At 71.6% G+C, this 114,155-nt stretch carries 92 protein-coding genes (1 of these 92 running past the window's edge); 52 read left to right on the forward strand and 40 right to left on the reverse strand.

Annotated elements, in window-relative coordinates; translation table 11 throughout:
• On the forward strand, positions 1-411 hold a 411-nt coding region (locus tag ACIOD2_RS47605; RefSeq protein ID WP_400552465.1), incomplete at its 5' end, for an NAD(P)/FAD-dependent oxidoreductase.
• The gene (gene trxA, locus ACIOD2_RS47610) at positions 408-731 is read left to right on the forward strand and encodes a thioredoxin (RefSeq protein ID WP_400552467.1); all 324 of its coding nucleotides are present in this window, start codon (positions 408-410) and stop codon (positions 729-731) included. The genes ACIOD2_RS47605 and trxA, both read left to right, overlap by 4 nt.
• Before the next feature lie 56 nt (positions 732-787).
• Here trxA and ACIOD2_RS47615 read toward each other — a convergent pair whose 3' ends face one another.
• On the reverse strand, positions 788-1,852 hold the full coding sequence (locus tag ACIOD2_RS47615; RefSeq protein ID WP_400552777.1) for a HoxN/HupN/NixA family nickel/cobalt transporter: 1,065 nt from the start codon (positions 1,850-1,852) through the stop codon (positions 788-790).
• A 290-nt stretch (positions 1,853-2,142) separates the two neighbouring features.
• Here ACIOD2_RS47615 and ACIOD2_RS47620 point away from each other — a divergent pair, with 290 nt between their 5' ends.
• The 4 genes from ACIOD2_RS47620 to ACIOD2_RS47635 all read left to right on the forward strand — a co-directional run bounded on the left by ACIOD2_RS47620 (position 2,143) and on the right by ACIOD2_RS47635 (position 6,950).
• A complete protein-coding gene (locus ACIOD2_RS47620) occupies positions 2,143-3,756 on the forward strand; it encodes a DUF4331 domain-containing protein (RefSeq protein WP_400552469.1) in 1,614 nt (537 codons plus the stop codon).
• Between the two features lie 64 nt (positions 3,757-3,820).
• On the forward strand, positions 3,821-5,134 hold the full coding sequence (locus ACIOD2_RS47625) for a tetratricopeptide repeat protein (RefSeq protein WP_400552471.1): 1,314 nt from the start codon (positions 3,821-3,823) through the stop codon (positions 5,132-5,134).
• Entirely contained in the window at positions 5,131-6,624 is a 1,494-nt protein-coding gene (locus ACIOD2_RS47630; protein WP_400552472.1) for a nickel/cobalt transporter, read from the forward strand. Before ACIOD2_RS47625 ends, ACIOD2_RS47630 begins: the two co-directional genes overlap by 4 nt.
• Before the next feature lie 2 nt (positions 6,625-6,626).
• Positions 6,627-6,950, forward strand: a complete 324-nt coding sequence (locus tag ACIOD2_RS47635) for a hypothetical protein (protein WP_400552473.1) — start codon at positions 6,627-6,629, stop codon at positions 6,948-6,950.
• Positions 6,951-6,957: 7 nt separating this feature from the next.
• On the opposite strand, the gene ACIOD2_RS47640 is transcribed toward ACIOD2_RS47635, so the two are convergent.
• Positions 6,958-7,488 carry a sigma-70 family RNA polymerase sigma factor gene (locus ACIOD2_RS47640; RefSeq protein WP_400552475.1) on the reverse strand — a complete coding sequence of 177 codons (531 nt, stop codon included), beginning with the start codon at positions 7,486-7,488 and terminating at the stop codon, positions 6,958-6,960.
• Positions 7,489-7,793: 305 nt separating this feature from the next.
• On the opposite strand from ACIOD2_RS47640, the gene ACIOD2_RS47645 reads away from it, so the two are divergent.
• The 4 genes from ACIOD2_RS47645 (at position 7,794) to ACIOD2_RS47660 (ending at position 11,062) form a co-directional block, all read left to right on the forward strand.
• Positions 7,794-8,450: a ferritin-like domain-containing protein gene (locus tag ACIOD2_RS47645; RefSeq protein WP_400552477.1), complete on the forward strand. Its 657-nt coding sequence runs from the start codon at positions 7,794-7,796 to the stop codon at positions 8,448-8,450.
• Between the two features lie 28 nt (positions 8,451-8,478).
• Positions 8,479-9,234, forward strand: coding sequence for a ferritin-like domain-containing protein (locus tag ACIOD2_RS47650; RefSeq protein ID WP_400552479.1), 756 nt, complete (start codon positions 8,479-8,481; stop codon positions 9,232-9,234).
• Positions 9,227-9,922 carry a class F sortase gene (locus tag ACIOD2_RS47655; RefSeq protein ID WP_400552480.1) on the forward strand — a complete coding sequence of 232 codons (696 nt, stop codon included), beginning with the start codon at positions 9,227-9,229 and terminating at the stop codon, positions 9,920-9,922. The genes ACIOD2_RS47650 and ACIOD2_RS47655 overlap by 8 nt, the downstream gene beginning before the upstream one ends.
• A gap of 105 nt (positions 9,923-10,027) precedes the next feature.
• Positions 10,028-11,062: a fatty acid desaturase family protein gene (locus ACIOD2_RS47660; RefSeq protein WP_400552482.1), complete on the forward strand. Its 1,035-nt coding sequence runs from the start codon at positions 10,028-10,030 to the stop codon at positions 11,060-11,062.
• A 6-nt stretch (positions 11,063-11,068) separates the two neighbouring features.
• Here ACIOD2_RS47660 and ACIOD2_RS47665 read toward each other — a convergent pair whose 3' ends face one another.
• Positions 11,069-11,512, reverse strand: a complete 444-nt coding sequence (locus tag ACIOD2_RS47665; protein WP_400552484.1) for a VOC family protein — start codon at positions 11,510-11,512, stop codon at positions 11,069-11,071.
• 64 nt (positions 11,513-11,576) lie between these two features.
• A complete protein-coding gene (locus tag ACIOD2_RS47670; RefSeq protein ID WP_400552486.1) occupies positions 11,577-12,008 on the reverse strand; it encodes a helix-turn-helix transcriptional regulator in 432 nt (143 codons plus the stop codon).
• Positions 12,009-12,195: 187 nt separating this feature from the next.
• Between ACIOD2_RS47670 and ACIOD2_RS47675 the strand changes: the two genes are divergently transcribed.
• Positions 12,196-12,798, forward strand: coding sequence for a hypothetical protein (locus ACIOD2_RS47675; RefSeq protein ID WP_400552488.1), 603 nt, complete (start codon positions 12,196-12,198; stop codon positions 12,796-12,798).
• On the opposite strand, the gene ACIOD2_RS47680 is transcribed toward ACIOD2_RS47675, so the two are convergent.
• Entirely contained in the window at positions 12,777-14,219 is a 1,443-nt protein-coding gene (locus ACIOD2_RS47680) for an alpha/beta hydrolase family protein (protein ID WP_400552489.1), read from the reverse strand. The two genes, ACIOD2_RS47675 and ACIOD2_RS47680, sit on opposite strands and share 22 nt — an antisense overlap.
• A 212-nt stretch (positions 14,220-14,431) precedes the next feature.
• On the opposite strand from ACIOD2_RS47680, the gene ACIOD2_RS47685 reads away from it, so the two are divergent.
• Both ACIOD2_RS47685 and ACIOD2_RS47690 read left to right on the forward strand, forming a co-directional pair.
• Positions 14,432-15,541 carry a sensor histidine kinase gene (locus tag ACIOD2_RS47685; protein WP_400552779.1) on the forward strand — a complete coding sequence of 370 codons (1,110 nt, stop codon included), beginning with the start codon at positions 14,432-14,434 and terminating at the stop codon, positions 15,539-15,541.
• A complete protein-coding gene (locus ACIOD2_RS47690) occupies positions 15,538-16,200 on the forward strand; it encodes a response regulator (RefSeq protein ID WP_400552491.1) in 663 nt (220 codons plus the stop codon). Before ACIOD2_RS47685 ends, ACIOD2_RS47690 begins: the two co-directional genes overlap by 4 nt.
• An 11-nt stretch (positions 16,201-16,211) precedes the next feature.
• Here the strand turns inward: ACIOD2_RS47690 and ACIOD2_RS47695 are convergent, their stop codons facing one another.
• The 3 genes from ACIOD2_RS47695 to ACIOD2_RS47705 are packed head-to-tail and all read right to left on the reverse strand — an operon-like array spanning position 16,212 to position 19,304.
• Positions 16,212-16,937 (reverse strand): hypothetical protein, encoded by a 726-nt coding sequence (locus tag ACIOD2_RS47695; RefSeq protein WP_400552493.1) that lies wholly within the window; start codon positions 16,935-16,937, stop codon positions 16,212-16,214.
• Positions 16,938-16,981: 44 nt separating this feature from the next.
• Positions 16,982-18,133, reverse strand: coding sequence for an NADH:flavin oxidoreductase (locus ACIOD2_RS47700; RefSeq protein WP_400552495.1), 1,152 nt, complete (start codon positions 18,131-18,133; stop codon positions 16,982-16,984).
• Positions 18,096-19,304 carry an MFS transporter gene (locus ACIOD2_RS47705; protein WP_400552497.1) on the reverse strand — a complete coding sequence of 403 codons (1,209 nt, stop codon included), beginning with the start codon at positions 19,302-19,304 and terminating at the stop codon, positions 18,096-18,098. Before ACIOD2_RS47705 ends, ACIOD2_RS47700 begins: the two co-directional genes overlap by 38 nt.
• 102 nt (positions 19,305-19,406) lie before the next feature.
• On the opposite strand from ACIOD2_RS47705, the gene ACIOD2_RS47710 reads away from it, so the two are divergent.
• Together ACIOD2_RS47710 and ACIOD2_RS47715 are read left to right on the forward strand one after the other, a co-directional pair.
• Positions 19,407-19,760 carry a MerR family transcriptional regulator gene (locus tag ACIOD2_RS47710; protein ID WP_400552499.1) on the forward strand — a complete coding sequence of 118 codons (354 nt, stop codon included), beginning with the start codon at positions 19,407-19,409 and terminating at the stop codon, positions 19,758-19,760.
• Positions 19,761-19,795: 35 nt separating this feature from the next.
• Entirely contained in the window at positions 19,796-20,959 is a 1,164-nt protein-coding gene (locus ACIOD2_RS47715) for an NADH:flavin oxidoreductase (protein ID WP_400552501.1), read from the forward strand.
• Between the two features lie 326 nt (positions 20,960-21,285).
• On the opposite strand, the gene ACIOD2_RS47720 is transcribed toward ACIOD2_RS47715, so the two are convergent.
• Positions 21,286-21,963, reverse strand: a complete 678-nt coding sequence (locus ACIOD2_RS47720; protein ID WP_400552503.1) for a hypothetical protein — start codon at positions 21,961-21,963, stop codon at positions 21,286-21,288.
• Between the two features lie 101 nt (positions 21,964-22,064).
• On the opposite strand from ACIOD2_RS47720, the gene ACIOD2_RS47725 reads away from it, so the two are divergent.
• The 3 genes from ACIOD2_RS47725 (at position 22,065) to ACIOD2_RS47735 (ending at position 26,439) form a co-directional block, all read left to right on the forward strand.
• Entirely contained in the window at positions 22,065-23,051 is a 987-nt protein-coding gene (locus ACIOD2_RS47725) for a zinc-binding alcohol dehydrogenase family protein (RefSeq protein WP_400552504.1), read from the forward strand.
• Positions 23,052-23,193: 142 nt separating this feature from the next.
• Positions 23,194-25,923, forward strand: coding sequence for a glycosyl hydrolase family 65 protein (locus tag ACIOD2_RS47730; RefSeq protein WP_400552506.1), 2,730 nt, complete (start codon positions 23,194-23,196; stop codon positions 25,921-25,923).
• A 27-nt stretch (positions 25,924-25,950) separates the two neighbouring features.
• Positions 25,951-26,439: a hypothetical protein gene (locus tag ACIOD2_RS47735; protein WP_400552507.1), complete on the forward strand. Its 489-nt coding sequence runs from the start codon at positions 25,951-25,953 to the stop codon at positions 26,437-26,439.
• 226 nt (positions 26,440-26,665) lie between these two features.
• On the opposite strand, the gene ACIOD2_RS47740 is transcribed toward ACIOD2_RS47735, so the two are convergent.
• Positions 26,666-27,253: a TetR/AcrR family transcriptional regulator gene (locus ACIOD2_RS47740; protein WP_400552509.1), complete on the reverse strand. Its 588-nt coding sequence runs from the start codon at positions 27,251-27,253 to the stop codon at positions 26,666-26,668.
• An 83-nt stretch (positions 27,254-27,336) separates the two neighbouring features.
• On the opposite strand from ACIOD2_RS47740, the gene ACIOD2_RS47745 reads away from it, so the two are divergent.
• Positions 27,337-28,275: an alpha/beta fold hydrolase gene (locus ACIOD2_RS47745; protein WP_400552511.1), complete on the forward strand. Its 939-nt coding sequence runs from the start codon at positions 27,337-27,339 to the stop codon at positions 28,273-28,275.
• Positions 28,276-28,338: 63 nt separating this feature from the next.
• Complete coding sequence (locus ACIOD2_RS47750; RefSeq protein ID WP_400552512.1) at positions 28,339-28,638, forward strand: hypothetical protein; 300 nt, start codon at positions 28,339-28,341, stop codon at positions 28,636-28,638.
• 6 nt (positions 28,639-28,644) lie between these two features.
• Here ACIOD2_RS47750 and ACIOD2_RS47755 read toward each other — a convergent pair whose 3' ends face one another.
• The 4 genes from ACIOD2_RS47755 to ACIOD2_RS47770 all read right to left on the reverse strand — a co-directional run bounded on the left by ACIOD2_RS47755 (position 28,645) and on the right by ACIOD2_RS47770 (position 31,501).
• Entirely contained in the window at positions 28,645-29,235 is a 591-nt protein-coding gene (locus ACIOD2_RS47755) for a hypothetical protein (RefSeq protein WP_400552514.1), read from the reverse strand.
• 142 nt (positions 29,236-29,377) lie between these two features.
• Positions 29,378-30,010, reverse strand: a complete 633-nt coding sequence (locus tag ACIOD2_RS47760; protein ID WP_400552516.1) for a histone deacetylase — start codon at positions 30,008-30,010, stop codon at positions 29,378-29,380.
• 103 nt (positions 30,011-30,113) lie between these two features.
• The gene (locus tag ACIOD2_RS47765; protein ID WP_400552518.1) at positions 30,114-30,737 is read right to left on the reverse strand and encodes an NADPH-dependent F420 reductase; all 624 of its coding nucleotides are present in this window, start codon (positions 30,735-30,737) and stop codon (positions 30,114-30,116) included.
• Between the two features lie 29 nt (positions 30,738-30,766).
• A complete protein-coding gene (locus tag ACIOD2_RS47770; RefSeq protein WP_400552519.1) occupies positions 30,767-31,501 on the reverse strand; it encodes an SDR family NAD(P)-dependent oxidoreductase in 735 nt (244 codons plus the stop codon).
• Between the two features lie 110 nt (positions 31,502-31,611).
• Between ACIOD2_RS47770 and ACIOD2_RS47775 the strand changes: the two genes are divergently transcribed.
• From ACIOD2_RS47775 to ACIOD2_RS47785, 3 genes are all read left to right on the forward strand, one after another.
• Entirely contained in the window at positions 31,612-32,193 is a 582-nt protein-coding gene (locus tag ACIOD2_RS47775) for a TetR/AcrR family transcriptional regulator (RefSeq protein WP_400552522.1), read from the forward strand.
• Between the two features lie 66 nt (positions 32,194-32,259).
• Entirely contained in the window at positions 32,260-34,011 is a 1,752-nt protein-coding gene (locus ACIOD2_RS47780) for a hypothetical protein (protein WP_400552523.1), read from the forward strand.
• Between the two features lie 428 nt (positions 34,012-34,439).
• Entirely contained in the window at positions 34,440-35,417 is a 978-nt protein-coding gene (locus tag ACIOD2_RS47785; protein WP_400552525.1) for a trypsin-like serine peptidase, read from the forward strand.
• Positions 35,418-35,505: 88 nt separating this feature from the next.
• Here ACIOD2_RS47785 and ACIOD2_RS47790 read toward each other — a convergent pair whose 3' ends face one another.
• From ACIOD2_RS47790 to ACIOD2_RS47800, 3 genes are all read right to left on the reverse strand, one after another.
• Positions 35,506-35,952 carry a hypothetical protein gene (locus ACIOD2_RS47790; protein ID WP_400552527.1) on the reverse strand — a complete coding sequence of 149 codons (447 nt, stop codon included), beginning with the start codon at positions 35,950-35,952 and terminating at the stop codon, positions 35,506-35,508.
• Between the two features lie 13 nt (positions 35,953-35,965).
• Positions 35,966-36,964, reverse strand: a complete 999-nt coding sequence (locus tag ACIOD2_RS47795) for a hypothetical protein (RefSeq protein ID WP_400552529.1) — start codon at positions 36,962-36,964, stop codon at positions 35,966-35,968.
• A gap of 159 nt (positions 36,965-37,123) precedes the next feature.
• Positions 37,124-40,258 (reverse strand): LamG-like jellyroll fold domain-containing protein, encoded by a 3,135-nt coding sequence (locus ACIOD2_RS47800; protein WP_400552531.1) that lies wholly within the window; start codon positions 40,256-40,258, stop codon positions 37,124-37,126.
• A 924-nt stretch (positions 40,259-41,182) separates the two neighbouring features.
• Between ACIOD2_RS47800 and ACIOD2_RS47805 the strand changes: the two genes are divergently transcribed.
• Positions 41,183-42,025, forward strand: coding sequence for a carbohydrate-binding protein (locus ACIOD2_RS47805; RefSeq protein WP_400552533.1), 843 nt, complete (start codon positions 41,183-41,185; stop codon positions 42,023-42,025).
• Between the two features lie 81 nt (positions 42,026-42,106).
• Here the strand turns inward: ACIOD2_RS47805 and ACIOD2_RS47810 are convergent, their stop codons facing one another.
• A complete protein-coding gene (locus ACIOD2_RS47810) occupies positions 42,107-42,772 on the reverse strand; it encodes a DUF4097 family beta strand repeat-containing protein (RefSeq protein ID WP_400552535.1) in 666 nt (221 codons plus the stop codon).
• A 573-nt stretch (positions 42,773-43,345) separates the two neighbouring features.
• Here ACIOD2_RS47810 and ACIOD2_RS47815 point away from each other — a divergent pair.
• From ACIOD2_RS47815 to ACIOD2_RS47830, 4 genes are all read left to right on the forward strand, one after another.
• Positions 43,346-43,957 (forward strand): HPP family protein, encoded by a 612-nt coding sequence (locus ACIOD2_RS47815; protein WP_400552537.1) that lies wholly within the window; start codon positions 43,346-43,348, stop codon positions 43,955-43,957.
• Entirely contained in the window at positions 43,954-44,859 is a 906-nt protein-coding gene (locus tag ACIOD2_RS47820; protein WP_400552538.1) for a universal stress protein, read from the forward strand. The genes ACIOD2_RS47815 and ACIOD2_RS47820 overlap by 4 nt, the downstream gene beginning before the upstream one ends.
• Positions 44,856-47,216, forward strand: a complete 2,361-nt coding sequence (locus ACIOD2_RS47825) for a phosphoketolase (protein ID WP_400552539.1) — start codon at positions 44,856-44,858, stop codon at positions 47,214-47,216. The genes ACIOD2_RS47820 and ACIOD2_RS47825 overlap by 4 nt, the downstream gene beginning before the upstream one ends.
• A gap of 114 nt (positions 47,217-47,330) precedes the next feature.
• Complete coding sequence (locus tag ACIOD2_RS47830; RefSeq protein WP_400552541.1) at positions 47,331-47,966, forward strand: response regulator; 636 nt, start codon at positions 47,331-47,333, stop codon at positions 47,964-47,966.
• On the opposite strand, the gene ACIOD2_RS47835 is transcribed toward ACIOD2_RS47830, so the two are convergent.
• The gene (locus ACIOD2_RS47835; RefSeq protein WP_400552543.1) at positions 47,963-48,919 is read right to left on the reverse strand and encodes an Acg family FMN-binding oxidoreductase; all 957 of its coding nucleotides are present in this window, start codon (positions 48,917-48,919) and stop codon (positions 47,963-47,965) included. The genes ACIOD2_RS47830 and ACIOD2_RS47835 overlap by 4 nt on opposite strands.
• Before the next feature lie 116 nt (positions 48,920-49,035).
• On the opposite strand from ACIOD2_RS47835, the gene ACIOD2_RS47840 reads away from it, so the two are divergent.
• The 6 genes from ACIOD2_RS47840 to ACIOD2_RS47865 all read left to right on the forward strand — a co-directional run bounded on the left by ACIOD2_RS47840 (position 49,036) and on the right by ACIOD2_RS47865 (position 57,457).
• On the forward strand, positions 49,036-50,796 hold the full coding sequence (locus ACIOD2_RS47840) for a GAF domain-containing protein (protein ID WP_400552544.1): 1,761 nt from the start codon (positions 49,036-49,038) through the stop codon (positions 50,794-50,796).
• Between the two features lie 144 nt (positions 50,797-50,940).
• Positions 50,941-52,026: an acetate/propionate family kinase gene (locus ACIOD2_RS47845; protein ID WP_400552545.1), complete on the forward strand. Its 1,086-nt coding sequence runs from the start codon at positions 50,941-50,943 to the stop codon at positions 52,024-52,026.
• A 117-nt stretch (positions 52,027-52,143) separates the two neighbouring features.
• A complete protein-coding gene (locus ACIOD2_RS47850) occupies positions 52,144-53,112 on the forward strand; it encodes an Acg family FMN-binding oxidoreductase (RefSeq protein WP_400552547.1) in 969 nt (322 codons plus the stop codon).
• A gap of 137 nt (positions 53,113-53,249) precedes the next feature.
• Positions 53,250-54,236, forward strand: coding sequence for an Acg family FMN-binding oxidoreductase (locus tag ACIOD2_RS47855; RefSeq protein ID WP_400552549.1), 987 nt, complete (start codon positions 53,250-53,252; stop codon positions 54,234-54,236).
• A 144-nt stretch (positions 54,237-54,380) separates the two neighbouring features.
• A complete protein-coding gene (gene mgtA / locus ACIOD2_RS47860) occupies positions 54,381-57,038 on the forward strand; it encodes a magnesium-translocating P-type ATPase (RefSeq protein WP_400552550.1) in 2,658 nt (885 codons plus the stop codon).
• Positions 57,035-57,457 (forward strand): hypothetical protein, encoded by a 423-nt coding sequence (locus tag ACIOD2_RS47865; protein ID WP_400552552.1) that lies wholly within the window; start codon positions 57,035-57,037, stop codon positions 57,455-57,457. The genes mgtA and ACIOD2_RS47865 overlap by 4 nt, the downstream gene beginning before the upstream one ends.
• Here the strand turns inward: ACIOD2_RS47865 and ACIOD2_RS47870 are convergent.
• Together ACIOD2_RS47870 and ACIOD2_RS47875 are read right to left on the reverse strand one after the other, a co-directional pair.
• Positions 57,402-58,082 (reverse strand): CBS domain-containing protein, encoded by a 681-nt coding sequence (locus ACIOD2_RS47870; RefSeq protein ID WP_400552553.1) that lies wholly within the window; start codon positions 58,080-58,082, stop codon positions 57,402-57,404. The two genes, ACIOD2_RS47865 and ACIOD2_RS47870, sit on opposite strands and share 56 nt — an antisense overlap.
• A gap of 84 nt (positions 58,083-58,166) precedes the next feature.
• Positions 58,167-58,775: a DoxX family membrane protein gene (locus ACIOD2_RS47875; protein WP_400552555.1), complete on the reverse strand. Its 609-nt coding sequence runs from the start codon at positions 58,773-58,775 to the stop codon at positions 58,167-58,169.
• 218 nt (positions 58,776-58,993) lie between these two features.
• Between ACIOD2_RS47875 and ACIOD2_RS47880 the strand changes: the two genes are divergently transcribed.
• Positions 58,994-59,884 (forward strand): universal stress protein, encoded by an 891-nt coding sequence (locus tag ACIOD2_RS47880; RefSeq protein WP_400552557.1) that lies wholly within the window; start codon positions 58,994-58,996, stop codon positions 59,882-59,884.
• A gap of 37 nt (positions 59,885-59,921) precedes the next feature.
• Here the strand turns inward: ACIOD2_RS47880 and ACIOD2_RS47885 are convergent, their stop codons facing one another.
• The 8 genes from ACIOD2_RS47885 to ACIOD2_RS47920 all read right to left on the reverse strand — a co-directional run bounded on the left by ACIOD2_RS47885 (position 59,922) and on the right by ACIOD2_RS47920 (position 78,993).
• Positions 59,922-61,124: a glycosyltransferase gene (locus tag ACIOD2_RS47885; protein ID WP_400552558.1), complete on the reverse strand. Its 1,203-nt coding sequence runs from the start codon at positions 61,122-61,124 to the stop codon at positions 59,922-59,924.
• A gap of 14 nt (positions 61,125-61,138) precedes the next feature.
• Complete coding sequence (locus tag ACIOD2_RS47890) at positions 61,139-62,626, reverse strand: serine hydrolase domain-containing protein (protein WP_400552560.1); 1,488 nt, start codon at positions 62,624-62,626, stop codon at positions 61,139-61,141.
• Positions 62,623-63,309, reverse strand: a complete 687-nt coding sequence (locus tag ACIOD2_RS47895; RefSeq protein ID WP_400552562.1) for a hypothetical protein — start codon at positions 63,307-63,309, stop codon at positions 62,623-62,625. Before ACIOD2_RS47895 ends, ACIOD2_RS47890 begins: the two co-directional genes overlap by 4 nt.
• Entirely contained in the window at positions 63,306-64,517 is a 1,212-nt protein-coding gene (locus tag ACIOD2_RS47900; protein ID WP_400552564.1) for a cytochrome P450, read from the reverse strand. The genes ACIOD2_RS47895 and ACIOD2_RS47900 overlap by 4 nt, the downstream gene beginning before the upstream one ends.
• A 10-nt stretch (positions 64,518-64,527) precedes the next feature.
• Entirely contained in the window at positions 64,528-65,400 is an 873-nt protein-coding gene (locus ACIOD2_RS47905; protein WP_400552566.1) for a TauD/TfdA dioxygenase family protein, read from the reverse strand.
• A gap of 24 nt (positions 65,401-65,424) precedes the next feature.
• Entirely contained in the window at positions 65,425-74,139 is an 8,715-nt protein-coding gene (locus ACIOD2_RS47910; protein ID WP_400552568.1) for an amino acid adenylation domain-containing protein, read from the reverse strand.
• Entirely contained in the window at positions 74,136-77,912 is a 3,777-nt protein-coding gene (locus ACIOD2_RS47915; RefSeq protein WP_400552569.1) for an amino acid adenylation domain-containing protein, read from the reverse strand. Before ACIOD2_RS47915 ends, ACIOD2_RS47910 begins: the two co-directional genes overlap by 4 nt.
• A 235-nt stretch (positions 77,913-78,147) precedes the next feature.
• On the reverse strand, positions 78,148-78,993 hold the full coding sequence (locus ACIOD2_RS47920) for an endo-beta-N-acetylglucosaminidase H (protein WP_400552571.1): 846 nt from the start codon (positions 78,991-78,993) through the stop codon (positions 78,148-78,150).
• Positions 78,994-79,416: 423 nt separating this feature from the next.
• On the opposite strand from ACIOD2_RS47920, the gene ACIOD2_RS47925 reads away from it, so the two are divergent.
• The gene (locus ACIOD2_RS47925) at positions 79,417-84,015 is read left to right on the forward strand and encodes a DUF6531 domain-containing protein (RefSeq protein WP_400552573.1); all 4,599 of its coding nucleotides are present in this window, start codon (positions 79,417-79,419) and stop codon (positions 84,013-84,015) included.
• Between the two features lie 9 nt (positions 84,016-84,024).
• On the opposite strand, the gene ACIOD2_RS47930 is transcribed toward ACIOD2_RS47925, so the two are convergent.
• Positions 84,025-84,795: a DinB family protein gene (locus ACIOD2_RS47930; protein ID WP_400552575.1), complete on the reverse strand. Its 771-nt coding sequence runs from the start codon at positions 84,793-84,795 to the stop codon at positions 84,025-84,027.
• A gap of 61 nt (positions 84,796-84,856) precedes the next feature.
• On the opposite strand from ACIOD2_RS47930, the gene ACIOD2_RS47935 reads away from it, so the two are divergent.
• Together ACIOD2_RS47935 and ACIOD2_RS47940 are read left to right on the forward strand one after the other, a co-directional pair.
• The gene (locus ACIOD2_RS47935) at positions 84,857-85,225 is read left to right on the forward strand and encodes a hypothetical protein (RefSeq protein ID WP_400552577.1); all 369 of its coding nucleotides are present in this window, start codon (positions 84,857-84,859) and stop codon (positions 85,223-85,225) included.
• 35 nt (positions 85,226-85,260) lie between these two features.
• The gene (locus ACIOD2_RS47940) at positions 85,261-86,481 is read left to right on the forward strand and encodes a TetR/AcrR family transcriptional regulator (protein WP_400552579.1); all 1,221 of its coding nucleotides are present in this window, start codon (positions 85,261-85,263) and stop codon (positions 86,479-86,481) included.
• Here ACIOD2_RS47940 and ACIOD2_RS47945 read toward each other — a convergent pair.
• Positions 86,428-87,639 carry an oxygenase MpaB family protein gene (locus tag ACIOD2_RS47945; RefSeq protein ID WP_400552581.1) on the reverse strand — a complete coding sequence of 404 codons (1,212 nt, stop codon included), beginning with the start codon at positions 87,637-87,639 and terminating at the stop codon, positions 86,428-86,430. The two genes, ACIOD2_RS47940 and ACIOD2_RS47945, sit on opposite strands and share 54 nt — an antisense overlap.
• A gap of 181 nt (positions 87,640-87,820) precedes the next feature.
• On the opposite strand from ACIOD2_RS47945, the gene ACIOD2_RS47950 reads away from it, so the two are divergent.
• A complete protein-coding gene (locus tag ACIOD2_RS47950) occupies positions 87,821-88,984 on the forward strand; it encodes an acyl-CoA dehydrogenase family protein (RefSeq protein WP_400552582.1) in 1,164 nt (387 codons plus the stop codon).
• Here the strand turns inward: ACIOD2_RS47950 and ACIOD2_RS47955 are convergent.
• Positions 88,947-90,161, reverse strand: coding sequence for an MFS transporter (locus ACIOD2_RS47955; protein WP_400552583.1), 1,215 nt, complete (start codon positions 90,159-90,161; stop codon positions 88,947-88,949). The genes ACIOD2_RS47950 and ACIOD2_RS47955 overlap by 38 nt on opposite strands.
• A 98-nt stretch (positions 90,162-90,259) precedes the next feature.
• Between ACIOD2_RS47955 and ACIOD2_RS47960 the strand changes: the two genes are divergently transcribed.
• A complete protein-coding gene (locus ACIOD2_RS47960) occupies positions 90,260-91,345 on the forward strand; it encodes a DUF5937 family protein (RefSeq protein ID WP_400552586.1) in 1,086 nt (361 codons plus the stop codon).
• Here the strand turns inward: ACIOD2_RS47960 and ACIOD2_RS47965 are convergent.
• Positions 91,287-91,808 carry a MarR family winged helix-turn-helix transcriptional regulator gene (locus ACIOD2_RS47965; RefSeq protein WP_400552588.1) on the reverse strand — a complete coding sequence of 174 codons (522 nt, stop codon included), beginning with the start codon at positions 91,806-91,808 and terminating at the stop codon, positions 91,287-91,289. The two genes, ACIOD2_RS47960 and ACIOD2_RS47965, sit on opposite strands and share 59 nt — an antisense overlap.
• 87 nt (positions 91,809-91,895) lie before the next feature.
• Here ACIOD2_RS47965 and ACIOD2_RS47970 point away from each other — a divergent pair, with 87 nt between their 5' ends.
• On the forward strand, positions 91,896-92,459 hold the full coding sequence (locus ACIOD2_RS47970) for an NADPH-dependent FMN reductase (protein ID WP_400552590.1): 564 nt from the start codon (positions 91,896-91,898) through the stop codon (positions 92,457-92,459).
• Positions 92,460-92,465: 6 nt separating this feature from the next.
• Positions 92,466-93,455 carry an amidohydrolase family protein gene (locus ACIOD2_RS47975; RefSeq protein WP_400552592.1) on the forward strand — a complete coding sequence of 330 codons (990 nt, stop codon included), beginning with the start codon at positions 92,466-92,468 and terminating at the stop codon, positions 93,453-93,455.
• A 30-nt stretch (positions 93,456-93,485) separates the two neighbouring features.
• On the opposite strand, the gene ACIOD2_RS47980 is transcribed toward ACIOD2_RS47975, so the two are convergent.
• Positions 93,486-94,310: a radical SAM protein gene (locus ACIOD2_RS47980; protein ID WP_400552593.1), complete on the reverse strand. Its 825-nt coding sequence runs from the start codon at positions 94,308-94,310 to the stop codon at positions 93,486-93,488.
• Positions 94,311-94,567: 257 nt separating this feature from the next.
• Between ACIOD2_RS47980 and ACIOD2_RS47985 the strand changes: the two genes are divergently transcribed.
• On the forward strand, positions 94,568-96,787 hold the full coding sequence (locus ACIOD2_RS47985) for an ATP-binding protein (protein ID WP_400552595.1): 2,220 nt from the start codon (positions 94,568-94,570) through the stop codon (positions 96,785-96,787).
• A 5-nt stretch (positions 96,788-96,792) separates the two neighbouring features.
• On the opposite strand, the gene ACIOD2_RS47990 is transcribed toward ACIOD2_RS47985, so the two are convergent.
• Entirely contained in the window at positions 96,793-97,140 is a 348-nt protein-coding gene (locus ACIOD2_RS47990; protein ID WP_400552597.1) for a hypothetical protein, read from the reverse strand.
• 251 nt (positions 97,141-97,391) lie between these two features.
• On the opposite strand from ACIOD2_RS47990, the gene ACIOD2_RS47995 reads away from it, so the two are divergent.
• Positions 97,392-99,536, forward strand: coding sequence for a DUF6351 family protein (locus ACIOD2_RS47995; RefSeq protein WP_400552599.1), 2,145 nt, complete (start codon positions 97,392-97,394; stop codon positions 99,534-99,536).
• 215 nt (positions 99,537-99,751) lie between these two features.
• Here ACIOD2_RS47995 and ACIOD2_RS48000 read toward each other — a convergent pair whose 3' ends face one another.
• Entirely contained in the window at positions 99,752-100,276 is a 525-nt protein-coding gene (locus ACIOD2_RS48000) for a hypothetical protein (RefSeq protein WP_400552600.1), read from the reverse strand.
• Between the two features lie 222 nt (positions 100,277-100,498).
• On the opposite strand from ACIOD2_RS48000, the gene ACIOD2_RS48005 reads away from it, so the two are divergent.
• The 3 genes from ACIOD2_RS48005 (at position 100,499) to ACIOD2_RS48015 (ending at position 104,908) form a co-directional block, all read left to right on the forward strand.
• Positions 100,499-101,818, forward strand: coding sequence for a PQQ-binding-like beta-propeller repeat protein (locus ACIOD2_RS48005; protein ID WP_400552602.1), 1,320 nt, complete (start codon positions 100,499-100,501; stop codon positions 101,816-101,818).
• A 6-nt stretch (positions 101,819-101,824) separates the two neighbouring features.
• Positions 101,825-104,089, forward strand: a complete 2,265-nt coding sequence (locus tag ACIOD2_RS48010) for a protein kinase (RefSeq protein ID WP_400552604.1) — start codon at positions 101,825-101,827, stop codon at positions 104,087-104,089.
• A gap of 177 nt (positions 104,090-104,266) precedes the next feature.
• Entirely contained in the window at positions 104,267-104,908 is a 642-nt protein-coding gene (locus ACIOD2_RS48015; protein WP_400552606.1) for a M15 family metallopeptidase, read from the forward strand.
• A gap of 53 nt (positions 104,909-104,961) precedes the next feature.
• Here the strand turns inward: ACIOD2_RS48015 and ACIOD2_RS48020 are convergent, their stop codons facing one another.
• Positions 104,962-106,527 carry a long-chain-fatty-acid--CoA ligase gene (locus ACIOD2_RS48020; protein WP_400552607.1) on the reverse strand — a complete coding sequence of 522 codons (1,566 nt, stop codon included), beginning with the start codon at positions 106,525-106,527 and terminating at the stop codon, positions 104,962-104,964.
• Positions 106,528-106,791: 264 nt separating this feature from the next.
• Between ACIOD2_RS48020 and ACIOD2_RS48025 the strand changes: the two genes are divergently transcribed.
• Both ACIOD2_RS48025 and ACIOD2_RS48030 read left to right on the forward strand, forming a co-directional pair.
• Complete coding sequence (locus ACIOD2_RS48025) at positions 106,792-108,123, forward strand: GH25 family lysozyme (protein WP_400552609.1); 1,332 nt, start codon at positions 106,792-106,794, stop codon at positions 108,121-108,123.
• A 35-nt stretch (positions 108,124-108,158) separates the two neighbouring features.
• Positions 108,159-108,887: a D-Ala-D-Ala carboxypeptidase family metallohydrolase gene (locus tag ACIOD2_RS48030; protein WP_400552611.1), complete on the forward strand. Its 729-nt coding sequence runs from the start codon at positions 108,159-108,161 to the stop codon at positions 108,885-108,887.
• A 291-nt stretch (positions 108,888-109,178) separates the two neighbouring features.
• Here ACIOD2_RS48030 and ACIOD2_RS48035 read toward each other — a convergent pair whose 3' ends face one another.
• The gene (locus tag ACIOD2_RS48035) at positions 109,179-110,168 is read right to left on the reverse strand and encodes a helix-turn-helix domain-containing protein (RefSeq protein WP_400552613.1); all 990 of its coding nucleotides are present in this window, start codon (positions 110,166-110,168) and stop codon (positions 109,179-109,181) included.
• A 202-nt stretch (positions 110,169-110,370) separates the two neighbouring features.
• Here ACIOD2_RS48035 and ACIOD2_RS48040 point away from each other — a divergent pair, with 202 nt between their 5' ends.
• Positions 110,371-110,802: a nitroreductase/quinone reductase family protein gene (locus tag ACIOD2_RS48040; RefSeq protein WP_400552615.1), complete on the forward strand. Its 432-nt coding sequence runs from the start codon at positions 110,371-110,373 to the stop codon at positions 110,800-110,802.
• A 3-nt stretch (positions 110,803-110,805) separates the two neighbouring features.
• Here ACIOD2_RS48040 and ACIOD2_RS48045 read toward each other — a convergent pair whose 3' ends face one another.
• Complete coding sequence (locus ACIOD2_RS48045) at positions 110,806-111,825, reverse strand: SDR family oxidoreductase (RefSeq protein WP_400552618.1); 1,020 nt, start codon at positions 111,823-111,825, stop codon at positions 110,806-110,808.
• A gap of 5 nt (positions 111,826-111,830) precedes the next feature.
• Positions 111,831-112,916 carry an aldo/keto reductase gene (locus tag ACIOD2_RS48050; protein WP_400552620.1) on the reverse strand — a complete coding sequence of 362 codons (1,086 nt, stop codon included), beginning with the start codon at positions 112,914-112,916 and terminating at the stop codon, positions 111,831-111,833.
• Between the two features lie 145 nt (positions 112,917-113,061).
• Here ACIOD2_RS48050 and ACIOD2_RS48055 point away from each other — a divergent pair, with 145 nt between their 5' ends.
• Complete coding sequence (locus ACIOD2_RS48055) at positions 113,062-113,610, forward strand: TetR/AcrR family transcriptional regulator (RefSeq protein WP_400552622.1); 549 nt, start codon at positions 113,062-113,064, stop codon at positions 113,608-113,610.
• Between the two features lie 62 nt (positions 113,611-113,672).
• On the forward strand, positions 113,673-114,155 hold the beginning of the coding sequence (locus ACIOD2_RS48060; protein WP_400552624.1) for an RHS repeat-associated core domain-containing protein. 4,512 nt of this gene lie beyond the right edge of the window; 483 of the gene's 4,995 nt are visible here — the first part of the coding sequence; its start codon is at positions 113,673-113,675; the stop codon falls past the right edge of the window.

A 114,155-nucleotide genomic window follows, 5' to 3' on the forward strand; every position in this document is an offset into this window, starting at 1 on the left:
TTCTTCTTCCGCGATCACGACATCGTGGTCGCCGGTGGTGGCGACTCGGCGATGGAGGAGGCGACCTTCCTGACGAAGTTCGCGAAGTCCGTCACGGTGGTGCACCGGCGTGAGGAGTTCCGCGCGTCGAAGATCATGCTCGAGCGTGCCCGCGCGAACGAGAAGATCAAGTGGAAGCTGAATTCGCAGATCACCGGCGTTGTCGGGGACACCAAGGTCGAGGCCTTGAAGCTGAAGGACACCCAGGACGGCTCCGAGTCGACCTTGGACGTGTCGGGTGGTGTTTTCGCCGCCGGTGACCTGGTGGACCGCACCTACCGGCAGGCGATCACCGCGTCCGGTTCGGGCTGCAGCGCGGCGATCGACGCGGAACGCTGGCTCGCCGAGACAAAATCCGAGGAGAAATCATGAACGAAGTCACCGACGCCACTTTCGCCGCCGACGTCCTGCAGAGCGACAAGCCTGTTCTCGTCGACTTCTGGGCCACCTGGTGCGGGCCGTGCAAGAAGGTCACCCCGGTGCTCGAAGAGATCGAGGCCGAGCAGGGTGACGGCGTGACGTTCGTGAAGCTGAACGTCGATGACAATCCCGACACCGCTCTCGGCTACCAGGTGATGTCGTTGCCGACGCTGATCCTGTTCCAGGGCGGCAAGCCGGTGAAGCACATCGTCGGCGCGAAGAAGAAGGCCGCGCTGCTGTCGGAGCTCGCCGAGGTCCTGGGCCGGAACTGACGGGGGAGTGAGGGTGAGCAGGCCTCGAGACGCCGATCTGCTAGCGGGTCGCCGGCTCAGTTCCGGCTCGTCTCCGGCTGCAACGGAGAGGACCGCGGAGCCCACTTCTCTTCGATGTGCCCGTAGCGCCACACAGCGAGGGCGATCAGCCAGGTGACGACGAAGAGCCCGGCGATGACGAAGCCGACGTGGTCCAGGTCGACCTGGGCGATGGCGGCGAGCGGCCCGGTCGTGAAGCCCAGCTCGTCGACGAGCAGGGAGAGCAGCTCGATCGTGCCGATGACGAGGGCGACCGCGACGGAGAGCGCCGTGATGACGAGGTTGTAGAAGATCTTGCGGACGGGCTTCGCGAACGCCCAGGCGTAGGCGAAGTTCATGAAGCAGCCGTCGGCCGCGTCGAACAGGGTCATGCCCGCCGCGAACAGGACCGGGAGCACCAGGATGGCGTACCAGGGCAGGGAGAACGCCGCCGCGCCGGCGGCGAGCACGAGCAGGCCGATCTCGGTGGCCGTGTCGAAACCGAGTCCGAAGAGGACACCGACCGGGTAGATGTGCCACGGCTTGCGGATCATCTTGGTGACGTTGCCGAGGATCCGGTTCAGGAATCCCCGCTTGTCCAGCTGCTGTTCCAGTTCGGCCTCGTCGAAGTCGCCGTGCCGCATCCGGCGGAAGATGCGGAGGATGCCGGCCAGGACGACGAGGTTGAGTATCGCGATCAGGTACAGGAACACGCCGGAGACGGAGGTGCCGATCAGGCTGGTCGTCCGGTGCAGGCCGGAACCGTCGTCGGCCACCTGGCCGGCGAGTGCGCGAACACCCAGGGAAAGCAGCAGGCACAGCAGGAAAACGACGGTCGAATGGCCGAGGGAGAACCAGAATCCCACGGACAGCGGTTGTTTTCCGTCGGCGATGAGCTTGCGCGTGGTGTTGTCGATGGCGGCGATGTGGTCGGCGTCGAACGCGTGCCGCATGCCGAGGGTGAACGCGGTGACGCCCAGCCCCACGCCGAACACCCCGGTGGTGCCGAGCGCGTAGTGGTGGGGCGCGACGACCAGGCCGAGCACGCCCCAGCCGAGCAGGTTGAGCAGCAGGACGACCGCGGCCATGCCCGCGATGGACATCCGGTCGCGGCGCGACAACGCCCGCCGGCCGGTGGTGGTTTTCGGGAGCATGCTCATCGCCGCCTCGGTTTCGGGGACACAGCTGAGCGGAGAACGCCTGCGACACTAGACAGATGAACAGGCAGAAAGCAACGCCGGGATATTCATCCATTCGGGAGTGAACCGGACCACAGACGTCTCCGAATGTGTTCGTGCTTGCCCGGAAAACGGGCCCGGAGGCTGTTTCCGCATCGGGCGGGAGCAACCCGGAACGGCACCGGCGACGGTGCCGTCTGCGAAAGGTCTGCTGCATGCCAGTACTGCTCCCGTCCCGCCGGACCCGGCGTGCCGGACTCTCGCTGCTCGCGGTGGGGAGTGTGGTGCTCACGAGCGCGCTGATCGGCCTGGGCACCGATCCCGCCGCCGCCTCGAGCCACCGCGAAGCACCGCTCATCGCCGGGGACCCGCCGGTCGACAACACCGACGTCTACGCCTTCGTCAGCCCGGACAAGCCGGACACGGTCACCCTGGTCGCGAACTGGTACCCGTTCGAGGAACCCAACGGCGGCCCGAACTTCTACCCGTGGGCCACCGACGCCCACTACGACATCAACATCGACAGCGACGGCGACGCCAAGCCGGATCTCACCTACCGGTGGACGTTCAAGACCGACGACCGCCGCGGCAAGTCGACGTTCCTCTACAACAACGGCCCGGTCACCTCGCTCGACGACCCGAACCTGCTGTTCCGGCAGAGCTACGACCTGGACGTCATCGACAAGTACGGCCGTTCGAAGAACGTGGTGCACTCCGGCAAGACCGCGCCGTCGAACACCGGTGCGGCGTCGATGCCGAACTACGGGGCGCTGCGCGACCAGGCCGTGACGAACCTGCCCGGCGGCGGCAAGAGCTTCGCCGGCCAGGCCGACGACGCCTTCTTCCTCGACCTGCGCGTCTTCGACCTGCTCTACGGCGGCAACCTGTCCGAGGTCGGGCAGGACACCCTCCGGGGCTACAACGTCAACACCATCGCGCTGCAGGTGCCGAAGTCCGCGCTGGCGCTGAACGGCAACGCGGCCCGCAACCCGGTGATCGGCGTGTGGAGCGACACCGAACGGCAGTCGCTGAGCATCAAGACCCCGGGTAAGGAGACCCAGGCCGGCCCGTACGTCCAGGTGTCACGGCTGGGAAACCCGCTGGTCAACGAGGTCGTCGTGCCCGCCGGGCTCAAGGACAAGTTCAACGCGCTCACCCCGGACCAGGACCACAACGTCCCGGAGCTGGTCGACCGCGTGACCTCACCCGAGGTGCCCAAGCTGATCCAGGCCATCTACGGCTTGCCGGCCCCCGCGACCCCGCGCAACGACCTGGCCGAGATCTTCCTGACCGGCGTCACCACCAAGGCCGGCGGCCCGATCAAGGCGGACCTCAACTCGCAGCTGAACAACGCCGACGTCAACGCCAAGAAGTTCACCCCGTCGGAGATGCTGCGGCTCAACACCGCGGTGCCGGTCGCGGCGAACCCGAACCGGCTCGGCGTCCTCGCCGGTGACCTGCAGGGCTTCCCGAACGGGCGCCGGCTCACCGACGACGTCGTCGACATCGAGGTCCAGGCCCTCGAAGGCGCCGCCCAGACCGGCGTCATCGTCCCGGCGCTGGCGACCGGGGACAAGGTGAACGCCAACGACGTGCCGTTCGGGAGCGCCTTCCCGTACGTCGCGCTGCCGCACAACTCCGCGGTGAACGCGGGCGGTGGCGGCGGAGGCGGGGCCGTCGGCGGAGGTGCCACGTCCGGAGGAGCCGCCGGTCCCGCTGCCGGCACCTCGTTCCCGGTCAAGCCCGCGCTCGGCGGCCTGGCCGCTGCGGTGCTGCTTGGGTCCGGCGTGTGGTTGCTGCGCCGCCGTCCCGGTACCGCGGCCGAATAAGTCCACCGACGCCGGTGGCTGGTGTCCGGCACCCGCCACCGGCGTCCGGCCGTGAGGTCCCCGAATGTCCGAACGCTCCACCCGGTCACGCCGGATCTTCGCCGTCGTCGTCCTGGTCGCCGGCGCGGTGGTGCTCGTCGCCAGCGTGTCGGCCGGTCAGGCCACGCCGTCCGCGGGGCCGGCGCCGGTTCCCGTCGCCCAGGACACGCTCGCCCACAGCATCGGCGTCGCGCAGGACAAGCTCCGCCGGACACCGCAGGATCCGCTCACCTGGGCGCAGCTGGGCACCGCCTACGTCGAGCAGGCCCGGATCACCGCCGACCCCGCGTATTACCCGAAAGCCCAGGGCGCGCTGGAGAAGTCGCTGCAGCAGCAGCCCGACGGCAACGGCCCGGCGCTGATCGGCATGGGCGCGCTCGCCAACGCCCGCCACGACTTCGCCGCCGGCAAGACCTGGGGCGAACGCGCGGAAGCGGCGCTGCCCGACACCGCCGAGTCCTACGGGGTGCTCGCCGACGCCCTGACCCAGCTCGGCGACGCCGGCGCGGCCACCGACGCGATCCAGCGGATGCTCGACCACAAGCCCGGCGTCTCCTCCTTCACCCGCGCCTCCTACGACCTCGAGCTGCACGGCCGGATCGACGACGCCCGGGCGGCCCTGCAACGCGCGGTCGCCGACGCCACCAGTCCGAGCGACGTCGCGTTCTGCCGCTATTACCTCGGCGAACTCGCGTTCAACTCCGGCAAGCTCGACGACGCCGCGGCCGAATACGACCAAGGCCTGGCCGTCGACGCGCAGAACGTCTCGCTGCTGGAGGGCAAGGCCAAGGTCGCCGCCGCACGCGGCCAGGTCGACGACGCCCTCGCGGGTTACCGCGGCATCGTCGCCCGGGTGCCGCTGCCGCAGTACCTGCAGGAGTACACCGACCTGCTCGTCGCCGCCGGCCGCATGCCCGAGGCCGAGCAGCAGTACGCGGTGCTCGAAAGCCAGCAGCGGCTCTTCGCCGCCGCCGGGGTCACCGACGACCTGACCGCGTCCGCCGTCGCCGCGAGCCGCGGTGACAAGGCCGGAGCGTTGACCCACGCGCAGGCCGAATGGGGGCGACGACAGAACGTGCTCGTCGCCGACGCGCTCGGCTGGGCCCTGCACCTCAACGGCCGTGACGCCGAAGCCCTTCCCTACCTCGACCGCGCCGCGGCCCTCGGCGGGCGCACCGCGGCCTTCGCCTACCACCGCGGCATGACGCTCGCGGCCCTGGGCCGCACGAGCGACGCCGTCTCGGCGCTGTCGGACGCGCTGGGTACCAACCCGTACTTCTCGCCGGTGGGCGCACCCGACGCGCGACGGACACTCGACCGGCTCAAGGCGGCCCGATGAAGCGGTTGCTGGCGCTCGTGCCGATCGTGCTCGGCTTGGTGGTGTTCGCCGCACCCGCGGCCGAGGCGCATCCTCTGGGAAATTTCACGGTCAACCACTACGACGGCCTGACGCTGCGGCCCGGCAGTATCGACCTCTTGTCTGTTGTGGACAGTGCGGAGATCCCGACCGTCCAGGACAAGCCGGCCGTCGACACCGACCACAACGGGGTCGTCGGTGCCGCGGAGGCCGGCGTCCGCGCGGCCGTCGACTGCACCGCCCTGATGGCCGCCACCCCCACCTCGGTCGACGGCGGGCTCGTGCCGTGGACACTGCGCTCGAGCACCCTCGAATTCCCGCCGGGCCAGGCGGGGCTCGCCACGAGCAGGCTCACCTGCGCGATGTCGGCGCCCGCGCGGCTGGACCGGGCCGCGACGCTGTCGATCCGCGACGAGTTCCGCACCGACCGGATCGGCTGGCGCGAGATGACCGCCGTCGGCGACGGCGTCCGGCTCCCGGACACCGGGCTGCCGAGCACCAGCGTCAGCAACGAGCTCCGGGCCTACCCCGACGACCTGCTGGCCGACCCGCTCGACGTCCGGGAAGCCACCCTGCGCGTCGAACCCGGTGCCGGCGGAGGAGCCGTCGCCGATGCCGCCCCGCACCTCGGGCCGCTGGACGCGGTCGTCGGCGTCGTCACCCGGACGTTCACCGAACTCGTCGGCAGCAAGGACCTGACGCCGGCGGTGGGGGCGCTCGCCGTGCTGCTGTCACTGCTTCTCGGTGCGTCCCACGCCGCGCTGCCCGGGCACGGCAAGACGCTGATCGCCGCCTACCTCGCCGGGAAGCGGGGATCGACCCGTGACGCGCTCGTCGTGGGCGCGACGGTGACGGTGACCCACACCGCCGGGGTGCTGCTGCTCGGCCTGGTCATCAGCGGATCGAGCGCGCTCGCGGGGGAAAGCGTGCTGAGCTGGCTCGGCGTGGCGAGCGGCCTGCTGGTCATGGGCATCGGTGCCTGGCTGCTGTTCTCGGCGCTGCGCACCCGCGCCAGGCAGGTACACGAGGAACCGGTCCTGGTCTCCGTCGGCGCCGTCGCGGAAACCCACGGCCACGGACATGCGCACGGCCACGGACACGGACATGGCCACGGGCACGGGCACGGCCACGGGCACGGTTTCGGACGCGGCGGGCTGGTCGGGATGGGCATCGCCGGTGGGCTGGTCCCGAGCCCGTCGGCGCTGGTGGTGCTGCTGGGCGCGGTCGCCCTCGGGCGTACCTGGTTCGGCGTGCTGCTCGTCTTCGGTTACGGCTTCGGCATGGCCGCCACGCTGACCGCCGTCGGCCTGATCCTGGTCCGGTTGCGCGACCGCCTGGAAACGATGCGCCGCATGGACCGCCTGCGAGCCAGGGCAGCCCGGCTGTCGGGCTGGATGCCGGTGCTCACCGCGACACTGGTGCTGGTGGTCGGGCTCGGCCTGGCCGTCCGCGCCGCGACGGGAAACGGATGACGATGCGCACGATCCCCGCCCTGGCCTGCTGTCTCCTGATCGCCGGGTGCTCGGCCGCCCCGCCCGATCCGGGGCCGGTGTTCGACAACGAGGGCAACCAGCCGGTCAGCTGCATGAAGCACCAGCAGGCCGAGCCCGGCGCCCGCTACCGGGACCCGGACCGGATCCGCACGGACGAAACCCTTCCGCTGCTGCGGTACTACACCAGCAACGGGCGCAAGACCTACTGCGACGGCGCCGCACCGTCCGATGTGGACCGGGCGTGGGCCGGGGTCTACGTCGGCCTGGGCGCCGCGCGCGCGAACGTCACGGGCGTTCTCGGATAACCGGTGGTCAACGCGGGATCAGCTCCCGCAGCTTGGCCGCGGCCAGCCGGACCCGCGACTTCACCGTGTTGACCGGAATCCCGAGCGTGACGGCGATTTCCCGGTAGGCAACGCCGTCGATGTAGGCCTGGGTCAGCAGAGTCCGCTGGTCCGGGGTCAGTTTCGCGAGTGCGTCACGGATCTGGTGGACCTCGGCACCGTTCAGCACGCGCTCGCTGGGATCCGGTTCGGTCGGGATCAGCGCCTGGCGGGCGATCAGCGTGTCGCGCTCCCGGGCCGCCTGCGCCGCCCGCACCCGGTCGACGGCCCGGCGGCGCGCGATCATCGTGACCCAGCGGGCGCCGGTGCCCTGCGTCCCGTTGAACCGCCCCGCGGTGGCCCACAGCTCGAGGAACGTTTCCTGGGCGACCTCTTCGGACTGGGCGTGGTCCTGCACCACCGCGAACACGGTGTGGAACACCAGGCCGAAGAACTCTCGGTACAGCCGTTCGAAGGCGGATCTGTCTCCGCCGGCGACCCGTTCGAGCAGTTCTTCCATGATGTGGTTCCAGCCTCGGCAGTCCGGCAAACGTGAACACGTTTCGAGCAGCGGGGGCTGGGCTGCATCCACGAGTTGTTCGAGGCGTTGCGGCGCCGAGCTTGGTTCCGGAGGCGAATCACGCACGCCGGTAGCGAGAGCACTAGGCCATCGGAGTGATCCTCGGTGGTGAGCGACTGGCCGGGTAAACCCGATCGGGGGTGTCTACGAACCAGACTCGTCGGTGGACATCGTTCCGCTGGAACTCACCCAACGAGCCTGCGCGGCCCCGGGCCGCACGCAGCGCGTAGAGAGCGTGATGTCGAATGCGATCGTTCAGGAACGACAGGGTCTTCGGCGGGAAGCCGGTGCTGGGAATCGCCCACGAGACCGACCGCCGGGCCTTCCTCCGGATGGCCGGACTGGTCGGGGTCGGCGCGACGCTGGTCGCCGGCGGACTGGGATCGGTGGTGACCTCGGCGATCGCCGCGCCGGCCGCGGGCGACGCGGGGGATCTCGAAATCCTCAACTACGCGCTGACGCTCGAATACCTGGAGTCGGACTTCTACACCATGGGCCTGGCCAAGAACCTCGTCACCGGCCGCGAACTCGAGCTCATCACCGAGATCGCCGACCACGAGAGCGCGCACGTCACCGCGGTCACCGCGCTGATCAAGCAGCTCGGCGGCACCCCGGTCGCCAAGCCGGCGATCAAGTACCCGGACGAGACGTTCAAGGACAAGGCGGGCTTCCTGAAAGCGGCGTCCACCTTCGAAGAGGTCGGGGTGACCGCGTACCACGGCCAGGTCGGGCTGATCAAGAGCGGCGACGTGCTGGGCGCGGCCGCGTCCATCGCCGGTGTCGAGTCGCGGCACGCGGCCGTGCTGGCCGCGCTCATGGGCGGGGAGCCGTTCCCCGCTCCCATCGAGAAGCAGCGGACGAAGGACGAAGTCCTCGCCGTCGTCAAGCCGTTCCTCTCCTGACTTCCCGACCTCGTAAGGAAAAGCACACATGAACAGGCGTGATCTCATCCACGGGCAGGCCACCGAGGTGTTGCCCCAGCTGGCGCTCGGCGCGCTCAACAACCGCTGGGCTTTGGCCCAGGCCGGTGACTTCGGGAGCGACCTCGACGTCCTCAACTACGCGTTGACGTTGGAGTACCTCGAATCGGCCTTCTACGTCCAAGGCAACAAAGCCGTTTCACTGTCGGGCGCCGAAGCCGACTACCTCAAGAAGATCCAGTCCGACGAGGAGTCGCACGTCACGACCCTGACCGACACGATCAAGAAGCTGGGCGGGACCCCGGTCGAAGCGCCGATGGTGAACTTCGGGGCCGCGTTCGAGAACCGCATGAGCTTCCTGACCGCCAGTCACACCTTCGAGAACGTCGGTGTCGGTGCCTACCTCGGCGCGGCCGGTTTCATCAAGGACAAGACCATCCTGCAGGCGGCGGCGGGCATCTTCGGCGTCGAAGCGCGGCACGCGGCCGTCGTCGGGAACCTGCTCGGCCTGCCGGCCAAGGGCGGGGTCTTCATGGGCACCACCGAGACCCCGAAGGACAAGGCCACGGTGCTCGCCGCGGTCGCCCCGTACCTGGTCGCCACGCCGACCGTGCCGAAGGGCGCACCGGCGATGGGGGCCGGCGGTTCGAGCGACGACCCGGCCGGCGTCGCCCTCACCGCCACCGGCGCGGTTCTGGTCGCCGGCGCGGCGGCCGTGGCCGTGGGGCGCCATCGCCGCTCCGGCGACGAAGAAACCCGTGGCTGACCAGGTTCCCGAAGCCGGCGGGCGTCGCTTCGGCGCCCGCCGGCGGCGGCTCCTGCTCGTGCTCGCCGTCGTGCTGGCCCTGGCCGGCGGCGGCCTGGTCTGGGCCGGTGTCACCCACACGTCCGGCCAGGACCCCGTCGCCGCGGCCGGCCGCATCCCCGCGCCGACCACGACGGCGGCCCCGCCGCCCACGACGTCCACCGGCCGGCCGGCTCCCCGCCCGACCGTGCCGTTGTCCCGCTCGACGCCGGTCTCGATCCAGGTGCCCAGCATCGGCGTGGACAGCTCGCTGTTGTCGCTGGGGCTCAACCCCGACCGGACCGTCGAGTCGCCCAAGGACTTCAGCCGGGCGGGGTGGTACGACTACGGGCCGACCCCGGGCGAGGCGGGCGCGTCGGTCATCCTGGGACACATCGACTCCTACCGCGGGCCGGCGGTGTTCTACCGGCTGTCGAAGCTCACGCCCGGGGCCCAGGTCACCGTCCGGCGCAGCGACGGCAGGACGGCGACGTTCACCGTCGACGCCCTGCGCCAGTACCCGAAGAGCAGCTTCCCGGCCGAGGACGTCTACGGCGCGGTCGAGTACGCGGGGCTGCGGCTGGTCACCTGCGGCGGCGAGTTCGACCGCACGGCACGCAGCTACCTGGACAACATCGTCGCCTACGCGCACCTGACGGGAACCAGCTGAGCTTTGTCGCGGTGATCCGTTTGTCCCGCGGTCCGGCCGGGAACCCGGGACCCAGGAAGTGTTGCCCCGGACCTCGGCGACGCGAGGTTCGGCGGAAGGAAGAGAATGCCTGCTCTCTCACGGGCGACACCAGCGATCGCCGGCTCCGGCAGCTACCCCGATCTGTCTCGGGTCCTCCGGGACGCGGGCCTGATGAACCGGCGTCACGGCTACTACTTCGCGAAGATCAGCCTCACCGTGCTGGTCTTCGCCGCCGGCTGCGCGGGGTTCGTCCTGCTGGGCGACTCCTGGTGGCAGCTGGGCAGCGCGGTGTTCTTCGCCGTGATGTACGCCCAGCTCGCGTTCCTCGGGCACGACGCCGGGCACCGGCAGATCTTTCGCAGCCGCCGGGCCAACGACCGGGTCGGCTACGCCCTCGGCGGGATCGTCGGGATGAGCTACGGCTGGTGGATGGGCAACCACACCCGCCACCACGCCAACCCCAACCACGAGGACGACGACCCCGACCTCGACATCCCGCTGCTGGCCTTCACCCGCGGCCAGACCGATGGCCGGCGCGGGCTCTTCCACTGGACCGCCAGCCACCAGTCGGCGCTGTTCTTCCCGCTGCTGCTGCTCGAAGGGCTGAGCCTGCACTGGGCCGCCGTCACCGCGGTCCGGCGCAATGAGGTCGAGTTCCGCAAGCGCGAAGCGGCATTGCTGTTCGCGCACCTCGCGATCTACCTCACCGCGGTGTTCGTCGTGCTGTCCCCGCCGGTGGCGGTCGCCTTCATCGCCGTGCACCAGGGACTGTGGGGCGTGTACATGGGCTGTTCGTTCGCGCCCGGCCACAAGGGCATGCCGACCTACACGGACGAGACGAAGCTCGACTTCCTGCGCAAGCAGGTGCTCACCAGCCGCAACGTCCGCGGTGGGCCGTGGGTCGACTTCGCCATCGGCGGGCTCAACTACCAGATCGAGCACCACCTGTTCCCGAGCATGCCGCGGCCCAACCTGCGCCGGGCCCAGCCGCTGGTGCGCCGGTTCTGCGCCGAGAACGGCATCGACTACGCCCAGTGCGGGCTGCTGCGGTCGTATCGCTACGTCCTGGCGCACCTGCACGAGGTCAGCGCACCTCTGCGGATCAAGCCTGCCGTCTGACGGCGGTCAGGCCCAGTCCTTGCCGTGGTCGAGGTCGCCCTCGCGTTTTTGGGTGAAGGAGAACCAGTTTCCCGAATCGTCGCGGAAGATCGCCTCGGTGCCGTAGGGGCGTTCTTGGGGTTCCTGCAGGAACTGCACTCCACGCGCGCTGAGCTTCTGGTAGTCGCCGTGCACGTCGTCGGTGGCGAGGACTCCCGCGCCGAGGATGCCCTTGGCGATCAGTTTCCTCATGGCTTCGGCGGATTCGGCGTCCATGGCGGGCGGGCTGGGGACCATGAGGGTCAGCTCCACCTCGGGCTGGTTCTTGGCGCCGACGGTCAGCCACCGCATGCCGCCGTCGCCCATCGTGATGTCCGTGCGCAGTTCCAGGCCGAGTTTTTCGGTGTAGAACTCCTTGGCGCGGTCCTGGTCGAGAACCCAGATGGTGGAGATGGCCAGTCCCTTGATCATGTCGTGCTCCTCGGTGGTGCGTGCCGGTGCGATGAGACGGTAGGCCGGACGCCGCTCAGGACCGTTATCGAGAGTTGCTCTGCCCGGTCGCCGGGTCCGAGTTCGGGAAGCCGCCGGCCCAGAGCAGGGCGTAGCAGCCCGGGATCAGGGCGGCACCGCGGCCGACGTGCCGTGCCCGGTACTCGCTCGGAGTCATCCCCGTGGCCCGCTTGAACCGGGTCGAGAAGCTGCCCAGACTGGTGAAGCCGACCAGGTCGCAGATCTCGGTGACCGTGAGGTTCGCCGTGCGCAGCATCTCTTCCGCCCGCTCGATGCGGCGGCGCGACAGGTACTGGCCGGGGGTTTCGCCGTAGGCGTCCTTGAACGCGCGGATGAAGTGGTACCGGGAGTAGCCGGCGTGCGCGGCGATCACGCCGACGTCGAGAGGGCTCGCCCAGTCCCGGTCCATCGCGTCCTTGGCCAGGCGAAGGTGCTTCAGGCGGGCGTGATCTGTCACACCGCATGGTCGCACGTCAACCGGGGTGGCCCGCTGTCCGCGGCGGTCGCATTGGTGACGTCCGGCCCGGCGAGGCCGGCCGGTGTGATTTGCCCGCCCGGTACCGATGAGCACTGGACGACCACCGCTGTTCGCATGAGCAAATACCTCCGTGTCGTTTCGGCAGTCCCGGGCTTAGCTTCGGGAGATGGCGAACGAACTGACCATTCCGCTGCTGCCCTGTCCTTCCATCGATGAGATCGCGTCGTTCTACGAGATGCTCGGGTTCGAGATCACCTATCGGCAGACGCGGCCGAACCCGCACGTCGCGGTGCGGCGGGAAGACATCAACCTGCACTTCTTCGGGATGGACGGCTACGACCCGGCGCAGTCGTACAGCACGTGCCTGGTCATCGTGGCCGACACCGGTGAGTTGTTCGAGGCGTTCGCGGCGGGGATGCGTTCTGTGCACGGGAAACTGCTCGTCTCGGGCATCCCGCGGATGACCCGGCCGCGGCTGCGCAACGACCGGTACACCGGGTTCACCGTCGTGGACCCGGGTGGTAACTGGATCCGGATCTCCAAGGCTGCCAAGGAACCCGAGGCGCGGACGAAGCTGGCCAAAGCGATGGAGGACGCCGCGAGGCAGGCGGATGCGCGCGGTGACGAGCGTCAGGGGTTGAAGATCCTGGAAGGTGCGTTGAAGCGGGCGACCGGCGATGAACCGGAGTTTCAGGCGGCGCGGGAGTTCCGCGACGAGCTCGTTGAACGCGTCCAGCCTGAGCCGGGTCAGCGACCGTTGCCAGAGTGAGACACGCTGAGCTCGCCGTAAGTCGACAGAGCGCCTGCCAGGTCACTGGATCCGTTGCGCAGAAAGGAATCCAGGAATGCGAGAGTGGCGGCGGCGACGACACGCGGGCTCTCGGTGCGGCCCAGAGAGCCGACTATCGAGGGTACCGGCGGCAGGTACAGGGGACCGTCCGTGAAGGTGAGGTGCGCGGCGCCGGGGATGGTGAGCCGGTAGTTCGTCGCCGTGCCGTGCATGAGCACCTCGGTGAGCCGAGGCAGGTAGCGCGGATCGCTGGCCGGCGTGATGGCCTGGGTGAGGGCGAGTGTCGGCTGGCCGAGCGACGGCGACAGGGGGCCGCGAGGGTAGCCGTCCAGATCGATGACGGCGTCGAACCGGTGGTCCCGCCGGGCCGCCTGCAGCGCGGCGGCACCACCCATGGAGTGGCCGGTCACGGCGACCTTGCCGGTGTCCAGGCGCCCGGTCAGCGGGTCGGCGCCGTCACCTCGGTCGAGCCCCTCCAGCCGGGTCAGCACGAAGCCGAGGTCGGCGGCCCGGATCGCCGTCCAGTCGTCGGCCAGCTTGTCGTCCTCGTCCCGGTCGCCGGTGGAGACGGTCGCGCTGGTGATCGTCCGGCCGTCGGCGAGCACGACGGCGGCGGAGTCGTACGGGTGGTCGAGCGCGGCGACCACGTAGCCGTGGCTGGCGAGCTCTTCCGCCCACGCGGTGTTCTGGGTGCGCGCCCCGCTGGACCCCGGCGAGAACAGCACGACCGGGAACCGTCCTCCTGCGCCGGCCACGGGGGCGTCGGGAATCGCGTGGGTGCGGGCGCGCGGGACGCCGTCGAACAGGAAACCCGGCAGGCCGACCCCGCGGGCGAGTGCTTCGGAGACGGTGCGCGCTTCGTCCTCCGTGCGTCCGAGGTACTGGGCGCGCGGTGCGTCGGCCGGGCCGTTCCGCGCGGGGTACCAGAGCTGGGCCACGACGGTGCGCCGGTCCCGCGGATCGGCGGTGAAGGTCTCGGGGCGGTCCGGGTCGGTCCACTGCAGCACCCGGGTGCCGACCGCGAAGCCGCCGGTGGGCGCGGGGAAGACGGGGACGGGAAAAGCCCACGCCGCCGCGGGGCCGGTGGTGATCAGGCAGGCGCAGGCCACCGATCCCGGCAGCGCCAGCCACGGGCGGACCCGCCGAGCACGGCTTCGCACCAGCGGGGAGAAGGCGAACGGCGCCGCGACGACGGCGCCCGCCACCACCGGGAGCAGCTGCCAGCGGATCCCGGCCACGCAGAGCCAGATCGCGGACAGGAGGAACACCACCCCCGCCGCGATGGTGACGCCCGGGCGGGCAGCGGCGGGCAGCCAGCGCGCCACCACCAGCGCGAGGGCACTGAGCAAGGTCAGGACTTCCAGCGGGGACAGGTTCAGTCCCGTGATGATCTCGGTCACCCGGCCATGCTCGGCCCCGGACCCGCGCGGCCGCATCGCCCCCGGGTCGCGATCCCGGTGCCGTCTCCGGTGGCAACCGAGCACCAGGACCAGCGGCCGGACTACGACCACGGGAGGTATCGGGACTCCTCCTGTGGTCGCATTCCGGCTCGCCACCGTCAGACGGCAGGCTCATGCGCCGCGGCGGGCCGTCGGCTTACGATCGCCCGGTGATGATCGAGCGGCGCCGGCCGTCCCGGCTGCCGCCGAGGGTGTGGGACTCGCTGCTGCCCGCGGTTCTCCTGCTCGACGTCCTGATCATGGGGGCACCCGCCGAGCTGCCGGTGGCCGCCACACTCACCGCCGCACTCGCGTTGCCCTTGGTGTGGCGGCGCCGGGCCCCGCTCGCGGTGTTCGGTGCGGTGGCGGCCGCGGCCGCCGTCCAGTGGCTCGTGGACGTCCAGCTGCCCGCGGACATCGCCCTGCTGGTGGCGCTCTACACGGTGGCCGCGAACTCGGGTAAGCGCGTCACCCTCGCCGCCGTCGTCGTGGTGGAGACCGGGGCCGTCCTCGCCTGCCTGCGCTGGGCGACGGACGGGGCGTTCCTGACCCCGTTCGCCGCGCTCACCGCGATGGTCGTCGCCGCGGCCGTCCTCGGGCTGAACGACCGGACCGCCCGGGCCTACGCGGAGGCCGTGCGGGACCGGGCCGTTGCCGGGGAACGGGCCCGGATCACCCGGGAGATGCACGACATCGTCACCCACAACCTGTCCGTCATGGTCGCGCTCACCGACGCCGCCGTCCACGCGCAGCACCGGTCGCCGGGCAAAGCCACCGCCGCGATGCTCCAGGTCTCCGAAACCGGCAGGCAGGCTTTGACCGACATGCGGCGTTCGCTCGGCGTCCTGCGCACCGGCGAGCCGGACGCGGCGCGCCACCCGTTGCCCGGCATCGCGCAACTGGAGGCCCTCGCCGGCCAGATGTGCGCCGCCGGGCTCCCGACCGGCCTCGACATCGACGGCGGTCATGCGCACATACCCGCGACCGCGCAACTGACCGTCTACCGCCTCGTGCAGGAAGCCTTGACCAACACGTTCAAGCACGCACCCACCGGCACCCACGCGAAGGTCCGGATCGAGTGCGCGGCCGAGACCGTCACGGTGGACGTCACCGACACCGGGCCGGCGACCTCCGCCGTCACCCACGCCGGCAACGGCATCACCGGCATGCGCGAGCGGTCGGCCGGCTACGGGGGGACGGTGCTGGCCGGACCGCTTCCCGGTGGCGGCTGGGGAGTGCACACCCGCCTCGTCTTCGGCGGCGGCCCGGCGGCGCCCGCATGACGATCCGCGTCCTGATCGCCGACGACGAAGCGTTGCTGCGCATGGCGTTCAGCATGGTCTTGGAGGCCCAGCCGGACCTGGCACCGGTCGGCGAAGCCGAGGACGGCGCCGACGCCGTCCGCCTCGCCACCGACCTGCGCCCCGACGTCGTCCTCATGGACGTCCGCATGCCGATCACCGACGGAATCGAGGCGACCCGGCAGATCATCCGGAGCTGCCCGCGGACCCGGGTCCTGATCCTCACCACCTTCGACCTGGACGAGTACGCCTTCGCCGGGCTCAAAGCCGGAGCCTCGGGCTTCCTGCTCAAGAACACCAGGCCCGAAGAACTGCTCACCGCGATCCGCGCCGTGGCCGCCGGCGACGCGGTGGTCTCCCCGCGCATCACCCGCCGCTTGCTAGAGAAGTTCCGCCCGCACCTGCCCGACGCCGCCGCCACCGCCCGCGACGAGCGGCTGAGCAGGCTCAGCGCCCGTGAGCGCGAGGTGCTCGTCCAGGTGGGCTCCGGCCGGTCCAACGCCGAGATCGCCGCCACCCTGCACCTCGCGGAGGCGACCGTGAAGTCCCACCTGGGGCGGATCCTGCACAAGCTCGAGCTCCGCGACCGGATCCAGGCCGTGGTCTTCGCCTACGAAAGCCGTCTCATCCACCCGGCGTGACGTCCGCGGGCCTACTTCTTGAGCCGGCGGCTTCCCGCGTGCCAGTCCTCGGTCTTGCCTGTCTCGTCTGCCGTGACGCCGAAGGACGGGAGCTGCGGGCGTTCGCGCAGGCTGCGCTTGAGTTCAGCGAAGCCGGGGAAGCGAGCGAGGCCGACGACGTGGTCCCACAACTCTGCGGCCTGCTCCTCGTCGGGCAGCCGGCTGATCACCGGGCCGAAGAAGGCGACACCTGCCGGCGGTTCGAAGTGGATGATGGGTGTGCCGACGTCTTTGCCTGTCAACGACAGTGCTTCGTCGGATTCGGCTTGGATTTCGGCGTCGCGGGTGGTGTCGTCGAGGGCGCCGATGAGGGAGACGGGCAGGCCGGCTTCGGCTAGAGCGTCGGTGGCGAGTTCGGGGGTGCCCTGCCAGCCGGGGGTTTTGCCTTCGTCGGGGCCGGCTTCGAAGATGCGCGCGCCGTAGGCGGCGTAGAGCGGGCCGACCGCTTCGCGGCCGCGCATTTCCCGGGCCGCGGAGGCGAGGCGCAGCAGCCGCAGGCCCGCGGTGTGCTGGGCGTCGTACTCCGGCGGGAAGTGCGTGTCGTAGTCGAGGTGCGCGTTGATCAGGCGCAGGGAGATGAACCGCCAGTCGACGGTGTAGTCGCGTTGTGCCTGCACGATCCGGATCCACTTGCTGGTCATCCAGGCGAACGGGCAGATGGGGTCGAAGTAGAAGGTGATGTCGGCGTTTTTGGTCATTTTCACGATCCTTGGGTCGGCTGGGAAACGATGGCGGGAGTCGCTCACACGCTGGCTCGCTGGACGAAGCTCGGCCACCCCCGCATGTGGTTGATGAAGCGCTCGCTCAGCCCGCCGGTGCGCAGGTAGTGCGCCGTCACCGGCAGCTGGGGGCTGTCGTACCGCGGGTTCGCCTTGACCTGCCGGGGAAAGTCCCGCTGGAGGATCCCGGCCCGGCCGATCAGCACGAAGTCGCACCCTTCGTCGAGCAGCTGTCCGGCGCGCTCGGCGCTCATGATTTTACCCGCGGTGCCGACGCGGACGCCTTTTCGCGGAAGGCCGGTGAAGACGCCGAGCATGCGCTGCCCCCGAAACGTTCCTTCCTTGACGACTTGGGCGGAGTCCCACAGGGCCAGGTCGAGGTAGTCGATCAGCTCGTGGTCGAGGATCTCGGCGGTGATGTCGCGCAGTTCTTCGAGTTTCAGCCCGTAGCGTTCGACCGACAGGCGCCAGCCGATCTGGAAGTCGGGGCCGCAGGCCCGGCGGATTCCTTCGATGACTTCGATGGTGAGGCGGGCGCGGTTTTCGGTGCTGCCGCCGTACTTGTCGGTGCGGTTGTTGAGCAGTGGTGACATGAATTCCGACAGGATCCAGCCGAAGGCGCCGTGGACGGCGACGCCGTCGAACCCGGCCTGTTCGGCCCGCTGGGCGGCGGCGATGAAGCTGTCGCGGATCCGCTCGACTTCTTCGGTCGTGAGGGCTTTGACGCCGGGCACCGTGGAATCGGATGCGGGAGAGGGAATTCCGCCCAGTTCCGGGCGGGCGCGGTGGCCGGCGTGGTGCAGCTGCACCGCGGACAGGCCGCCGCCTTCCCGGATCGAGCCGGCCATCTCGGTCAGGCCGGGCAGGTGGGCGTCGCAGTGGATGCCCAGCTGCCGCTCGAATCCGATGCCGCCGGCCTCGACCGTGGTGGCGCAGGTCTGGATCAGGGCGTAGTCGCTTTGGGCGAGTTGCCTGATCCAGTCCTGGTCGAATACGGACGCCGTACCGTCGTGGGCGCTTTGCTGGTTGGTGAGCGGCGCCAGCATGAAACGGTTGCGCATCGCCGGGCCGTGCAGAAGGGGGAGTGGCCGGAACAAATCCGAAACGGACACGGACGTCTCCTGACGATGGTGGTGGCTACTGACCGGAGGTGGCGGTTCGCGTCGGGAACGCATGGCTCCGGGCGAGAATCACGACGAGTGCCGTCGGTACCAGGAGCACGACGGCCGCGATGATGAGCGACCCGGAGCCGAAGCCGGCGAGCAGTGCGCCGCCGGCCAGCCCGCCGAGGCCGATGCCCAGGTTCCAGGTGGTGACCATCGAGGACTGGGCGGCGTCGGCGTGTTTGCCCGCGGCTCGCATCAGCGCCGACTGCAGCAAGGTGGCCGCTCCGCCGAACGCGAGTCCCCACGCCGCGACCGTGACGTAGTCGACGACGGGGCTGGAGGTGGCCGCGGCGAGCACTGCTGCGGCCACGGCGAAGAGCGCGGTGCTGAGGACGACCAGCTTGCGGTGGTGCCGGTCGATGAGTACGCCGGTGAGCCAGATGCTGAGGATCGAGGCGATGCCGAAGTCGAGCAGGATCCACTGCACCTGGTCCTGCAGGCCGGCGGCGGTGAGGATCGGCGCGATGTAGGTGTAGAGGATGGTGTGTGCGAGCACGAACGCGCCCGTCACCGCGAGCACGGTGCGGATGCCGTGCAGCCGGAGAATGCGGCGCAGCGGTACCCGGTCCTCGGCCTTCTGCCCGGGGAAGTTGGGCAGGCTCCACAGGGTCCAGAGGATCAGCAGCCCGGTCAGGGCCGTGACGGCGCCGAAGGTGAGCTGCCACCCGACCGCTTTGCCGAGGTACGCGCCCACGGGGACGCCGAGGGAGAGGGCCACGGGGGTGCCGGCCATGGCGAACGCCATTGCCCGTCCGCCGAGCCCGGGGCTGACCAGGCGTGCCGCGTATCCGCCGAGAAGGCTCCAGACGACGCCGGAGGAGGCGCCCGCGATGAATCGCGCGCCCATCGTGATGGTGAAGTCGAGAGAAAGGGCGGTCACCAGATTCGCGACCACGAATCCGGCGAGCGCGGTCAGGAGCAGATGACGTCTCGGCCACGAGGCGGTGGCCAAGGTGACGGGAATCGCCGTCAGCAGGGTGCCGACCGCGTAAATCGTGACTGTCTGGCCGGTCACGGATTCCGAGACCCCCAGCGCGGTGCTCATCTGCGGCAGCACACCCGCCGGCAGTGCCTCGGTCAAGGTGGTGATCAATCCCGCTGCGAAGAGCGCGATCAGAGGCTGTAGTGGTAAACGTTCCGTGGACGAGATAGTGGGAACGCCGACTTGTGAGGTGGTCACGACTTTCCTTAAAATGATCGGAATCTCCGCGGTCGCGCGGCGACTCGATCAGACTCCAACCTTGTCATCAATGTGAAGGCAAGCGGACTTCCGGGAGGTGTGATGAGGATCAAAGAGCTGTCCGACCGGACCGGCGTTTCCGCGCGGCTGCTGCGTTACTACGAGGAACAGGGGCTCCTCAGTCCCAGGCGCGAGGAGAACGGCTATCGCCACTACGACGAGGCCCAGGTCCCGCGGGTCCAGCAGATTCGCAGCTTGCTGAACGCGGGCCTGACGACCGAAATCATCAGGGCCGTGCTGCCCTGCCTGGCCGACGCGGCAAGCTCCCGGTATCCCGCTCCGGACTTCGTGAGCCGGATCCGGGAGGAGCGCGGCCGCATGGCCGAGCGGTTCGAGTTCCTGTCGAAGAACCTGCAGGCGATCGACGCCTATTTGGACGCGCTCGTCCCCCAGTGACTCTTTGAGCCTCGTCACAAACTCCTGACGGTCCCTTGCATTCGCATTGGTGTGAAGGTTGGAACCTGGGCGTGCTTGCTGTGTTTCAGCCCGCTCGTTTCCTGGAGATCTCCATGTCCGTTCCCGGATTGTTCGAACCGCTCACCCTGCTGCACGGCCCGGCGATGAGGAACCGTTTCATGCTGGCGCCGCTCACCAACCAGCAGAGCCGGCCGGACGGTGCCGCCTCACCCTTCGACCAGGACTGGATCAGGCAGGTCGCGCAGGGTGGCTACGCGCTGATCCAGACCGGGGCGGCCAGCGTGGAGGCGGACGGCATCTCCTACGAGGGGCAGCTGGGTGTGCACTCCGACACTCACCTGCCCGGCCTGACCGAGATGGCCACCTCGATCCGCAACGGCGGCGGCCTGTCCGCGGTGCAGCTGAACCACGCGGGCCATCGCGCTCATCCGGAACTCGGCGTTCCGGCTCCGGCCTCCGCTGCCACGCTGCCGGGCGTCAAAGCCCTCACGACCGAAGAGGTCGAGCGGATTCGCGACAGCTTCGTCGCGGCCGCGAGGAGGGCGGAGCGAGCCGGGTTCGACGGTGTTGCGCTCCACGGCGCGTTCGGGTGGATCCTGTCGGAGTTCCTGTCCCCGGAACTCAACGACCGCAAGGACATGTACGGCGGAAGCACCGAGAACCGGGCCCGTCTGCTGATCGAGGTGATCGAGGGGATCCGCCGGGTGACCGGCCCGGACTTCCAGATCGGCTGGCGCCTGTCGGTCGAACGCTACGGGCTGCAGCTGGAGGAACTGCGCGAGATCACCGCGGAGATTCTCGACCACGAGTTGATCGACTACCTCGACCTCGCCCTGTGGGACTCCGCGCAGATCGTCCGGGGAGGGGCGTTCAAGGGGCAGACCATGCTCAGCGTCTTCACCGGCCTCCCTCGGAAAGGCGTGCGGGTGGGAACGGCCGGCAAGATCATGAGCGCGGGGCGCGCGGGGCAGCTGCTGGACGAAGGGTGCGACTTCGTCCTGATCGGCAGGGCGGCGATCCTGCGGCGGGACTTCCCCCTGCGGGTGCGGGAGAACCCCGGCCACGACAGCCCCGAGCTGCCGGTGACGGCGCAGTACCTGCGCGACGGCGGCTTGAGCGAGCGCTTCATCAACCACATGCGAGGGTGGCAGAGCTTCGTGCGGCGTTTCAGCGTGTGAACGAGCGGGGCGCGTGTCCAGCGACGGATAGGTGGTGACCACGGCGTTCACGAGCCGCTCCTCGACGACCCCGACAAGGGCGTACGGCGGCGGGCGTGGCTTCCGGCGCCGGCGACCACGCCTGCGCGGCCGGGGTCACCGCACTCGACCTGATCCGCGGCGGCCTGCCCTCGAAGCCGGGGTGGCCGCTCCCCGCGGGCCGGCCGTGCCCCAGGCCGCTGGAGCCACCGAGCGTCCGCGACTGCGGCACCGGAATGGACGGGTGCTCGGCCTGCGGGGTACCCGATGTCGGTGAGGCCGGTGCGATTCCCCAGTGCACCGGTGAGCTACCTCGATCTGCCGGATGTCGGCTGCCCGGTCGCCGTTCCGGCCAGCCCGACGGCGGTCGCCTCGAGGAGGGTCCGGAGTCTCGGGGTGAAGTCGAGCGCGACGTGGCCCCAGCGCGGCACTTCCGCGTACAACGCGGCGAGCGTCGGCGTGGGGTGCGACACCTGCCAGAAGCTCGCGGCGAAGGAGAGGGTGGCCGCCACCAGGGCGCCGATCTGCGCGGCCGTCATCTCACTCGCCCGATCCAGCGCGGCCACGATCTCGTCGTGCGCGGCGAACGAGCTGGTCTTGTACCGACGCGCTCGTTCCAGGTCGACGTCGCCTTCGAGGCTCAAGGTGACGTGGGTCAAGAGGTCGCAGAACACCGGCAGTGCGGCGATCGTGTCCGCCAGGACCGCCGCGACCTCACGCGGTGTCATGCCGGTGCGGTCGCCGAGTTCGTCCTTGACCGCGTCGCGCCACTGGCGCCATCCGCGTTCGGCGAGTTCGAGCAGCAGCTCTTCCTTGCTGGCGTAGTAGCGCCGTACGCCCGTCCGGTGCAGACCTGCTCGCTGGGTGACCGGCGCCAAGGTGATGAACCGGACGCCGCCGAGCTCGAGCGCGAGCGACTCGGCGGCGGCCAGGAGAGCTTCGGAACGGCGTGCCTTGTCGTCGGCGGAGCGGGCTCGCTGGTTCATCACGCAAGGTTAGCGCACGCGGTGATGCGTTAACTGGGTTGGACGTGCTAGGTTCGGAGTTAACGCATCACGAGGTGCGTTAACTTGAAGGAGTCTTGCTCATGAAGGCTGTCCAAGCCACCGCGTTCGGGGACCCGTCGGTGCTCTCGGTCGTCGACCTGCCCGACCCCGCCCCCGGACCGGGCGAGATCGCCATCGACGTCACCCACTCGGCTGTCGGGCTCATCGACGTCTTCTTCCGGAAGGGGCAGTTCAAGGATCAGCCCGGGATGCCTCAGCCGCCCGTCACCTTGGGACTCGAGGTCGCGGGCACGGTACGCGAGCTGGGGGAGGGCGTGACCGGGTTCGGCGTCGGCGAAAAGGTGGTGTCGATGTCGGGCACGGGCACCGGCGGTTACGCCTCGGTGCACGTCGGCCCGGCGGCCAAGGCCATTTCGATCGAGGGTTACGACCTCGACCCCGCGCTGGCCGTCTCGGTCGTGCCCAATGCGGCGATGGCGCACGTCGCCCTGACGCGCATCGCCCACCTGGTCCCGGGCGAACGTGTCCTCGTGCACGGCGCTCTGGGTGGCTTCGCGGCGGCGTTTCCCGGGATCGCGCGGCAGCTGGGTGCGTCGCGGGTCGTCGGCACCGTGCGGGCGAGCAAGCTCGCCGCGGCCTCGGCGACCAAGCTGCCCTACGACCAGGTCGTCGACTCCGCCGACTTGCCCGGCGCGCTCGGCGGTCAGCAGTTCGACGTCGTCGTCGACGCCGTGGGCGGTGCCGTGCGGACGCAGAGCCTCGAGCTGATGCCGCCGGGAGGCCGCTTGATAGTCGGAGGCAACGCCGGCGGGGACTGGGCTCATCAGGTCGACACCAACCAGCTCTGGCTGCGGAACATCGCCGTGGCCGGGTTCAACGCCGGCGCGTACTTGCCGGCACACCCGGAGGTGGTGCGCCCCGCACTCGAGGCGGCCGTGCGGGCCGTCGTCGCCGGGCTGGCCGACGTCGAGATCGACGTGTTCCCCTTCTCCCAAGCCGCTGCCGCCCACGAGCGCATGGAGAACCGCGACCTGAACGGCCGCATCGTTCTCGCCCCGGACGCATAACCGGTCCGAACGGCCGTCGCGGGGAGTCGATCACCGGATCCGGCGCCTTTACCAACCCCGGCCCGGCGTATATGTTGTTGCCCGCAACATATTGACGCATCGGCTGACCCCGTCGCGTCCGGTCCGAGGAGGTGCCGTTTCGATGAAGAAACGCGGCATGTTCAAGAGCAGGGCCGGCTTCGGCGCGGCGGTCGGATGCCTCCTCCTGGCCTCGACGGCGGTGCCGGCGGTAGCCGCACCCGCGCCGCAGCCGTCCGGTGGTGGCGACGGCTGGGTGCTGAGCACGACCGACCCGGCGAAGAACTACTCCCCGACGTTCGTCGGCAACGGCTACCTCGGCGCGCGCGTGCCCGCGGAAGGCCACGGGTACAGCAGCAAGCCCATCGTCACCCAGTCCCAGCTCGCCGGCTTCTACGGCGCCCCCTCGGCCGGGCAGGAGGAACGCGCCGGGCTGCCGACCTGGACGACGCTCGGGTTCGGTCGCGGCAGCGACGTCTACGGACTCGGCCAGTGGTCCTGCGGGTTCGGGCAGCTGTGCCCGGCCGCGTACGGGAAGGTCTCCGGGGGCGCGTTCGTCGAGAGCTCCCACCCCGGCTCCGTCGCCGGCGCCTACCTGGCCGGGCTGAACACCAACGACACCCCGACGGTCGGCGGCACCGGCGTCGTCCCGATCCGGGACGCGCCGGCCGGCCCGGCGACGCTGGCCGTGCGGTACGGCAACGGCAGCGGCAGCCCGCAGACCGTCCACATCGGAGTGAACGGCACCCTGCGGCAGCTGACCGTGCCCAGCCTGGCGACCTGGGACGACTGGGCGGTGGTGACCGTCCCGGTGACGCTGACCGCGGGCGCGAACACCCTCGAGGTCACCGTCGCCGCGGGGGACACGGCGCGGGTGAACGTCGACTACCTCGCGGTCTACCCGGACGGCACACAGCCACCGACCCAGGTGGCTCCGGCGACGGTCGGCACCACCACGCACTACCGGCAGGCGATCGACCTGCGCACCGGCGTGCTGACCACGTCGTTCGACTGGACCTCGCCCGCGGGCGACACGACCAGCTTCGACTACGAGGTCAACGCCAACCGCGCGGAGGGGCACCTCGGCACCGTGAGCGTGCGGGCCGTCCCGCACTGGAGCGGGACGGCCACCGCCGTCGACGAGTTCGACGGCCGGGGCCTGGACCACGCCTCGACGACGGACCCGCGGGTGGACGGCCGGACCGCGACGCTGTCGCAGACCGTGGTGAGCGACGGGAACCTGGTCACCGCCGGGCTGAGCTCCGTGCTGCGCGTCGACGAGAAGACCGTGCCCACCAAGGCGACCACCGACGGCGGCGTCGGCCAGCGCGCGGACTTCGCGGTCCGCGCCGGGGTGCCGGTGCGGATCACCAAGTACGTGGGCGTGGCGTCCAGTGTGGACACCGACCGGCCGCTCGTGGCCGCGAGCCCGGGCCAGGCCGCCGCGAGGACCGCGGCCCGCGCCGCCGGCGACGGCTACCGGGTTGCGCTGGCGCGCAACAGCGACGCCTGGTCACGGCTGTGGCAGTCGAGCATCTCGATCCCCGGTGACCCCACCATGACCGCACAGGTCCACGCGTCGATGTTCTACCTGCTCGCGAGCGTGCGGGCCGGGGTCGTCTGGAGCGCCAGCCCGGGCGGGTTGTCCTCGGACGGCTACAGCGGGCACGTGTTCTGGGACATGGAAACGTGGATGTACCCGGCACTGCTGGCGCAGTACCCCGACATCGCCGCCGACGCGAACACCTACCGCCAGCAGCGGTTGCCGGCGGCGCGGGCCGCCGCCGCGGCACTGTCCACTCCGGACCATCCGATCAAGGGTGCCAAGTTCCCGTGGCAGAGCGCGCTGACCGGCAAGGAGACGACCCCGGACTGGTCACCGGACGGCAAGCAGGAAATCCACATCAACTCCGATATCGCCTTGGCACAGTGGCAGTACTACGAAGCGACCGGCGACAAGGCGTGGCTTCGGGACAAGGCGTGGCCGGTGCTGCAGGGCATCGCCGACTACTGGGCCACGCGCGCCGTGCCCGGTCCGGCCGGCGGGTACGTCATCAACGACGTCAAGGGCGCGGACGAGTACCACGACAACGTCGACAACAGCGCCAGCACGAACGCCGGCGCGCAAGCCTCCCTGCGCATCGCGACCCGGGCCGCGGGCATCGTCGGCCGCCCCGCCGATCCGGCGTGGGGCAAGGTCGCCGACGGCCTGAAGATCCCGGTGGACGCGGGCGCGAACATCCACCCCGAGTTCGACGGGTACGCCGGGCAGACCGTCAAGCAGGCCGACGTCACGCTGCTGCAGTACCCGTGGGCGGTGCCGATGTCACCCGGTCTCGCCCAGCACGACCTGGACTACTACAAGGCGCGCACGGACCCGGACGGGCCGTCCATGACGGACGCGATAGCCACGATCGCCGGCGCCGCGCTCGGGTCGCCGGGCTGTGCCGTCTACACGTCCCTGCGCGACAGCGCCGATCCGTACCTGGCCGCCCCGTTCGACCAGTGGTACGAGACCCGCACCGGCGGAGCGTTCGACTTCACCACCGGCCAGGGCGGCTACCTGCAGGAGTTCCTCTACGGGTTCACCGGGCTGCGCTGGGGGACCGACTCGGTCACCGTCGACCCCTTCCTGCCTCCGCAGCTGCCGGGGGTGGACATCACCGGGGTCAGGTGGCACGGCCGCACGTTCGATCTGTCGGTCGGCCAGCGGACCACGAAGCTGACCCTGCGCTCCGGCCCGCCGCTCCCGGTCAGCGTCGGCGGTGCCGGCGTGCGTCAGGTCCGGCCCGGCGCGGCCCTGCAGGTGCCCACCCGGCACCCGGCGGGCGACACGGCGAACTGCGGCTCCTGACGCGCATTGCGGACGACGGCGTGCGGCATGGCCTGGGTGGCCGGGCTGGTGGTTCTGCTGATCTCGTACGGCATCGGCAGCGACGGCTTGGCGTTCGGTGCGTTTGCGGTGATCGTGGTGTCGGTGTGCTTCACGCCGGGGGCTGTGCTGTGGTGGATGCGCTACGAGTCGGTCCGGCGCACCGGCTGGCGGGCCGTGACGGTCCAGGCGGTGATCGTGAGGGAACCGGCAGGGTGCCTCGCCGCCCTGGCCGCGGTCCCCGGGCCATCGGCGGATCCCGAGCGGAAGCTCGACTACGTCGTCCGGTTCCGCGACGGCGATGGTGCTCGGCTGCGGGGTGGAGCCAGCTTGTGGCACCGCCCGCCGCCGTTGGCGTTCGATCGCGCGCAGCCTGGGTGGGTCGGTGGCACGGGCCGCTCGTGCGTGGTCCTGTTCGCCGGCGGGGGCTGGGGTCCCCGCCGTCCGCATGCGGTGCCCGCGACGTTCCTCGCCGACCTCCCCGCACGCCCGGAGTAGCCGGCCGGGCCACCGAGATCCGAGATGGGCGGAGTTCCCGGTCCGCGGGGCGGCTCGGCGAGTTCACCTGTTATCCGTGGTGACCGGCTCGGGCTTTCCGCCCCACCGCAAGGTGAGCGTGCAAACCCGGGATCTGTGGAACATCGGTGAGCAGGTGCTGGTCGTCGGCAACGTCACCGGCCGGACGTTCTCCAGCGGCTCCCGGTCCTGCAACGATTCCGGGGCGTCAAGGTAGGGGATGAGTGCTCCCGGGGATACGAGCGGCGCCCGCGGCCACCGTTGCCAGGTCTTCGTTCGAGAAGCCGGCGCGGCTCAGCACCGCCAGGGACTGGTTCGCCGCCAGCGTGCACAACGCCAGCTCCGCCGCCTCCTGCTCATCGGCGCCCGCCGCCAGCAGCGCCTGCTCCAGCATCGCCCGCAAACCGTCGATCATGGCGCGGACCAGCTCCTGGCCCTCCGCGTCGAGGGCCGGGAACTGCGCTGCCGACATCGTGAGCAGGCAGCCGTCCGGGACCGCCGGGTCGGCGATGCGGTTCAGGGTGACCTGCAGGTAGGCGGCCACAACGGCGCCCGGGCCCGGGTGGGGGCCGGCCAGTGCCTTGATGTAGCGCGGGTGGTAGGTCTGCGCGTACCGCTGGAGGGTTTCCCGGAAGAGGGTGCTCTTGTCGCCGAAGGTGCTGTAGAGCGAGCTCCGGCCCAGGCCCGTGCCCTCGGTCAGCCGGTCGATCGAGGCCTCCGAGTAGCCCCAGCGCCAGAAGACGTGCATCGCGCGTCGCAACGCCTCGTCCACGTCGAACTGCTTGCGGCCTGCCATGGTCGTCAGCGTACACATCTTGCACCGATCGGTTCAACATGCGTATGGTGGCCCGCATGACAAGTTGCACCGATCGTTCCAAGATGAGCGCGGCCGACGACACGACCAGCTTGACTTCGCTGCGGCTGCCCGAAGGGTTCACCGACGTCTTCACCAGCCGGTTCGTGGAGCTGGACGGGCTGCGGCTGCACGCGGTCACCGGCGGGGACGGCCCGCCGCTGCTGCTGGTCGGCGGCTGGCCCCAGACCTGGTACGCCTGGCGGGAGGTGATGCCCGCGCTCGCCCGTGAGCACACCGTCGTCGCCGTCGACTCGCGCGGGGCCGGGCTCTCCGGCAAGCCCGACGACGGTTACGACACCGGCACGCTGGCCGCCGATCTGGTCGCGCTGATGGCCGCGCTCGGGCGCGACCGGTTCGACGTGGCCGGCCACGACATCGGCATGTGGACCGGATACGCCCTCGCCGCCGATCACCCCGAGCGGGTGGGCCGGCTCGCCGTCGTCGACGCGATCATCCCCGGTCTCACGCCGACCCCGTCGGTCTTCAGCACGGCCGCGGTCAACCAGCGGCTCTGGCACTTCGGCTTCAACCGGCTCGACGGCCTCAACGAGGAACTGGTCCGGGGGCGGGAGCCGCTCTTCTTCGGCTCGCAGTTCGCCACCAAGGGCGCCACCCCGGCCGCGATCCCCGCCTACGCCGTCGACGTCTACGTCGACGCGATCGTCGCGGATCCTCGCGGGTTGCGGGCGAGCTTCGAGTACTACCGGGCGCTGGACGAGACGATCGCGCAGAACGAGCAGCGCAAGAAGACCCGGCTGACGATGCCGGTGCTCGCCGTCGGCGGCGCGCAGTACTGCGGCGCACTGGTCGCCGAGACGATGCGGGCGGCGGCCGACGACGTCACCGGGGTGGTCCTCGACGAGTGCGGGCACTACGTGGCCGAGGAGCAGCCGGCACGGTTCACCGGGATCCTGGCGGCCTTCCTCGGTGGCGAACCGGTGGCAGGTGCGTCGCACGGCTGACACCCGAACGCACTGCCGGGGGCTTCTCGATCGTGTCCGGGCGCGGAGGTGAAAATGCGGTGCGTGACGACCTTCGCCGCTGCCGCTGCCCCGCCCGCCCGGACCAAGGCGCAGAGTTCCGCCGTGACGACGCGTCCGCCGGTGACGCTGGAGGAGGCGCTGGCCGATCCTGACCCGTTGATCCGCTACCAGGCTCGGCGGCAGCAGGCCTACGAGAACGGCGAGCTGGTGCTCGACTCGGACTTGGTGACCCTCGCCCGCATGGTCGAGATCTGGCAGGTCAACCGGGAATGTCTCCGTGCGCACCGGCTGCGCGCGGCGGAGCTGCTCCGTGCGGCACCTCGAGCCGGCCGCAAGGGATAGCCGGCCTCAGAGCTTGAGGTCGAAACCCTGGACGTACCAGGCTCCTTCGTGCTTCTCCATCTTGAACGTGAGGCTGAACGAGTCCGTGTCCCCGGTCGCGCCGATCAGTTCGAGGCTGCGCAGCGTGCGGCCGTCGAGCTTGACGGCCGTGTCCGGCACGGTCACCTCGTTGCCCTTCGCGGCCACCTTGGTCACCTCGACCTTTCCCTGAGGGGGCAGCTTGACGCCCGGCTTCGCCCACGCCTCGTGCAGCGACTTGGCGCTGGCGAGCGCTTCGGGGTTCTTGCACAGCGTTTCGGCGTCCTGGCCGGCGGGCAGCACGGGAGCGCTGGACAGGCACGCCTCGGTGTACTGCTCTTGCAGGATCTGGGTCACCCAGTGCTCGAGAGCGGTCTGAAGGGTCTCGGCACCGGACGCGGGCTGGGCCTGGGACGTCTGCGGGGGAGCGGTGGCGGGCGAAGCGGACGGGCTCGTCACCGGCACCGCCGACCCGCTGACACCGGCCGAGCCGCACGCGGTCAAGCCCATGACCACGGCCGGCAGCACGAGCCATCTCGCCTGGGGTCGCCGGGCGTGCACCGTCGGGGCGATCGTCACGGGTGTTCCTCCTGAATCAGCCGGAAAGTCCGGCTGTGGGCCGTTGTCGGCCCGGAGCCTGGTGTGCGGCAACCGAAAACGTCAACCACCACGCGCGAAGCTTGCCCTTTTTGACCACCGTCTTCGCGCGCGCCGACGGCTGCTACGGGGTAGCGCGCGGGGCGAGATCGGCGATCTCCGGCGCTGACCAGTGCCCCGGCACCCCGGGCAGCGGCGCCAGGTACTCGGCGATCTCGGGCAGGGACCATCCGTGTGCTTCGCGCAGCCCTCCCACGAGCATGGCCAGGTACGCGGCGGACGGCGGGTTCTTCTCGATTTCCGACGCCGACCAGGGTGCCGTGAACGTCAGGACGGGGTAACCGTCGAGATCGCCGAGGTGCAGCAGGGTCTCGTAACGACCCGGCCCGAGCTCGTCGCGGCCGGTCCTCAGCACGGTGCCCAAATCCAGGTCCGGGCCCGGCTCGCGGTACATTTCCTGCTCCGCGATGTCGGAGAACTGCCCGGCGCTCACGAGGTACGACCGCATTGCCGCCCGCCCCGGCAGCGCCGGGTCGAAGAACGCCCGGCCACCGTGCCAGACCGGCGACTCCGTCGCGAAGTAGACACCGCCGGGGAACTCGCTCGCCACGACGCGACGCGCCGGACTGCGGTCGCGACATCCGGCGTAATCGCGCTGGGCGCCCGGCGGCGTTCCTCCTTCGAGGTAACACCGCAACCGCGCGGCGTACATGTTGGATCCGTAACTGGCGTACCAAACCAGCGGTGGCGAACTCACGGCACCACGGTATCGCGCATGATCCGAGCCGCGCGGATGGCGTTCTCGCCGGCCGGCACGCGCGATCACGGACGTGCCGGGGCCGGTGTCGACGCGTCCGAGTTCAGCCGGTGAATTCGTCGACGCCGAGGGCGAAGTCGCCGTGACCGATCCCGTTGCCGGCGAGGCTCACCGTGACCAGGCCCATTCCTTCCAGCCAGTGCGCCATCTTCAGGCCGCCGACGTCCAGCGGGCGCAGCCCGAGGCTCGTGACGAACTCCGCCACGTCCGCTTTGGACTTCGCGTTGTCACCGGCGATGAAGACGGTGGGACGGCCGTTCTCGAGGACGTTGCGGAGGATGGTGTTGAACGCCTTCACGACGTGCGCGCTCGCCGGGGCCACCTCGGCGGCCTCCTGCGCGGTCGAGGTTTCCCCGCGGTGGGCGAGTCCGTCGAAGGTGGCGTTGAAGGGGTTGCTGATGTCGACGATGACCTTGCCGGCGAGGGCGTCCCCGTACTCGGTGACGACCGGGACGACACCGTCGTGGAGCAGGGCCGTGATGACGATGTCGCCGGCCGGGACGGCGCCCCACTTGCCCGTCGTCGCGCCGCTGCCCAGGGTCTCGGCCAGGTCGTCGGCCTTGGCCTGGTCGCGGCCCATGACCTCGACGGTGTTGCCGCCCGCCACCGCGAGCGTGCCGATGGTGCGGGCCATGTTCCCGGTGCCGATGAGGGTGATGCTGCTCATGAGATGTGCTCTCTTCCTGGTGTGGGGGTTCAGATGGCGGTGGCGCCGCCGTCGGTGACGAGTTCCAGGCCGTTGACGTAGCTGGAGTCGCCGGAGGCGAGGAACAGGGCGACGGTGGCGATTTCTTCGGGGTGGCCCATCTTTCCGCGGGGGATGAGGGACTCGAACGCGTCCATGGTCGCCTCGTCGAACAGTTCTTCCTGTTTCGCGGTGGCGACCTGGCCCGGGGTCAGGACGTTGACCCGGATCTTGCGGTCGCGCAGTTCGTTGAGCCAGACGCGGGCCCAGGCCTGCTGGACGGCTTTGCTTCCCGCGTAGAGGCTCCAGCCGGGGAAGGCGCCGAGGGAGGCGTTGGACCCGGTCATGAGGATCGAGCCGTGGTCGTTGAGCAGTGGAAGCGCTTTCTGCACGGTGAACAGGGTGCCGCGCGCGTTGAGCCAGAAGGCGCGGTGGAACTGCTCCTCGGTGATCTCGCCGAGGACGGCGGGTTCGCCCGTCCCGGCGCTGGCCCACAGCACGTCGATCGAGCCCTTTTCCCGCTTTACGGTGTCGTACAAGCGATCCAGGTCGTCCAGGTCGGCCGCGTCACCCTGGACGGCGGTGACGTCGCGGCCGATGAGTTCGACCGCGTCGTCCAGTGCTTCCTGCCGCCGGGCCTGGATGAAGACGTGCGCTCCTTCCTCGACGAACAGTTTGGCGCCGGCCAGTGCCATGCCGGTGGATGCGCCGGTGATCACCGCGACCTTGCCTTCGAGCTTTCCCATGATCACTCCCTTGCGTTATGTACACCAATCTGTGTATGTAACGTAGCCGGAGGCCGCTCGGAGCGCAAGCTATGTACACCGTTCAGTACCGAACGGTGTACGGTAGAGGCATGACGGAGCTGGAGAAGGGCCCCCTGGGCCGGCGCCGCGGCCGGGGTGCCCGCGAGCGCATCCTCGGCGCGTCACAGCAGCTGTTCCGCGACCAGGGCATCAACCGCACCGGCATGGACGAGCTCTGCGCCGTGGCCCAGGTGTCCAAGCGCACGGCCTACCAGCACTTCGCCGGCAAGGACGAGCTCGTCACCGAATACCTGCGCCGGTTCGATCCCGACGTCATGCCCGAAGTGTTCGACCGCACGGATCTCACGCCCCGCGAGCGGCTCCTCGCCGCGTTCGAGATGCCCGAGTCCACGCCCTTGTGCCCCTACATCGCGGCGGCCGTCGAACTCCACGACCCCCAGCACCCCGCGTCGCAGTACGCACGCGAGTACAAGACCGCCATCGCCGCGCGGCTCACGGAAACCGCCCGCGAAGCCGGTGCCACCGACCCCGCGCAACTCGGCGAACAACTGGCGCTGCTCATCGACGGCGCCTCGGCCCGCACCCGGGTCCTCGACCGCGGCTCTTTCCCCACCGCCGCCGCCATCGCCGCCGTCCTCATCGACAACGCCATTCCCGAGCCCGCCGCCTGATTCGAGCCTCCGCGGTCTTCGCCTGTCGGATGTCACGTTCTCCGGCGTCTGATCGACAATGGCGGTGTGGACGAGACGCAGCCTGCACCCGTGCCGACCGACCTGACCGAGCTCGAGCGCCAGGTGATCGACGCCGCCCGGCGCGGGGAGGTCGTGGAACCCGGCACCACGATGACGGTGGCGGAGCTGGCGGTCACCGGCGACCCCGGACTGCGGGTGCGAGCCGAACTGCTCCGCGAACTGCTCCGCGGCCTGCACGGTGACCTCGACCCTCGCGGGGTCCGGTTGGCGGGCGTGCGGGTCGTCGGTGAGCTCGACCTCGATCACGTCGCCGCCGTCACCGGTCTGGGCCTGTACCGGTGTGCGCTGCCGGACGGCATCGTCTGCCGAAGCGCGCGCCTTCGTGACCTGCACCTGGGCGGCAGTCTGCTCACCTGCTTGCACGCCGACGACCTCCGCACCGACGGCCACCTGTTGATGCGGGACGCCACGGTGACCGGCACGGGAGAGTTCGGCGCGATCCGGCTGGGCGGCGGCCGGATAGGCGGCCAGCTCGGCCTCTCGGGAGCCGTCATCACGAACACCGGCGGCCCCGCGCTGGACGCCGATGACCTCCGCACCGTCAGCGATCTGAACATGGACGACGCCACGGTCACCGGCGCCGGCGATCTCGGTGCGATCCGGCTGCTCGGTGCCCACCTCGGCGGCCAGCTCAGCGCCGATCGCGTCACCATCACCAACGACACCGGCCCGGCGCTGCACGCCGACGTCCTCCGCACCGACGGCGGCCTGTTCGCCCGGGACATCACCGTCACCGGCGCCGGCGATCTCGGTGCGATCCGGCTCCTCGGCGCCCAGATAGGCGGCCAGCTCGGCCTCGGGCGAGCCACCATCACCAACACCACCGGCCCCACGCTGGACGCCGACGACCTCCGCACCGACGGCAGCCTCATCATGGAGGACGCCATCGTCACCGGCGCCGGCGAGCTCGGGGCGATCCGGCTGCTCGGTGCCCGCATCGGCGGCCAGGCCCGGCTGTCGTTGTCCGGGCTGGACAACGGTTCGGGTCCGCTCCTGGTGCTGCACGAGGCGCAGATCACCGGGGCGTTGCTGCTCCCGGCGGCGGTGGTGTGCCCGGCCGGCCGGCCGGGGATGAGCCGCCACGGCTGTCCGGACAGCGGCCGCACCATCACGGCCCACGGACTGACCTATCCCGTCCTGCGCGAGATCTCGTGGCGTCAGTGGCTGCATCTGCTGGTCCACCACACTCCCGGCTACTGGCCTCAGCCCTTCCAGCAGCTCGCCACGACCGAGCGCTTCGCCGGCCACGACAACAACGCCCGTGAAGTGCTGATCACCCAGCAGCACGACCTCCGTCGCCGCACCCCCGAAGCTCTGGGCAACCGGCTCGCGCGCGGGCGGCACGCGCTGTGGGGCCGGCTCGGCAGCTACGGCTACCGCGCCCACCGCCTCGTTCTCGTCCTCGCCGCCGTTCTCGTGCTCGCTGCCGGACTCAGTACGGTCGCCGGGCACGTCGCCACCCACCCCGGTCACCACGCTGCCGAACGCGTCCCGTCCGCCACCGCGAAACCCGACGCCCCCGGCACGCCGTGTTCCCCGGTCGAACTCGTCGGCCTCGGCATCGACCGCGGTCTCCCGCTCGGCGCGACCGGCCTGCGCGCCCGCTGCGACCTCGACACCGCCACGGGCTGGGGCCAGACCTTCACCGTCCTCCTCTGGGTACTCCAAGCCCTCCTCTGGGGCCTGGCCACCCTGGCCGTCGCCGCCTACACCGGCCTCGTCCGCAAACCCGCCTGAGCGCCACCGGCCCGTGTGGATGGCCAATGGTGAAGACGGGCGGCGCGAAATATTGCACGATCGGGCACGGCCGGGACCGGACATTCGCGAATCGCGCTCTGTTGATTCGGTGAATCTTTAAACGATATGAGGTATCCGGTCGTCGTGGTGCCGGAAACGGATGGTCGAACTCGCTCGTGGTCGCGGAATCGTCGGCCGCAGGCGCCGAGCTGCGCGTTGGCGGGTCGAAAGGACGGCGAAGGTCCGGGGAAGCCTTCTATTGACACCACTTCGGGGAATCGGAACACTGTGTCGCGGCGCCGGTGTTCCGTTGCGGCCGAGGGGTGTCGAATACTGATCTTGGGGAGATCGGACGTCTATTGTGCACGGTTTCAGCCGGTGCCGTTACGCTGGTTCGTCGTTTCGATAAATGAATTCGAGGAGTACACATGAGGATTCGTGCTTTGCGGCTGAAGACCCTGCTGGCATCGGCGGTACTGACGGCCGGCGTCGCGCTGGTCTCCGCGCCGCTCGCGTCCGCGGGTTCGCCGGACGGTGCCGTGCAGTCTCCGCAGCTCGGCCAGTTCACCCAGGCGCAGGCGGAGAAGTTCTGGACCCCGGAGCGGCTGCGCGGTGCCAGACCGGTCATCCAGGACGCCCCGAAGGCCGCGGCGAGACCTGCCAACGCTTCGCCGGTACTGACGCCCGGCGGGGACCAGTTCGGCAACGCGCAGGCGGCGCGGCCGTACACGTCCGACTTCAACACGCGGGTGACCGGGAAGGTCTTCTTCCTCAACCCCCGGGACGGCCTGACCTACGTCTGCTCCGGCTCGGTGATCAACTCCACCGGCAAGAGCGTGGTCGCCACCGCGGCGCACTGCGTGTTCCAGGGTGGGGCCGGGCAGTCGGTGTGGAGCCAGAACTTCATCTTCATCCCGTCGTACGACAACAACAGCCGCCCACTGGGCACGTGGTCCGCGGCGACGTTCTGGATCCCGACGACGTACTTCAACCACGGCAACGACGGCTTCACCCACGAAGACGACGTCGCGACCGTGGCGATCGCCGCCCAGGGCACGTCGAAGATCACCAACGTGGTCGGCGGTCTCGGCTGGGTGTCGAACAACTCCGGCGTGATCAACGGCTGGGACACCCACGGGTACCCGCAGGAGCTGTACGGCGGCCAGAACCAGCTGCGCTGCATCGGCAACGGCCGGGACGCCGGCGGCTTCAACGGTGACACCTACCTGTTCACCAACAACTGCGTCGCCTTCGGCGGGTGGAGCGGCGGCCCGGTGATCAACGGCAGCAACCAGCTGCTCGCGGTCACCTCCGGCAGTGACCGGTCCACCAACTCGTTCTACGCGCGTGCCGCGTCGAACACCTGGGTCCCGGTGCTCAACGCGGCTCAGGCGGCCGGCTTCTAGAGCCGGGTCACCATCCGAGGAAGTCGTCACCGCGGCGCCCGCCGGACGCACCGTCCGGCGGGCGCCGTGGTGACCATGTCCGGACGCCTCAGTCGCACCAGCCCCAGCCGCTGACGGCGACCGCGCTCGTGCCGGCATCCCCGGTCTTGTCGCCGACCCAGCCCGCGTAGCTGATGCACTGCGGCGCGTGCCCGCGGACGACGGCGTAGTACTTGAAGTTGCCGCGGTCGTAGAAGTTCCGGCTCGAGTCCTCGGAATCGAGGTACAGCCCGGCGAAGGTGTCGGTGGCGACCCCGATGAACGACCACTTGATGGTGACGACGCAGTTGTCGCCGCCGGCCTTGTAGAGCAGGTAGACCCCGCCCCACTTGCTGCCGCCGTCGGTCTTGGCCGGCAACGACGAGATGACGCGGTAACCGGCACCGCAGACTTCGGCCGGGGTGTAGGGGTTGGTGGCCGCCCCGGCGGGCGGCGCGGCCGTGAAGACGGCCGCCACGCTCAGCACGGCGACCAGGGTCCGGCGCAAAATTCTCATGGAAAGCTCCTCGTCAGTCGCAGGTCCAGCGCAGCGCGGCGTGATCGCCGCCGGTGTTGCCGAAGATCACGCCGTCGTCGCCGACGACGTAGACGTCCGCGTCCCCGCCGTCCGGGAACGGGAGCAGGCCGAGCAGCTTGGTGTCCTGCCAGACCGCGGACGGTCCGATCAGGTTGGTCAGGCTGCCCGCGATCAGTCCGTGCTTGTTGGTCGCTTCCGCCGTCCCGCCCTGCTCGAGGGGCCGCGGGTCGGCCGGGCCGTGCCAGGCCAAGGCGCGCGATGCGGGCCACGAGTCGATCGCCGTGCCGACCACGACACCGTTCCGGATCTGCCGGATCAGCACGGGACGGTCTTCGCCGGTCAGCGGGGTGACCACGCCGGCCCGCCAGAGTCCGCCGAGCTTGTTGTCCGGCGCGCCCAGCAGCACCGTGCCGTCGTCGTCGAGGTCCATGCCGGACCGGTCCGGGACGTCGATGATCCGCGGCCCCGCGGCCAGGACCGCCCAGAGGACGCTCACCCGGTGGCCGTCCGCGAGCGACGTGGCGGAAGCGAGCACATCGCCGCGGTCGTTGAGCGCGACGGCCGATTCGAGCCGGTATCCGGGCGGGTCGGGCAGGCGGGTCAGCGTGCCGGGACCGAGGTGGCCGCCGCTGAACAGGTAGACGCCCCGGGTGGCCGACGGAAGGCCGCCGTCCAGCAGCACCGTTCCCGCGGCGTTCTCGTCGGCGACGTGCGGGTAGACGAACGGGGCGAGCGCCTCCGGGATGCGGGGCTTGCCGCCGGTCCAGAGCACGACCTTGCCCATGTCGACGCTCCGGTCGTCGACGTCGCCGGAGTAGTTGCCGTGGCTGTCGGTCCCCCTGATGTTGACGTCGGTGTCCAGGTAGCCGTCGGGCGCGACGATCTTGTGCGCCGTCCAGGTACAGGCCGCGGCTGCGGCCGCGGAAGGCGCGGTGACGGCGGTGCCCAGTGCGAGTGCCGCGAACGTGAGCGCGGCAGCACGTCGGAACATGCGAATTCCCCCTCGGAATCGGTCAACGCCGACTCCACGCCCCACCCCGCCCGCCGGTTGAGCCGCGTCACCCACCCGGCCTAGCCGCGACAGGTGCCGACCCGAAGCGGCGCGGGTACCGCGAAACGGCACCCGCGCCGCCGGCGTGCGGGGAGGGCGTCAGGGGAGTTGGGCCACCTCCGCGTCCGTCAGCGCCTTGCCGGCCACGGCGACGTCGTCGACCGCGCCGCGCCAGAAGTCGGTGTTGCCGCCGTCGTACTTGGCCCGCCCGACCGTGAACGCGCCGGTGCCGGCCACTGCCGGTCCGGCCGGGGCCGTCGCGACCTTCACCCCGTCGACGTAGAGCCGGATCTCGTTGCCGGCCCGCACCCCCGTGAGCTCGTACCAGCGGCCGATCTCCGGCACGACCTCGTACCGGGCCCGGTTGCCGCCGGGTGTGCTGAACGCGAACGCGCCCTGCCCGTACTGCAGGTAGAAGGGGCTCTCCCGCTCCCGGCCGTCCTGGCTCACCGCGGTCGCGAAATTGCCGGGCAGCTCGTCGAGCCGCACCTTCGCGGACACGGTGTAGTCACCGGTCGTGTCGACGACCGGGCCGTAGGTGTCGGCGGAGCCGCCGGTGAACTGCAGCGCGCCGTCCTTGAACGTCACCCCGGACGGGGTGAGCGTCAGCGGGTTGTTGCCGCCGCTCGAGTCCTTCGCGGTCGTTCCCCTGCGCTCGTCGAGGTTCCACGCGCCCTGACCCGCGTAGGGGTAGGGCTTGCCCGCGTTGGCACCGGCCTCGATCACGCGCCGGTTGATCTCGCGGACGGGACCGGGGTCGACCTTGAGGCGCTTGCGGTCGTAGGTCCAGAGCCCGTTGAGCTCGCCTTCCAGGTCGGTGACCTGCGTGTAGACCGAGGCCGACAGCTCGGCCCTGGCCTGCCCGAGGTAGAACGTGCGGGTGTTGTCGACGTACTTCGCCGTCAGCGCCGCCTTGTCCGCCACACCGCTGTAGATCGCGATCGGCGCACCCGGCCACTGGTGGCCCGGCGTGCGCAGCGTGAAGCCGCCGTGCTCGCCGTCCATCGCGACGCGCCTGCCGTCCGAGGCGGCCGGGTCGGTGTTGTTGTAGTCGTGGTGGTCGATGACGTCACCGCGGCCCGAGTCACCCTTGGAAGCGCAGCAGTTCACCCCGCTGTGGGCGTTGACGATCCGGCTCGGGTCGGCGGCCTTGACCTGGTCGGCGATCCGGCCGGTGGCGTCCTTGTCCCACTCGCCCCAGCCCTCGTTGAACACGATCCAGGCGTAGACGGACGGGTAGTTCTGCAGCTGGTGCATTTCTTCCAGGCCCTGGCTGAGCCACGCCTGCTGCGCCGCGGCGTTGGTGCCGTCGTCGAGGGACACGAAGTCCTGCCACACCAGCAGTCCCAGCTGGTCCGCGTGGTAGTACCAGCGGGCCGGCTCGACCTTGATGTGCTTGCGGACGGCGTTGAAGCCGAGGTCCTTCTGCGCCTTCAGGTCGAAGACGAGGGCGTCGTCGCTCGGCGCGGTGTTCAGGCCGTCCGGGTAGAAGCCCTGGTCCAGCTGCATCAGGGAGAAGAACGGCTTGCCGTTGAGCGTCAGTTTGGGCGTGCCGTTGACGTTCGTGATGCCGGTGGACCGCATGCCGAAGTAGCTCTTGACCTTGTCGCCGCCCAGCTTGATCTCCAGCTGGTACAGGTAAGGGTCGTCCGGCGTCCACAGGTGCGGGTTCGGCACGGCCAGCTTCAGGTTCACGTTCGCCGGTCCGCTGACCGTGCCGACCTGCCGGCCGCGCGCGTCCTTGGCGACCGCGGTGACGGTGGCGTTGCCGGCGGACTTGACGTTCAGCGCCAGCGAGCTGGTGGTCAGGTCGGGAGTCGTCTTGATCTCGTCGATGCCCTTGTCCGCCACCGGTTCCAGCCACACCGTCTGCCAGATGCCCGACGACGGGGTGTAGAAGATGCCGCCGGGGTTGGGGGACTGCTTGCCCTTGGGCTGGTACGGGCCGGTCGTGTCGGTGACGGCGACGACGATCTCCTGCTCGTCACCGCGCTTGAGCGCGTCGGTGATGTCGGCGCTGAACGCCGTGTAACCGCCGGTGTGCTCGGCGACGGCCTTGCCGTTCACCCAGACCTTGGCCTGGTAGTCGACCGCGCCGAAGTTGAGCTTGAGTCGCTGCCCGCCGCCGATCTTCCAGTCGCGCGGGACGGTGACGGTGCGGCGGTAGAACATGTGGTCCTCGTGCCGCTCGAGTCCGGAGAGCTGCGACTCGATCGGGTAGGGCACGACCACCTTCTCGGGCAGCCTCTTGCCGAACGTGGGCTGCTGGCCCTCCTTGGCGGCGGAGAACTCCCACGGGCCGTTGAGGTTGACCCACTTGTCGCGCTCGAGCTGCGGCCGCGGGTACTCCGGCAGCGGGTGGCGCGTGTCGGCGTTCTCGCCCCACGTCGTCCTGAGCCGTTCCGTCGAGGCGTTCGCGACCGTGCGCCCGGTCTTGCCGACCTTCGTGCCGTTCACCGCGAGCGCGCCCGCGCCGTCGTAGTAGAGGGTGACCCGCTGGCCCTTCAGGACCCGCTCGGCCAGCCGGATCGTGACCCGGTCGCGGTTCGTGGTGATGGACGCGACCGGCATCGGCGTCGCGTCGACCTCGATCCGCAGGTGGTCGGCCAGGTCGCTGGTACCCGAGACGCGGCCGTCGAAGCCGGCCGTGAGCGTGCGGCCGTCCGCGGAGATCTCCGCCGAGCGCGGCACGCCGCTGTAGCCGTCCGGCGGCGTGAACGCCGAGAGCGGCACGATCTGCTTCGCGATGGCCGCGCTCGACCAGCGCAGGAACATGTTGGCGCCGCCGGTGTCCTGGAACATCTCCAGCTTGAAGTCGTACTGCTTGCCGGCGGTCAGCGTCACCGGCGCACTGGTCTGTTCGGTGTCCCAGTCGCCGACCCAGTGGTCGATCACCGGTGCGCCGTCGATGAACAGCCGGAACCCGTTGTCGCCGATGGCGTAGAACGTGTAAGCGGCGGTCTGCGGCACGGCGATCCGCCCGGTCCACCGGGCGGTCGTGTGCTCCGTGCGCCCGGTGACCAGCCCGAAGACCGAGGTCAGGTCCGGATGGTCGACCTCCGAGTCGAGCGCGGTGCCGGCCAGGTTCGCGAAGTCGTGCGCGTCCGGCGCCGACGGCGTGAAGTACTCGGCCTTCAGGCCGTGCACGGGCTCGGCGGCACCTGCGGGCGGCGTTCCCGACGCCACGCCCAGCGCCACCAGCAGGGCGAGGAGGACGGAAGCGGCTCTTCTCATCGGCGAGATCCCCTTCGTTTTTACAACGTTGTAAAACGGTTCCTGGAGGATCGAAGCAGACAAGTCGGACTCCTCGCCACCGCCGAACGGCGGTATCTTGAGGGCCGATTGCCGAGGCGGCCGGGGCCGGGTCGCTGCGCGGTACCGCGATCCGGGCCGGGCGGCGGTGTCCAGGACCCGCTGCGTCGACCGGGCGGCCGGCCCGGCGCGTACCGGGAGTCCGGCACGGCCTGAGGCCGAGGGTGCCCGCGGTCGCACGATTTCAGGCGGCGCAACGGGGTTTCGAACGCCCGGCCAGGTCGGCGCGCGCCATCTCGATCGGCTCCGCCTCGACCCGGCGCGTACCGGGAGTCCGGCACGGCCTGAGGCTGAGGGTGCCTGCGGTCGCACGATTTCAGGCGGAGCAACGGTTCCGGGCGCCCGGCCAGGTCGGCGCGCCATCCCGATCAGCTCCGCCTCGACCCGGCGCTCGCAGAAGCCGGGCGCGACGACGGGGGACTCACCTTCGGCCATCGCCTGGGCGTCGGTGCCGCGGCACGGAGTTCCGGATCAAGCGTGGGTGCGGAGGGCTCGGCCTTTTCGCCGATTCCGGGCTGCGGCAAACGGGGGAGTGGTGGCGAAGTCGTCCCGCATTCGCCGGGTTCCTTGGCAGAGACAGGAATCAGACAGGTTGGGGAGAAAGTCTAGACCACGGGGGTGACCCGTTCTCACACTGGTGGGTGAATATCTCCCTGTCCCCGGAGGAGCTACCGCATGCGCCGAAGCTTGCGTTCGTGGGCGGCGCAGTGCGCCGAACCCGGCGGGGACGCCTGATTCCCGGCCGGTCAACGAGATTCCGCATGAACATGGCCTGAAGCCGGTCGTCTCCTGATCCCCGCTCCGGACCCGGCGCCTGAGCGATGCCGTTTCAGACAAGGAGTTCTGATGCGAAAAACCCTCATCGCACTCTCCACCGCGGTATTCCTCAGCGTGCCGGCCACCGCGATCGCGGCGCCTGCCCCGACGGCGGCGGAGGGCACCGCCGTGGTCGGCGCCGTCGACGGCACCACCCAGGTCGCCGCGGCCGACCGGTTCCGGGAGATCCGCACCGGGCAGGCCGGCCGCCGCACCGAGGCCACCAGCATCCACGACGACTGGGGCGTCTACACCGGTGGCAGCGCGGTCACCGGGCAGGACGCCGTCCAGTCGGCCTACAACGATCTCAGTGTCACCAGCGACACCCTCTACGCCCCGACGATGAAGGCCCCAGGGTCCTGTGTGGAGCTGGTGACCGCCTACTCCGGCGGGGCCAAGCAGGTCTGGGCCTGGGACTGGTGCGTCGGCGTGCACGTGGCCAAGTCGGTCAACATCGATGCCACCTTCCGCGCCAACTACGTGACTTCGGTCAACGGCCACGACTCCTACCACGGCAAGGTGGAGCAGACCGACGCGAGCAAGAACACCTGGACGTCGTCTCTGTTCAACTACCACGCCAACCGGTGGGACACGCTCTACACACAGTCCGGCACCGACCAGTCCCGGGACAACCGCAGCTGGAACATCTTCGAGATCTATGCCAGCGGCAACACCACCGCGGCCTACTGCACCGCGCTGGGCACCCGAAACATCGAGAGCAGCAGCTACAAGATCAAGCTGAACGGTTCCTGGCAGGCCGCGAGCACCGGCAACACCTCGGTGATCTCGAACTCCTCGACCGCGAACTTCCTGTGCCCGAACCTGTCCCGCACGGTGGTGCACGCCAACGACCAGTGGCAGGTCCACCACTGACCGTCCACTGTAGACCGTTCGGCTCGACCGGCCGGGCCCCTGAGGCCCGGCCGGTCGCGCCGGCGACGGCACCGCCGGCCTTCAGAGGCCGCGGGCGACGATGTCGCCCTGGGAGGTGGTGGCCCGGATGGTGAGCTCGGGTGTGCCGTTGTTCTTGAGGGTGTTGTCGATGCGGCCGTAGGTGGTGCCGGCGTCGAGGGACGCGGAGACGCCGGGGGCCGCACCGATGGTGATGCTGCCGGACTGGGTCGTCAGGGTGACCGTGCCGCTGGTGGCTTCGCCGATGTGGATGTCGCCGCGGGCGGTGCTGATGTCGGCGGAGCCGTCGAGGCGGCCGACGTGGACGTCGCCGTCGGTGGCGGTCAGCTGGACACCGGCGGCGTGGGCGAGCTTGATGTGGCGGTAGGCGCCGGTGAAGCTGACGTCGCCGAGGCGGCCGCTGCTGTCGAGCTCCGCGGCGGCGGTGGTGGCCTCGACGCGGGAGCCGGTGGGCAGCGCGACGGTGACCTCGATGGAGCCGGACGGGCCGAAGTGCTGGTTCTTGCCCTGCGGGGTGTGGATCCGCAGGACGCCGTCGGCGTAGGAGACGGCGGTCTGCTCGGCGGCCTTGACGTCGCGGTTCCTGCCCGGGTCGGCCGGGCGGACCTCGACGGTGGTGTCGGCGCGGTCCGCGGCGAGGAGGTGCACGCGGCCGGCGGGGAAGTCGAAGGTGGCGGTGATCGGGGCGGTGGTGGCGAAGGTCTGCATCGTGTTCTCCTGGTTTCGTGGCCCCCGGTGGTGGGGACGAGAACCACAGTCGCCGGTCGGGCTGACACCGAACGGTCACCGCGCTGACACGAAGCCTGACACGGCTGACGGTGATCGACTCCGCGGGTCAGCGGGTCGCCGCGGCGGTGTGCCGAGTCTGCGACCTGCGCGGTGACATCCCCGCGGCGACGAGCGTGCGAAGGCTCGCGTCGACCGCGTTGCCGACGGAACAACGGGTTGCCGTCCGGACAGAGGCGCGTGAGAACCGCGACGAGACAACGAGGCGGGGCGCCAGGGACGGATTCCGGCGTCGCGGGCGTGAGGACGGCGGTGGTCGGGTCGCCGAGCGTCGGCGGGTTGCTCCTGGGGATCGGGAACGTGCCTTCCACGCCGGAGCCGTCCCGGCCTGCTGACGAGATCCGGCCGGCCCCGGGGCCGGCGCTCTCCGGTTCGTCCTTTGTGGATCCGGGTGGGCCGAGGGACGTAAGTCCTCGCGACCGGTGACCGACGCCAGCTGTGCCCGGGGTGCCGCCTTCCTAGGTTGGGAGGTGACACGAAAGGCAGGCACACCCGATGCGAGCACGCGACCTGATGACCTCGCCGGTGATCACCGTGCAGCCGTGGACCTCCGCCAAGGAGGCGGCCGGGCTGCTGGCCACGCACGGCTTCACCGCCCTCCCCGTGGTCGACGACGACGAGTGCCTGATCGGCATCGTCACCGAGCCCGACCTGATCCGCGGGCGGATCCCGGTCGACGCCCGGTTCACCCGCGAGCACGACGAAGCCGTCGCCATGGGCAAGACGGTGGGGGACCTGATGACCAGTCCCGCCACCGCCATGAGCACCGGCACGGACGTGGCCGACCTCTGCCAGGCGTTGATCGACGCCCGCATCCGGGCGATGCCGATCGTGGACGGGTCCGCCGTCGTCGGCATCGTGACCCGCGGTGACATCGTCCGCGTGCTCGCGCGGGAGGACTCCGCCATCGCGCGGGACGTCAAGCACCGGCTGGAGATCTACGGCGGCAGCGGCCGCTGGGCGATCGACGTCCACGACGGCAACGTCCACATCGCCGACCAGTTCGACGACGACTCCGACCGGCACGTCGCCCGGCTGCTGGCCCTGGCCGTGCCCGGTGTCGTCACCGCTGACACCGCTTATGCGGGTGAAGGGCAGACCCGATGAACGCCATCGACCCGAGGATCACCGTGGGCGTGGACGGCTCCGCCGGCTCCACGGCCGCGCTCGTCTGGGCCGCCAGGACCGCGTCCCTGCGTCACCTGCGGCTGCGGATCGTGCATGGGCTGCAGCTCGCCGGCCTCTACTACGGCGGGGGCATGGCCGGCGCCGATGCCGGGGCGTTGTCCGACGCGATCCAGGCCGACGGGCAGCGGATCATCGCCGAGGCCCGCGGTCTCGTCGCGTCGATCGACAAGGACCTGGTCGTCACCACGGAACTGCCGGACGACCCGCCCGTGCCGATGCTGATCGACGAGTCCCGGCACGCGCGGATGCTGGTCGTCGGCCGCAGCGGTGCCGGCGGGTTCGCCGGCATGCTGGTCGGCGCGACCGCGGCCACGGTCGCGAGCCACGCGCACTGCCCGGTCGCCCTCATCCGCGGCCGCGAGGACACCGCGATGGTCCCGGACTCGGGCCCGGTCGTGGTCGGCATCGACGGCAGCGCGAACAGCGAGCCCGCCCTCGGCGTCGCGTTCGAAGAGGCCTCCCTGCGCGGTGTCCCGCTGGTCGCGGCCCACGCGTGGAACGACGTCACCTACGAGGACACGCACGGGACGGCCCGGATCCGCACCCAGCCCGAGACCCTCGAAGAGGGGGAGCGGCGGCTGCTGGCCGAGCGGCTCGCGGGCTGGCGGGAGAAGTACCCCGACGTCGGGATCCAGCCACTGCTGGTGCGCGACCGGCCCCGCCACGTGCTGCTCGAGGCGAGCGAGACCGCGCAGCTGGTCGTCGTCGGCAGCCACGGCCGCGGCGGCTTCACCGGCATGCTCCTCGGCTCGACCAGCCAGGCGCTGGTCCAGCACGCCCGGTGCCCGGTGCTCGTCGTCCGCCCGGAGCGGACGGCATGACCACCCTCGACGCCCGGCCGGCGGTGCTCGGCGGCACCGAACTGGCCCAGGTCGACGCGCTGTGGCGGGCCGCGAACTACCTCGCGGTCGGCCAGATCCACCTGATGGCCAACCCGCTGCTGCACGAGCCGCTGCGCCCCGAGCACGTCAAGCCGCGGCTGCTCGGGCACTGGGGGACCTCACCCGGCCTCAACTTCGTCTACGCCCACCTCAACCGGGCCATCCGGACCCACGACCTGACCGCCATGTTCGTCACCGGCCCGGGCCACGGCGGCCCGGCGCTGCTGGCCAACACCTGGCTCGAAGGCAGCTACACCGAAGCCTGGCCCGAGGTCACCCGCGATGCCGAGGGCATGCGCGAGCTGTTCAAGCAGTTCTCGTTCCCCGGCGGCGTACCCAGCCACGTCGCTCCGCAGGTGCCCGGCTCCATCCACGAAGGCGGGGAACTGGGCTACTCGCTCGCGCACGCCTTCGGCGCGGCCTTCGACAACCCGGGTCTCCTCGTCGCCTGCGTCATCGGCGACGGCGAAGCCGAGACGGGTCCGCTGGCGACGTCCTGGCACGCCAACAAGTTCCTCGACCCGGTCCGCGACGGCGCGGTGCTGCCGATCCTGCACCTCAACGGCTACAAGATCGCCAACCCGACCGTGCTGTCACGCATCGCCCCGGCCGAGCTCGACGCGCTGCTGCGCGGCTACGGCTACGAGCCGGTCTACGTCGAAGGCAGCGACCCCGCGACGATGCACCAGGCGATGGCCGCCGCGCTCGACAGGGTCGTCGCCGACCTGGCGGTGATCCGCCGGAGTACCGGCCGTCCGGCGTGGCCGATGATCGTGCTGCGCAGCCCCAAGGGCTGGACCGGACCGTCCGTTGTGGACGGTCTGCCGGTCGAGGGCACGTGGCGGGCGCACCAGGTGCCGCTGCCGGCGGTCCGGCAGAACCCGGAGCACCTGCGCCAGCTGGAGGAGTGGATGCGCTCCTACCGGCCGGAGGAGCTGTTCGACTCCCACGGCCGCCCGGTCGCCGAGGTCACGGCGATGATCCCGGCGGGGGAGCACCGGATGGGCGCCAGCCCGCACGCCAACGGCGGCGTGCTCCTGCGGCCGCTGACGCTGCCGGACGTCGCGGCCCACGCCGTCGAGGTGCCCGCCCCGGGGACGACGCAGGCCGAGCCGACGCGGGTGCTGGGCCGGTTCCTGCGGGACGTCTTTTCCCTCAACGCCGACCGGGCGAACTTCCGGCTCTTCGGCCCCGACGAGACGGCGTCCAACCGGCTCGACGCCGTCTACGACGTCACCGGCAAGCAGTGGCAGGCCGCCGTGGAGCCGGTCGACGAGCACCTGTCCCACGACGGCCGGGTGCTGGAGGTGCTGTCGGAGCACCTGTGCCAGGGCTGGCTCGAGGGTTACCTGCTTTCGGGCCGGCACGGGCTGTTCAACTGCTACGAGGCCTTCGTGCACATCGTCGACTCGATGGTGAACCAGCACATCAAGTGGCTGCGGGTGCACCGGGAGATCCCGTGGCGGCGCCCGGTCGCGTCGCTGAACTACCTGCTGACCTCGCACGTGTGGCGGCAGGACCACAACGGTTTCTCCCACCAGGATCCGGGGTTCGTCGACCACGTCGCCAACAAGAGCTCCGAGGTCGTGCGGATCTACTTCCCGCCCGACACCAACACACTGCTCGAGGTCGCGGCGCACTGCCTGCGCAGCCGGGACTACGTGAACGTCGTCGTGGCGGGCAAGAACGACAGCCCGAACTGGCTCGACGACGAGCAGGCCGCGCTGCACTGCGCCCGCGGCGTGAGCATCTGGGAGTGGGCGAGCACGCACACCGACCGCGAACCGGACGTCGTCCTCGGCTGCGCGGGCGACGCCCCGACGCTGGAGGTGCTCGCGGCCGCGCAGATCCTGCGTGCGGAGCTGCCGGACCTGGCGGTGCGCGTGGTGAACGTCGTCGACCTGATGCGCCTGCAGCCGGAAGCCGAGCACCCGCACGGGCTCGGTGACCGGGAGTTCGACGCGCTGTTCACCCCGGACCGGCCGGTGATCTTCGCCTACCACGGGTACCCGTGGCTGATCCACCGCCTGGCCTACCGCCGCACGAACCACGCGGGGATGCACGTGCGCGGCTACACCGAGCACGGCACCACGACCACGCCGTTCGACATGCTGGTGCTCAACCACATGGATCGCTTCCAGCTGGTGACCGACGTGATCGACCGCGTGCCGGGCCTGGTCGCCACGGCGGGCGTGCTGCGGCAGCGGATGACCGAGGCCCAGGGCCGGCACGGCCGCTGGATCCGGGTACACGGTGAGGACCTGCCGGAGATCCGGAACTGGAGCTGGGAGGGCTGAGGGGTGTGGACCTTCGGCGCCGGCAAAGGGTCTTTCGCCACCGCCGGCCGGCGCCCTCCGGTCGTAGGCTGAGCTGGGCGGACAACCGGTCCGTTCCGGTTCGGGAGGTCGGAGATGCTGCGCGTCTTTCTCGTCGACGACCACGAGGTCGTCCGCCGCGGCGTCGCCGACCTGATCGAGGAGGACGAGGAGCTGACCGTGATCGGCCAGGCCGGCAGTGTCTCGCAGGCTTTGGCCCGGATTCCGGCGCTCGATCCGGACGTCGCGGTGCTCGATGTCCGGCTGCCCGACGGCAACGGCATCGAGCTGGCTCGCGAGCTGCGCTCGAAGCTGCCGGACCTCAAGTGCCTGATGCTCACCTCCTACACCGACGAGCAGGCGATGCTCGATGCGGTGCTGGCCGGTGCCAGCGGGTTCGTCATCAAGGACATCAAGGGCATGGACCTGGTCTCGGCCGTGCACGACGTGGGCGCGGGCAAGTCCCTGCTCGACGCGCACGCGACGGCCGCGCTGATGGCCAAGCTGCGCGAGAGCCAGACGAAGGGCCCGTTGTCCGATCTGTCCGACCAGGAGCGGAAGCTGCTGGAGCTGATCGGCGAGGGCCTGACCAACCGGCAGATCTCCGAGCGGATGTTCCTGGCCGAGAAGACCGTCAAGAACTACGTCTCGCGCCTGCTGACCAAGCTGGGGATGGAGCGCCGCACCCAGGCCGCCGTCCTCGCCACCGAGCTGCGCCAGCACGGGAGTTAGGCGCGGAGCCGGTCCGGCTCCAGCAGGACGTCGTCCAGGGACCGGCGCGGCGTCCACGACGGCGTGCCGCGGCCGAGGCGCAGCACGATCTGCGGCCACAGCCCGCCGCCCAGCAGGGTGCGCAGCTCCGCCCGGACCGCGGGAACCTCGACCGGCCGCGAGACGAACGACGCGTCGAACCCGGCGGCGGTGGCCGTCAGCAGGACTCGTTGCATGGCCTGACCGGCCCGGATCCGGTCGGCCTTCTTGTCGTCGAAGGAGCCGACGACCACGACCAGCGGATCGGGGGAGCCGGCCAGGATCCAGTCTTCGTCCTCCATCGGCATCGTGCGGCCGGTGTTGCCGGGGACGCCGTCGCGGCTGCCGGGGGAGCGAGCGGTCCAGCGCTGCCACTCGGCGAGAAACGCCGGATCGGCCGTCTGAGCGTGATGGCTCCGGTGCGTCAGGTCGCGCAGGCGGTCCAGCTGGTCCGCGTCCAGCAGGGGCAGCCAGGCCTGCTCGGCCTCGGCGGCGTGGCGCAGCTCGGCGACGACCGCGTCCGGGATCACGGCGGCCTCGAACGGGGTGCGGTTCGTGTGCCGGCGCGGGATCGCGCCGGCCAGCCGGACGAGCCGCCGGTCCGGGTTGCGGGCCGCGAACGGCCGGACCACCGCGAGCAGCGCCGGGTCGTCACGCCGGGGCAGCAGCGTCGTGGCCGGGTGCGCGCCGAGAGCGTGGATCGCGGTGCGCACGTTGAACAGCGCGGCGCCGCAGGAGAGCAGCAGTTCGCGCCCGCCGGCGTCGGCCACCGGCAGGGCGCGGTCCGGATCGGCGTGCAGCTCGAGGCCCGCGGACGTGCAGCGGAAGCGCCACGGCTGCGTGTTGCGCGTCGAGGGCGCGAGCACCGCCGCGCCGAGCACGGACCTCACCTGACCGGAGTCCAGCAGGCCGATCGCGGTGATGAGCCGGGTCATGGGTTTCCCCTCGGGCACCGCTGCGCGGCACACTGTGGTTCCGAACGCTTCCTGCGACGGTCTCTCGGGTGGCGGGGTGGCGGAAAGGGGAGAAAGTCACCAGAGGCGAGGTCGGAATGGACGAAGGCGATGGTGGGGACGCGGTGCCGGTGAGCGGGTCCGGGCTGCCGGAGCACGGCTCCCGGCGGCGGGCCGGAACGCTGTCCGGGCTGCGGCTGCGCGAGGTCCTGCGTGACCTGCAGGACCGCATCGAGCTGCTGATCGGCACCCGCGACAAGATGGACGGCCTGCTCGACGCGGTACTGGCCGTCGCGTCCGGACTCGAGCTGGACGCCACGCTGCGCCGCATCGTGCAGGCCGCGATCGAGCTCGGCGAGGCCGAGTACGGCGCCCTCGGTGTGCTCGCCGAAGACGGCTCCCTGTCCGAGTTCATCTACCTCGGCATCGACGACGAGACCCGGCACCTGATCGGTGACCTGCCGGAGGGCCACGGTGTCCTCGGCGTGGTCATCGACGAAGCGAAACCGTTGCGGCTGGAGGAGATCTCCGCGCATCCGGTGTCGGTGGGCTTCCCGGCGGACCACCCGCCGATGCACTCGTTCCTCGGCGTGCCGGTCCGGGTGCGTGACGAGGTGTTCGGCCGGCTGTACCTGACCGAGAAGAAGAACGGCGAGCCGTTCACCGACGACGACGAGGTCGTCGTGCAGGCGCTGGCCGCCGCGGCCGGCATCGCGATCGAGAACGCCCACCTCTACGAACAGGCGCAGGTGCGGCAGCAGTGGCTGGCCGCGACCGGCGAGGTGACGACCGAGCTGCTGGGCGGCACGGACCCAGTGGAAGCGCTCACCATCATCGCGACCCGGGCGCTGGAGCTGACCGGTTCCGACGGCACCATGCTCGCGCTGCCGAACTCGGGACGGCTCGACGCCGACGAGGACTGGGGCGACGACGTCGACGAGCTGACCGTCACCGTCTGCGCGGGGGCGCGCGCGGCCGACCTGTCGGGCCTGCGCATCCACCTCGACGGCAGCGTGCCCGGCGCGGTTTACCGGGACCGGACGCCCCGCAGCGCCGCCGAGCTCGAGCTGGGGGAGCACCGGTTCGGGCCCGCGCTGGTGGTTCCGCTGCGGGCGGGCGACCGCACGAGCGGTGTGCTCATCACGGTCCGGGAGACGGGGGCGCCGTCGTTCGGCGCCGCTCAGCTGTCGGTCGTCGCCTCCTTCGCCGACCAGGCCGCGCTGGCGCTGCAGCTGGCGGCGCAGCAGCGGGCCGCCCGCGAGCTGGACGTGCTGGGCGACCGTGACCGGATCGCTCGTGACCTGCACGACCACGTCATCCAGCGGTTGTTCGCGGTGGGCCTGTCGATGCAGAGCACGCAGCGGCGGACGAAGTCGCCGGAGCTGCAGAAGCGGCTCGGGGACAGCATCCAGCAGATGCACGAGATCGTGCAGGAGATCCGGACCGCGATCTTCGACCTGCACGGCGGCGCGGCGGGGGAGACCCGGCTGCGGCACCGGCTGCACGACGCGATCGCCGAGCTCACCGACGACGCGCCGGTGCACCCGACGGTCAGCATGTCCGGCACGCTCGACTCGGTGCCCGCGCAGCTGGCCGAGCACGTCGAGGCGGTGGTGCGCGAGGCGGTCAGCAACGCGGTCCGGCACGCGGAGGCCTCGACGTTGTCGGTGTCGGTGGCGGTGAAGGACAACGTGCTGCGCGTCGTCGTGGTCGACGACGGCAAGGGCATCCCCGCCGACGTCTCGCCGAGCGGGCTCGGCAACCTGCGCGACCGGGCGGAGGCCGCAGGCGGGCGGTTTTCGCACGAACCCGGGCCCGAGGGCGGTGTGAAGCTGGACTGGTCGGCGCCGCTCGGCTGATCGCGGCGCACTTCGGTGACGAAGGTCCCCGGAGTCCGGGTAGTCCGGCCGCGTCGCGGCGCCCCCGGTCCGGGGTCTCCTTGACCGGCGACGCCGGACTGTCCTGGTGCCCGCCCGAGGAGACTGATCCCGAGGAGGACTGCCGTGCGTGTGCTGACCCTGAACCCCGGCTCGTCGAGCATGAAGGCTTCGCTGGTCGCCGACGGCATCGCGGCCGGCTCGGCCGCGTGGGACCTCCCCGACCCCGGCGCCGTCGCCCGGACGATCCGCCGCTGGTCCGACGTCGACGCGATCGCCGTCCGCTTCGTCCACGGCGGCGCTCAGACAGCGCCCGCGGCGGTCGACGACGAACTGCTCGCAAGCCTCGAAAGACTCACTTCGCTGGCGCCGAACCACCAGCCGCTGTCGCTCGAGGTGACGCGGACGGTCCGGCGCCTGCTGCCGGACGTCCCGGTGGTGGCCTGCTTCGACACCGCGTTCCACGCCGAGATGCCCGAGTCCGCCGCGCGGTACCCGGTGCCGCGGGCGTGGACCACGGAGAACCGCCTGCGCCGCTACGGGTTCCACGGCCTCTCGTGCCGGCACGCGCTGCACCGCACCGCCGAACTGCTCGGCCGGGCGCCGGAGGACCTGCAGCTGATCTGCGCCCACGTCGGTGCCGGGGTGTCGGTGACCGCGATCCGCGACGGCCACGGCGTCGACACCAGCATGGGGTTCACGCCGCTGGAGGGCGCGATGATGGCCACCCGGTCCGGCTCGGTCGACCCGGGTCTGCTGCTGCACGTGATGCAGACGGTGCCGATGAGCCCGGCCGAGATGACCGATGCCCTGGTCAACCACTCCGGGCTGGCCGGGATGAGCGGCACCGACGGCGACCTGCGCCGGGTGCTGGCCGCCGCCGCCCGCCGGGAGCCGGACGCCCGGGTGGCTCTCGACGTCTACCGGCACCGCCTGCTCCGGGAAATCGGCGCGGCCGCGACCAGCCTGTCCCGGCTGGACGCCGTCGTGTTCACCGGGGGCGTGGCCGAGCACCAGCCGGAGGTGATCACGTCGGTCGTCGCGGGGATGGGGGTGCTCGGCGTGCGCGCCGGCGACGGCCCGAGCACGGACGTCGACCGGATCGTCAGCGCGGCCGGCTCGCCCGTGCCCGCCCTGATCGTCCTGCCCCGGGAGGACCTCGAACTGGCGCGCGGCGCCGAAGACGCGCTCGCCCGCCTGGCCGTGTCGTGAGATCCCGGTAGAGGCCGAATTCCGCTGCAGCCGGGGACTTTGTCCTCCGTCGCCGGCACCCGGCGAGGGCCCACGATGGTCGGGCGGGGCGCCCGACCCCGCGCACGGGAGATCGCGATGACCACTGCAGGACCGGCAGCCTTGACCTCCGAGCAGATCGGCACGCTCGCCCGCGCGGTGGGCCGTGCGCCCTCGGTGCACAACAGCCGGCCGTGGCAGCTGCTCGTCCGCGGTACCGAGGTCGATCTGCTGGAGCGGCGCAGCGTGGTGCCGCGGCGGCAGGACCCGTTCGGCCGGGACCGGATGATGTCCTGTGGTGCCGCGCTCACCAACCTCGAACTCGCGGTGCGCGTGCTCGGGCGCGACTGCCACGTCGCGTTCCGGGACGGCGAAGACGCCGTGGCCACGGCGACCATCGGTCGTCCGCGGGCGGCCTCGGCGCGGGACTTCGACCTGTACGAGGCCATCGGCCGCCGCCGCAGCCACCGGCACGAGTTCGACCACGGCCGGGTGCCGGCGGCCGTCCACGCGGCGCTGGTCGCGGCCGGGGAGGCGACCGGCGTGCACCTGGTGGTGCCCGCGCACCTGGACCGGTTCGCCCAGCTGCTGGGGTTCGCCACCCGGGTGCTGCGCGAGGACCGCGGTTACCAGCGTGAGCTCGCGAAGTGGATCGCCCACGTCACGGGCCCGCCGGCGACCGGGGACGGCGTCCCCGAGGACACGCTGAGCCCAGAAGCCCCGCCGGTCGCCGGGCTGGTGCCCGCCGACACCCCGGTGCCCGGCGACGACGTGCTCGCCGGGCGGCTGGCCGCGGAGAACCTCCTGGTCGTCTGCACCGACGGCGACACCAGGGCCGAACAGCTGGCCGCCGGGATGGCCCTGCAGCGCGTCTGGCTGACCGCGACGGCGAAGGCCCTCGCCGGGTCGGTGATCACCCAGCCCCTGCACCTGACCGGGTTCCGCGCCCGGCTGGTGTCGGAGCTGGTCCTGCCGGGGGTGCCGCAGGCGATCTTCCGTTTCGGCTGTGCCGAGGTCCCCGTGGCTCCCTCGCCGAGGATGCCCCTCGACGAGCCGTTCTTCGAGTGAACGCCGGGCCCGGCGCGCCGCGTCATCGGGACCGTGGGGCCTTTGGTCACCTCGGCTCGTGACACGCGACCGTCGTCCCGGCCCCGGCGACCCGGTGATGCTGAAGGGGATCGTCACCCCCGAGCCCGGAGCCACCGATGAGCCGACCAGTTCCGACCGTGTTCGACCAGGCCTTCGCCGCGGCCGTGCGCGCGCCGTCCCCGCACAACACTCAGCCGTGGCGGTTCGTCGTGGAAGGGGACGTGATCGAGGTCTGGCTGGACCGGGAGCGTGTCCTGCCCGTCGCCGACCCGCACCGGCGCGAAGCCCGGCTCGCCTGCGGTGCGGCCGCGTTCAACCTCTTCATCAGCCTGCGGGCGAATGACCTCGCGGTGGTGGTGCGGACGCTGCCCGACCCGGCCGAGCCGGACCTGGTGGCGGTGCTCCGCCTCGACGGCAACCGGAAGGCCGTCCAGGCCGAGCGACGCCTCGCCGAAGCCGTCTTCCGGCGGCACACCAACCGGCGTCCGTTCCTGGACAAGGAAGTGCCGCCAGGAGTGCGTACCGCGGTGAAGTCCGCGGCTCTGGCGGAGGGTGGCCAGGTCGAGTACCTCGACGCGTCGGGCCGGTACTCGCCGGTGGCGTCGCTGGTCCGGCAAGCCGAGTCGCTGCAGGAAGACGACCTGGCCTTCCGGACGGAGACGGCCTTCTGGACCCACCGCCCGCCGGGGAGCCCCGACGGGGTGCCGAGGACGGCGGACGGCCCGCCCCCGGACCACCACGGCGTGGTCACGTTGCGCGCCTCGCACGAAAACGCGGCCCTGCCGGCCCGCGAGTACGAGCAGCAGCCGCTCCTCGCCGTGGTGCTCACCCGGGATCGCGGGGCGCACGCGGAGGTCCGCGCGGGCATGGCGATGCAGCGGGTGCTGCTCACCGCGACGGCCGAGGGCCTCGCGGCGTCGTTCCTGTCGCAGCCGTTCGAGACGCCGTGGACCCGGGACGCGCTGGACCGGCTCTTCACCGGGCTGGGTCAGCCGCACACGCTGCTGCGCATCGGTTACGGCTACCCGACCCGGCTGACGGCCCGCCGTGCGGTCGCCGACGTGCTGACCCACCGCGTCCGGCCGGACGTGCCGGCCGGCTGAGCGTCCGTTCGCACCGGGAGTGTGCAGCACGTCCTGGAGGGTGACCCTTCCTCCGTGCCTCGGACCCCGGCGCCGCCTGCCCCTTCCCGGTGCGCCACAACGGCTCGCCGATCCGGATCCTCCTTCGCGAACGCCGAGGCACCCATGGCCACCCGCACCACCCCGTCGCCCGCGCGACCCGCCGTCGCCGACCTGGACGTCGGCCACGCCGCGGCCCTGCCGGTCGAAGCGGTCCTGGACGCACTCGGCGGCACGCTCGACGGCCTGAGCGCCGGCGACGTCGCCGAGCGGTCGGCGCGGTACGGGCCGAACGCCGTGTCGTCGCACCGGGCGCGGCTGGTCCCGGTGCTGTGGCACCAGCTGCGCTCACCCCTGCTGGTGCTGCTGATGGTCGCCGCCGTCGCGTCCTACTTCGTCGGCGAACGCAGTGACGCGGTGATCATCGGGGTGATCGTCGCGGTCTCGGTCGGGCTGGGGTTCGTCAACGAGTACCGCGCGGAGAAGGCCGCGGAAGCCCTGCACGCGCAGATCCGGCACGAGACCGTCGTGCTCCGCGGCGGGCGGCCCGGCCGGGTCGACGTCACCGCGCTGGTACCCGGTGACGTCGTCGAGCTGAAGCTCGGTGACGTCGTGCCGGCCGATCTGCGGCTGGTGTCGGTCACCGGCCTGGAGTGCGACGAGTCGGTGCTCACCGGGGAGTCCCTGCCGCTGGAGAAGGACACCGCGCCCGTCGCCGGCGGCACCGCGCTGGCCGAACTGTCCGGGTGCGCGCTGATGGGCACCGTCGTGCACGCCGGCAGCGCCACCGGCGTCGTGGTGTCGACCGGCGCGCGCACCGGCTTCGGCGCGATCGCCGCCGGGCTGAGCACCCACCAGCTCGACACGGAGTTCCAGGTCGGGCTGCGGAAGTTCTCGATGCTGCTGGTGTACGTCGCCGGCGCGCTGACGACGTCGATCTTCGTGGTCAACGTGGTGCTGCACAAGCCGATCCTCGACGCGCTGCTGTTCTCCCTCGCCATCGCGGTCGGCATCACCCCGCAGCTGCTGCCGGCCGTCGTGTCCACCAGCCTCGCCGCCGGGTCGCGCCGGATGAGCCGCCGCAAGGTGCTCGTCAAACGGCTGGTCTGCATCGAGGACCTCGGCAACGTCGACGTGCTGTTCACCGACAAGACCGGCACCCTCACCCTCGGCCGCATCGACTACATGCGGGCCGTCCCCGCGGCCGGCGGCGATCCCGGCGAAGTCCTGCGCTGGGGCCTGCTCTGCACCGAAAACACCGCCGCCGTCGGCGGAAACCCACTGGACCAGGCCCTGTGGGCGTCGCCGGGCTCGGCGGCGCAACGAGCCGCACTGGCCGGTCACACCACGCTGGGGGTGCTGCCCTTCGACCACGAGCGGCGGATGATCTCCGTGGCCGTGCGCGACCCGGCGGGCCACACCGTCCTGGTCACCAAGGGCGCCCCGGAGACCGTGCTGGACCGCTGCACCGGCGTCCCGCCCGAAGCGCGCCTGGCCCTGGACGCCGAGTTCGCCGCGGGCAACCGGGTCGTCGCGGTGGCGTCGCGGCCGTTCCCCGGCGGGCAGCCGCCGACCCCGGCGGACGAACAAGGCCTGACGCTGCTGGGGTTCCTGGTGTTTCTCGACCCGCCCAAGCAGGACGCCGCGCGGGCCCTGCGGCGGCTGGGTGATCTCGGCATCGCGGTCAAGGTCGTCACCGGCGACAACCCCGCGGTCGCCACCAAGGTCTGCCACGACCTCGGCCTCGGTGACGGCGCCGCGCTGACCGGTGCGGACCTCGACGGCCTCGACGACGACCGGCTCGCCGACGCGATCACCCGCACCACGGTGTTCGCCCGGGTGAGCCCGGAGCACAAGGCGCGCATCGTGCGCGTCCAGCGGCAAAGCGGCGGGGGAGTGGCGTTCCTCGGCGACGGCGTCAACGACGCGCTCGCCCTGCACGCGGCCGACGTCGGCATCTCGGTCGACTCGGCCACCGACGTCGCCAAGGACGCCGCCGACGTGATCCTGCTGGAGAAGGACCTCGACGTGCTGGCCGACGGCGTCACCGAAGGGCGGCGGATCTTCGCCAACACCATCAAGTACGTGCTGATGGGCACCTCCAGCAACTTCGGCAACATGTTCTCCGCCGCGGGCGCGTCCCTGTTCCTGACGTTCCTGCCGATGCTGCCGTCGCAGATCCTGCTCAACAACCTGCTCTACGACACCAGCCAGCTCGCCATCCCCACTGACACGGTCGACGAGGAGCAGCTCCGCCGGCCGTCGCATTGGGACATCGGGTTCATCCGCCGGTTCATGGTCTTCTTCGGCCCGCTGAGCTCCGTGTTCGACTTCGTCACGTTCGGCGTCATGCTGTGGGTGTTCCACTCGGGCCCCGGCCAGTTCCGCTCGGGCTGGTTCGTCGAGTCGCTGGCCACCCAGACGCTGGTGATCTTCGCGATCCGCACCCGGCGGATCCCGTTCTTCCGCAGTCATCCCAGCCTGCCGCTGACCCTGGGCGCGCTCGGTGTCGTCACCGTCGGCGCCCTGCTGCCCGCGACGCCGCTCGCGGCCGCGCTGGGGTTTTCGCCGTTGCCGGGCGGGTTCTTCGCCGCGCTGGCCGGGATGGTGCTGGGGTACCTGGTCCTGATCGAGGTGGGCAAGCGCATCTTCTACCGGGTGGTGCGCACGACGACCACCGCGCCACGGCCCGCGAGCCCGCGACGTCCGCTGCGCCGCCGGGCCGGCTACTTCAGCACCGCGGAACGGGCCGCGGGAATCCCGTCGGGTAAAGGACGTCGATGACCGGTGAACCCCGGCGGGGCCGGCACCCCGGAGTGCTCGTGGTGATCCGGCTCGTGCACACGGCGGCCTGGTTCGCCATCGAGTCCTGCTTCTCGTACGTCCTGTATTCGGGGCTGGCGAAGCGATCGGACCGGCGAGCCGCGCTCGCCGGTGGCGTGGTCGCCGTCGAGTGCCTCGTCTTCGCGGCGAACGGGTTCCGCTGTCCGCTGACCGAGGTCGCCGAGTCGTTCGGTGCCGAGCACGGCTCGGTCACCGACCTCTTCCTGCCGCGGTGGTTCGCCCGGAACCTGCCGTCGATCCACGTGCCGTTGCTCGTCCTGGCCGTCGCCCTGCACGTGCGGAACGTCCGCCACGATCGGGCGGTCAGCCGACGGGCTGCGGGCCCTGGCCCTGCCAGACGAAGTCCATCCGGTTCTTGACCCCCACGACGCCGGGTACGGCGAGGACCAGCCGTTCCGCGGTGGCCACGTCGGCTTCGTACTCGAGCCGGCCGGTCAGCAGGACCACGCCGCGCTCGACGCTCGCGAGCACGGCGTTCTTGTCGGCGTGCAAGGCGTCGTCGAACACGGTGCGGTCGACGTCGCTGCGCAGGTCTTCGTCCGTGCGCAGGAAAGTGCGCAGGAGGTCCCGCCGCGCGACGACGCCCACCAGCTGCTCGCCGTCGAGCACGAACAGCCGGCGGACGCCGCTTGTCGTGAGCATGCGCGCGACCTCCGGCAGGGTGGCACCCGGTGTGGTGGTCGGCGGCGCCGCGGTCATCAGCGTGGCCGCGGTCTGCGCGGCCGCCTTGCGCCAGTCCTCCCGCGTCAGGTGGCCGGCGAAGTGCGGGCAGCCCGCGCCGAGCTGGTCGTCCTGGTGCGCCTGCCGGCACAGCAGGTCCGCTTCGGTCACGACGCCGAGCAGCGCACCCTCCGGGGTGGTGACCGGGACCGCGCTGACGCCGTTGGTGACGATCATGCCGATCAGGTCCTTGAACGGTGTCGCCGGCGTCGCGGTGATCACTTCGCGGGTCATGATCCGGCCTACTGTCGTGCTGGTGCGCATGGTCTTCCTCCTGCTGTGGTGACGGTGTGCCGGCCATGGGGCCCGCCGGCACACCGGTGTCCGTTGTGGATGGAGCGGTGGGGCTCAGCGGAGCCAAGGGGTGCGGCGGACGAGGTCGAGCTTCGCCCAGCGGCGGCCGAGGCCCCAGGTGTCACCCGCGGCGAAGGCGGCCAGCACGACGAGCACGACGAGGTACACGAGGTGGTAGTCGATCAGCGGGTTGGTCGACGACGTCGCCGTACCGGCTGAAGTGGACTGGGCGAGCGGCCATTCGGCGATCCACATGAGGGCGAGCAGGACGGTGCCCGCGACCGCGGCCGGGCGCAGGGCCACGCCGAGCAGGAGGGCGACGCCGAGGCCGAGCAGGGCCAGCATGAACAGCCAGTCGGCCCAGCCGGCCCCGGCCCAGCCGCGCAGCAGCGACTGCATCGGCCCGACCTGGACGTGGCCGAGGAATCCCTTGGTCGGCGAGCCGCCGCTGATCCAGGCCTGCGCCGAGCTCGTGGCGTAACCCAGCCCGAACACCTTGTCGAGGAAGGCCCAGAGGAACGTCAGGCCCATCACGATGCGCAGGACGGCCAAGGCCGAGCCACGAGCGGTGGAGCCGGGCTGAGGCCGTTCGGCCGTCCGTGTTTCCGGCTGGCTGGGGATGAAGGGGGTGGTCAGGGACGGGCCGCGGTCCTGGATGGACATCGTGGGGCTCCTTTTCGGTTGTGCACCGAGCATGGGCCGCCGTACGGGCGGGTGATGGTGCCGAAATCCCCGGATCGCGGTGACTTTGGTGCACGGTCCGAGCGGTCCCGCGCAGGGAAGAAAGTCACCGGGATACGCGATCGAATCCTCTGGTGCCGAGCTTTCCCGGAGGAACAGGCTCGAGGTCCGCAGGTTCGCGACAACCGAGGAGTCCTCTCATGGCCGACAACACAACCAGGCAGCAGATCCTCGTCGGTGTCGACGGATCGGCGTCGGCGCTGCAAGCCGCGCGCTGGGCGGGCGACGAGGCCGCGCGCCGGCATCTGCCGGTGCGGATCGTGCACGCCGTGCCGGTGCCCGCGCTGTCCTACGGCGCCGGCGTCCGGCCACCGGACGGATTCACCGAGGTACTGGAAACGCAGGGCCGTCGGTTGCTGGCCGACGCCGAGGCCGCTGTTCGGTCGGCCCATCCCGGTTTGGAGATCCACGCCGACCTGGTGACGGGCGGCCCGGTGACCGAGCTGCTCGAGGCCTCGGCGGATGCTCGCCTGGTCGCGCTCGGCTCCCGGGGACTGGGCGGGTTCAGCGGCATGCTGACCGGCTCCACGGTGGTGGCGATGGTCGCCCGCGGCCGGTGCCCGATCGTGGTGGTCCGTGGTGGTGGCCGTGAGAACGGTCCGGTGGTGCTCGGTTTGGACGGTTCCCCGGCGAACGAGCCCGCGATCGCGGTGGCCTTCGACGAGGCATCGTCGCGGGGCGCGGACCTGGTCGCCGTGCACAGCTGGCTGTCGGTGTCCACGGGCACCGCGCACACGCTCGGCCAGCAGCTGCTCGACGACTTCGATGCCCTGGAAGCGAACGAAAGTGAGCTCATGGCGGAACGGCTCGCCGGCTGGCAGGAGAAGTACCCGGACGTGGCGGTGCGGCGCGTCGTGGCGCGGGACCACCCGGTGCGCTGCCTGCTCGACCACTCCGCCGACGCCCGGTTGCTGGTGGTCGGGAGCCGTGGTCTCGGTGGCTTCTCCGGCATGCTGACGGGGTCGACGAGCCAGGCGCTGATCCACCACGCCACCTGCCCGCTCCTGGTCGTCCAGTCACCTACGCAGTGAGCTGATCGGACCTCGGACGGGGCGCTTCCGGCCTTGCTCAGCCGAGCCTGTCCAGCAGCAGGCGAGCGGCCACCGTCGCGCCGTCGGTGCGGATCTCGGCTCCCAGCGCCTTCGCCCGTTCCCGGGTTCCGGGGGCCAGCGCCGTCTCGAACGCGGCGGTCAGCGACTCGATGGTCGCCGTCGGGCCGTCGAGGGCCGCGCCGACCTGCCGGGCCGCCACCTGGCCGGCCCAGTACGGGTTGTCCGCCAGGCGGATCGGGACCACCACCTGCGGGACGCCCGCCCGGGCCGCGGTTTGCGTGGTGCCCGCACCGCCGTGGTGGATCACCGCGGCCAGTTCGCGGAACAGGCGCTGGTGGTTGACGTCGCCGATGGCGAAGCAGTCGTCCTGGCCGTCGATCAGGTCCAGGTCCGCCCAGCCGCGGGAGACCAGGACGCGGTACCCCCGGGCGCGGCTGACTTCCACGGCCCAGCGGGCGATGTCGGGTGCCGGGCTGATGCTGCCGAAGCCGACGTAGACCGGCGGCGGGCCCGCGGCGAGGAACGCCACCAGATCGGCCGGCAGCGGACGTTCGTCCACTGTGGTCCACGCGCCGGTCTGGACCACCTCCAGATCGTGGCTGTCCGGCCAGGGGCCCAGGACCGGGTCCGCCGCGAGCCACGGCCGGTCCGAGTAGACGTGGTCGCGCACGCCGGCCACTGGCGGCAGGCCGAGCGCGGCGCGGTGGCCGTTGAGCGGCGCACGGAACTGCTCGTCCACCCGGCGGGCGTCGCGGTCCCAGCGGGTCTTGTTGTCGGCGTCCGCCGGCTCCGGCCAGCCCGGCCGCGGGGGTGGCGCGTGGTGCGGCGACGGCAGGTTCACCGCCGAATACGTCACGTACACGTAGGAGATGCCCACGGCCTCGGCCACCGATCGCGCGGCGACCTGCGCCAAACCGGCCACCACCAGCGCGTCGCACCCGTCGGCCGCCGACGGGAGGACGTCGAACTGCGTGTCGACCAGTTCGGTGCGGTACCGGGACAGCTCCGCCGGCGACGGCGGGGTGCCGCGCATCAGCGTCCGGATCGGCGGCCCGACCGGCACCGAGTCGATTCCGAGGCCGGCCAGCCGTTCCGTGAACTCGTCGTCCGGCGGGGTGCACATCCGCACTTCGGCGCCGAGCGCTCGGAGCTGGATCGCGAGGGCCACCAGGGGGTCGACGTCGCCCCGCGTCCCGTAGGTCGAGAGCAGCACCCGCATGCGCGTTCCTTCCCTCACCGTGGTGCGCGGGCGTAGAAGCCGACCGGCATCGTGACGTCCGCGCTCGAGGCCCCGCACTCCAGCATCCAGAGCGCCGCGGCCGGGCCGAGCTCCCGGCCCAGCACCCCGAGCGCGTCCGGATCCGGCGCCACCGCGCGCGCCTGCTCCACCCCGCGCCCGAACGCGTCCGGGTCCCAGCCGTTCGCGTCACCGTCGCCGAGGGAGCGTGCGCCGCCGGTCAGCTCCGCGACCGGCAGCGGATCGGGCACGCCGAGCAGGCCGTGGGTGCGCTCACCGACCAGAACTCCCATCCAGTGCGAGCTTTCCGGGGTGGGCCGGGGCCCGGTCCACCGGGGCCGCCCGTCCATGTCCGGGAGCTTCGCCGGGGCGCCGGAGCGCGCCCAGCGGCCGGCCCACTCCACGGCCAGGCCCGGAGCGCTGCGGGTGGCGGGGTTGTGGAAGCGGGCCATGTCCCACCGGTTGCCCACCGCGACCGCGGCCAGGTCGCGGTGCGGCCAGACCCGCGCCTCCCACCAGAACCCCCACGGGAACGCCGCGGTGTGCCCCCACCACCAGTCGTCGCCCAGGTCCGGGTCGGCGAGCTCCAGGGTCAGGCCGGAAAAGGAGCGGACGCCGTGCGGGCTCGGGCGCTCCGCGCGCGGGGTCACCATGGCCGCGAGCGAGTCCGGACCGATCAGACCGCGGTCGCCGCGGGCGGTGCGCAGCAGGGATTGCAGCAGCCGCGCGAAGTTTGCGGCGCTGGTGTACATCCCGACTCCCGGGTAGGCCGAGGTCCGCAGGGGCGGGCTCGGCAGGCACCAGTCGCCGAACGCCATGTACCCGGTCGCGGCGGTGTTCCGGTCCGGCGTCCACGGATTTCGCGTCCCGTCGTCGATGCTCGTGTCCGCCATCCCGGCCGGGGCGAACACGTCCCGGTGGACGCGGGCGCCGTACGGCTCGCCGGTCAGGTGCTCGACCACCCCGCCCAGCACCCCGACACCGAAGCTCGAGTACGAATAGGACCCGGGCGGCGTCACCAGCGGTAGCACCCCGCCGTACTCGACGGCGCGGCCGATCCCGTGCCGGCGCCGGACGTGCTCGAGGATCGGCTCGGCCGGCGCCGTGGGCGCGATGGCGGTGACGATGTCGCTGTAGTAGCCGCCCTGGTGGGCGGCCAGCATGGCGGTGGTGACGGGTTCCGCGCCGGGTCCGCGCAGTCCTGCGGGCAGCACCTCGTCGACCGGCGTGTTCAAGCCGATCGCGCCCGCCTCGGCCAGCTGCATGAAGGCCAGCCCGGTGACAGGTTTGGTCAGCGAGCCCGCCGGCGCGACGGTCCCGGCGGTCATCGGCACCCCGGCGGCCAGGTCCGCGAACCCGGTCGAGGCCGTCCGCAGCTCGTCGCTCGTCGCCACCGCGACGGCGACCCCGGGGGTGCCGGTGACCGCGGCCAGCCGGGGCAGGACGGTGCCGAGCGCCGTCATCACGTCGTCGAGCACGCTCATCCTTCGGTGGTGTTGTAGTTGACGATCCGCTCGACCATGAGGGCGCGCGCACCGGCCAGCGGGCTGTCCGCGTCCCGTCTCGCCACCTCCGGCAACCGGTGGGCCTGTGCCTCGGCGACCGCCACGATGCCCCAGAGCGCGTTGAACCCCGCGGGGTCGGCCGGCTTCTCCGCGGCGGCCTCGACGACCACGCCGCCGTCGCGCCCGGCCACGGTGAGCGCGCCCATCTGCCGCAGCACGGCGGGATCCCGCTCTTCCGCGGCCACCACGCTCCAGCCCGCCGCGTCCGTCTGCCGCAGGGCGTCACGCAGGCTGCCCACGCTGCTGACGACGATGTCCGGCAGGACGAGGGCCACCGGCCCGTGCGTCAGCGGCAGGGCGCACCGGATCGCCCCGTCGAGTCCCGGTTCGGCCTCGTCGTCCTGGTAGACGAACACCAGCTGGAAGGTGCCGGCGTAGCGCGCCAGGTACTTCACCGTGTCCAGCTTGTGCGTCCCGAACACGACGACCACGCGCACGGTGAGCCCGCTCTTCGCGAGCTCGACGACGGTCTCCAGGCTGCGGTCGAGGATCGTGACCCCGGGAGCCAGGCAGTGCAGTTCCTTCGCGTACGGCGCTCCGAAGCGGGTCGCGAGCCCGGCGCAGGGCAGGATGATCGAAACGTCGGGAGTGGGTGCGCTCACCGCAGCCGCACCTCCAGGGCGACCCGGTGGCGGGCGCGGGGCAACGGCACCCACTCCGGCTCGCCCGCCGGGTGCACCGCGGGGAACCGGTCGAACAGGCTCCGCAGCGCGACTTCGGCCTCGACCTTCGCCAGCGCGACGCCGAGGCAGAAGTGCGGTCCCCAGCCGAATCCGACGCTGCCTTCGCGGCCGCCGTGCTCGGCCTGCCGTCGCACGTCGGCGTGGTGCGGGCAGCCGAACTGGGCCGGGTCGCGGTTGGCGGCGCCCAGCACCGCCTGCACCGCGTCACCCGCCTTGATCCGCACGCCGCCCACCTCGAGGTCGGTCGCGGCGTAACGCAGCCGAGCCAGCTGCACCGGGCCGTCGGTGCGGACCAGCTCGCGCACCGCGGCCGGCCACAACCCGGGCTCGGTGCGCAGCAGCTCCCGCTGGGCGGGGTCGCGCATCAGCGCGAGCGTCGCGTTGGACAGCATGTGCGCCATGGTTTCGTGCCCGGCGAGCACCAGGAACACCACGAGCGCCACGATGTCGACGTCATTCAGATCGTCCTGGGCGACGACCTCGCTGAGCAGGTCCTCGCGCGGCTCGGCCCGGCGCTGGTCGACGAGGGCGTGGCAGTAGGCGAACATCTCGCCCAGCGTCGGGGTGATCGCCGCCGGGTCGCCGCCGACCAGCACCTTGCCCCAGCGGTACCAGTCCACCCAGTCCCGCTCGGGCACCCCGACCAGTTCGCAGACGACGGCCATGGCCAGGGGATAGGCGTACTCCTCGAGCAGGTCCACGGTCCCGGAGCCGAGGCCGTCCAGCAGGTCGTCGACGATTCGCTGCACCCGCGGCCGCAGCGTTTCGACGCGGGACGCGCCGAACGCGTGGCTGATGCTGCGGCGCAGTCTCGTGTGCTCGGCACCGTCGAGGCTCAGCAGGCTCGCCCGCAGGTACGGCAGGTGTTCCGGGGGCGTGCCCAGCGCGAGGAACGTCTCCTCCTGGGTCTGCGCGCCCTGGCCGGGCAGGCCGGCAGGATCGTTGCGCACGGCCGGATCGGAGAGGACCGCGCGGACCTCGGCGCTGCCGGTGACGAGCCAGCCCTCGGTACCGCCGGGCAGCCGGGCCCAGGAGACCGGCGACTCGGCGAGGACGCGGTCGTACCCGCGCATCGGGTCGTCGAGGACGGCCGGATCGCGGACGTCCACCACGGGTTCGGACGACATAAGACTCCTGTCAGCCTTTGAGCGGGCCGCCGTTGATCGCGACGCGGTGACCGAAGCGGATGTGCGGGTAGTAGTCGTAGACGGCGTGGTGCTGGACGCAGCGGTTGTCCCAGAACACCAGCGTGTTCGGCTCCCAGCGGACCCGGCAGGCCAGCATCGGCCGGTTCGGCACGACCGAGAACAGCAGGTCGAGCACGGCCTGGCTCTCGTCGGCCGACAGCTGCGGGATGCGCGCGGTGTAGGCCGGGTTGACGTACAGCAGCGGCTGGTCGGTCTCCGGGTGCCGCACGACGACGGGGTGCTCGCTGGCCGGGGGCTCGTAGCCCTCCGGGATCTTGTGGCCGCGGAAGGCGTGCGCGCCGTCGTGGATCGCGGTGAGCCCGGCCAGCAGCTCCTTCAGCTTCGGCGACAGCATGTCGTAGGCGAGGTGCATGTTCGCGAAGAGCGTGTCGCCGCCGCTGCCGACCTCGGGCATCTGCGTGATGTGCAGCATCGAGCCCAGCGACGGCTCGGCGTCGGCGGTGCCGTCGGCGTGCCAGCCGTTGCCGAACACGTTCGCCGACTCCGGCGCGGTCGCGACCTCGAGGATGTACGGGTCGCCGTGCTCGGGCGGCGGGTTCACCGGGCGCAGCTCACCGAAGCTCGCGGCGAGGCGCTTGTGGTCGGCCACCGAGATGTCCTGGTCGCGGAACACCAGCACGTGGTGGTCCAGGAACGCCGTCTTCAGCTCGGTGAGCTGCTCCTCAGTCAGCTCCCGGGTCAGGTCGAGGCCGGTGACCTCGGCGCCGATGACCGGGGTCAGGCCCCGCACCGCCAGCGTCCGGTAGTCGCGCGCGGGCCGCGTCGTGATCCGCTTGACCGCGTCGAGTTCGTACTGCTCCATGGTTTCCTTTCCTCCCTGTGGGTCTCACAGTCCGATGGCCGCGGCGATCGCGGTGACGTGCGGGGCGCGCACGATGCCGTAGTGGGTGGCGGGCAGTGCGTGCCAGCGGCTCGGCTCGGGCAGCAGGGCGCGCCAGCCGGCGCGGTCGGCCACCGGCAGGCCGGGTTCGGGCTCGGCCGCGAGCCAGACGTGGCTGGGGGTCGCGCTCAGCCGGGGCAGCCGGTGACCGGTCATGCTGCGCAGGTTGGCCCGGCACGCGCTCGCCAGCCGCCGGGCGTGCTCACCCGCGGTGCCCCCGGAGGCGCCCAGCTCGCGTTCGAACACCGCTTCCAGCTCCGTGTCGCTGTAGTCCGCGGCGCTCGCACCGGGCGGCGGCGGGTCGACGAGGTGCAGCGCCCGCACCGGCTGCCCGGCCGTCTCGGCCTCGGCGGCCATGCCGGCCGCGACCCAGGCGCCGAACGACCACCCGGCCAGCTGCCAGGTGCGTCCGGGCAGTTTGCCTTGCAGCGCAAGGTGATACCGGTGCGCCCGGTCCGCGACGGACCACCCAGGCGGTTCGGGCAGGCTGAGCGCCGGGTCGGCGATCACGCAGACACCGAGCCGGGGGTCCAGGGCCTCGACGAGCGGGCGGTACGCGTGGACGTCCCCGCCGACCGGGTGCACGAGGCACACGGCTTCACGGCCCGTCCCCTCCCGCCAGACCTGCACGACCACCTCGTCCGTGTCGCCCGCCGCGGTGAGCTTCGCCAGCAACGCGGCCATCGTCACCTCCGGGCCGAGCCAGGCGAGGTCGAGGTCGACGCCGAAGAGGCGTTTCGCGGAGTCGACGACGTCCAGCAGGGTCAGGGAGTCGGCGCCCAGGTCGTAGAGCGGGACGTGCGGGTCGAGCTCGGCGACACCCAGGAGGGCGCGCACTTCCTCGGTCAGCTCGGCCTCGGCGTCGCCGGACGGTTTCGGGCCGGGCGCCGCGACGTCACGTTCGTGGAACGCGCGCGCGGTCTCGAGGCCGCTCGTCGCGACGAGGAGCTGGGGCAGGCCCGAGCCCAGCGCGCGGGCGAAGGTGCGGCGGCCTTCCTCGACGTTCAGGCCGACCGCCAGGTGGGCCTGGTGGCGGGCGTCGGTTTCCAGGGCCGTGACGGCCATGCCGGTGTCGCGCCAGACGTCCCAGCCGATCGAGAGGCGGGCGGTCGGGCCGTCGCGGTGGGCGAGCGCGTCGAGGAAACCGTTGGCGGCGGCGTAGTCCAGCTGGCCGGTGCCGCCGAACTGGGCGGACAGCGACGAGCAGTAGACGACGTAGGCGGGCTGGTCGCGTTCGACGAGCTGTTCGGTGAGCAGAGCACCGGCGAGCTTGACCGACTGCGTGCCCCCGCCGCGGGTGGCGATGAGGCCACCGCCGGGGTTTCCGGCCGCGTGCACGATCCCGGCGAGCGGAGCGCCGATCTCGTCGGCGGTGACGGTGGTGACGTCGGCGGCGAGCAGGTCCACGCGGTCCGCCCACGGCTTGAGGGCCTCGGGCAGGTAGGGGTCGCGGGCCAGCAGGATGACGCGGCCGGCCGTGCGGGTCAGCAGCTCCTCGGCGACGGCGGTGCCGATCCCGCCGGTCCCGCCGAGCACGAGGTGGGTCCCGTCGGTCAGGGCAGCCGGGCCGGCGTCGACGGGTGCGGTGTCCTGGGCCCACCAGAAGCCGCCCCGCAGCGCGACGCGCTCCGGTGGTGTCGGCGCGGTGAGGAGGTCGGCGAGGGGGGCCAGGTCCGCGGTGGGGAGATCGACCCAGTGGCCCGGGATGCCGCTCTCCTGCGGGCCGACGGCGCTCACCCCGGCGAGCAGCCCGGCCTCGGGGCGCGTGACGGCACCGTTCGCGGGCGTGGCGCCGGCGGAGATCCACCAGGTCCTGATTGGACGGTCGTGAGCGGCGCGCAGGAGGGCGGCGGGGGTGTCGAGACAGGCCCAGGTCGCGTGGTCCACGGACGTCTTGCCGAGGGGACCGGTGATGCCGAGCGGGAGGGTGTGGAGCCAGTCGATTTCGGCGCCGGGCAAGGCATCGAGGATCTGGCGGAGCGACGCGGAGTCGGCGGGGTCGGCTTCGAAGGTGTCGGGACCGAGCCGGGCGAAATGCCCGGCGGCGTGGACCCGGACGACGCGGGGGTACGCGGCGTCGAAGGCAGGCGCGGTCAACGGGCCTTCGCCGGAGATGACGAGGACCCGGTCGCTTCGGGTGGCGGGTGCTGTCCGGCGGAGGCGGACCCAGGTGGGCTGGTGCAGCCACGCGCTTTCGGGCCGCCGGGTGACCGGGGCCCGCCGCGGGAAGTCGAAGTCCCGGGTCGAGAAGGCAGGCGGCGGAAAGTCCCACGGGGCTGGGGCGGCGGAGTGTCCCCAGCCGAGGTGTTCCCCGGCCAGCCAGGCCGCAGCCAACTCGGCGGCGGCGCGGGCGTCACTTTCACGTGAAAGTGACGCGGGGGCTTGGGGCGGTGCGCCACTTTCCTGGGCGCGCGACCGGTCGGTGGCGGGTCGAGTGTCGCTTTCGCGTGACGCGAGGGTTTCGGGCGGCGCGTCGTTTTCGCGGTGGGCGGAGGAGCGGGCGTCGCTTTCACGTGAAAGTGGCGCAGGGGTTTCGGGCGGCGCATCGCTTTCGCGGGAGTGCGGCTGGTCGGTGGCGGAGCGGGCGTCACTTTCACGTGAAAGTGACGGGCTCGGCACCTCCCGGGGTTCGGCTGTACGCAGCCACGCGACGGCATCGGCGGCGGTTTCGCACGGTCCAGCCAGGCGCCAGCGTTCCGCGGGCCGACCGGACTGCAGGTGCCGCAATACGTCCACATAGGACTCTGGGTGCGTCGAAAGGTAATCCGCCACCCGAGCCGCTTCGATCCGCAGAGCAGCGGCGCTGCGGGCCGACAGCACCAGGCACCGCACGGGTTCCGGGTGCGGGACCGGCACCGGGCGGATCGCCTCCAGTACCACGTGGGCGTTCGTCCCGCCGATGCCGAAGCTGCTCACCCCGGCCACCCGCGGTCCCGCGGGCCACGGCTCCGCCCGGGTCGGCACCCGGAACGGCCCCAGCTCCAGCGCGGGGTTGGGCGCGCGGAAGTCGACTGTCGGCGGGAGCACGCCGTGGTGGATCGCCAGGGTCGCGCGGATCAGGCCCACCACGCCCGCCGCCGCGCCGAGGTGGCCGAGCTGGCTCTTCACCGACGACAACGCGCAGCCCGCCGAGTCGGGCATCGCCTCGCGCAGGGCCGCCACCTCGATCGGGTCGCCGAGACGCGTTCCCGTTCCGTGCGTCTCCACGTAACCGACGTCGGCGCCCGTGCGCCCGGCTCGGCGCAGCGCGGCCCGGATCGCCTCCCGCTGTCCGGCCGGGGACGGTGCGCTGTAACCCTGCTTCACCGCGCCGTCGTTGGTCAGAGCCGAGCCGGTGATCACCGAATACACCGTGTCGCCGTCGCGGCGGGCGGCCGACAGCCGCTTCAGCACCACCACGCCGACGCCGCTCGCGCCCACCGTGCCGCCGGCGTCGTCGCTGAACGGGCGGCAGTGCCCGTCCGCCGAGAAGATGTGCTGCGGCCGGTACCGGTAGCCCTCGGCCAGCGTGACGTCGACGAGCACCCCGCCCGCCAGCATCACGTCCGCCTCACCGCCGCGGAGCATCGCGGCGGCCTGGTGGACGGCGACCAGCGAGCTCGAGCACGCCGTCTGCGTCGTCAGCGCGGGACCGGTCAGGTCGAGGTGGTAGGCGACCTTGGTGGCCAGGAAGTCCTTCTCGTGGTGCAGCGCGAGCTGGAAGCCGTCCGGCAGCGCCGCCGGGTCGGCCTCGCGCAGCATCTGCTGGAAGTAGGTGTTCTCGCCGCAGCCGGCGATGAGCCCGATCCGGCCCGAGCCGGGGATTCCCGCGTGGGCCAGGGCTTCGACGCACGCCATCAGCAGCTGCCGCTGCTGCGGGTCCATCAGCGCCGCGTCGCGGTGGCTGATCCCGAAGTGCTCCGGGTCGAACGCCAGCGGCCCGTCGAGGAGGCTGCGCGCCCCCACCATGCCCTCGGCGGCCGGGAACTCCTCGATGCCCCGGCGGCCGGAGACGACCAGGTCCCAGAACGCCGCCAGGTCCGGTGCGCCCGGCAGCCGCACCGCCATGCCGACGACGGCGACGGGCTCGTCGGCACCACCGGAGTCCACGGCCCGGGCGGGGGCCGGGCCGCTTTCGAGGTGCCGCGTCAGGTCCCGGAGCGTGACGTGCTCGAAGAGGTCGGCCGCGGTGAACCGGTACCCGGCTTCGGCGCAGCGCAGGTGGAACCGCATCAGCGAGAGACTGGTCGCGCCCGCTGCGAAGAACGTCTCGTCCGGGCCGATCGGCGAGCCGGTCACCTCCTCGAACAGCGTCGCCAGCTCGCTCGACGGAGCCGACGGCGTCCGCTGGAGATCCGTGCCCGGCACCAGGGCAGCCGCGTCCCGGTCGAGCTTCCCGCTGGGTGTGCGCGGCAGGGCGGTGACGACGCGGAAGTGATCGACCCGCGCGTGCGGCGGAAGCAGCGGCACCAGGTGATCGGTCAGCTCCGACGCCGTCGGGGTCCGGCGGCACTCCAGGAACGCGGCCAGCCGGTCGTTCTCGGGCACGACCACGGCGTTGACGACGTCGGGGTGCCGCAGCAGCGCCGCTTCGACCTGCCCCAGCTCCAGGCGGAACCCGCTGAGCTTGACCTGCCGGTCGGCCCGGCCGTCGAAGTGCAGCAGCCCGGCGCGGTCGAAGTGCGCGAGGTCGCCGCTGCGGTAGTGCAGCTCGGGCAGCTCGGCGAACTTCGCCGCCGCCGCGTCACCGAGGTAGCACCGGTTCGCCGCGAGACCGCCGATGAGCAGCTCGCCGGTCTGGCCCGGCGGCAGCGGCGCGCCCGACGCGTCGGCGACCCGCAGCACCGCGTTCGCCACCGGACGGCCGATCGCCGGACGCTCGGGCCACGCCGCCGGATCGCCGTCGAGGGTCAGCGCGCTCACGACATGGGTCTCGGTCGGGCCGTAGTGGTTGTGCAGGCGCGCGCCGGGCAGCCCGGCGAACCAGCGGCGGATCGCCGGCGTGCACACCAGCTGCTCGCCGGCGGCGACCACGTCCCGCAGCCGCGACGGGTACCGCCCGAGCCGCACCCCGTGCTCGGCCAGCAGCTGCAACGCCACGTACGGCAGGAAGATGCGCTCGATCCCGGCGGTTTCCAGCCGCTCCAGCAGCGCCGGGACGTCGCGGCGCCACTCCGGCCGGACCAGGTGCAGCCGGCCGCCGCCGCACAGCGTCGTGAAGATCTCCTGGAACGACACGTCGAACGACAGCATCGAGAACTGCTGGGTCGTCGCCGGCGGCATGTCCTGCCACTGCACCAGGTTGGCCAGCGTGCGGTCCGGGACGCGCACGCCCTTGGGCGCGCCGGTCGAGCCCGAGGTGAACAACGTGTAGAGCGGCCGTCCGGCGTGCCGGGCCGGCACGTCCGGCACCGGCCCTTCGGTGAGAGTGACGAACCGCCGTTCGACGTCGGTCTCGAAATCCGACCCCGGCGCGAGCAGCACGCACCGCGGCCGGACCTGGCCGATCATGTCGCGCAGCAACGCCGGTGGGTACGCGGGATCCAGCGGCACGGCGGTGATGTTCAGCCGGGCCAGCGCGAGGAGGGCGACCACGTGCTCGGCGGACGGCCCGAAGTACAGTGCGATGTCGGTCGCGTCTTCGGGCAGGGTGGTGGCGAGCCGGGCCGCGTGGGCGTCCAGCTCGGCGTAGGTCAGCGTCGTGTCGCCGGTCAACGCCGGGGTGTCGGGCGTCAGCGCGACTTGACGCGCGAAGCCTTCCGCCACGGTCTCCCAGGTCAGCTCCGCGGTGGCACCGCGGCCGTGGTCGCGGCGGTACGGCTCGGCCAGTTCTGCCGGAGTCCGTGCGGCGCCGGTCAAAGCGCGGTCGAAGACGTCGCCGAGGGCCGCCGCCTCGGCTTCGGTGAAGTGGCCTTCGCCGTATTCCCAGAGGCAGTCGAAGCCGTCGGGCCGTTCGACGACCGACAGCGTGAGCGCGCACTTCGCCTCGGCCGCCTCGATCCACTGTGGACTGACCTGGCAGCCGGGCAGCGTGAGCGCGCCGAAGTCGGTGTTCTCCAGGACGAACAGGTAGTCGAAGGCCGCGTACCCGGGGTCGAGGTCGGCGAACGCGACGTCCTGGTCGTCCAGGGCCGCGCCCGACACCTCGCCGAGCCGGCGCAGCTGGGCGTCCAGTTCCTCGTCCGGGTCCACCGAAAGCGGCAGCCGCACGGTGTTGGCGAACATGCCGACACCGTCCTCGAACGCCCGCACCGGCCGGTTCGCCACCGGTGCGGCGATCCGGGGCCGGGTCCGTCCGGTCACCGCGTACAGGCTCCAGGCGAACACGCCGAGCAGAAGCTGGAAGCGGGTCAGGCCCAGTTCGCCGGCCCACTCGTCCACGCGCTCGCGGCCGATCGTGGTGGTCCGCAGCCGCCCGGTCAGGGACGCACCCGCGAGCGGCTCGGCGTCGTCGGACCGGTCGGTCAGCCGGTCGCGGTAGCCGGGGGAGGCGAACCACCGGGACTGCCACGCGGCGAAGTCCAACGGCGTGTGCGCGTCCGGCCGCGGCGTGGCCCCGGACAGCTCGCGGAACAGGATGTTCAGCGACCAGCCGTCGACCGCGATGTGGTGCAGGCACAGCAAAAACGTGCCGTCCGGCCGCCAGGCCGCGCGCATGAGCGCGCCCGACGCGAGGTCGAAGGGCGCGGTGAAGAAGTCGTCGCCCGGCTCGGTCCACGGGTCGTACGGCGCCTTCACCACCTGCCGCAGGCCGTCGGCGGTCGCCTCGAACCCGGTGCGCAGCGCCGGATGCCGCTCGACGAGGCTGCGCACGTCCCGGCGCAACGCGTCGACGTCGGGTTCGCCGGTGATCCGGAACGCGAGCGGGACGTGGTAGGCCGTGGACGCGGGATTCCGTTGCTGCAGCAGCCAAAGCCGCTGCTGCTCGCTGGTGGCCGGTGCGGCCGTCGCCGCGGCCGGAGCACCCGGATCCGGGTAGTCCGCGCGCCCCGCACCGGCGACGGCGGCCGCGAGATCGGCGAAGGTGCCGCGCTGCACCACCGAAGGCGCCAGGTCCGCGCCCCAGCGCTCGCGGAGGGCGAACCGCAGGCGCAGCGCCTTGAGCGAGTCGCCACCGGAGCGCAGCCACGTGTCGCCCGGGTGGAGCTCCGGGACGCCGAGGACGTCCGACACGACGTCCAGGACGTCCTGTTCCCAAGCCGTCGCCTCGCCGCCGGCCTCCGGCCGCCACGGCGGGAAGCCACCCGCCAGCAGCGCGGTTTCGTCGACCTTCCCGTTCGCGTTGCGGGGCAGTTCGCCGACGCGGAAGACGTGGTGCGGCCGCATGTAGGCCGGCACGGTTGCGCTCAAATGAGCATCGAAGGCGTCGAAGGTCAGCTCGGCGGCCACGACGAACGCGAGCAGCTCGGCCGTGGCCGCGCGGCGCACGGCCACGTGGGCCTGCCGGATCCCGGGGTGCGCGAGCAGCCGCTGCTCCAGCTCGCCGGGCTCGATCCGGTAGCCGCGGACCTTCACCTGCCGGTCGGTCCGCCCGGCGTAGGCGAAGCGCCCGCCCGGCAGCACGCGGACCAGGTCGCCGGTGCGGTAGAACCGGGCGCGGCCGTCGTCGAGCCACGGCAGCCGGACGAACCGCTGCCCGGTCTCCACGGGCAGGCCGCGGTAGCCGAGCGCCACCCCGGCCCCCGAGACGTACAGCTCCGCCAGCTCTCCTTCGGCGGCCACGCGCTCGTCCGCGGTCACCGCGACCACGCCGGTGCCGGGCAGCGGACGGCCGATCGGCACGACGTCGCCGTCGAAGCCGCGCGGGATGGCGTAGCTGAGCGCGAACGTCGTCGTTTCGGTCGGGCCGTAGCCGTTCTGCAGCCGGGTCGGCGCGTCCGGGTTGGCCCGGTACCAGCGGCGGATCAGCGGGGCGTTGAGCTGCTCGCCGCCGATGACGACCCGGCGCACGGTCGAGAAGCTGTCCGGCACGGTCTCGGCGACCGCGTTGAACAGCGTCGCGGTCACGAACATCGTGTCGACGCGCTCCCGGACCAGGGCGTCGGCGAACGCCCGCGGGTCCCGGACGGTGTCGTCGCCGAGGACGACGCACGTGCCGCCGGTCAGCAGCGGCACCCACACCTCGAAGCTGATCGCGTCGAACGCGGGGTTGGCCAGGCACGCGAACCGCGTGCCGCGGTCGAGCCAGCCGGGTTCGGCGAGCCGCAGGACACCCGCGTCGCGCACCTCGACGCCCTTGGGGCGCCCGGTCGTGCCGGAGGTGTAAAAGAGGAACGACGCCGGCGCGGGTTCGGCGGGCTCACCGGCCTCGACGGTGAGCGCCAGGAGATCGGCGGGCGTCAGCGGCGGCAGGCCCGGGAGCCCGTCGTGGACGACGGCGGCCGCGCCCGCGTCGGCGAGGATGACGTCGCGGCGCGCGGGCGGGCTCTGGCGGTCGAGCGGCACGACCTGGCCGCCCAGGCGCAGCACCCCCAGCATGACCTGCACCAGCTCCGGCGAGCGCGGCAAGCCGACGGCGACCGCGTCACCGGGCCCGACTCCCTTGCGGGACAGGGATTCCGCGACGGCGGCGGCGCCCGCGTTCAGCTCGGCGTAGGTGAGCCGGCGGTCGCCGTCGGACACGGCGACCGCGTCGGGGTGCCGCAGCGCCCGGTCGTGGACGCGGCGGGCGAGCGAGGTCATCGGGCCGCCAGCTCGGCCGAGATGACCTTGGCGACCAGCGGCAGCGCGTCGCTTTCGAGCATGTCCCAGTGCCCGCACGCGGCCGGGACGACCTCGAACTCACCGCGGACGCGACGGCGCCAGAACTCGGCCGTGCCCGGGATCGTGTCCTCACCGACGGCCTGGACGAATACCACCCGCGCCGCGGACCCGCCGGGGTCGTGCTCGCGCGCGGTCAGCCGGTTGTGGTTGTACGTGCGGTGGTAGCGCTCGATCTGCGCGTCCTCGATGCCCGGGTACATCCCGTTGAACCGCACCAGCTTCTCGCGGAACTCGGCCGCCGGGACCGGTCCGATCGCCGCCTTCTCGGCCGGGTCGTCGGTGGCGGTGGTGTCGAGCAGGACGACGCTGACACGCGGGTGGTGCCCGGCCAGCCGCCGTCCCATCTCGTAGGCGACCAGGCCGCCATAAGAGAGTCCACAAAGGACCAGAGTCTCACCGGGCCGCGGGCCGACGAGCCGCAGGTACTCCTCGGCCATCGCCTCTACGCTCGGCAGCGGCTCCTCGCCGGGGTTCAGCCCGGGGGACTGGATCCCGAGCACCCCGGCGTCCTCGGGCAGCGCGGCGCTGAGCGGCAGGTAGCAGAACGCCGTCCCGCCGGCCGGGTGCACGCAGACCACGCGGGCGTCACCGGTACCGCGGCGGAACTCGATCAGGCTGCCGCCCTCCGGCGGGCTGCCCGCGCGCAGCAGCGCGGCCTGCGCCTCGACGGTCGGGTGCAGGATGACGTCGCGGATCGACGGCTCGGTGCCGAACTCGGCCCCGATCGCGTGGGCGAGCTTGATCGCCGAGATCGACGTGCCGCCGACGTCGAAGAAGTCGTCCGAGATGCCGATCGCGGGGTGCAGCAACAGGGTCCGCCAGATCCGGAGCAGCGCGAGCTCGACGCGGTCGCGCGGGGTGGTGGTGTTGACCGCGGCGGGTGCGCTCGCCCGGGCGTGCGCCAGGACGGCGTCGCGGTCGAGCTTGCCGCTGCGGCTCAGCGGCAGCCGGTCGAACTCGGCGAACACGGACGGGATCATGTAGTCCGGCAGCCGGTCGGCCAGTGCGGCCCGCCACTCGTGCGGGGTCCGGCCGCCGCCGCCCGCGATGCCGGCGACGAGCCGCGGCTCACCTTCGCGGTCGACCAGCACGGCGGCTTCGGTGACCCCGGGGACGGCCAGCAGCGCGGCCGTGACCTCGCCGGGCTCGATGCGGAACCCGCGCAGCTTGATCTGGTCGTCGCGGCGGCCGGCGTACTCGGCTTCGCCGCCGGCGAGCCAGCGGGCCAGGTCGCCGGTGCGGTACATGCGCTCGCCCGGGACGAACGGGTCCGGCACGAACCGCTCGGCGGTCAGCCCCGGCCGGTGCAGGTAGCCGCGGGCCAGGCAGTCGCCGGCCAGGAAGACCTCGCCCGCGACGCCCGGCGGCACCGGGCGCAGCCGCTCGTCCAGCAGGTACAGCCGCGACCCGGGCAGCGGCCGCCCGATCGGTGCCGGGCGATTCAGGGGTTGCGGGTCGAAGTGCGCGGTGGCGTAGAGCGTGGCTTCGGTCGGTCCGTAACCGAAGCAGATCCGCAGGCCGGGCAGGGCCGCTTCGAACCGGGCGAGCGCGGCGTCGGTCAGCGGCTCGACGCCGGTGAGGACCTGCCGCAGCGCGAGCCCGGCCACCCGGCCGGGGTCTTCGTCGATCCACCGGACGTAGGCGGGCGGCAGGAACGCTTGAACCACGCGGTGTTCCCGTAACCACGCCATCAGCGCCGCGGGGTCGGCCCGGACGTCCTCGGGCACGACGTGCAGCACCGCGCCGGTCGTCAGGGGGAGCAGGAGTTCGTGCACCGACGCGTCGAAGCCGATGCTCGACCAGGCCGACGTCGCCTCGCCGGGTGTGGCGCCGAAGCGGTCGAGCCAGTGGTCGAACAGGGCGAGGACGCTGTGGTGGGTCACGGCGACGCCTTTTGGACGTCCGGTCGACCCCGACGTGTAGATGACGTAGGCCGTCTCGCCGGGATCGGTCGCGACCGGTCTCCGGGTCTCGTCGCCTTCGGCTTCGAGGGCCGTGACGTCGTCGTCCAGGACCAGCACCGGGCGCGCGTCCTCGACCATCGCGGCCTGCCGGGCCGCCGGCTGCGCCGGGTCGAGCGGGAGGTAGGCGGCCCCGGTCTTCAGCACGCCCAGCACCGCGACCACCAGCTCCGCCGACCGCCTGCCGCGGATGGCCACGACCTCGCCCGGCCCGGCCCGGCGCCGGCGCAGCGCGTTCGCCAGCTTCGTGGCGCGGCGGTCCAGCTCGCCGTAGGTGAGGGTCCGGTCGTCGCAGACGAGCGCCGGGGCGTCCGGGGTGGTGTCGGCGTGGCCGGTGAACCGGTCGATCAGCCCGCCGGGACGCCGGGTGCGGCGCGGACCGGTGCTCCAGGTGGTGAGGATTTCGTCGCGCTCGGCGTCGTCCAGCAGCTCGTAGCTCGTGATGTCGGCTTCGGGGTGGGCGGCGAGCTGGTCGAGCAGCCGGACGAGGTACCGCGCGTACCGCTCGGCGGTGGCCTGGTCGAACAGGGCACTCGCGTAGTCGAGGTGGCCGGCCACGTAGCCGTTCTCCTCGGCGAGGCCGAGCGCGAGGTCGAACTTCGCGGGGGCGTGCTCGACCTCGAGGGACTCGACGGCCACCCCCGGCAGCTCCAGCACGTCGTGCAGGGTCGGCACCCAGGCGAACATCGTCTGGAACAGCGGGGTGTGCGCCGGGCTGCGCGGCGGGTTGACCAGATCGACGACCCGTTCGAACGGCAGCCCGACGTGGTCGATCGCGCCCCGCAGGGCCGCGCGGACCTGCTTGAGCAGGGCGCCGCCGGTGGGGGAGCCGCCCAGCTCGGCGCGCACGGCGAGCGTGTTGACGAAGAAGCCGATCGTCTCGGGGTACTCGCCCCCGCCGCCGCGGTTGGCGGTCGGCACGCCGACAACGATGTCACTCTGCGCGGAAAGCCGCGAAAGCATGATGAACCAGCAGGTCAGGATGGTCGAGTACAGCGTGGCGCCGTGCTCCCGGGCCACCGCCTTCAGCCGGGTCGTGAGCTCCGGGGAGAGGGAGACGGGCACCCGCGCGCCGCCGTAGTCCTGCCGGGCGGGGCGCGGCCGGTCGGCGGGCAGCTCGAGCACCGGCGGCACGCCGTCGAGCCGGTCCTGCCAGTACGCCTCGTGCGGTGCCGGGCCGGGCCCGGTCAGCCAGTTCTGCTGCGCCTGAGCGTGCTCGCGGTAGGGCCGCGTCTCCGGCAGGGAAACCGGTTCTCCGCTCAAATGAGCGGAGTAGAGGATGCCCAGTTCGCGCAGCAGCAGGGTGCGGGACCAGCCGTCGAAGACGACGTGGTGGACGGTGATCAGCAGGGTGTGCTGCTCGTCACCGCCGACGAGCAGCCGGGCCCGGGCCAGCGGGGCCCGCGTCAGGTCGAACGGCTCGAACGGGTCGGTGCGCCGCAGCTCGGCCGCTTCGTCCGGCCGCCCGGTGACATCGGTGACAGCGCAGGGAAACCCGTGACCGGCGGGTTCGACGACTTGTACCGGCCTGCCGTCTTCGACGACGATCCGCGTACGCAGGGCTTCGTGGCGGTCGGCGAGGGTGTTGAAGGCCCGTTGCAGTGCTTCGCGGTCGAGCGGCCCATTCAGGACAAAAGCCATGGTCTCGTTGTAGGCCGGGCCGGCCCCGTCCAGCTGGGAGACGGTCCACAGGCGCTGCTGACCGGACGACAGGGGTGCGGACACTCGCATCGAAGACGGCCTTTCCGGGGCGGGGCGGGCGAACCGGTACTGCTCTGTGCCGTCGCAGCCGAGGTCGGGGAAACGCTCTCTGTCAGTCTCGACAGTTAACACCACACCATCGGGTGATGACGAGAGGCAGCAAAAGTTTGCCCGTAAGTCCCTTCGGCGGGCGGCGCCGGCCGCGGGTGGAAGCAGGCTCGGCCCCGGGCCGTGTGACCCGGGGCCGAGCAGGAGAGCGAGGTGGCTAGTTCGTGTACACGGCGTCCTTGCCGTACAAGGGCTTGGTGAAGCTGGAGATGTAGGTGTGCGAGTCGCCGGCGCCGAGGTTGTAGGTCAGGAACACGCCGTAGCCTTCGCTCACGGTGCGCTGGGCGAGACTTGCGGCGGTGCTGGTGGACGTGGCCGCGATCTGGACCGCCGCGGGGGAGAGCCCGGACTTGGGGAGCGCGATGTTCGGCACGCCCCAGGTGCCGTAGTAGGGATTCCAGGCGTAGTTGAACTTCGAGGTGATGTCGGTGCCGCCGTAGGACAGCCTCGACGCCGACGGGCCGATGTTGTACAGCGAGATCAGCTTGGTCGGCATCGCGGCGCGCAGGGCCGTGACGAGGTAGACGAACGAGCTGGCGTTGGGCTGGCCGGTGCCGTTGTTGCCGTACTCGGTGTACTCGTCGTCGAAGTCGATGCCGTCGAGGCCGTACTTGGTCACGGTGTCGGACAGCTGCTTGGCGAAGGCCGCGGCTGCTTGCTGGGACGGGAAGTTGGCGAACCCGGCGCCCTGGTGGTTGCCCAGGACCGACAGCATGACCTTGATGCCCTTGGCCTGCAGCGGGCGGACCTGGGTGCTCACGTTGTTGAGAACGTTCTGCACGTTCGGGTTGAAGTACAGGTACGCCGACTTCGCCGCGATGTCGTAGTTGATGTTGGCGGCGAAGATGACGCCGATGTCGAACACGTTGCCGCCGCCTTGGGCCAGTGCGTACTTGCCCACGTTCAGCATGCTGTTGTTGTTCACCTCGACGTAGGCCACGCTGATCGGCCCCGCCTTGCGCGGCGCGGCGGCGGTGCTCGCCGCGCTCGTGCCCGTCGTCATGCTCGCCAAGAGGGCGGCGCCTGCCAGCGCCACGGTGATCCGACCAAACCTGACCACGATAGATCAACTCCCGCCGCCGAGTGGTTTGAACCATTGTTCATGTACGTGCTTTTCCGGCAGCTTGTCAAGAGTGGTGATCGAGCAACGCGCTCCGTACCTCGATCGGCCTACGCGGTTCGTCCTGCCCGCGGGCGGAACGGTCTGACCTGCGGGTGCGAACGGGCTCTTCCGCCGGGACTTCCGTGCAGTTTCCGTTTTGTTCACCCCCGGTTGGCGGGGAAGACTCGCTAAGGTCACCGTGGTGGGGGATCGACGCTGCCCGGTCACGAGAGTCGTCAGCGGCACCTGGGTGCACGACGGCGTCACGGTGGACGCCGGTGGTTGCGGCGGTCATCGAGTGAACCGCGAGAAGGAACCGACGCCATGGCGAACCCGCTGGTAGCTCAGCGCGAAGATTCCACCACGGCCATTTCCGGGCTGCCGCTGCTGGAGTCCGCGAACGATCTCAAGCAGGGGATCGAGAGCGGCGACTGGGCCTCGGTCGCGATGGGCGCGGTCGGGGTCGCGCTCGACGCGCTGTCCATGGCCTTGGATCCCTTCGGGTCGATCCTCGCCGCGGGGGTCGGGTGGCTGATCGAGCACGTGGGCCCGCTTTCCGCGGCGCTGGACGCCCTGACCGGGGACGCCGACCAGATCAAGGCCCAGTCCCAGACGTGGGCGAACGTCGCCAAGGAGCTCGGGGCCGTCGGCCAGGACCTGGGCGACATGGTCAAGGCCGACCTGCAGTCGTGGAGCGGGAATGCCGCCGACCAATACCGTCAGCGGGCCTCGGACACGGTCGACATCCTGACCGCCGCCCAGAAGGGCTGCGAAGGGGCTTCCAGCGGGGTGAAGACGGCCGGTGAGGTCGTCGCCGCCGTGCGGATGCTCGTCCGCGACATCATCGCCGAGCTCGTCGGCCACCTCATCAGCTGGGCGCTGCAGGTGGTGTTCACCCTCGGCATCGGCCTGACCTGGGTGGTGCCGCAGGTCGTGGCCGCGGTCGCCAAGACCGCGTCGAAGATCGCCGACATCACCAAGAAGCTCGTCAAGGCGCTCAAGGCCCTGATGCCGCTGCTCAAGAAGGCCGGGACGCTGTTCGACGACGCTGCCAAGGCGCTGCGCAAGATCAAGCCCGGCAAGGCCGCCAAGGTCGACCCGCCGCCCAAGATCAAGGAGAAGGGCGGCCCCGACGGCCCGGGCGGCAAGAAGGACAAGCCGCACGACGACGACTCCACGTCGACCTCCAGCGCGGGGGGCGGCAAGGGCGGCGACGGCCACAAGAGCGGCGACGGCGGCGGAGACAAGAACGGCCCGGACAACGGCCACAAGAACGACAACGACCAGACGAACACCAGCGGCGCCGGGAACGGCGGTGGCAAGGGCGGAAAGGGCGGCAAGAACGACACCAAGACGAAGGACAACCCGGACCGTTCGGCGCCCGACGAGTCGAAGAACTACTGCGGTGACCCGATCGACGTCGCGACCGGTGAGGTCGTGATGACCCAGGTCGACCTCACCCTGCCCGGCGCGGGCGCGGACCTGGAGATCTCCCGTACGCACCTGTCGTCCTACCGGGCCGGCCGGTGGTTCGGTCCATCGTGGACGTCCACTTGGGACCAGCGGCTGAAGCTCGACGCGAACCGGGTCCGGTTCCACGCCGAAGACGGCATGGTGCTGGACTACCCCGTCCCGGGCGAGGAGCCCGTGCTGCCGGTGCAGGGCCCGCGGCACCGGCTTCGCCGGGTGGCGCAGGGTTTCCGGCTCTCGCTCGGCGACCGCGAGCTGCATTTCGCCGGTACCGGCGGCGTTCTGCCGGTCACGGCCATCGAGCAGGACGGCGAGCGCACCGAATTCGACTACGCCGCCGACGGTGCACCCACGAGGCTCCGCCGGCCCGGCGGCGTCGAGATCCTGGTCAGCACCGCGCGGGGGAGGATCGTCGCGCTGGGGGCGCCGGAGCAGCCGCCGGTGGTGCGGTTCTCGTACAACCGGCACACCCAGCTGAGCACGGTGACGGACTTCGCGGGCCGCTCGATGGCGCTCGACTACGACTTCGACCACCGGCTCGTCGGCTGGCAGGACCGGGTCGGCACCTGGTACCGCTACGTCTACGACAACGCGGGCCGCTGTGTCCGCGCAGTGGGCGCGAACGGTTACTACAACGCGGCCTTCGCCTACGAGCCCGGCGCGACCCGGCACACCGACGCCCTCGGCCACACCTGGACCTACCGCCTGAACGCGGCCCGCCAGCTGGTCGAGCGCATCGACCCGCTCGGCAACTCCCGGCGCTACGAGTGGAACCGGCGGGACGAACTGCTGTCCCAAGTGGACGAACTGGGCCGCGAGACCCGTTACGACTACGACGACGACGGGCTGGTTGCCGTGCACCGCCCCGGAGCGCCCGCCGTGCGGCTGACCCCGGCCGAAGACGGCGCCGTGTGGCTGCAGGCCGGCGAAGGCGACGACGTGATCGAGCGGCTGGTGTTCGACTTCGACCCGGTCACCACCCTGCTCGGCAACGGGCTGCCGGTGGACGTCCTGGAGTCGCCCGACCCGTTCGAGGACGCTCCCGTGACCGACCGGGCGGCCCGTCCCGGCGACCGCGACGTGTACGGCCGCCCGCGCCTCGCGCACACGGCGTCCGGCGGGGCCGCGCGGCTGGGCTGGACCGCCGACGGCCGCCGCGCCTGGCGGCTCGGCCCGCAGGGCGGCCGCGAGACGTGGGTGCACGACGCGGAAGGCAACGTCGTCGAGTACCGCGACGCGGCGGGCGCCGCGCGGCGCCGCAAGCACGGGCCGTTCGGCCTGGTGCTGGAGGAGACCGACGCCGCGGGCGCGCGCACGCTGTTCACCTACGACGGGGAGCTGCGGCTCACCTCGGTGACCAGCCCGGCCGGCCTCACCTGGCACTACGTCCGCGACGCCGCGGGACGGCTCGTCGAAGAGACCGACTTCGACGGACGGCGGACCACCTACGCCCACGACGCGGCGGGACAGCTGCGGCGGATGACCACCGGCGCCGGCCAGGTGGTCGAGTACGACTACGACCTCGAGGGCAACGTCGTGGCGCGGCGGACCCCCGACGACGTCACGAGCTACGGCTACGACGCGCTCGGCCGGCTGGTCGTCGCCGAGAACGCCGAGTCGCGGGTCGAGATCCGCCGCGACGGCGGCGACCGGGTCGTCACCGACACGATCAACGGGCTCGGGGTGGCCTGGCGCGACGAGGACGGCGCGGTCGTCCGGCGGACTTCGTCCGGTGTGGACAGTGAGTGGCGCCTCGACGGCTCCGGGCGGCCCCGGTCGCTGCGGATCGCCGGTCACGACGTCGGATTCGCCTACGACGACGCCGGGCGGGAGGTCGTCCGCAGCGTCGACGGTGCGGTGGTGCTGCGGCGGCGGTTCGACGAGGAGGACCGGCTCGCCGAGGAGGACGTCGCCGGGGTCGGGCGGCGCACCTACCGCTACCGGCCGGACGGCAGGCTCGCCGGGGTCGACGACACGATCCGGCCGTGGCAGCTGTCCTACGACGCGGCCGGCCGGGTCAGCGAGGCGCACGGGCCGGGCGTGGCGGAACGGTTCACCCGCGACGCCGCGGGCAACATCACCGCGGCGACGGCCCCGTCGCCGGCGGGCTCGCGCGACTACGAGGGCAACCGGCTCGCCCGCATCGGGGACATCCACTTCGACGGCGACGAGCAGGGCCGCGTCACCGGCTGGCGCCACGCCGACCGGTCGTGCGGCTACGGGTGGGACCACCTCGACCGGCTGCGCTCCGCGCGCACGCCCGACGGTGCGCTCTGGACCTACCACTACGACCCGATCGGGCGGCGGTTCGCCAAGCGCTGCTGGGTGACCGGCCCGGACGGCGAGCCCGAGCTCACCCTGGACGTCCGGTACCTGTGGAGCGAGCTGAACCTCGTCGAGCAGGTGGAGCACCGCCCCGCGGATGGGTCCTACCGGTTCCTCACCTGGGAGCGCTTCGACGACGACCGTCCCGTCGTGCAGGTCGAGCACACCGGTGTCGTCGAACAGGCCCGGTTCCGGGTGGTGATCACCTCGCCCGCCGGGACGCCGACCGAGCTGCTCGACGAGCGCGGAACCCTGGTCTGGCAGGACCGCAGCAGTTTCTGGGGTGTGCCGCTGGCCGGTGCCGACACCGCGGCGATGCCGCTGGCGTTCCCCGGTCAGTGCCGCGACGAGGAGACCGGGCTGCACTACAACGTCTTCCGGTACTACGACCCCCGGACCACGCGGTACCTCAGCCAGGACCCGCTGGGCCTGGCCGCCGCGCCCAACCCCGTCGGTTACGTCGACCAGCCGCTGCTCGAGAGCGACCCGCTCGGCCTCGCGCCCCAGCGGTGTTTCAAGGGGAAGGTGAAGGACCGCGCGAAGCGGCTGCGGGACCGGAACAAGAAGAAGCAGGGGGTCCAGCCGGCTACGCGGAAGAGCCCGCGGAAGCAGCCCATCCGCATCGACAACATGACCAAGGAAGAGTTCGACAAGTTCAAGCCGGAGCTCGACAAGATGCTGAAGGCCGACAAGCACTTCTTCTGGTCCGGCGGGCACATGGAGCGGGTGCCCGGGAAGCAGAACCCGGACAAGTACCTCGGGTCGATGGAGGACAAGGCCACCCAGATCGCGAAGCAGCACGGTGGTAACACCCTCGAGGGCACCCTCAAGGACAACAACGTGAAGATGCCCGGGTGGATCAAGGACCCCAACGACCCGAAGCGGCCGCTGGTCCAGGAGAAGTGGGACTACGTCTCCGACACCTTCGCCAAGAACTCCGAGGCCGGCAAGACGCACGTGGTCTTCCCCAGCCACCCCGGCAAGGGCCACGACGTCTACCCGTACCGGCGCCCGGACAACGTGTTCGACGAGACCGAGTACCCGCGTCTCAAGCAGGACGGCAAGGGGGACATCACCAAGTTCCACGACCGGACCGGCTACGAGCGCCCGTACCGCGCGCCCCAGTGAGCACCCATTTCACTGCTGGCGTTCGGGCCCACCCGCCTCGAGCACCGCGAGGTCGCGCACCGCGTAACGGTGGTGCTCGGCCTCTTCCTTCAGCACGACCTTGAGGCAGCGGCGCACGACGTACTCCTGGTCGGGATACGGGTCGGCCGGCTTGCGGCCGCACACCCGGTCGAGCTCGGCCGCGGTGAGCCCGTCGACGACCCGGCGCATCACGGCCATCCGGGCGAGCCGCGGCGCGAGCACCTCCTCGAGCGTCGGGGTGGCTTCGAGGGTGAGGCCGAGCTTCGCCGACTCCTCGGGCGGCATCCCGCCGTGGGGGTAGCCCAGCGGGTGGTAGGGCGCCTCCTCCTCGAGCACGGCGTTGCCGAGCCAGGCGTCGGCGGCGAGCAGCAGGTGCCGGTGGGTCTCGACGAACGACCACTCGCCGTCGACCCGCTCGTGCAGTTTGGCTTCGGGCAACAGCTTCGCCCGCTCCAGCGTCGCGTCCCACAGGGTCTCGACGGCGTCCCACGCCGCCCGGTAGTCCTCGGGCGACGCCGCCTCCCGCGCCAGCACCCGCGCGGGGTGGCGGCGGTCGAGCTCGGCCTCGACGTAGGCGGTCACGTCGACGTCGTTGACGACGACGCGCTCGAAGAGACCGCCGAGGGAGACGTCGCTGCCGTAGCAGTCGACGATCTTCAGGCCGGTCACCTCGCAGTCGCGGATCTCGAGGCCGTCCAGGTTGCACAGGTGGATACGAGCGCCGCGGAACCGGTCGCTCTGGGTGTACTCGGAAACCATCGACGCAGTCTCGCTCACCCGTCCCGCCCGCGCTACGTTCTGGGGGCGGGGGAGGTGGGTCATGGCGGTTGCCGGGGATGTGCTCGCGCTGGGCTCGGAGCTCGAGCGGTCCTACCCGGTGTACGTGCGCGGCCGGTTGAAGTTCCGGGTCAAGCAGATCGTCTACGTCGCGTTCTCCCTCGACGAGCTGGTGATGGGGTTCGCGTACCCGAAGGAGGAGCGTGCCGCGCTCGTCGCCGGCGAGCCGGGGAAGTTCCGGCTGCCGTCGGAGGCGGACATGCGGTTCAACTGGGTCCACGCCGAGCTCGCCGCGCTGGACCCGGCCGAGGCCCGCGAGCTCGTCGTGGACGCGTGGCGGATGGTGGTTCCCCGGAAGGTCTCCCGTGCCTACGACCTCGTCCATCCCGACGGTCCGGGATGGCGTGATTGACTGGCACGCATGGCCCTGTTCCCGCGTCCGTTCGCATGACCGCCGAGTCGCCCGCGGCCACCCGGCCGCGCAACCGCAAGCAGCTCATCGTCGACGCGGCGGGACGGGTGTTCAGCGAGCGCGGTTACCACGCCGCGTCCATGGAGGAGATCGCCACGACCGTGGGCATCACCGCGGCGGCCCTGTACCGGCACTTCCCGAACAAGTACGCGCTGTTCGCCGAGTGCGCGAACGTGATGGCGGACCGGCTCGTGGCCGCGGTCGACGAGGTGCCGGCCGAGGCGGCCCTGGCGGACCTGCTCGCCGCCGTCACCCGGGTCACCGTCGCCCATCGCGCGTCGGGCGGGGTGTACCGGTGGGAGGCGCGGTACCTCGAGCGCGGCGACCGCCGGGTTCTCAAGGCGAAGTTCACCCACGTCGTCGAGCGGGTGACCGAGGTGGTGCGGCGCGAGCACCCGCTGCCCGGTGAGCACCTGCGGGCCGCGGCGGCCCTCGGCGCGATCGCCTCGATCACGATGCACCGCACCTCGATCGCCCCGCGCCGGGCCGAGGACCTGCTGCTGGCGTCCGCTCTGCGCGTGGTCGCGACCAGCCCCGCGGTACCCGTCGACCGGGCGCGCCCGGTCGAGCTGCCCGTCCTGCCCGTGCCGCGCACCCGGCGCGCGGAGATCCTCGCCGCCGCCGTCCCGCTGTTCGAACGGGACGGCTTCGCCACCGTCACGAACGGCCGGATCGCCGAGGCCGCGGGGCTGGTCCCGTCGACGCTCTACCGCCACTTCCCCGGCAAGGCCGACATCCTCGCCGCGGCCTGCCTGCAGGCCGCGGGACTGCTGGCCCAGTCGGTGGAACAGAACCTGCACGGGGTGGCCGGCCCGCACGACGCCGTGGTCGCGCTGGCGGCGACGTACGTGGCCTACAGCTTCGAGCACACCGCGCTCACCAGCGTCGCCGACGCCGAGCTCGCCGGCTTGCCCGCCGATCTGCAGCGCCCCTTGGCCGTCGCTCAACGCGAGCACATCGCCATCTGGGAGCAGCAGCTGCGGCTGGTCCGCCCGGACCTCGACCCGCGCCAGGCCCGGGCCCTGGTGCACGCGGGGTTCGGCGTGGTGGTCGAGGCCGGGCGGCGGCTGCGGTGGCAGGACACCCCGGACCACCGCGCCGCCGTCACCGCCCTGGTCGTGGGTGCGCTGGGACTCCCGGCGTCAGGCGCCGGGCCGGTTCCCGGTGGGGATCACGATGGTCGTGCTGGTCGGTGAGGTCCCGTTGTTGAGGAACAGCATCGCCAGCGCGCGCACGAACTGGTCGAACATGTAGAACCCGACCGGCGCGACGGGCAGCAGCCCCTCGCGGAAGGCGATGTAGGCCGGCCACCCGGTCCGGACCAGGGTGGCCGCCGCGTAGTCGCGGGGCAGGGAGAGCCAGTCGCCGATCTTGTCGTTCAGCACGTAGCGCACGAACTCGTTGAGGAACCCGCGGGTGACGCCCAGGTCGACCTGCGCGGTCAGGCCCAGCAGGTCCTTGGCCAGCTCCTTGCCCTCGGTCGTCGGGGCGAGGATCGGCGTTAGCGCGTACGCCGACTGCGCGTCCGCGTCGGCCCACGTCTTCGGGATGAACTCGTCCCGCACCCCGAGCAGGTGGATGGCGACCTGCCACAGGTGCAGGAAGGCGTCCTCCTCCGCGGCCGTCATCGGAACCCGCCATTCGACCAGCTTCCGGTGCACGAAGGTGCCCAGGCTGTGGAAGGTGACCAGGATGTCGCCGTTGCTGATCGGGGTCGGCGTGTCCGTGGCCGCGCGCCAGTGCGCCGACTGCGGCAGCAGGTGACGCACCGCGGCGTGCACCAGCCGCGTCTTGTTGGCGGTGACGACGAACTGACCGGCGGGCTCGTAGGCGGTCAGCTCGCTCAGGTCGTAGCCGAACGTGAAGGTCTTGGCCGCGCGGTCCTTCATGTTGGCGCCGCCCGCGGACCAGTAGACCGACTCGGCCTCCCGCGGGATCACCGTGCTCATGATGCCGCTGCCGAGGCCGTAGAGCATGAACAGGTAGGTGTCCTTGCGCCGGTTGAAGTCGGCGGCGAGCCGGAGCTTGGCGCGGTCGGCCCAGGAGGGCAGGTTCTTGGCCTGCTGCAGGTGGGCGGCGAGGGCGGCCGGCAAGCCACTGGGCAGCGGGTCGTTGTTGTTCGCCCACGACGCCAGCGCGGCGTTGACCGCCGGCACCTGGCCGTTGTCGAGAAGCGCCGCCAGCAGGCCGTCGACCGGGTCGTCCCAGACCTGCCACGGGTCGGCTCCCGAACCGGTGCCGGCCACCGAGCCCGCCGGCGACCAGGCCCACGCCGGAGCGGTCGTGCTCGCCACACCCGCGAGCCCCAGGGCCGCACCGAGGGACAAGACACTCCTTCTGCTGAGATTGCTCATTTACATACCTGCTTCCTTGGAGGCGTGTTCGTGCATCTCTGCGGTCTGGCCTGGACTTGGGGTCACGACATCGGGCCCGAGCTTGTCCACTGGTGCGATTTCTCGTTAACATATCGAAGCTGGGTGCCGGTCAGCAAGGGCGGCGCCGGCCGAAACCCGTTCGCCACGCCGAGGAGTTCGTGTGACCCCTGTCTTCCCTGTCAAGCGGCCGCTCTACGAGGACGACCACGAGCTCCTGCGGGACACGGTCCGCGCGTTCGTCGACAAGCACGCCGCGCCCCACGCCGAGCGCTGGAAGGCGGAGGGGAAGGTCGACCGTGAGCTCTTCCGGGAGGCCGCCCGCGCCGGGATCCTCGGCTTCTCGATCCCCGAGGAGTACGGCGGGGGCGGCATCACCGACTACCGCTTCAACGCCGTGATCGGCGAGGAGTTCTCGCGGCACCCGGTGTCGGACGGGCTCGCCTGCGTGGCGCTGTCCAACGACATCGTCGTGCCCTACTTCACCGACCTGACCGACGACGAGCAGAAGGCCCGCTGGCTGCCCGGGATCGCCGCCGGGGAGCTCGTCGTCGCGATCGCGATGACCGAGCCCGGCACCGGCAGCGACCTGGCCGGGATCAGCACCACCGCCGTCCGCGACGGGGACGACTACGTCGTCGACGGCAGCAAGGTCTTCATCTCCAACGGCCAGAACGCCGACCTCGTCGTCACCGCGGTCCGGACCGGCCCGGACCGCCACGGCGGGCTCAGCCTGCTGGTGATCGAGGCCGATCGCGCCGGCTTTTCCCGCGGCCGCAACCTGGAGAAGATCGGCCTGCACGCCCAGGACACCAGCGAGCTGTTCTTCCAGGGTGTCCGCGTGCCCGCCGCCAACCTGCTCGGCGAGGAGGGGGCGGGCTTCCCCGGCCTGATGCGCAACCTGCCGCAGGAGCGGATCTCGATCGCTGCCAACGCCGTGGCCTCGTCCGAGGGCGTGCTGGAGCGCACCCTGGACTACGTCAAGCAGCGCACGGCGTTCGGCAAGCCGATCGGCTCGTTCCAGAACACGCGCTTCGAGCTGGCGGAGATGGTCACCGCCGTGCGGGTCAGCCGCAGCTACGTCGACGACCTGCTCGCCCGGCACTCCCGCGGCGAACTGTCCGCTGTGGACGCCGCGGCGGCGAAGTTCTGGACCACGGAGCAGTACGTCGACGTTGTCGGGCGGTGCCTGCAGTTGCACGGCGGTTACGGCTACATGCTCGAATACCGCATCGCGCACGACTACCTCGACTCGCGCATCTCCACCATCTACGGCGGCACCACGGAGATCATGAAGGAGATCGTCGGCCGCGACCTGGGTCTCTAGCCACGGTGGCGGCCGCGAAGAGCGTCGTGGCGGCGAGTCCGCCCCAGAGGGCGGCCGGGCCGCGGGAGCCGAGGGTCGTGATGACCGCCGGGGAAACGGCGAGGCCGAAGCCGGTGGAGAGCTGGAAGCGCGCGAGGGCGCGTCCCAGGACCGGCGCCGGGGTGAGGGCGGTGACGAGCGCGGTCGCGCTGCCCGCGTAGCCGATCTCGCCGAGGGTGCAGACCACGGACACCGCGGCGATCGCCGGGGCGGCCCAGCCGTGGCCCAGGGACGTGGCCGCCAGGAAACCGAGGTAGGACGCGGTGAGCACCACGCCGGCGAGAGCCAGCACGGTCCGCCGGGCGAAGCGGGACAGCAGGACGGTGACCGGAACCTGCAGGGTGACCACCAGCACGGTGTTCGCGACGAAGACGGCCGCCGACCACACCGGGGACGCGTGCAGCTCGGTGACCAGGACCAGCGGCAGCGCGATTTCGGGGACGTTGAGGCAGAAGACGTAGATCACGTTGGCGGCCAGCAGCGCGCGCATCCGGGGCGCCGGCCCGCCGTCGTGGTCCTCGGCCGGGGGAGCGGCCGGGTGGGCGCGGAGGCGGACCGACCACGCCAAGGCCGCCGCGGCGAGATAGGCGAGCCCGGTGCCGGCGGCCAGTACCTGCAACGCGGTGGTGCCGCCCGCGAGGCACGCGGTGGCGACGAGCGCACCCGCACCCAGGCCGGCGTTGCGCAGCGCGCGGGCGGCCGCGAGCGCGGCGTCGCGTTCCCGGCCGTGCGCGACCGTGGCCACCAAGGCCGCATGGGCGGCCGGCCACGCCTGGTTGCCGATGCCGAGGAAGAGCGCCGCCGTCGCGAACAGCCCGGTGTACCCGGCCGGGGCGGCCAGCAGCAGTGCCACGCCCAGCACCCGCACCAGCATCGACGCCGCCACGACCGTGCTGCGCGCGCCCCGGTCCAGCCACCGGCCCACCGCGGGCAGGCACACCAGGCCCACGACGATGCCGGCCGTCATGGCGACGCCGGTGACCGACGCGGTCAGCCCCAGCACCGTCACCCCGTAGAGGAGCAGAAACGGCCGCAGCATGCCGGTGCCCAGCGCGTCCACGGCCAGCGCCACGGCGTAGCGGGGGCCGCCGGAGGCGCGGACGAGGGCTCGGGGCCGGATCTTGGTGGTGGTCGCCATGGGTCCACGGTGCGGTGGGCCGCCGGGCGGACCACGCCGGTTGACGGACACCGTCAACCGACGCGGTCGCCGGCCATCCCACCAGCGATGATGAGGGGATGACGTTGAGGATCGACATCGCCGGGCTGCCGGTCGAGCGGCTGCGGTTCGCCGCCTCGCCGCTGGCCGAGCTGACCGCGATGCTGCACGTGCTGGCCGAGCCCGGGCACCACCCGCAGCTCGCCGGCTGGGCCGGGGACGTCTGGGCCGGGCTGCGGCCGGAGCTGGCCGAGCGGCTCCGGGAGGCGGAGTTCCTCTGGCGTTCCTCACGGGCCGACTTCCTGGTCCCCGCCCGTCCGCGGCCGACCCTCGCCGAAGAGCTGGACGATGTGGACCGGATCGACGACGAGACCTACGTGACCGCCGCGCTCGTCACCACGTGCGGCAGCAACCGGGTCCACTTCGGCGCACCGTCACCGCTCGCCGACGCGACGGCGCGTGAGCGGGCCCTGGACCTCGCCCAGGCCCGCGGCGCGCTCCAGGAGGCCTTCGCGGAACGGCTGCTCGCGGACCCCGCGGCCGTGCGGGCGCGGGTGCGGCACACCCTCGAGCAGTGCGCCGAGGCGTTCTTCGACGCGGCCTGGACGGGCATCTCCGGGCAGCTCGCCACCGACCTGCGCCTGAAGAACGACCTGCTGCGGCGCCAAGGCATCGGAGCGGCCCTCGCGTCGGTTTCCGGCGCGGTCACCCTGGCGCCGGACGGCACCAGCATCGTCGTGGACAAGCTGCAGGACAACGCAACCGCCGCCCACGGTGCCGGGGTCACGTTCCTCCCCAGCGTCTTCGGCCGCCCGCACCTGGTGGCGGTCCACGCGCCCGGGTGGCGGCCGGTGGTGCAGTACCCCGTCGCCGAGGCGGGTCCCTCGGAGCCGGTTTCGCTGGAAACGGTCACGCTGCGGCTGGAGGCCCTCGCGCACCCGGTCCGGCTGCGGCTGCTGCGCACCCTGGCCCGCGGCCCGCACACCACCGGCGAACTGGCCCACGCCTGGAAACTCTCACCCCCGGAGGTGTCCCGCCACCTCGCCGTCCTGCGCCGCGCGGGCCTGCTCACGACCCGCCGGCACGGTCGTTACGTCCGCTACAGCCTCAACGTGCCCGACCTGACGGCGCTGGGCGCGGACCTGCTGGCGGCCGTACTGCGCTGAGCTGGTCCCGGTCGATGCGCGCGAGCACAGCCTCGGAAATCCCGTGCAGCGTGCGCAGCTCGTCGGGCGTCAGAACGTCGACAAACAGACTTTGCACCCGGGCGACGTGTCCGGGTGCCGCTTCCGCGAGGTAGGCCTGACCCGCGTCGGTCAGGACCGCCCGCGTGTAGCGCCCGTTTCCGGGGTCGGGTTCGCGGTACACGAAGCCGCGCTTCTCGAGCCGTCCGATCAGGTGGGACAGGCGGGACAGTTCCGTGTTCGCCAGGACGGCGAGCTCGCTCATCCGCAGGCGCCGCTCGGGCTGGTCGGACAGGTGGGCCAGCACGTAGTACTCGAGGAAGCTGAGCTTCGAGTCCTGCTGCAGCTGCGACTCCAGTGCGGCGGGCAGTCTCTGCAGGAGCTTCATGAACCCGCGCCACGCCGCGAGCTGGTCGTCGGAGAGCCACTTTTCCCGGGCAGGCATGGCAGGAGTGTACTGACTTGAACTTTCAAGTCGAGGCCGCTAGGTTGACTTGAAGATTCAAGTCAACCTGATTCCGGAGGCCCCACCATGAGCGATCTGAAGCTCGCCGTCATCCTCGGCAGCACCCGGCCCGGCCGCAAGGGCGCGGCCGTGGCGGACTGGGTGCTGGCCAAGGCCAAGGAGCGCACCCGCGCCGGCTACGAGCTGATCGACCTGCTCGACTACCCGCTGCCGCACCTGGACGAGGCCGTGCCGGCGAGCCGGGGCGCCTACGCCGGCGAGCACACGAAGGCCTGGGCCGCCAAGATCGCCGAGTACGACGGGTACGTCTTCGTCACCCCGGAGTACAACCACTCCACGTCGGGGGTGCTGAAGAACGCCATCGACTACCTCTACGCCGAGTGGAACAACAAGGCCGCCGCCTTCGTGTCGTACGGCTCGCTCGGCGGAACGCGGGCGATCGAGCACCTGCGGGCGATCGCGAGCGAGCTGCAGCTGGCCCACGTGCGCCAGCAGCTGTCGTTCTCGTTGTTCACCGACTTCGAGAACTTCTCGGCGTTCACCCCGTCCGCGGTGCACGACGACGCCGCGACCGTCCTCTTCGACCAGCTGGAGTCGTGGGCCGGCGCGCTGAAGACCGTCCGTGGCTGAGTTCCGATGAAGCTCTACGCACTCGAAGAGCACTTCGTCACCGAAGACGTGATCGACGCGTGGCGGCGGCGCGACCCCGGCCTGACCGAGCCGATGATGCGGTGGGCCGTGGCCAGTGAGCTCACGCCGGCGCTGCTGGACCTCGGTGACGCGCGCGTCGCCGCCATGGACGACGCCGGGATCGACACGTCCGTGTTGTCCCTCACGACCCCGGGCCTGCAGAACCTCGACGCGGCGGAGGCGGTCGCCCTGCAGGGGCCCGCGAACGACGTCCTCGCCGCCGCCGTGCGCCGCCACCCCGGCCGGTTCCGGGGGTTCGCGGCACTGGCCACCCCCGCCCCGGCGGCCGCCGCCGACGAACTGCGGCGCGCGGTCGGCGAACTCGGATTCGACGGCGCGCTGGTCAACGCGAACTCCGGCGGCCGATCGCTGGACGCGCCGGAGTTCTGGGACATCTACGAGGCCGCGGAAGACCTGCGTGCCCCCGTCTACCTCCATCCCAGCGTTCCGTTCCCGGCCGTCACCGAGGCCTACTACCGCGGTTTCGGCACGCCGGTGGACAGCATGCTGGCCACCGGCGCGTTCGGCTGGCACTACGACGCCGGGCTGACCGTGCTCCGGATGATCCTCGCCGGCGTCTTCGACCGGTTCCCCGGGCTGCAGCTCATCCTCGGGCACTGGGGCGAGGTCGTGCTGTTCTACCTCGACCGCGTCGCGGCCATCGACCGGCTCACCGGCCTGCGGCGCCCGGTCGCGGAGTACTTCCGTACCAACATCTTCATCACCCCCGGCGGCATCTCCAGCCCCAAGTACCTGCGGTGGAGCCTGGAGACGGTGGGCGCCGAGCGGATCATGTACGCCTCGGATTACCCGTTCAACCGCGAGCGCGCCGGATCCGCCCGCCGGTTCCTGGAGGAGGCACCGGTCTCCGAAGAGGACCGCGAGCGCATCGCCCACCGCAACTGGGAGGAGCTGGTCGCCGGTATCCGGCGCTGACCGATCGATGGTGGTCCCGCCAGGCCGCGGTTAAGGCGTGCAGCCGCCACCACCACCGCCGCTTCCGGACGCGCAGTTGGCGGTCCAGGCCGTCTCCTCGGCGATCGACGTCCGGATCCGGCGGGCTTCGGCGCCGCGGATCAAGGTGGCCAACGAGGTCTCGCGCACATTGCCGAACGACAGCCACCGCGACATCGGGCACGGGGTCACCGAGCCGTCGGGCAGCACCGCGGCGACCCCTTTCGCGCACCGGCCGCACAGCTCGGCGACTGCTGGGCCGCGACCTCCCGCGCCGCGGCCGAAATGCCTCATGCGATCAACCGCTATCCGGGTGACGCCCAGTTCCCGTAGCGTGTCCTGGGCCGCCGCCACTCGCTGGCCGGCGCGGACGTCGATGACTCCGACGTTCACCGAGATGTCCCGCGCCAGCGCGGTCCTGATCGTGGCCGTGGTCCTGGCGTGACTGCCGCGCCTGCCGACGATTTCGTCATGCTCGGCGGGATCGTCGGAATAGTAGCTCGTGCCCAGTTCGACGCCGGGGAGGGCGGCCGCGGCCCACATGCGCGCGGACAGGCGGACCAAGTTCGACGTCACCTCCACCCGCAGGCCCGACGCCGTCGCGTGGCCGATGAGATCGGGCAGTTCCGGGCGCAGCGTCGGCTCGCCGCCGATGAACTGAACTTTGGCCACGCCCAGTGCGGCCGCCTCGTCGATGACCCGGATCCAATCGCCGCGGCTCATCGGGCCGTGCGGTGTGGTGGGCGCGCTTTCGGCGTAACAGTGAACGCACATCAGTTGGCATTTCCCGGTGATTTCCAGCCAGACAAGATCAATTGGTCCGTGGCCGTTTCGCATCCGTTCAGTGTCGCAGCGTCGGCCGCCCGGTGGGAGACGTCGTGGATATACTTGCGCGACAGACGCTCCGAAAGTGACTGATGGCCCAACCTGAAGCACCTGGTGAGGACCCGGAACCCGCCCTTCGAGACGCGACATGGTCGGTGGTGTCCGGCACGGCGGCCGACGTCGTCCAGGCCCGGGACATCAGCGGCGGTGTGCATTTCCACCACTCTGCCGCCGCCGATTCCGATGTCCCCCGACAATTGCCCGGTGACGTGCGCGGATTCGTCAGCCGGACGGTCGAACTGGCTCGGCTGGACCACGTGCTGCTGGGTGCCGGGCCGACCGGCCCGGCGGTCGTCGTGGGTACGGCCGGTGTCGGCAAAACGGCTCTGGCGCTGCGCTGGGCCCACCGTGTGGCGGCCCGGTTCCCGGACGGGCAGCTGTACGTCAACCTCCGCGGTTACGACCCTGGTGCGCCGGTGACGGCGGATCAGGCGCTGGACCGCTTCCTGCGGGCACTGTCCGTACCGCCCGCCCGGATCCCCGACGACGTCGACGACAAAGCCGCGCTGTACCGCTCACTGCTTGCCGGCCGCCGGGTGCTGGTGGTGCTGGACAACGCCGCGCACGTCGGCCACGTCCGCCCGCTGCTGCCCGGCGGGCCCGCGTGCCGCACGATCGTCACCAGCCGGGATCGGCTCGAAGGAGTGATGGCGCGCGACGGGGCGCAGCGCGTCACCGTCGAAGTCCTGCCCGAGGCCGACGCGACCACCCTGATTCGTGCGCTGACCACGGACTACCGCGTCGCAGACGACCCGGGTGAGCGCGCCGAGCTCGCCAGGCTGTGCGCCCGGCTGCCCCTGGCGCTGCGCATCGCGGCGGAGCGGGCGGCTTCCCGGCCGTGGATGCCGCTGGCCGAGTTGATCGGCAACCTGCGAGACGAATCCCGGCTCTGGGACGAACTCGGCAGCGGCGGAGAGCACGACGGTGTCCGCGCCGTGTTCGCGTTGTCCTACCGGTCGTTCAGTACGGAGGCGGCGCACATGTTCCGCGTGCTCGGGCTGCACCCGAGCGCGGAGTTCGGCACGCACGTCGCGGCCGAAGCGGCCGGCGTGCCGGTGGCCGCCGCCAGGCAGCTGCTGGACGCGGTCGTCGGCGCGCACATGCTGGAGCAGACCGGGGCCGACCGCTATCAGTTCCACGACCTGCTGCGCGCCTACGCCACGGACGTCGCCCACAAGGACGAGCCACCGGAGCCCCGCGACGATGCCCGGGCCCGGATCTTGGCCTGGTACCTGCACACGGCCCACACGGTCGGCACAGTCACGCGCACCTGGGGGCGGATCCTGGCGCCCGACGCCCTGCCCGGACCCGTCGTCGTTCCACGGTTCCCCGACCACGACGCGGCCGTCGAGTGGTGTTACCTCGAAGGCCAGAACCTGTTCGCCGCGATCCAAGCCGCGGACGAGTCCGGGCGGGACACCCTGACCTGGCAGCTGGCAGTGGCCACCGAACCGGCGATGCGAGGTATGCCGTCCGACGACCGGCGGGCCGCGATCACGATGGCCCTCGCCGCAGCCCGCCGCGACGGCGCTCGGCAGGGCGAAGGCGAACTGCTGGCCAAGCGCGCCGAAATCGAGCGGACGAAGGGACGGTTCGACGAGGCCGCCACCTGTGCGGAAGAGGCGCTGGCGATCTTCCGCGAGCTCGACGACGGCCACGGCGTCCGGATCACGCTCAACTTCCTCGGGGTCAACCTGCTGCACCGGCGGAAGTTCGGCCAAGCCGCCGAACGGTTCGAGAGCCTGTGGGCGCTGCAACGTGCTGAAGGGGATCTCGAAGGCGAAACCGCGGCCTTGTTCAACCTGGCCGAAGCGTACGACGGGATCCGGCGGCACCGCGACGCCGTCGACGCGGCCCGGCACAGCGTGGAACTTGCCCGGGCGCTGGGGAACCGGCACTTCGAGCTCGTCGGCCTGGTCATCCTCGCCAGGGCGACGGCGAACCTGGCCGGCGTCGGCGAGCTCGGCGCCGCGCTCGCCGACGCCGCGCGCGGCGTCGAGCTCGCGCGCGAGTTGCGTGACACCCGCACCGAAGGGTGGGCGTTGCTGGATTTCGGACGGATCCAGCGTCTTGCCGGCCGGTACGACGACGCGCTGGTGTCCTACCGGCGAGCCCTCGAAAGGTTCAGCAACACGAGCGTTTCCCAGCGCCGGGCTTGGTCACTCGACGGGCTCGGCGCCACCTGCCGGGAAGCCGGCCGTGTCAGGGAGGCCGTGTCCATCCACCGGCAGGCGGTCGAAGTGGCGCGCGCCGCCGAAGCACCCCGGGTGCTGGGCCTGATCCTCGCCAACCTGGCCGACTCGCTGACCGCCGCCGGGGAAGACCGTGAGGCCGGTTCCGTTCGGCAAGAGGCAGTGAGCCTGCTCGGGCTGCTCGACGATCCCGAAGCCACCGAACGGCTTGAGCAGGTGCGGCGGGCCCTGCCCTGAGCGCGTCAGAACGAGACGCCGCCCTGGATGTCGCGGGCCTGGACCACGTTTCCGCCGACGTGGCCGGAGATCTGGTTGGTCACGCCGCCCGAGGTCGCGTCCTGGTCCACCACCGCCCGTTCCCACTCCGCGGCCACCTCTTCGGCGAACGCGGGGTCCGCGGTTTTCTTCGCTTCCAGGGCCTCGGCCAGCTTCCGCACCTCCGGGGAATCCGCCGTGGCGCCTTCGGCGGCCTCCAGCACCGCCTTGGCCTCCGGATCGGCCGCGAACCTGGCCTTCACCAGGTTGTACAGCCCCACCACGGTGCGGGCCGCGATCGCCGCCGCCATCGACACCAGCACAGGCTCAGGCACGGCACCCTCCCGGAGGTCGGTTCACCTTGCCGAGGATACGGGTGCCAGGACTACCGTTGTGCCACGCGTTCAGCCAAATGCACCTTGTCGTGCCGGTGCTCTCGGCTGCGGCGAGGCAGGTGCCGCCCGTCATGCCGTCACAGGGCGGCACGTTCCTGCAGACTATTCGTTGTTCCGGCCGGGGCGCAGGTGCTATACCGACACGGCGGGGTGTCGCGACGACGCGATGCCACAAGCGAGCGGAGTGTCTGGTGGCCGACCGTCCTTTGCGCTCTGCCCTCGTGGTGGCGGTCCTGACCGCGCCCGTCCTGCTGCTGGGAACCGCGACCGCCGTGGCCGCCCCGCCGGGGCGGCAGCTGACGATCGAGACGGTGTCGAACCCGCGGCCGGCGCTCGTCAGCGGGGGACAGGTCCTGGTCAAGGTCGTCCCGCCGGAGCGGACGCGGGTCAGTGTCAGCGACAACGGCCACGACGTCACGTCGAGTTTCCGCGCCCAGCCGGACGGCAGCCTGCTCGGCCTGGTGACCGGCCTGCGCGACGGCGCCAACGAGCTGAGCGCCCGGACGAGCGGGCATGGCCGGGACCAGCGGGCGAGCCTGCGCGTCACCAACCACCCGATCACCGGGCCCGTCTTCTCCGGCGCGCAGCAGCGCCCGTTCTACTGCGAGACCCAGGCGTTCGGCCTGCCCGCGGCGTCCCAGCCGCTCTGCAGCGCGCCGACCCAGGTGAGCTACCAGTACAAGACCACCGCCGGGGCGTTCGCGCCGCTGGCGGACCCGGCGGCCCGGCCCGCGGACCTCGCGACGGCCACCGTCGGCGGGCGCGCGGTGCCGTACGTGGTCCGCGTCGAGCGCGGCACGATCGACCGCGCCGTCTACGAGATCGCGGCGCTCTACGACGGCGCGCCGTCGCCCGTCGCGCCCGAGGCCAGCTGGAACGGGAAGCTGGTGTACACCTTCGGCGGCGGCTGCAACGCGGGCTACCACCAGGGCAACGCGACCGGCGGGGTCGTCAACGACCTGTTCCTGGCCCAGGGCTACGCGGTCGCGTCGTCGACCCTGAACGTGCTCGACAACAACTGCAGCCCGATCATCTCGGCCGAAGCGGCGATGATGGTCAAGGAGCACTTCATCGAGACCTACGGCCCGGTCGCCCACACCATCGGCTGGGGCGGCTCGGGCGGGGCGATCCAGCAGTACGACATCGCCGAGAACTACCCCGGCGTCGTCGACGGCATCATCCCCGGCGTCTCGTTCCCGGACCCGCTGAGCGTCGGCGGCCCGGTGTCGGACTGCCGCCTGCTGAACCTGTTCTTCGCCGGGCCGGGCGCGTCGTTCACCGCGGCGCAGAAGCAGGCCGTCGCGGGCTTCCCCACCTACGACACCTGCGTGTCCTGGGACCAGACCTTCGCCAGCCGCGCCACGGCGACCGGCAGCTGCAACGCGGCCATCCCGGTGGCGGCGCGGTGGGATCCGGTCACCAACCCGCGCGGGGTGAAGTGCAACTCCAACGAGCAGCTGGTCAACCAGGTCGGGCGGGACCCGCGGACCGGGTTCGTGCGCAGCACGCTGGACACCACCGGCGTGCAGTACGGCCTGGCCGCGCTGAAGGCCGGGACGATCACCGCGGCGCAGTTCACCGACCTCAACGCCGCGATCGGCGGCCTCGACTACACCGGAAAGCCCGTGGCGCAGCGCACCGCGGCCGATCCGAAGGCGCTCGACGCGGTGTACGCCGACGACGTCCTGAACTCGGCGTCGCAGGGCCTGCGGGAAACGCCGATCATCGACCAGCGGACCGACCTCGACCTCGCCGGGTTCGGCAACGACATCCACACCACCGAGTGGTCCTACGTGATGCGGCAACGGCTTCTGCGGGCCAACGGCACCGCGGCGAACCAGGTCATCATCGAAAACCACGCCACCGGAGCCGAAGCGGCCGCCGCCAGCGTCTACGAGCTGGACGCGATGGACCGCTGGCTGACCGCGATCGACGCCGACGGCTCGCACCGGAGCCTCCAGCAGAAGGTGCTGGCGAACCGGCCGCGCGACCTCGGCGACGGGTGTTACCTCTCCGCCGCGTCACGGGTCACCGAGAAGCTGACCTACCCGGCGAGCGGCCAGTGCGGCGCGCTGTACCCGGTGGCGGCCAACACCCGGCTGGTTGCCGGGGAGGGCCTGGCCCTCGACGTGCTGAAGTGCCGGCTGCAGCCGCTGAACTTCCGCGACTACCCGGTCGCCTTCACCACCGCGGACCAGAAGCGGCTGCGGGCGGCGTTCCCCGGCGGCGTGTGCGACTACAACCGCCCGGGCGTCGGCCAGCACGCCCCGATCGGCACCTGGCTGAGCTACGGCGACGAGCGGACCGGCACCACGCCGCCGACGAAGCCGCGGTGACGTGACCGTCCGATGTGGACGTCCGGTCAGTCGAGCCTGTGGCGACGCTGCCTCGATCCACGGTGGCGTTCTGCGGCGCCTTCCTCTGCGCCGCGGAGAACAGCTGGAACGTGATCGGGAGGGCACGCTCCGATTGGCGACGAGCGGACCGGCACCACGCCGCCGACGAAGCCGCGGTGACGGACCGCCCTTGACCGTCCGATGTGGACGTCCGGTCAGTCGGTGACGTACCACGCGCCGTCGCGCAGTTCCAGGACGGCGTCGCCCAGGTCGTGGTCGGTGAACTTGACCGCGGCGCGTACCGCCTTGGCGGGGATGTCGGCCTTCTTCGCGCTCGTGGTGACGCTGCCCCGGTCCACCGTGGCGCTCTGCAGCGCCTTCCGCTGCGCCGCGGAGAACAGCTGGAACGTGATCGGGAGGGTCTTCTCGCACGGCCCGAAACCCTCGTCCTCCGCCTTCTTGGCGGCGGGCGCGGCGATCTCGCAGGCCGTGGCGACGTCCTCCGCGCCGACCGCGTGCAGGTAGGTCTCGTAGCGCTCGACCGCCCCGGCGGCCGCCTTCGTCGCGGTGGTCGTGGGAGTCGCGGAAGTCGGAGGAACCGTCGACGGTGGCGCGGACGACGTCGGCGGCGTCACGGGGCTCGACGACGCCGGTGCCGCGGTGCCGTTTTCTCCGCCCGAACAACCGGCGATCAGCAGAATGACGCCCGTGGCCAGGAATGGTAGTGCGCGAGCCGGCATGGAACACCCTTCGATTCGGAAACGGCTGCAGCATAAGTGACCACGACCGGGAATGTGGGGCGGAACGGAAACGTCGAGCCGGAATGGCCGGATCCGGCCAGTGTCCTCGGATCGGCCGTGACCAGGAAGAAGTGACACTTTTGTGTGAACTGCTTCGTGGATGGTCGGCGCTCCGTTAAGGTGCAGCCCGGGGTGGGAATCATTCGGGGGAGGACCAAGCACATGCGGCGAATTCGGGTCATCGTGACGTGCCTGGCGGCGGTTGTCGCCGCGGCCGGTTGTGGCGGGACCGACGGCAGTCCGCAACCGGTGCCGGGCGCGACGGGACCGGTCGCGCCCTCCACGTCGGCGGCACCCGAGGCCAAGACGGCCGACCCGCCCATGGCCTTCGACGCCGAAGCGGCCGTCCCGCTGCCGGCCGGCGCGCTGAGCGCCAACGTGGCCGGCAACGTCACCTCGACGTTCCTCACCTTGCGCGACCGCACCGGCTACCTCGTCAGCCCCACCGGGATGACCGCGGTGGACGTGCTGACCGGCAAGGAACTGTGGACCGTCCCGGTCGACCGCGAACCCGGCGACCCGAACAACCAGCGCGGGCCGTTCGTCAACACCACCGGCCCGCGCCCGCCCGCGGTCACCGACCGGCTCGCGGTCGCCGCCGTCCCGGTCGTCGTGCCGGAGAAGGGCACCACGCCGGCCTCCATCGCGCTTTCGGTGATCGCCGCGGACCCGGCGAAGGGCGTCAAGGCCTGGCAGGCCGACGTCAAGGTGTCCGAGAACGAGTACGCCGACGCCGGCAACGCCGTCACCGAGGTCGTGGCCGTCACCGACAAGGCCGTCGTCGCCCGCTACAGCCGCCAGGACGAGGAGCACGTGACTGTCGCGCTCGACCCCGCGAGCGGCAAGACCCTCTGGGAGCGCAAGGACTACGACGCCGGCAGCGTCCACGGCGACATCCTCGTCGGCATCGACCACAAAGTGGCCGAGAACTCCTCGATGACCCAGGCCACCGCCCTGGACCTGACCACCGGCCAGCAGAAGTGGGTCGGGGCCACGAGGTCCCTCGGGATCACCGACATCCCCGCCGACCCGGCGCTGGTCGTGCTCACCCGGACCGACTACGGCAGTGGCGACTCGTCCCTGCTGTTCCTCGACCCCGCCACCGGTGCGGAGAAGGGGAAGCTCGAGGGCGAGAAGGCGTTCGGCAGCCTGCCGTACGGCGACTGCTACTACGACCGGCAGTCCGTGCTCGTGTGCCAGTCGGACGGCGTGCTCACCGGCTACGACGCCAAGACCGCGGGGAAGCTCTGGGCGCTGCCGGACCAGGCGGCCAACCGGGTCGCCCCCGGCCTCACCGTCGTGTGGCACGGCGCCCTCTACGGCGTCACCCAGGGGGGTCAGCCGATCGTGCTGGACGCCAAGACGGGCAAGGACCTGGCGACCGACGGCGTCGGCGCCGCCCCGGTCCTGGTCAGCAGGTACGCCGGGATCACCTTCGACAAGCAGCGCAACGCGCCCGTGGCGTACCCGGTCGGGAAGTAGCCGCGGATGAACGACACCTGGAGCGTGCCCGGGTACGCCGAAGTGGACGTGCTCGGCACCGGTGGTTTCGGGCGGGTCGTGCTGGCCAAGCACGAGGCCTCGGGGAAGATGGCGGCGATCAAGTACCTGCGCGCCGAGTTCCTCGCCGACGCGCGGATCGCGCACGGGTTCCGGCGGGAGGCGTGGCTGCTGGCCGGCGTGCGGAGCCGGCACGTGGTCCGGCTCTTCGACTTCGTCGAGACGCCGCAGGGTGCCGCGCTGGTCATGGAAGCGGTGCCCGGCGTGTCCCTGCGCGCCTTGCTGGTGGCGGAGAACGTCCTGCCGCCCGAAGCGGCGCTGGCGATCCTGAAGGGCTCGCTGCTCGGCCTCGCCGACGCGCACGCGGTCGGCGTGGTCCACCGGGACTACAAGCCGGGCAACGTCCTGGTGTCGCGGGAGGGCGAGTCGAAGCTGGTCGACTTCGGACTGGCCACTTTGGACGGACACAACGGACTGACCGCCGGTTCCCCGGCCTACATGGCCCCGGAGCAGTGGGCCGGCCACCCCGGTCAACCCGCCACCGACGTGTACGCGGCCACCTGCGTGTTCTACCAGTGCGTGACCGGGCACCGGCCGTTCGAGGCGGACACGAGCGAGCAGCTGCGCGCCCTGCACGGGCAGGCGCCGGTGCCGCTGGACTCGGTGCCCGAGGCGCTGCGCCCGCTGATCGCGCGGGGCATGGCGAAGGACCCGGCCTGGCGGCCGGCGACGGCGGACGCCTTCGTGACCGAGCTGGAAGCCGTCGCCCGCGAGGCCTACGGGAAGAACTGGGAGAAGCGCGGCTGGAAGCGGCTGGCCACCTCGGCCGCGGCCCTGACGGCCCTGACACCGTTGGCCCTCCTGACGACCGCCGGCACGGCCGCCGCGCCGCTAGCGGCGGCGGGTGCCGGTGCCGGGGTGACGACCGCCGGCACCAGCGCGGGCGTGACCGCGGCGCTGGCGGGCAAGATCGCCATGGTGATCGCGATCCTCGGCGCGCTGGTCGTCGGCGGGTTCCTGATCTTCCCGCCCGGCGACGACCCGCCCGCTCCGCCCGCGGCGCTGTCGGTGGCCGTGCAGACCCTGTCCGGGCGGGACCAGACGCTGCCGATCAGTTACGAGCTCCAGTACCCGCAGGTGACCGGCGGCCCGGATGCCGCGGTCCGGCAACGGATCAACGACGCGCTGCGGGCGCCGGTCGACAAGCGGCTGAAGGCGGTGCGGGACGAGGTCGCCGTGCCGAGCACGCTCGAGCAGATCCGGGCGAACGGCGAAACGCCCGCGCTGCACACGACCGCGCGGGTCCTGCTGCAGACGCCGGCCCTGCTTTCCGTGCGGTACGACCACGATCTCGACTCGGACGTGCTGGGGCACACCACCTGGCGGTTCCCCGAAGCGCTATCCGTCGACCTCGCCACCGGGCGGGTGCTGGGCCCCCAGGACGTGTTCCGGCCCGAAATCCTGACAGCCGAGGGCATGCGGACGCTGACCCAGCGCCTGGCACCGCACACGAAGAACGGTTTCTGCACCGTGCCCACGGTCGCCGGCGACCGGGAGCGGCAGGTGAGCATGGACGCCGCGGAACGGCCCGGTGGCGGTGACCACGTGCCGGCCGCGACGTTCGGGTTCACCGCGACCGGGGCCGAGTTCGAGATCCTGTGGTACGAACTCGGCTGCGACTCGGCGGCCGGGAACGAGCCCGTGGCGCTGCCGTACGGCGAACTCGAGAACCTGCTGCAGTCGACGTTCCTGACGATGCTGGGCAAGACCGCTTCGCCGACACCACCTTCTTCGAAACCAGGGCCGACGTCGGTGCCGCCGGGCGCCGGAACCACGTACACGAACGCCCGCTTCGGGTTCACCACGCAGGTGCCGCCGGGCTACACCGCGTCGCCGTCGGTTCCGGAGAACGGCGACGGGATGAAGTTCACGAATGCCGCGCTCGGCGCGACGCTGACGGTGTGGGGAACCAACTCGGGAGGCCTCCGGCCGGCGGAGAAACTGGCCCAGCTGGTCGCCGCGGTGGAAGGAAACGACGGCCGGGTGACCTTCCAGTCCGCCGACAGCGACGGTTACACGGCGTCCGGCTACCAAGGCGACGGCCGGATCTTCTACGAGCACGAGTCTGCCGGAGCCGGTTCGTCGGCCGGCCTGCGCTGGCTCTACCCGGCCGCCCACAAGGCGGAGCTCGACAAGCCCGTCACGGACACGGTGAAGGCCTTCAAGCCCGGCGATCTCTCCCAGCCGCACTGACCGCTACCGGCCGCCTGGCCGGAACCGGACACCCGGATTCGCGCGTTTTTGTTGATGTGCTTGAGGTTGCCTCGTGTGGCGAAGCCAACTTCGGCTAAGCCGTAGTGCGGGGCAAGGCGTGTAGCCGGCATGAAACTGAGAACGAGGGTAATCAGCGTCATCGCATTCACACTGTCCGTGGTCTTCGCCGGGGCCATGCCGGCGTCGGCCACCACGGCCCCGCCGGTGGAAGTCACCGCACCGGCCGCCAATGGGCTTCCGCCTTATCTCGCCGTCATCCGACCGGTCAGCGCGGAGCGGCTCGCGTCCAGCTGGCACGAGGGGTGCCCGGTCGGGCCCGACCAGCTGCGGCTGGTGAGCCTGAACTTCTACGGCTTCGACGGGAAGGTCCACCGGGGCGAGCTGGTCGTCAACGCCGACCGGGCCGTCGAGGTCGCGCGCACCTTCGCCGACCTGTACTTCGGGCGGTTCCCCATCCAGCGGATGGAAACCGTGGAGAAGTACAACTCCGACGACGACGCGTCGATGGCGGCCAACAACACTTCGGCGTTCAACTGCCGGGCGATCACCGGGGGCACCGCCTGGTCGAACCACTCCTACGGGCGCGCGATCGACATCAACACGGTGCAGAACCCGTACATCTCCGGCAGTGGTGCGGTGTATCCGCCCAACGGTGCGCCGTACGTCGACCGCACGCAGACCGTGCCGGGCATGATCCACGCGGGTGACGCCACCGAGCGGGCGTTCACCACCCGCGGCTGGACCTGGGGCGGTTCCTGGGACACCCCGATCGACTACCAGCACTTCGAGAAGCCCTGACACCGGAAGGAAAGTAACACGCCCGGGACCGCCGGCGGCGGTCCCGGGCATCCTCACACCGTGGACAGTGCCGTGTAGACGATGTCCGGCCCCGCGCGCTCCCAGAGCACGTCGGGGCAGTTCAGGCCCTCCGCGGAAAGCTGCCGCTTGACGACCTTGAACGTCGACGTCCGCGGCAGCTCCTGGACCGTGCGCACGTACTTGGGTACCTGCTTGGGCCCGAGATCGGGCTGCCCGGCCAGGAACCGGCCGAACTCGGCGGGATCGACGGGGTCGCCGTCGGTGACGATGGCGGCCATCACCTGGTCCCCGGTCACCGGGTCGGGCACCGCGTAGACGGCGGTGTCGGTGATCGCGGGGTGGCGCAGCAGGATGCGCTCGATCGGCGCTGTACCGAGGTTCTCGCCGTCGACGCGGAGCCAGTCGCCGAGCCGGCCGGCGAAGAAGCAGAACCCGCTGGCGTCGGCGTAGGCGAGGTCACCGGTGTGGAACCGGCCGTCGCGCAGCCGTTCCGCGTCGGCGGCGGGATCGCGGTAGTACCCGGCGAACCAGCCGGCGCCCGCGGTGTTGACCAGTTCGCCGACGGCTTCCGCGGCGTTGAGCAGGTTGCCGTGGGGGTCGAACTCGGCCGGTGGGCACGGGCGGCCGGTGTGCGGGTGCAGGATGGCGACGTCGTCGGTCGGCCTCCCGAGTGAGCCGGGCGGGGTGCCGTCGGTGCGGGCGAAACCCACGCCGCCCTCGGTGGAGCCGAACGCGTCGACGACCTTGCAGCCGAAGCGTTGCTCGAACGCGGCCAGGTCGGCGCTCGCGCCTTCGTTGCCGTAGACGAGACGCAGGGGGTTGTCGGCGTCGTCCGGACGCGGGGGAGTGGCGACCACGTAGGACAGCGGTTTGCCCACGTAGTTGGCGTAGGTCGCGCCGAACTTCCGCACGTCGGGCAGGAAGCCGGACGCGGAGAACCGGCGGCGCAGGGCGATGCCCGCGCCGGCCGCGAGCCCGACCGCCCAGCCGGCCATGACGGCGTTCGAGTGGAACATCGGCATCGTCACGTAGACCGTGTCCGCTGTGGACAGTCCGAAACGCTGCGCGAGCATCGCGCCGGGGAACGCGATCTTGCCGTGGGTGCAGCGCACGGCCTTCGGGTCGCCGCTGGTGCCGGAGGTGAAGATCAGCATGAGCAGGTCGTCCGGTGACGCGGGGACGGGATCGATCGGCGTGTCCGCCGACGGCCACGAGTCCAGGTCCCGGACGTCGATCCCGCCGAGGTCCAGGCCCTCCAGGAGCGGCCGGTACTTCTCTTCGGCGAGCACGAACTGGCAGTCGGCGAGCCGGACGTCCCGCGCGAGGGCCTCACCGCGGCGAGTCGGGTTGAGCCCGACGAGCACCGCCCCGGCGAACGCGCAGGCACCCAGCAGGACGGAGAACGCCGGCACGTTGTCGGCCAGGACGCCGACGTGCGGCGGCCGGTCCCGGCGCAACGCCGCCCGGAGGTCGCCCGCCCGGATCGCCGACGCCCGGACGTGCTCGGCCCAGGTGTACGTCTCGTCCTCGAACCGCAGGCCCGGCCGCTCGTCGCCGGCCCGGGCCAGCAGGAGCTCGGTCACCGTCGGGACGCCCATCCACGCACCTCCCGGCACTGGTGGTCAGAACTGAAACACGTTCTAGTTCTACCACGGTGATCGCGGCAGGGCCACCACGGCGGTGCCGACCGTTTTGTATAACGACCTATATGGCTCGTTGCACGGTGTCCGGCACAGCGGGCGTCCCAGCGGTGTCCCACGGGGGTGGCGTTCCCGCTGGTCCGGTGGGGTGGGACCGTCCCGGCGTCCCGAGTTGCGCGCCGACCGGCGACCGGCGGGGTGGCCGCTGCGAGCCTCCTCGCCATGCAAAGACTCGCTCTGGCCGTCGCGGTGCTGCTGGTGTTCCCCGCCGCGACCGCCGCCACGGTCATCACCACCGCCGCGGCCGCACCCGTCGCGGTGTGCGGGCACACCAGCTCCCAGCCCACCCTGAAACAGGGCGCGACCGGCACCGAGGTCGCCGAGGCCCAGTGTGAACTGAGCCTGGCGACCAAGGCGAGCCGGTACCCGCCCATCGGCGCGGACGGCTCCTTCGGCCCGGCGACCGACGCCCGGGTGCGCGTGTTCCAGGCGTGCGCCGCGCTGAGCGTCGACGGTGAGATCGGGCCGAACACGTGGGCCGCGCTGAACTCCTGGGCCGCGAAGCCGAAGAAGTGCGCCACCCAGGGCACGTCCGGCACCGCGCAGAGCGTGGTGTGCGGCCACTCCACGGCCCGCCCGACGCTGCAGAGCGGTTCCAGCGGCACGGAGGTCAAGGAGCTCCAGTGCCGGCTGAACCTCGCCATGGAGCCGGGCCACTACCCGCCGCTGACCGTCGACGGCAACTTCGGGGACGGCACCCGCAACCGGGTGATCCAGTTCCAGCACTGCGTCAACGCCAGCGCGGACGGGGTCGCCGGGCCCACCACCTGGGCGAAGGTCACCGACTGGTCCAGCCGCAACACCTACTGCGTGCCGCCGAAGCCCGCCGGGCACCCGATCGACGGCGTGGACACCGCGAAGTACCAGCACCCCGGCGGCGCGCCGATCAACTGGGGCGCGGTGAAGGCGTCCGGCGTCGAGTTCGCGACCGTCAAGGCGACCCGCGGCCTCAACGTCACCGACGAGTACCTGGCCACGGACCTGCCCGCCGCCCGCAACGCCGGCTTGGCCGTGGGGCCGTACCACTTCTACACGGGCACGGCGGCCGGCACCGGTGGTGCGCAGGCGGACCGGTTCATCGCCGCGGTGCGGGCCACCGGGTACACCGGCAAGCGCGCCGGTGACCTGCCGCCCGTGTTCGACCTGGAGTGGAAGGACGACGGCTCCGGCGGCTGCCCGCCCTACGTCACCGTCGCCGACGCCAAGGCGTGGCTGGACAAGGTGCAGACGGCCTTCGGCCGGACGCCGATCATCTACACCCAGAAGTCGTTCCTGGACGCGTGCCTGGGCGGCACCACGGCGCTGTCCTCCTACCCGATGCAGCTCGCCGACTACCGCCAGTCCGTCACGCAGCCGGCCCTGCCCGCCGGGTCGAGCACCTGGCTGATGTGGCAGTACACCGACGCGGCCATCCCCGACGGCATCCCCGCGCCGGCGACCGGGGACGTCTTCAACGGCACCCAGGCCGCGCTCGACCAGCTAGCCAACCGCTGAACATCCGTGAGGAAAGGACGAGAATGAGTCTCCCCATGAGCCGGCGCACCCTGCTCCGCAGCGCGGCCGTGATCGGCACCGCCGTGGCGGTCAGCCCGCTGCTGCTGCCGGGCATCGCCCAGGCCTACCCGTGGTCCCGCACCCTGACCGAGGGCAGCACGGGCGCCGACGTCACCGAGCTCCAGATCCGGGTCGCGGGCTGGGCGGCCGACTCGCCCAGCCACAGCCGGGTCTCGATCGACGGCGAGTTCGGTCCCGGCACCGCGGCGGCGGTCCGCCGGTTCCAGTCGGCCTACGGCCTCGGCGCGGACGCCCAGGTCGGCCCGGCCACCCAGGCCGCGCTCAACGCGCTGGAGCAGAGCGACGGGTCCACCGCGCACTTCAACTTCAGCGAGTTCACCGACCGGGTGAGCGGCACCTTCAACGGCGGCAAGGTCAGCGCGGCCACCGCCAAGGAGAACGCCCGCCGCTGCATGTACAAGCTGGAGGCGGTGCGCAAGAAGCTCGGGAACAAGCCGATCACGGTGAACTCCGGGTTCCGCAGCATCGCGCACAACGCCGAGATCGGCGGGGCCAGCGACAGCATGCACATGTACGGCACCGCCGCCGACCTCGACGTGCCGGGCGTGGCCAACAAGACCGTCTACCAGAAGGCCGAGACCAGCGGGTTCTCCGGCCTGGAGACCTACAACACCGACCACCAGCACGTGGACAGCCGGGCCGACCTCGGCCGCGCGTGGTGGTGGGAGAACGGGACCGTCTGACCGCCTGACCGGCGACTGGGGGTCCGGCGCCGGGAACCCCGCCCCTCGGGGTTCCGGCGCCGGCGGTTCCGGTCCATGCCGCGAAGCCCGCGCCCTCCGGCCCACACCCTCGGGGCCACCCTCGTGGAGGGCGCGGGCTTCGCCCTTCCGGTCCGCCCGGCCCGCTGTCCCCCGGTTCCGGATGCTTCCGAAGTCCGTGAAGGCCACATCGAGGGACTCAGAGTCCCTCGATGTGGCCTTCACGGACTTGGGCTCGCCTGGCGTCAGGCCCGGTCAGTGCGACAGCCTCGATCAGTGCGACAGGGGGTTCTGGAGGGCCGCCGAGCAGGCCGGCCAGTCGTGGAAGTCGCGGTGCGCGCTCCACAGGCGGTGCGCCGCGTCGATGTTCCAGGCCGGGTCGAACGCCCGCAGCGGCGTGCCGCCCAGCTCCAGCAGGCGGCCGTCGGAGATCTGGAAGACGCCCCAGTTGCGGCTGCCGTTCGTGTTCGGCAGCACCCACAGCGGATCGAGGAACGAGGCGCAGCGGGCGATCGCGACCGCGGTGTCCGGCGCCTCGGTGAACACGGCCCGGATCCGCTGCTCCACCATGGCCCCCGACCAGCCCGCCATGCTGGTGCGGCGGTCGTACAGCGCGGTCTTGGTGGCCTCGTCGACCACGCCGCGCGGGGGCAGGCCGGCCAGCACCTGGAACGCGGTGACCCGGCGCAGGGTCTCCGGGCCGAACGAGCCGTCGACCGAGAGCCGCCCCTGGGCCGCGACCAGCAGGTTCTGCACCTCGGTGACGCACTCGTCGTGCTGGCCCATGCTCACCGGCGGCTGGCAGCCGGGGGAGAACAGCACGCGGTCGGCGTACCGGCCGGGTGGCGGGACGGACCCGTCGGCGGTGACCCAGACCAGGCCGCCCGCCAGCAGGATCACGATCGCGATGGCCACCGCGAGGTACCCGCGCCTGCGGGCCGGACGAGAGGCGGCCGGCGGCGGGGTCTCGACCGGCTCCGAGACGTTTTCCGGGACGTGTTCCGGGACGTGTTCCGGGGGCGCCTCGTCGACCCGGTCGGCGTCGGCCAGGGCCCACAGCTGGTGCAGTTCGCGCAGCTCCTCGGCGGACGCGCCGCAGACCTTCGCAAACGAGTGGACCACGCGGTAGTCGGCGGGCACGCTCTGGCCCGAGCAGTAGCGGTGCAGGCTGGAGCCGCTGGCCCCGGCCTGCTTGCCGAGACGTTCGTAGCCCTGCCCGCTGCGGTCCTTCAGCATGCGCAGGTGGGCGGCGAACTTGTCCATGTGCGGTGTCACTGTGACTGGAACACCTCGCTCCGGCAGCGGATGACGGGACGGAAGCTAACACCGTCTCACCGCACACTGGGCGGAAACTCACGGATTGGTCCACACGGCGGTCCGCACCCGGCCGAGTGGCCGGACCGATTCCTTACGCGGGCGCGGGTGGTCTGCATGGTCGAGAGTGCCCGAGAGCCGAAGGAGATTCATGTCCGCCGTGCCGTCCGACGAGGAGTTCCGGACCTACAACCAAGGCGTCATCAGCGAATTCCGCGCCCACCAGGGCAAGGTGAACCAGCCGCCGTTCCCGATCCTGCTGCTGACCACCACCGGGGCGCGCACCGGACGGCGGAGAACCGTGCCGCTCGGCTTCGGCGTGGACGACCGCGGCCGCGTCTTCGTGGTCGGGTCCAAGGCGGGCGCTCCCCGGCATCCGGCCTGGTTCCACAACCTGCGGGCCGACCCGGCCGTGACGGTCGAGCTCGGCGACCGCACCCACCAGGCCCGCGGCGTCGTGACGACCGGCGAGGAACGCGACCGCCTCTACGGCCTGGTCTCCGACGGCACCTCCGCCTACGAGCGGAACACCGGCCGGACGTTCCCGCTGGTCGTCCTGGAGGGTGTCCCGGCGCCGGACTGACCCTCAGACGGCCGCGCCCTTCAAGGCCAGCAGGCTCTCGGCGGTGTCGGCGATGGTGTCCTCGATCGGCCGGGGCGACCAGCCCAGCAGGCGCTGGGCCTTCTCCGACGTGGCGTCGAAGTTCCTGCCCAGCTGCGGGCGCAGCAGGCGCATCGCCGGGTTGACCCGCGCGAGGGCCCGCGCCGCCCACAGCGGCAGCTCGCGCGTCGGCACCTTCGCCGCGCGCTCGCCCAGGCGTTCGCGCAGGATCGCCGCGACCTCACGGACCCAGAGGCTGTGCCCGGAGATGGCGATGAACCGCTCGCCCGCCGCGGCCGGGTCGGTCATCGCCCGCAGGTGCAGGTCGGCGACGTCGCGCACGTCGACGAACCCGCTCGCGAACGGGGGCAGCGCCGGCATTTCGCCGTCGAGCATCCGCTGCACCATGCCGAGCGACGGCGAGTAGTCCGCGCCCAGCACCGGCCCGAACACGCCCACCGGGTTCACCGCCGCCAGCTCCGGCCCGCCGTCGGCGACGAACTCCCACGCCGCCTTCTCCGCCAGGGTCTTGGACTTCTGGTACGGCGGGATCCCACCGTCCACATCGGTCCAGTCGGCCTCGGTGAACACCCGCGTGGCCTCGGGGTGGCCGTAGCCGACCGCACCGAACGCCGAGGTCAGCACGACCCGCTTCACGCCGGCCTCGCGCGCGGCCCGCAAGACCCGCAGCACCCCGTCGCGGGCCGGGACGACCATCTCGTCGTCGTCGCGCGGCACGCTCGTCAGCGTCGGCGAGGCGACGTGCAGCACGTAGTCGCAGCCCGCCACCGCCTCGCGCCAGCCGACGTCCTGCTGCAGATCCGCTTGCAGGACGGTGACTTCCGCGTCGGCGGGCGCGCCGCCCGCGCGCAGCATGGCCCGCAGTTCGGGCTCCTTCTTCAGGTTTCGCACCGTGGTGCGCACCGAGTGCCCGTCGGCGAGCAGTGCGAGCACGCACCAGCTGCCGATGTAGCCCGAGCCGCCGGTGACCAGGACTTCTGCCATGATGTTCAGCCTTTCCGAGTGGTTTCGACCGCGCGGCGGTAGGTCGTCGACCCGACCCCGTTGATCCGCGTTCCGCCCTGCTGCAGCGAAACGGCGATCGTCGCGAGCCAGGGGAAGGGGTAGCCGAGGTCGGGCGCCGAGACGGCGTCGAGCTTCCGCAGGCCGTCCTCGGGGATGGTGACGTGCAGCGACGCGAGGTTCGCCTCGAGCTGCTCCACCGACCGGGCGCCGATGAGCGTGGACGTGACGGGAGCCTGCTGCCGCACCCAGGCGAGCGCGACGGCGGCGACCGTGGTGTCGAGGCGCTGGGCGAGGTCGCGCAGGACGTCCAAGACCTCGAAGGCGTTGGTGCCGTCGAGCTGGGCTTGCGCCAGCGGGCCCCGGCCCGAGCCGTCGGGGGTGCGGTTCTCGCGGGTGTACTTGCCCGACAGCACACCGCTGGCCAGCGGGCTGTAGGGCAGCACGCCGAGGCCGAGTTCCCGGGCCAAGCCGAACAGCTCGCCCTCGACCGTGCGACGCACCAGCGAGTACTCGACCTGCAGCGCCACGATCGGCGCCCAGGCCCGGAACTCGGCGATCGTGGCCATCCGCGACACCGCCCACGCCGGGGTGTTCGACATGCCGACGTAGCGGATCTTCCCGGCGCGCACGAGGTCGCCGAGCGTCGAGATCGACTCCTCGAGCGGCGTGTGCCGGTCCAGGCAGTGCTGCCAGTAGAGGTCGATGTAGTCGACGCCGAGGCGCTTCAGCGAGGCGTCAACCTGCTCGAGGATCGCCTTGCGGCTCGCGCCGCCGCCGTTCGGGTCGCCGGGGTGCATGTTCCGCGCGTACTTGGTGGAGAGGACGACGCGGTCGCGCAGGCCGGGACGCGCGGCCAGGTACTCGCCGACGATCCGCTCGGACGCGCCGTCGGAGTAGCCGTTGGCGGTGTCGATGACGTTGCCGCCGGCGTCGAGGAACCGCGCGATCACGTCCTTGGACGTCTCGGGACCCGAACCCCAGCCCGGGTCGCCGAACGTCATCGTGCCCAGGGCCAGCGGGCTGACCCGCAGGCCGGAGCGGCCGAGGGTGCGGTACTCGCCGAGTTCCATGCTCGGAAACCTTCCTGTGCGGGGAAAGAGGTAAGTGGAGCGCTCTCCAGTTACAGTAGTGGAGAGCGCTCCGGTTAGCAAGCGCGGTAGTGGAGGAGTCTCCGGATATGGTGGCGAGCACGACACCGGACAGCAGGGAGGGCACATGGTCCGCTCGGACGCCCGCGAGAACCGGGCCCGCATCCTGCGGGTCGCCCGCGAAGCCTTCGCCGAGGGCGACGACACCTCGATGAACCAGATCGCGCGCCTCGCCGGCGTCGGACCCGGCACCCTCTACCGCAACTTCCCGACCCGCGAGGCCCTCGTCCTGGCCATTTACGAAGACGAGGTCGACGGGCTCGTCGAGTCCGTCGCGGAGTCGCTGGCCACGCTGCCCCCGCTGGAGGCGCTGCGGAAGTGGACCACCGACCTGGTCGACGCGATGCGCAAGAAGCACGGTCTCGGTGACGCGCTCAGCCCCGGCGCGCACCAGGCGATCACCGAGCGGACCTACGGCCCGGTGATCGCCGCCATCACGCTGATCCTGGACGCGGGCAAGCGCGACGGCACCATCCGTGCCGACGCCGACGCCCGCGACTTCCTCCAGCTCACCGGCGCCCTCTGGCGGGCCGCGTCCGGCCCGGAGGACCGGTCACCGTCGATGCTCGCCCTGATCCTCGACGGCTTGACCGTGTGCAGGAGCCCTTCCGAATGAGCTGACGGGGGTGTGTTTTCATGGAAACTTCGTGATCGTCGAGGGGCTGAGGTGGGGGACGGATGAGCAATCCATTGGTCGCGGAGACCAAGGATTCGACCACGGCGTACTCGGGGGTGTCGCTGCTGGAGTCGGCGGCCGACCTGAAGTCCGCGATCGAGTCCGGGGATTGGGCCTCCGTGGCGATGGGTGCCGTCGGTACCGCGCTCGACGCGCTGTCGATGGCGATGGACCCGTTCGGCGCGATCCTCGCCGCCGGGGTCGGCTGGCTGATGGAACACGTCGGGCCGTTGAAGGAAGCGCTCAACGGGCTGACCGGCAACGCCGACGAGATCGCGGCCCAGTCGGAGACCTGGAAGAACATCGCGACCGAGCTGGGCAGCATCGGTGAAGACCTGACCGGGATGGTCAAGGCTGACACCGTCTCCTGGACCGGGAACGCCGCCGACACCTACCGCCAGCGCGCCGACGACACCGTCACTTTGCTGGCCACGGCCCAGAAGGGCTGCGAAGGCGCCTCCAGTGGCGTGAAGACCGCGGGTGAG

The sequence above is a fragment of the Amycolatopsis sp. NPDC088138 genome, from assembly GCF_044741685.1.
Lineage (GTDB): Bacteria > Actinomycetota > Actinomycetes > Mycobacteriales > Pseudonocardiaceae > Amycolatopsis.

Excerpts from the sequence above, each read along its gene's own strand:
- ACIOD2_RS47625 (WP_400552471.1), top strand. The coding sequence starts at position 3,821 with ATGTCCGAACGCTCCACCCGGTCACGCCGGATCTTCGCCGTCGTCGTC.
- ACIOD2_RS47870 (WP_400552553.1), bottom strand. The coding sequence starts at position 58,082 with ATGCGCACCAGCACGACAGTAGGCCGGATCATGACCCGCGAAGTGATC.
- ACIOD2_RS47905 (WP_400552566.1), bottom strand. The coding sequence starts at position 65,400 with ATGGAGCAGTACGAACTCGACGCGGTCAAGCGGATCACGACGCGGCCC.
- ACIOD2_RS47970 (WP_400552590.1), top strand. The coding sequence starts at position 91,896 with ATGAGCGATCTGAAGCTCGCCGTCATCCTCGGCAGCACCCGGCCCGGC.
- ACIOD2_RS47620 (WP_400552469.1), top strand. The coding sequence starts at position 2,143 with ATGCCAGTACTGCTCCCGTCCCGCCGGACCCGGCGTGCCGGACTCTCG.
- ACIOD2_RS47915 (WP_400552569.1), bottom strand. The coding sequence starts at position 77,912 with ATGCGAGTGTCCGCACCCCTGTCGTCCGGTCAGCAGCGCCTGTGGACC.
- ACIOD2_RS47615 (WP_400552777.1), bottom strand. The coding sequence starts at position 1,852 with ATGTCCATCGCGGGCATGGCCGCGGTCGTCCTGCTGCTCAACCTGCTC.
- ACIOD2_RS47725 (WP_400552504.1), top strand. The coding sequence starts at position 22,065 with ATGAAGGCTGTCCAAGCCACCGCGTTCGGGGACCCGTCGGTGCTCTCG.
- ACIOD2_RS47690 (WP_400552491.1), top strand. The coding sequence starts at position 15,538 with ATGACGATCCGCGTCCTGATCGCCGACGACGAAGCGTTGCTGCGCATG.
- ACIOD2_RS47920 (WP_400552571.1), bottom strand. The coding sequence starts at position 78,993 with ATGACGACGGGCACGAGCGCGGCGAGCACCGCCGCCGCGCCGCGCAAG.
- mgtA (WP_400552550.1), top strand. The coding sequence starts at position 54,381 with ATGGCCACCCGCACCACCCCGTCGCCCGCGCGACCCGCCGTCGCCGAC.
- ACIOD2_RS48050 (WP_400552620.1), bottom strand. The coding sequence starts at position 112,916 with ATGGAACTCGGCGAGTACCGCACCCTCGGCCGCTCCGGCCTGCGGGTC.
- ACIOD2_RS47925 (WP_400552573.1), top strand. The coding sequence starts at position 79,417 with ATGGCGAACCCGCTGGTAGCTCAGCGCGAAGATTCCACCACGGCCATT.
- ACIOD2_RS47850 (WP_400552547.1), top strand. The coding sequence starts at position 52,144 with ATGACCACTGCAGGACCGGCAGCCTTGACCTCCGAGCAGATCGGCACG.
- ACIOD2_RS47820 (WP_400552538.1), top strand. The coding sequence starts at position 43,954 with ATGAACGCCATCGACCCGAGGATCACCGTGGGCGTGGACGGCTCCGCC.
- ACIOD2_RS47840 (WP_400552544.1), top strand. The coding sequence starts at position 49,036 with ATGGACGAAGGCGATGGTGGGGACGCGGTGCCGGTGAGCGGGTCCGGG.
- ACIOD2_RS47630 (WP_400552472.1), top strand. The coding sequence starts at position 5,131 with ATGAAGCGGTTGCTGGCGCTCGTGCCGATCGTGCTCGGCTTGGTGGTG.
- ACIOD2_RS47945 (WP_400552581.1), bottom strand. The coding sequence starts at position 87,639 with ATGAGCAATCTCAGCAGAAGGAGTGTCTTGTCCCTCGGTGCGGCCCTG.
- ACIOD2_RS48005 (WP_400552602.1), top strand. The coding sequence starts at position 100,499 with ATGCGGCGAATTCGGGTCATCGTGACGTGCCTGGCGGCGGTTGTCGCC.
- ACIOD2_RS47810 (WP_400552535.1), bottom strand. The coding sequence starts at position 42,772 with ATGCAGACCTTCGCCACCACCGCCCCGATCACCGCCACCTTCGACTTC.
- ACIOD2_RS48040 (WP_400552615.1), top strand. The coding sequence starts at position 110,371 with ATGTCCGCCGTGCCGTCCGACGAGGAGTTCCGGACCTACAACCAAGGC.
- ACIOD2_RS47815 (WP_400552537.1), top strand. The coding sequence starts at position 43,346 with ATGCGAGCACGCGACCTGATGACCTCGCCGGTGATCACCGTGCAGCCG.
- ACIOD2_RS47765 (WP_400552518.1), bottom strand. The coding sequence starts at position 30,737 with ATGAGCAGCATCACCCTCATCGGCACCGGGAACATGGCCCGCACCATC.
- ACIOD2_RS47650 (WP_400552479.1), top strand. The coding sequence starts at position 8,479 with ATGAACAGGCGTGATCTCATCCACGGGCAGGCCACCGAGGTGTTGCCC.
- ACIOD2_RS47675 (WP_400552488.1), top strand. The coding sequence starts at position 12,196 with ATGGCGAACGAACTGACCATTCCGCTGCTGCCCTGTCCTTCCATCGAT.
- ACIOD2_RS48035 (WP_400552613.1), bottom strand. The coding sequence starts at position 110,168 with ATGGACAAGTTCGCCGCCCACCTGCGCATGCTGAAGGACCGCAGCGGG.
- ACIOD2_RS47785 (WP_400552525.1), top strand. The coding sequence starts at position 34,440 with ATGAGGATTCGTGCTTTGCGGCTGAAGACCCTGCTGGCATCGGCGGTA.
- ACIOD2_RS47955 (WP_400552583.1), bottom strand. The coding sequence starts at position 90,161 with ATGGCGACCACCACCAAGATCCGGCCCCGAGCCCTCGTCCGCGCCTCC.
- ACIOD2_RS47790 (WP_400552527.1), bottom strand. The coding sequence starts at position 35,952 with ATGAGAATTTTGCGCCGGACCCTGGTCGCCGTGCTGAGCGTGGCGGCC.
- ACIOD2_RS47935 (WP_400552577.1), top strand. The coding sequence starts at position 84,857 with ATGGCGGTTGCCGGGGATGTGCTCGCGCTGGGCTCGGAGCTCGAGCGG.
- ACIOD2_RS47645 (WP_400552477.1), top strand. The coding sequence starts at position 7,794 with ATGCGATCGTTCAGGAACGACAGGGTCTTCGGCGGGAAGCCGGTGCTG.
- ACIOD2_RS48020 (WP_400552607.1), bottom strand. The coding sequence starts at position 106,527 with ATGGGCGTCCCGACGGTGACCGAGCTCCTGCTGGCCCGGGCCGGCGAC.
- ACIOD2_RS47965 (WP_400552588.1), bottom strand. The coding sequence starts at position 91,808 with ATGCCTGCCCGGGAAAAGTGGCTCTCCGACGACCAGCTCGCGGCGTGG.
- ACIOD2_RS47865 (WP_400552552.1), top strand. The coding sequence starts at position 57,035 with ATGACCGGTGAACCCCGGCGGGGCCGGCACCCCGGAGTGCTCGTGGTG.
- ACIOD2_RS47700 (WP_400552495.1), bottom strand. The coding sequence starts at position 18,133 with ATGCGTTCCCGACGCGAACCGCCACCTCCGGTCAGTAGCCACCACCAT.
- ACIOD2_RS48025 (WP_400552609.1), top strand. The coding sequence starts at position 106,792 with ATGCAAAGACTCGCTCTGGCCGTCGCGGTGCTGCTGGTGTTCCCCGCC.
- ACIOD2_RS47825 (WP_400552539.1), top strand. The coding sequence starts at position 44,856 with ATGACCACCCTCGACGCCCGGCCGGCGGTGCTCGGCGGCACCGAACTG.
- ACIOD2_RS47940 (WP_400552579.1), top strand. The coding sequence starts at position 85,261 with ATGACCGCCGAGTCGCCCGCGGCCACCCGGCCGCGCAACCGCAAGCAG.
- ACIOD2_RS47800 (WP_400552531.1), bottom strand. The coding sequence starts at position 40,258 with ATGAGAAGAGCCGCTTCCGTCCTCCTCGCCCTGCTGGTGGCGCTGGGC.
- ACIOD2_RS47775 (WP_400552522.1), top strand. The coding sequence starts at position 31,612 with ATGACGGAGCTGGAGAAGGGCCCCCTGGGCCGGCGCCGCGGCCGGGGT.
- ACIOD2_RS47665 (WP_400552484.1), bottom strand. The coding sequence starts at position 11,512 with ATGATCAAGGGACTGGCCATCTCCACCATCTGGGTTCTCGACCAGGAC.
- ACIOD2_RS47980 (WP_400552593.1), bottom strand. The coding sequence starts at position 94,310 with ATGCGAAACGGCCACGGACCAATTGATCTTGTCTGGCTGGAAATCACC.
- ACIOD2_RS47660 (WP_400552482.1), top strand. The coding sequence starts at position 10,028 with ATGCCTGCTCTCTCACGGGCGACACCAGCGATCGCCGGCTCCGGCAGC.
- ACIOD2_RS47720 (WP_400552503.1), bottom strand. The coding sequence starts at position 21,963 with ATGAACCAGCGAGCCCGCTCCGCCGACGACAAGGCACGCCGTTCCGAA.
- ACIOD2_RS47770 (WP_400552519.1), bottom strand. The coding sequence starts at position 31,501 with ATGGGAAAGCTCGAAGGCAAGGTCGCGGTGATCACCGGCGCATCCACC.
- ACIOD2_RS47875 (WP_400552555.1), bottom strand. The coding sequence starts at position 58,775 with ATGTCCATCCAGGACCGCGGCCCGTCCCTGACCACCCCCTTCATCCCC.
- ACIOD2_RS47745 (WP_400552511.1), top strand. The coding sequence starts at position 27,337 with ATGAGCGCGGCCGACGACACGACCAGCTTGACTTCGCTGCGGCTGCCC.
- ACIOD2_RS47880 (WP_400552557.1), top strand. The coding sequence starts at position 58,994 with ATGGCCGACAACACAACCAGGCAGCAGATCCTCGTCGGTGTCGACGGA.
- ACIOD2_RS47830 (WP_400552541.1), top strand. The coding sequence starts at position 47,331 with ATGCTGCGCGTCTTTCTCGTCGACGACCACGAGGTCGTCCGCCGCGGC.
- trxA (WP_400552467.1), top strand. The coding sequence starts at position 408 with ATGAACGAAGTCACCGACGCCACTTTCGCCGCCGACGTCCTGCAGAGC.
- ACIOD2_RS47855 (WP_400552549.1), top strand. The coding sequence starts at position 53,250 with ATGAGCCGACCAGTTCCGACCGTGTTCGACCAGGCCTTCGCCGCGGCC.
- ACIOD2_RS47960 (WP_400552586.1), top strand. The coding sequence starts at position 90,260 with ATGACGTTGAGGATCGACATCGCCGGGCTGCCGGTCGAGCGGCTGCGG.
- ACIOD2_RS47710 (WP_400552499.1), top strand. The coding sequence starts at position 19,407 with ATGAGGATCAAAGAGCTGTCCGACCGGACCGGCGTTTCCGCGCGGCTG.
- ACIOD2_RS47910 (WP_400552568.1), bottom strand. The coding sequence starts at position 74,139 with ATGACCTCGCTCGCCCGCCGCGTCCACGACCGGGCGCTGCGGCACCCC.
- ACIOD2_RS48010 (WP_400552604.1), top strand. The coding sequence starts at position 101,825 with ATGAACGACACCTGGAGCGTGCCCGGGTACGCCGAAGTGGACGTGCTC.
- ACIOD2_RS47640 (WP_400552475.1), bottom strand. The coding sequence starts at position 7,488 with ATGGAAGAACTGCTCGAACGGGTCGCCGGCGGAGACAGATCCGCCTTC.
- ACIOD2_RS47730 (WP_400552506.1), top strand. The coding sequence starts at position 23,194 with ATGAAGAAACGCGGCATGTTCAAGAGCAGGGCCGGCTTCGGCGCGGCG.
- ACIOD2_RS48000 (WP_400552600.1), bottom strand. The coding sequence starts at position 100,276 with ATGCCGGCTCGCGCACTACCATTCCTGGCCACGGGCGTCATTCTGCTG.
- ACIOD2_RS48045 (WP_400552618.1), bottom strand. The coding sequence starts at position 111,825 with ATGGCAGAAGTCCTGGTCACCGGCGGCTCGGGCTACATCGGCAGCTGG.
- ACIOD2_RS47635 (WP_400552473.1), top strand. The coding sequence starts at position 6,627 with ATGCGCACGATCCCCGCCCTGGCCTGCTGTCTCCTGATCGCCGGGTGC.
- ACIOD2_RS47805 (WP_400552533.1), top strand. The coding sequence starts at position 41,183 with ATGCGAAAAACCCTCATCGCACTCTCCACCGCGGTATTCCTCAGCGTG.
- ACIOD2_RS47890 (WP_400552560.1), bottom strand. The coding sequence starts at position 62,626 with ATGAGCGTGCTCGACGACGTGATGACGGCGCTCGGCACCGTCCTGCCC.
- ACIOD2_RS47795 (WP_400552529.1), bottom strand. The coding sequence starts at position 36,964 with ATGTTCCGACGTGCTGCCGCGCTCACGTTCGCGGCACTCGCACTGGGC.
- ACIOD2_RS47695 (WP_400552493.1), bottom strand. The coding sequence starts at position 16,937 with ATGACCAAAAACGCCGACATCACCTTCTACTTCGACCCCATCTGCCCG.
- ACIOD2_RS48030 (WP_400552611.1), top strand. The coding sequence starts at position 108,159 with ATGAGCCGGCGCACCCTGCTCCGCAGCGCGGCCGTGATCGGCACCGCC.
- ACIOD2_RS47930 (WP_400552575.1), bottom strand. The coding sequence starts at position 84,795 with ATGGTTTCCGAGTACACCCAGAGCGACCGGTTCCGCGGCGCTCGTATC.
- ACIOD2_RS47735 (WP_400552507.1), top strand. The coding sequence starts at position 25,951 with ATGGCCTGGGTGGCCGGGCTGGTGGTTCTGCTGATCTCGTACGGCATC.
- ACIOD2_RS47900 (WP_400552564.1), bottom strand. The coding sequence starts at position 64,517 with ATGTCGTCCGAACCCGTGGTGGACGTCCGCGATCCGGCCGTCCTCGAC.
- ACIOD2_RS48055 (WP_400552622.1), top strand. The coding sequence starts at position 113,062 with ATGGTCCGCTCGGACGCCCGCGAGAACCGGGCCCGCATCCTGCGGGTC.
- ACIOD2_RS47740 (WP_400552509.1), bottom strand. The coding sequence starts at position 27,253 with ATGGCAGGCCGCAAGCAGTTCGACGTGGACGAGGCGTTGCGACGCGCG.
- ACIOD2_RS47835 (WP_400552543.1), bottom strand. The coding sequence starts at position 48,919 with ATGACCCGGCTCATCACCGCGATCGGCCTGCTGGACTCCGGTCAGGTG.
- ACIOD2_RS47975 (WP_400552592.1), top strand. The coding sequence starts at position 92,466 with ATGAAGCTCTACGCACTCGAAGAGCACTTCGTCACCGAAGACGTGATC.
- ACIOD2_RS47685 (WP_400552779.1), top strand. The coding sequence starts at position 14,432 with ATGATCGAGCGGCGCCGGCCGTCCCGGCTGCCGCCGAGGGTGTGGGAC.
- ACIOD2_RS47885 (WP_400552558.1), bottom strand. The coding sequence starts at position 61,124 with ATGCGGGTGCTGCTCTCGACCTACGGGACGCGGGGCGACGTCGACCCC.